General features: G+C 73.9%; 108 protein-coding genes, 1 other RNA gene and 1 pseudogene (1 of these 110 only partly in view). 55 read left to right on the top strand and 55 right to left on the bottom strand.

Annotated features, from left to right (window positions below; translation table 11 throughout):
- Window positions 1-1195, top strand: the 3' end of a protein-coding gene (locus BLT76_RS17440) for an NHL domain-containing protein (protein ID WP_170867115.1). It extends 1826 nt beyond the left edge of the window; the window shows 1195 of its 3021 coding nt (coding positions 1827-3021); its start codon lies off the left edge, out of view; it ends in the stop codon at window positions 1193-1195.
- Between the two features lie 267 nt (window positions 1196-1462).
- On the opposite strand, the gene rnpB is transcribed toward BLT76_RS17440, so the two are convergent.
- Both rnpB and BLT76_RS17430 read right to left on the bottom strand, forming a co-directional pair.
- Window positions 1463-1851, bottom strand: an RNA gene (gene rnpB, locus BLT76_RS17435) — RNase P RNA component class A.
- Between the two features lie 92 nt (window positions 1852-1943).
- Complete coding sequence (locus BLT76_RS17430; protein ID WP_211753034.1) at window positions 1944-2777, bottom strand: helix-turn-helix transcriptional regulator; 834 nt, start codon at window positions 2775-2777, stop codon at window positions 1944-1946.
- 102 nt (window positions 2778-2879) lie between these two features.
- On the opposite strand from BLT76_RS17430, the gene BLT76_RS17425 reads away from it, so the two are divergent.
- On the top strand, window positions 2880-3743 hold the full coding sequence (locus BLT76_RS17425) for an aldo/keto reductase family oxidoreductase (protein WP_090859057.1): 864 nt from the start codon (window positions 2880-2882) through the stop codon (window positions 3741-3743).
- On the opposite strand, the gene BLT76_RS17420 is transcribed toward BLT76_RS17425, so the two are convergent.
- On the bottom strand, window positions 3740-3946 hold the full coding sequence (locus BLT76_RS17420; RefSeq protein WP_090859053.1) for a hypothetical protein: 207 nt from the start codon (window positions 3944-3946) through the stop codon (window positions 3740-3742). The genes BLT76_RS17425 and BLT76_RS17420 overlap by 4 nt on opposite strands.
- Before the next feature lie 111 nt (window positions 3947-4057).
- On the opposite strand from BLT76_RS17420, the gene BLT76_RS17415 reads away from it, so the two are divergent.
- A complete protein-coding gene (locus BLT76_RS17415; protein ID WP_244509453.1) occupies window positions 4058-4606 on the top strand; it encodes a GNAT family N-acetyltransferase in 549 nt (182 codons plus the stop codon).
- Between the two features lie 26 nt (window positions 4607-4632).
- Window positions 4633-5064, top strand: a complete 432-nt coding sequence (locus tag BLT76_RS17410) for a tetratricopeptide repeat protein (protein WP_170867114.1) — start codon at window positions 4633-4635, stop codon at window positions 5062-5064.
- A 317-nt stretch (window positions 5065-5381) separates the two neighbouring features.
- Here the strand turns inward: BLT76_RS17410 and BLT76_RS17405 are convergent, their stop codons facing one another.
- The 4 genes from BLT76_RS17405 to map are packed head-to-tail and all read right to left on the bottom strand — an operon-like array spanning window position 5382 to window position 9662.
- On the bottom strand, window positions 5382-6227 hold the full coding sequence (locus tag BLT76_RS17405; RefSeq protein WP_211753032.1) for a transglutaminase family protein: 846 nt from the start codon (window positions 6225-6227) through the stop codon (window positions 5382-5384).
- Complete coding sequence (locus BLT76_RS17400) at window positions 6227-7156, bottom strand: alpha-E domain-containing protein (RefSeq protein ID WP_090859044.1); 930 nt, start codon at window positions 7154-7156, stop codon at window positions 6227-6229. Before BLT76_RS17400 ends, BLT76_RS17405 begins: the two co-directional genes overlap by 1 nt.
- On the bottom strand, window positions 7150-8772 hold the full coding sequence (locus BLT76_RS17395) for a circularly permuted type 2 ATP-grasp protein (protein WP_090859041.1): 1623 nt from the start codon (window positions 8770-8772) through the stop codon (window positions 7150-7152). The genes BLT76_RS17400 and BLT76_RS17395 overlap by 7 nt, the downstream gene beginning before the upstream one ends.
- 41 nt (window positions 8773-8813) lie before the next feature.
- Window positions 8814-9662 (bottom strand): type I methionyl aminopeptidase, encoded by an 849-nt coding sequence (gene map, locus BLT76_RS17390; RefSeq protein ID WP_244509452.1) that lies wholly within the window; start codon window positions 9660-9662, stop codon window positions 8814-8816.
- A 25-nt stretch (window positions 9663-9687) separates the two neighbouring features.
- Here map and BLT76_RS17385 point away from each other — a divergent pair, with 25 nt between their 5' ends.
- Entirely contained in the window at window positions 9688-9885 is a 198-nt protein-coding gene (locus tag BLT76_RS17385) for a hypothetical protein (RefSeq protein WP_090859035.1), read from the top strand.
- Window positions 9886-10185: a hypothetical protein gene (locus BLT76_RS17380; RefSeq protein WP_211753030.1), complete on the top strand. Its 300-nt coding sequence runs from the start codon at window positions 9886-9888 to the stop codon at window positions 10183-10185. It abuts the gene before it with no gap.
- A 197-nt stretch (window positions 10186-10382) separates the two neighbouring features.
- Here BLT76_RS17380 and BLT76_RS17375 read toward each other — a convergent pair whose 3' ends face one another.
- The 9 genes from BLT76_RS17375 to BLT76_RS17335 form a co-directional block, all read right to left on the bottom strand.
- Window positions 10383-11573 carry a PQQ-dependent sugar dehydrogenase gene (locus tag BLT76_RS17375; protein ID WP_090859031.1) on the bottom strand — a complete coding sequence of 397 codons (1191 nt, stop codon included), beginning with the start codon at window positions 11571-11573 and terminating at the stop codon, window positions 10383-10385.
- Between the two features lie 17 nt (window positions 11574-11590).
- Entirely contained in the window at window positions 11591-12622 is a 1032-nt protein-coding gene (locus BLT76_RS17370; protein ID WP_090859028.1) for an ATP-dependent 6-phosphofructokinase, read from the bottom strand.
- A gap of 44 nt (window positions 12623-12666) precedes the next feature.
- Complete coding sequence (locus BLT76_RS17365; protein WP_090859026.1) at window positions 12667-13275, bottom strand: response regulator transcription factor; 609 nt, start codon at window positions 13273-13275, stop codon at window positions 12667-12669.
- Window positions 13272-14366, bottom strand: a complete 1095-nt coding sequence (locus BLT76_RS17360) for a sensor histidine kinase (RefSeq protein WP_090859023.1) — start codon at window positions 14364-14366, stop codon at window positions 13272-13274. Before BLT76_RS17360 ends, BLT76_RS17365 begins: the two co-directional genes overlap by 4 nt.
- Before the next feature lie 14 nt (window positions 14367-14380).
- Complete coding sequence (locus BLT76_RS17355; RefSeq protein WP_090859019.1) at window positions 14381-15157, bottom strand: ABC transporter permease; 777 nt, start codon at window positions 15155-15157, stop codon at window positions 14381-14383.
- Window positions 15154-16056: an ABC transporter ATP-binding protein gene (locus tag BLT76_RS17350; RefSeq protein WP_090859016.1), complete on the bottom strand. Its 903-nt coding sequence runs from the start codon at window positions 16054-16056 to the stop codon at window positions 15154-15156. The genes BLT76_RS17355 and BLT76_RS17350 overlap by 4 nt, the downstream gene beginning before the upstream one ends.
- A gap of 97 nt (window positions 16057-16153) precedes the next feature.
- On the bottom strand, window positions 16154-17002 hold the full coding sequence (gene panB, locus BLT76_RS17345) for a 3-methyl-2-oxobutanoate hydroxymethyltransferase (protein ID WP_244509451.1): 849 nt from the start codon (window positions 17000-17002) through the stop codon (window positions 16154-16156).
- 63 nt (window positions 17003-17065) lie between these two features.
- Complete coding sequence (locus tag BLT76_RS17340; protein WP_090859009.1) at window positions 17066-17395, bottom strand: antibiotic biosynthesis monooxygenase family protein; 330 nt, start codon at window positions 17393-17395, stop codon at window positions 17066-17068.
- A 10-nt stretch (window positions 17396-17405) separates the two neighbouring features.
- Window positions 17406-17894, bottom strand: coding sequence for a VOC family protein (locus BLT76_RS17335; RefSeq protein ID WP_090859006.1), 489 nt, complete (start codon window positions 17892-17894; stop codon window positions 17406-17408).
- A gap of 395 nt (window positions 17895-18289) precedes the next feature.
- Here BLT76_RS17335 and BLT76_RS17330 point away from each other — a divergent pair, with 395 nt between their 5' ends.
- Together BLT76_RS17330 and BLT76_RS17325 are read left to right on the top strand one after the other, a co-directional pair.
- Window positions 18290-19111: a hypothetical protein gene (locus BLT76_RS17330; protein WP_139175645.1), complete on the top strand. Its 822-nt coding sequence runs from the start codon at window positions 18290-18292 to the stop codon at window positions 19109-19111.
- A 46-nt stretch (window positions 19112-19157) separates the two neighbouring features.
- Window positions 19158-21185: an NAD(+) synthase gene (locus BLT76_RS17325; protein ID WP_090859000.1), complete on the top strand. Its 2028-nt coding sequence runs from the start codon at window positions 19158-19160 to the stop codon at window positions 21183-21185.
- Window positions 21186-21195: 10 nt separating this feature from the next.
- Here the strand turns inward: BLT76_RS17325 and BLT76_RS17320 are convergent, their stop codons facing one another.
- The 3 genes and pseudogenes from BLT76_RS17320 to BLT76_RS17310 form a co-directional block, all read right to left on the bottom strand.
- Window positions 21196-21816 (bottom strand): alpha-ketoglutarate-dependent dioxygenase AlkB, encoded by a 621-nt coding sequence (locus BLT76_RS17320; RefSeq protein ID WP_090858996.1) that lies wholly within the window; start codon window positions 21814-21816, stop codon window positions 21196-21198.
- Window positions 21817-21818: 2 nt separating this feature from the next.
- A pseudogene (locus BLT76_RS17315) lies at window positions 21819-22850 on the bottom strand (HNH endonuclease signature motif containing protein); the annotation flags it as partial.
- A gap of 18 nt (window positions 22851-22868) precedes the next feature.
- Window positions 22869-23081, bottom strand: coding sequence for a hypothetical protein (locus tag BLT76_RS17310; RefSeq protein WP_090858990.1), 213 nt, complete (start codon window positions 23079-23081; stop codon window positions 22869-22871).
- Window positions 23082-23642: 561 nt separating this feature from the next.
- Between BLT76_RS17310 and BLT76_RS17305 the strand changes: the two genes are divergently transcribed.
- Complete coding sequence (locus tag BLT76_RS17305) at window positions 23643-24614, top strand: formylglycine-generating enzyme family protein (protein ID WP_090858988.1); 972 nt, start codon at window positions 23643-23645, stop codon at window positions 24612-24614.
- A gap of 12 nt (window positions 24615-24626) precedes the next feature.
- Here the strand turns inward: BLT76_RS17305 and BLT76_RS17300 are convergent, their stop codons facing one another.
- Complete coding sequence (locus tag BLT76_RS17300) at window positions 24627-26147, bottom strand: sulfatase family protein (RefSeq protein ID WP_090858985.1); 1521 nt, start codon at window positions 26145-26147, stop codon at window positions 24627-24629.
- Between the two features lie 174 nt (window positions 26148-26321).
- Here BLT76_RS17300 and BLT76_RS17295 point away from each other — a divergent pair, with 174 nt between their 5' ends.
- Together BLT76_RS17295 and BLT76_RS17290 are read left to right on the top strand one after the other, a co-directional pair.
- Window positions 26322-26696 carry a hypothetical protein gene (locus BLT76_RS17295; protein WP_139175642.1) on the top strand — a complete coding sequence of 125 codons (375 nt, stop codon included), beginning with the start codon at window positions 26322-26324 and terminating at the stop codon, window positions 26694-26696.
- A 37-nt stretch (window positions 26697-26733) separates the two neighbouring features.
- Window positions 26734-27114 (top strand): hypothetical protein, encoded by a 381-nt coding sequence (locus BLT76_RS17290; protein ID WP_090858979.1) that lies wholly within the window; start codon window positions 26734-26736, stop codon window positions 27112-27114.
- Window positions 27115-27132: 18 nt separating this feature from the next.
- On the opposite strand, the gene BLT76_RS17285 is transcribed toward BLT76_RS17290, so the two are convergent.
- Both BLT76_RS17285 and BLT76_RS17280 read right to left on the bottom strand, forming a co-directional pair.
- Window positions 27133-28437, bottom strand: coding sequence for a HAMP domain-containing sensor histidine kinase (locus BLT76_RS17285; RefSeq protein WP_090858977.1), 1305 nt, complete (start codon window positions 28435-28437; stop codon window positions 27133-27135).
- 2 nt (window positions 28438-28439) lie between these two features.
- Entirely contained in the window at window positions 28440-29126 is a 687-nt protein-coding gene (locus tag BLT76_RS17280; RefSeq protein ID WP_090858974.1) for a response regulator transcription factor, read from the bottom strand.
- Window positions 29127-29169: 43 nt separating this feature from the next.
- Here BLT76_RS17280 and BLT76_RS17275 point away from each other — a divergent pair, with 43 nt between their 5' ends.
- From BLT76_RS17275 to BLT76_RS17235, 9 genes are all read left to right on the top strand, one after another.
- Window positions 29170-29601 carry a hypothetical protein gene (locus BLT76_RS17275; RefSeq protein ID WP_090858971.1) on the top strand — a complete coding sequence of 144 codons (432 nt, stop codon included), beginning with the start codon at window positions 29170-29172 and terminating at the stop codon, window positions 29599-29601.
- Window positions 29602-29621: 20 nt separating this feature from the next.
- Window positions 29622-30962 carry a glutamine synthetase family protein gene (locus BLT76_RS17270; protein WP_090858968.1) on the top strand — a complete coding sequence of 447 codons (1341 nt, stop codon included), beginning with the start codon at window positions 29622-29624 and terminating at the stop codon, window positions 30960-30962.
- Window positions 30962-31690, top strand: a complete 729-nt coding sequence (locus BLT76_RS17265; protein WP_090858965.1) for a type 1 glutamine amidotransferase — start codon at window positions 30962-30964, stop codon at window positions 31688-31690. Before BLT76_RS17270 ends, BLT76_RS17265 begins: the two co-directional genes overlap by 1 nt.
- A complete protein-coding gene (locus BLT76_RS17260; RefSeq protein WP_090858962.1) occupies window positions 31687-34668 on the top strand; it encodes a bifunctional [glutamine synthetase] adenylyltransferase/[glutamine synthetase]-adenylyl-L-tyrosine phosphorylase in 2982 nt (993 codons plus the stop codon). Before BLT76_RS17265 ends, BLT76_RS17260 begins: the two co-directional genes overlap by 4 nt.
- A 14-nt stretch (window positions 34669-34682) precedes the next feature.
- Window positions 34683-35474, top strand: coding sequence for an isocitrate lyase/PEP mutase family protein (locus tag BLT76_RS17255; protein WP_090858959.1), 792 nt, complete (start codon window positions 34683-34685; stop codon window positions 35472-35474).
- Window positions 35475-35601: 127 nt separating this feature from the next.
- Window positions 35602-36267, top strand: a complete 666-nt coding sequence (locus tag BLT76_RS17250; RefSeq protein WP_139175639.1) for a hypothetical protein — start codon at window positions 35602-35604, stop codon at window positions 36265-36267.
- Between the two features lie 40 nt (window positions 36268-36307).
- On the top strand, window positions 36308-37747 hold the full coding sequence (locus tag BLT76_RS17245; RefSeq protein ID WP_090858953.1) for a PepSY-associated TM helix domain-containing protein: 1440 nt from the start codon (window positions 36308-36310) through the stop codon (window positions 37745-37747).
- Between the two features lie 32 nt (window positions 37748-37779).
- Window positions 37780-38877 carry a threonine aldolase family protein gene (locus tag BLT76_RS17240; protein WP_090858950.1) on the top strand — a complete coding sequence of 366 codons (1098 nt, stop codon included), beginning with the start codon at window positions 37780-37782 and terminating at the stop codon, window positions 38875-38877.
- Window positions 38878-39065: 188 nt separating this feature from the next.
- A complete protein-coding gene (locus BLT76_RS17235; protein ID WP_090858947.1) occupies window positions 39066-39404 on the top strand; it encodes a hypothetical protein in 339 nt (112 codons plus the stop codon).
- On the opposite strand, the gene BLT76_RS17230 is transcribed toward BLT76_RS17235, so the two are convergent.
- From BLT76_RS17230 to BLT76_RS17220, 3 genes are all read right to left on the bottom strand, one after another.
- Window positions 39401-40150, bottom strand: a complete 750-nt coding sequence (locus BLT76_RS17230; protein WP_090858944.1) for a response regulator transcription factor — start codon at window positions 40148-40150, stop codon at window positions 39401-39403. The genes BLT76_RS17235 and BLT76_RS17230 overlap by 4 nt on opposite strands.
- 314 nt (window positions 40151-40464) lie before the next feature.
- Window positions 40465-41463, bottom strand: a complete 999-nt coding sequence (locus BLT76_RS17225; RefSeq protein ID WP_090858941.1) for a 5'-3' exonuclease — start codon at window positions 41461-41463, stop codon at window positions 40465-40467.
- Window positions 41464-41652: 189 nt separating this feature from the next.
- Window positions 41653-43017, bottom strand: coding sequence for a glycoside hydrolase domain-containing protein (locus tag BLT76_RS17220; RefSeq protein WP_090858938.1), 1365 nt, complete (start codon window positions 43015-43017; stop codon window positions 41653-41655).
- Between the two features lie 127 nt (window positions 43018-43144).
- On the opposite strand from BLT76_RS17220, the gene BLT76_RS17215 reads away from it, so the two are divergent.
- From BLT76_RS17215 to BLT76_RS17200, 4 genes are read left to right on the top strand one after another with little or no spacing between them, the layout of a single operon-like run.
- Entirely contained in the window at window positions 43145-44260 is a 1116-nt protein-coding gene (locus tag BLT76_RS17215) for a glycosyltransferase family protein (protein ID WP_244509459.1), read from the top strand.
- Entirely contained in the window at window positions 44257-45342 is a 1086-nt protein-coding gene (locus BLT76_RS17210; protein WP_090858935.1) for a glycosyltransferase, read from the top strand. Before BLT76_RS17215 ends, BLT76_RS17210 begins: the two co-directional genes overlap by 4 nt.
- On the top strand, window positions 45339-46343 hold the full coding sequence (locus BLT76_RS17205) for a glycosyltransferase (protein WP_090858932.1): 1005 nt from the start codon (window positions 45339-45341) through the stop codon (window positions 46341-46343). The genes BLT76_RS17210 and BLT76_RS17205 overlap by 4 nt, the downstream gene beginning before the upstream one ends.
- Window positions 46340-47164 carry a glycosyltransferase family 2 protein gene (locus BLT76_RS17200; protein WP_090858929.1) on the top strand — a complete coding sequence of 275 codons (825 nt, stop codon included), beginning with the start codon at window positions 46340-46342 and terminating at the stop codon, window positions 47162-47164. Before BLT76_RS17205 ends, BLT76_RS17200 begins: the two co-directional genes overlap by 4 nt.
- On the opposite strand, the gene BLT76_RS17195 is transcribed toward BLT76_RS17200, so the two are convergent.
- Window positions 47148-49319: a PKD domain-containing protein gene (locus tag BLT76_RS17195; protein WP_090858926.1), complete on the bottom strand. Its 2172-nt coding sequence runs from the start codon at window positions 49317-49319 to the stop codon at window positions 47148-47150. The genes BLT76_RS17200 and BLT76_RS17195 overlap by 17 nt on opposite strands.
- Before the next feature lie 108 nt (window positions 49320-49427).
- On the opposite strand from BLT76_RS17195, the gene BLT76_RS17190 reads away from it, so the two are divergent.
- Window positions 49428-50420 carry an aldo/keto reductase gene (locus BLT76_RS17190; protein ID WP_090858922.1) on the top strand — a complete coding sequence of 331 codons (993 nt, stop codon included), beginning with the start codon at window positions 49428-49430 and terminating at the stop codon, window positions 50418-50420.
- Here the strand turns inward: BLT76_RS17190 and BLT76_RS17185 are convergent, their stop codons facing one another.
- A complete protein-coding gene (locus BLT76_RS17185; protein WP_090858919.1) occupies window positions 50421-51458 on the bottom strand; it encodes a zinc-dependent alcohol dehydrogenase family protein in 1038 nt (345 codons plus the stop codon).
- Window positions 51459-51540: 82 nt separating this feature from the next.
- On the opposite strand from BLT76_RS17185, the gene BLT76_RS17180 reads away from it, so the two are divergent.
- The 3 genes from BLT76_RS17180 to BLT76_RS17170 are packed head-to-tail and all read left to right on the top strand — an operon-like array spanning window position 51541 to window position 57238.
- Complete coding sequence (locus BLT76_RS17180; protein WP_090858917.1) at window positions 51541-53040, top strand: DUF3375 domain-containing protein; 1500 nt, start codon at window positions 51541-51543, stop codon at window positions 53038-53040.
- Window positions 53037-53789 (top strand): DUF4194 domain-containing protein, encoded by a 753-nt coding sequence (locus BLT76_RS17175; protein WP_090858913.1) that lies wholly within the window; start codon window positions 53037-53039, stop codon window positions 53787-53789. Before BLT76_RS17180 ends, BLT76_RS17175 begins: the two co-directional genes overlap by 4 nt.
- A complete protein-coding gene (locus tag BLT76_RS17170) occupies window positions 53786-57238 on the top strand; it encodes an ATP-binding protein (RefSeq protein WP_090858909.1) in 3453 nt (1150 codons plus the stop codon). Before BLT76_RS17175 ends, BLT76_RS17170 begins: the two co-directional genes overlap by 4 nt.
- Window positions 57239-57413: 175 nt before the next feature.
- Here BLT76_RS17170 and BLT76_RS17165 read toward each other — a convergent pair whose 3' ends face one another.
- Complete coding sequence (locus tag BLT76_RS17165; RefSeq protein ID WP_090858906.1) at window positions 57414-57617, bottom strand: cold-shock protein; 204 nt, start codon at window positions 57615-57617, stop codon at window positions 57414-57416.
- Window positions 57618-57866: 249 nt separating this feature from the next.
- Entirely contained in the window at window positions 57867-58304 is a 438-nt protein-coding gene (locus tag BLT76_RS17160; RefSeq protein WP_090858901.1) for an Hsp20/alpha crystallin family protein, read from the bottom strand.
- A 107-nt stretch (window positions 58305-58411) separates the two neighbouring features.
- Between BLT76_RS17160 and BLT76_RS17155 the strand changes: the two genes are divergently transcribed.
- Window positions 58412-58690, top strand: coding sequence for a MerR family transcriptional regulator (locus tag BLT76_RS17155; RefSeq protein ID WP_090858899.1), 279 nt, complete (start codon window positions 58412-58414; stop codon window positions 58688-58690).
- Between the two features lie 15 nt (window positions 58691-58705).
- Here the strand turns inward: BLT76_RS17155 and BLT76_RS17150 are convergent, their stop codons facing one another.
- Complete coding sequence (locus BLT76_RS17150) at window positions 58706-59317, bottom strand: hypothetical protein (RefSeq protein WP_090858895.1); 612 nt, start codon at window positions 59315-59317, stop codon at window positions 58706-58708.
- Entirely contained in the window at window positions 59314-60669 is a 1356-nt protein-coding gene (locus BLT76_RS17145) for an MFS transporter (protein ID WP_090858892.1), read from the bottom strand. The genes BLT76_RS17150 and BLT76_RS17145 overlap by 4 nt, the downstream gene beginning before the upstream one ends.
- A 137-nt stretch (window positions 60670-60806) precedes the next feature.
- Here BLT76_RS17145 and BLT76_RS17140 point away from each other — a divergent pair, with 137 nt between their 5' ends.
- Together BLT76_RS17140 and BLT76_RS17135 are read left to right on the top strand one after the other, a co-directional pair.
- Complete coding sequence (locus BLT76_RS17140; protein WP_170867113.1) at window positions 60807-63443, top strand: 5'-nucleotidase C-terminal domain-containing protein; 2637 nt, start codon at window positions 60807-60809, stop codon at window positions 63441-63443.
- A gap of 52 nt (window positions 63444-63495) precedes the next feature.
- Entirely contained in the window at window positions 63496-65823 is a 2328-nt protein-coding gene (locus BLT76_RS17135) for an arylsulfatase (protein ID WP_090858886.1), read from the top strand.
- A 3-nt stretch (window positions 65824-65826) separates the two neighbouring features.
- Here BLT76_RS17135 and BLT76_RS17130 read toward each other — a convergent pair whose 3' ends face one another.
- Window positions 65827-67395, bottom strand: a complete 1569-nt coding sequence (locus tag BLT76_RS17130; RefSeq protein ID WP_211753029.1) for a SulP family inorganic anion transporter — start codon at window positions 67393-67395, stop codon at window positions 65827-65829.
- Between the two features lie 89 nt (window positions 67396-67484).
- On the opposite strand from BLT76_RS17130, the gene BLT76_RS17125 reads away from it, so the two are divergent.
- Window positions 67485-68387 (top strand): formylglycine-generating enzyme family protein, encoded by a 903-nt coding sequence (locus tag BLT76_RS17125; protein WP_090858880.1) that lies wholly within the window; start codon window positions 67485-67487, stop codon window positions 68385-68387.
- On the opposite strand, the gene BLT76_RS17120 is transcribed toward BLT76_RS17125, so the two are convergent.
- Window positions 68371-68862 carry a potassium channel family protein gene (locus tag BLT76_RS17120; protein ID WP_170867112.1) on the bottom strand — a complete coding sequence of 164 codons (492 nt, stop codon included), beginning with the start codon at window positions 68860-68862 and terminating at the stop codon, window positions 68371-68373. The two genes, BLT76_RS17125 and BLT76_RS17120, sit on opposite strands and share 17 nt — an antisense overlap.
- A gap of 90 nt (window positions 68863-68952) precedes the next feature.
- On the opposite strand from BLT76_RS17120, the gene BLT76_RS17115 reads away from it, so the two are divergent.
- Window positions 68953-69771 carry a hypothetical protein gene (locus BLT76_RS17115; protein ID WP_090858875.1) on the top strand — a complete coding sequence of 273 codons (819 nt, stop codon included), beginning with the start codon at window positions 68953-68955 and terminating at the stop codon, window positions 69769-69771.
- Here the strand turns inward: BLT76_RS17115 and BLT76_RS17110 are convergent.
- The 3 genes from BLT76_RS17110 to BLT76_RS17100 are packed head-to-tail and all read right to left on the bottom strand — an operon-like array spanning window position 69768 to window position 72145.
- Window positions 69768-70211 (bottom strand): hypothetical protein, encoded by a 444-nt coding sequence (locus BLT76_RS17110; RefSeq protein ID WP_090858872.1) that lies wholly within the window; start codon window positions 70209-70211, stop codon window positions 69768-69770. The two genes, BLT76_RS17115 and BLT76_RS17110, sit on opposite strands and share 4 nt — an antisense overlap.
- Window positions 70212-70215: 4 nt before the next feature.
- Window positions 70216-71532 (bottom strand): uL29 family ribosomal protein, encoded by a 1317-nt coding sequence (locus BLT76_RS17105; RefSeq protein ID WP_090858869.1) that lies wholly within the window; start codon window positions 71530-71532, stop codon window positions 70216-70218.
- The gene (locus tag BLT76_RS17100) at window positions 71522-72145 is read right to left on the bottom strand and encodes an HdeD family acid-resistance protein (RefSeq protein WP_090858866.1); all 624 of its coding nucleotides are present in this window, start codon (window positions 72143-72145) and stop codon (window positions 71522-71524) included. The genes BLT76_RS17105 and BLT76_RS17100 overlap by 11 nt, the downstream gene beginning before the upstream one ends.
- Before the next feature lie 113 nt (window positions 72146-72258).
- Between BLT76_RS17100 and BLT76_RS25785 the strand changes: the two genes are divergently transcribed.
- On the top strand, window positions 72259-72423 hold the full coding sequence (locus BLT76_RS25785; protein ID WP_170867111.1) for a hypothetical protein: 165 nt from the start codon (window positions 72259-72261) through the stop codon (window positions 72421-72423).
- Between the two features lie 2 nt (window positions 72424-72425).
- Here the strand turns inward: BLT76_RS25785 and BLT76_RS17095 are convergent, their stop codons facing one another.
- From BLT76_RS17095 to BLT76_RS17070, 6 genes are all read right to left on the bottom strand, one after another.
- Window positions 72426-75047, bottom strand: a complete 2622-nt coding sequence (locus BLT76_RS17095) for a helix-turn-helix transcriptional regulator (protein WP_090858863.1) — start codon at window positions 75045-75047, stop codon at window positions 72426-72428.
- Window positions 75048-75274: 227 nt separating this feature from the next.
- Complete coding sequence (locus tag BLT76_RS17090; protein WP_090858860.1) at window positions 75275-75694, bottom strand: DUF7144 family membrane protein; 420 nt, start codon at window positions 75692-75694, stop codon at window positions 75275-75277.
- Between the two features lie 37 nt (window positions 75695-75731).
- On the bottom strand, window positions 75732-75965 hold the full coding sequence (locus tag BLT76_RS17085; protein WP_090858857.1) for a hypothetical protein: 234 nt from the start codon (window positions 75963-75965) through the stop codon (window positions 75732-75734).
- Window positions 75962-76537 carry a DUF1269 domain-containing protein gene (locus BLT76_RS17080; protein ID WP_090858851.1) on the bottom strand — a complete coding sequence of 192 codons (576 nt, stop codon included), beginning with the start codon at window positions 76535-76537 and terminating at the stop codon, window positions 75962-75964. The genes BLT76_RS17085 and BLT76_RS17080 overlap by 4 nt, the downstream gene beginning before the upstream one ends.
- Window positions 76538-76557: 20 nt before the next feature.
- A complete protein-coding gene (locus BLT76_RS17075) occupies window positions 76558-77055 on the bottom strand; it encodes a DUF1269 domain-containing protein (RefSeq protein ID WP_090858848.1) in 498 nt (165 codons plus the stop codon).
- A 68-nt stretch (window positions 77056-77123) separates the two neighbouring features.
- Window positions 77124-78815, bottom strand: coding sequence for a SulP family inorganic anion transporter (locus BLT76_RS17070; protein ID WP_090858844.1), 1692 nt, complete (start codon window positions 78813-78815; stop codon window positions 77124-77126).
- An 89-nt stretch (window positions 78816-78904) separates the two neighbouring features.
- On the opposite strand from BLT76_RS17070, the gene BLT76_RS17065 reads away from it, so the two are divergent.
- Entirely contained in the window at window positions 78905-79570 is a 666-nt protein-coding gene (locus BLT76_RS17065) for a GAP family protein (protein ID WP_139175636.1), read from the top strand.
- Here the strand turns inward: BLT76_RS17065 and BLT76_RS17060 are convergent.
- Both BLT76_RS17060 and BLT76_RS17055 read right to left on the bottom strand, forming a co-directional pair.
- On the bottom strand, window positions 79555-80115 hold the full coding sequence (locus BLT76_RS17060) for a hypothetical protein (RefSeq protein WP_090858837.1): 561 nt from the start codon (window positions 80113-80115) through the stop codon (window positions 79555-79557). The genes BLT76_RS17065 and BLT76_RS17060 overlap by 16 nt on opposite strands.
- Window positions 80116-80138: 23 nt before the next feature.
- Entirely contained in the window at window positions 80139-80990 is an 852-nt protein-coding gene (locus tag BLT76_RS17055; RefSeq protein WP_170867110.1) for a mechanosensitive ion channel family protein, read from the bottom strand.
- A 112-nt stretch (window positions 80991-81102) separates the two neighbouring features.
- On the opposite strand from BLT76_RS17055, the gene BLT76_RS17050 reads away from it, so the two are divergent.
- Complete coding sequence (locus BLT76_RS17050) at window positions 81103-81774, top strand: GAP family protein (protein WP_090858832.1); 672 nt, start codon at window positions 81103-81105, stop codon at window positions 81772-81774.
- Window positions 81768-81971 (top strand): hypothetical protein, encoded by a 204-nt coding sequence (locus BLT76_RS17045; RefSeq protein ID WP_090858829.1) that lies wholly within the window; start codon window positions 81768-81770, stop codon window positions 81969-81971. The genes BLT76_RS17050 and BLT76_RS17045 overlap by 7 nt, the downstream gene beginning before the upstream one ends.
- Here the strand turns inward: BLT76_RS17045 and BLT76_RS17040 are convergent.
- Genes BLT76_RS17040 through BLT76_RS17030 form a run of 3 tightly spaced genes read right to left on the bottom strand, consistent with a single transcriptional unit; the run spans window position 81952 to window position 85675 of the window.
- Window positions 81952-82911 (bottom strand): FUSC family protein, encoded by a 960-nt coding sequence (locus BLT76_RS17040; protein ID WP_090858826.1) that lies wholly within the window; start codon window positions 82909-82911, stop codon window positions 81952-81954. The two genes, BLT76_RS17045 and BLT76_RS17040, sit on opposite strands and share 20 nt — an antisense overlap.
- Window positions 82908-84623 (bottom strand): SulP family inorganic anion transporter, encoded by a 1716-nt coding sequence (locus BLT76_RS17035; protein WP_244509450.1) that lies wholly within the window; start codon window positions 84621-84623, stop codon window positions 82908-82910. Before BLT76_RS17035 ends, BLT76_RS17040 begins: the two co-directional genes overlap by 4 nt.
- Complete coding sequence (locus BLT76_RS17030; protein ID WP_244509449.1) at window positions 84620-85675, bottom strand: AI-2E family transporter; 1056 nt, start codon at window positions 85673-85675, stop codon at window positions 84620-84622. Before BLT76_RS17030 ends, BLT76_RS17035 begins: the two co-directional genes overlap by 4 nt.
- Window positions 85676-85789: 114 nt before the next feature.
- On the opposite strand from BLT76_RS17030, the gene BLT76_RS17025 reads away from it, so the two are divergent.
- Genes BLT76_RS17025 through cls form a run of 3 tightly spaced genes read left to right on the top strand, consistent with a single transcriptional unit; the run spans window position 85790 to window position 87967 of the window.
- A complete protein-coding gene (locus BLT76_RS17025; RefSeq protein WP_139175631.1) occupies window positions 85790-86209 on the top strand; it encodes a DUF6325 family protein in 420 nt (139 codons plus the stop codon).
- Between the two features lie 2 nt (window positions 86210-86211).
- Window positions 86212-86496 (top strand): SHOCT domain-containing protein, encoded by a 285-nt coding sequence (locus BLT76_RS17020; protein WP_090858817.1) that lies wholly within the window; start codon window positions 86212-86214, stop codon window positions 86494-86496.
- Between the two features lie 4 nt (window positions 86497-86500).
- A complete protein-coding gene (gene cls / locus BLT76_RS17015) occupies window positions 86501-87967 on the top strand; it encodes a cardiolipin synthase (protein ID WP_090858813.1) in 1467 nt (488 codons plus the stop codon).
- Here the strand turns inward: cls and BLT76_RS17010 are convergent.
- Complete coding sequence (locus tag BLT76_RS17010; RefSeq protein ID WP_090858809.1) at window positions 87948-88367, bottom strand: YggT family protein; 420 nt, start codon at window positions 88365-88367, stop codon at window positions 87948-87950. The two genes, cls and BLT76_RS17010, sit on opposite strands and share 20 nt — an antisense overlap.
- 463 nt (window positions 88368-88830) lie before the next feature.
- Here BLT76_RS17010 and BLT76_RS17005 point away from each other — a divergent pair, with 463 nt between their 5' ends.
- Together BLT76_RS17005 and BLT76_RS17000 are read left to right on the top strand one after the other, a co-directional pair.
- Window positions 88831-90081, top strand: a complete 1251-nt coding sequence (locus BLT76_RS17005; RefSeq protein ID WP_090858805.1) for an HNH endonuclease signature motif containing protein — start codon at window positions 88831-88833, stop codon at window positions 90079-90081.
- Between the two features lie 47 nt (window positions 90082-90128).
- Window positions 90129-90323 (top strand): hypothetical protein, encoded by a 195-nt coding sequence (locus tag BLT76_RS17000; protein ID WP_090858802.1) that lies wholly within the window; start codon window positions 90129-90131, stop codon window positions 90321-90323.
- Window positions 90324-90335: 12 nt separating this feature from the next.
- On the opposite strand, the gene BLT76_RS16995 is transcribed toward BLT76_RS17000, so the two are convergent.
- Window positions 90336-90584: a hypothetical protein gene (locus tag BLT76_RS16995; protein WP_090858799.1), complete on the bottom strand. Its 249-nt coding sequence runs from the start codon at window positions 90582-90584 to the stop codon at window positions 90336-90338.
- 125 nt (window positions 90585-90709) lie between these two features.
- Between BLT76_RS16995 and BLT76_RS16990 the strand changes: the two genes are divergently transcribed.
- From BLT76_RS16990 to BLT76_RS16970, 5 genes are all read left to right on the top strand, one after another.
- Window positions 90710-92170, top strand: a complete 1461-nt coding sequence (locus BLT76_RS16990) for an MFS transporter (RefSeq protein ID WP_090858796.1) — start codon at window positions 90710-90712, stop codon at window positions 92168-92170.
- Between the two features lie 59 nt (window positions 92171-92229).
- Complete coding sequence (gene ppc, locus BLT76_RS16985) at window positions 92230-95058, top strand: phosphoenolpyruvate carboxylase (RefSeq protein WP_211753027.1); 2829 nt, start codon at window positions 92230-92232, stop codon at window positions 95056-95058.
- Between the two features lie 74 nt (window positions 95059-95132).
- Window positions 95133-97592: an excinuclease ABC subunit UvrA gene (locus BLT76_RS16980; RefSeq protein ID WP_090858790.1), complete on the top strand. Its 2460-nt coding sequence runs from the start codon at window positions 95133-95135 to the stop codon at window positions 97590-97592.
- A 28-nt stretch (window positions 97593-97620) separates the two neighbouring features.
- Window positions 97621-98643 (top strand): NADP-dependent oxidoreductase, encoded by a 1023-nt coding sequence (locus tag BLT76_RS16975; RefSeq protein ID WP_090858787.1) that lies wholly within the window; start codon window positions 97621-97623, stop codon window positions 98641-98643.
- A 194-nt stretch (window positions 98644-98837) separates the two neighbouring features.
- On the top strand, window positions 98838-100091 hold the full coding sequence (locus BLT76_RS16970; RefSeq protein WP_090858784.1) for an APC family permease: 1254 nt from the start codon (window positions 98838-98840) through the stop codon (window positions 100089-100091).
- Here BLT76_RS16970 and BLT76_RS16965 read toward each other — a convergent pair whose 3' ends face one another.
- The 4 genes from BLT76_RS16965 to BLT76_RS16950 are packed head-to-tail and all read right to left on the bottom strand — an operon-like array spanning window position 100092 to window position 103511.
- Window positions 100092-100754: a nitroreductase family protein gene (locus tag BLT76_RS16965; RefSeq protein ID WP_090858781.1), complete on the bottom strand. Its 663-nt coding sequence runs from the start codon at window positions 100752-100754 to the stop codon at window positions 100092-100094.
- Complete coding sequence (locus tag BLT76_RS16960; RefSeq protein WP_090858778.1) at window positions 100751-101539, bottom strand: ABC transporter ATP-binding protein; 789 nt, start codon at window positions 101537-101539, stop codon at window positions 100751-100753. The genes BLT76_RS16965 and BLT76_RS16960 overlap by 4 nt, the downstream gene beginning before the upstream one ends.
- Window positions 101536-102522, bottom strand: coding sequence for a FecCD family ABC transporter permease (locus BLT76_RS16955; protein ID WP_090858775.1), 987 nt, complete (start codon window positions 102520-102522; stop codon window positions 101536-101538). The genes BLT76_RS16960 and BLT76_RS16955 overlap by 4 nt, the downstream gene beginning before the upstream one ends.
- Window positions 102519-103511 (bottom strand): FecCD family ABC transporter permease, encoded by a 993-nt coding sequence (locus BLT76_RS16950; protein ID WP_090858772.1) that lies wholly within the window; start codon window positions 103509-103511, stop codon window positions 102519-102521. Before BLT76_RS16950 ends, BLT76_RS16955 begins: the two co-directional genes overlap by 4 nt.
- A 31-nt stretch (window positions 103512-103542) precedes the next feature.
- Between BLT76_RS16950 and BLT76_RS16945 the strand changes: the two genes are divergently transcribed.
- From BLT76_RS16945 to BLT76_RS16920, 7 genes are all read left to right on the top strand, one after another.
- Window positions 103543-104499, top strand: coding sequence for an ABC transporter substrate-binding protein (locus tag BLT76_RS16945; protein WP_170867109.1), 957 nt, complete (start codon window positions 103543-103545; stop codon window positions 104497-104499).
- Between the two features lie 90 nt (window positions 104500-104589).
- Window positions 104590-104709, top strand: coding sequence for a streptamidine family RiPP (amiA, locus tag BLT76_RS26400; protein ID WP_244509448.1), 120 nt, complete (start codon window positions 104590-104592; stop codon window positions 104707-104709).
- Between the two features lie 65 nt (window positions 104710-104774).
- Window positions 104775-105470 carry a hypothetical protein gene (locus BLT76_RS16940; protein WP_090858766.1) on the top strand — a complete coding sequence of 232 codons (696 nt, stop codon included), beginning with the start codon at window positions 104775-104777 and terminating at the stop codon, window positions 105468-105470.
- Window positions 105467-106474: a CocE/NonD family hydrolase gene (locus tag BLT76_RS16935; RefSeq protein ID WP_090858764.1), complete on the top strand. Its 1008-nt coding sequence runs from the start codon at window positions 105467-105469 to the stop codon at window positions 106472-106474. The genes BLT76_RS16940 and BLT76_RS16935 overlap by 4 nt, the downstream gene beginning before the upstream one ends.
- Window positions 106471-107802: a YcaO-like family protein gene (locus BLT76_RS16930; RefSeq protein WP_090858762.1), complete on the top strand. Its 1332-nt coding sequence runs from the start codon at window positions 106471-106473 to the stop codon at window positions 107800-107802. The genes BLT76_RS16935 and BLT76_RS16930 overlap by 4 nt, the downstream gene beginning before the upstream one ends.
- Window positions 107799-109064 (top strand): MFS transporter, encoded by a 1266-nt coding sequence (locus BLT76_RS16925; RefSeq protein ID WP_170867108.1) that lies wholly within the window; start codon window positions 107799-107801, stop codon window positions 109062-109064. Before BLT76_RS16930 ends, BLT76_RS16925 begins: the two co-directional genes overlap by 4 nt.
- Entirely contained in the window at window positions 109061-109657 is a 597-nt protein-coding gene (locus BLT76_RS16920) for an HAD family acid phosphatase (protein ID WP_090858756.1), read from the top strand. The genes BLT76_RS16925 and BLT76_RS16920 overlap by 4 nt, the downstream gene beginning before the upstream one ends.
- Window positions 109658-109663: 6 nt before the next feature.
- Here the strand turns inward: BLT76_RS16920 and BLT76_RS26605 are convergent, their stop codons facing one another.
- Window positions 109664-110509 (bottom strand): LysR family transcriptional regulator, encoded by an 846-nt coding sequence (locus BLT76_RS26605; protein ID WP_090859181.1) that lies wholly within the window; start codon window positions 110507-110509, stop codon window positions 109664-109666.
- Between the two features lie 101 nt (window positions 110510-110610).
- On the opposite strand from BLT76_RS26605, the gene BLT76_RS16910 reads away from it, so the two are divergent.
- On the top strand, window positions 110611-111339 hold the full coding sequence (locus BLT76_RS16910) for an SDR family NAD(P)-dependent oxidoreductase (RefSeq protein ID WP_090858753.1): 729 nt from the start codon (window positions 110611-110613) through the stop codon (window positions 111337-111339).
- Between the two features lie 10 nt (window positions 111340-111349).
- Here the strand turns inward: BLT76_RS16910 and BLT76_RS16905 are convergent.
- Window positions 111350-112441, bottom strand: a 1092-nt coding sequence (locus tag BLT76_RS16905) for a hypothetical protein (RefSeq protein ID WP_211753025.1), incomplete at its 5' end; no start/stop codon positions are given.

Raw genomic sequence — 112441 nt, 5'->3', positions numbered from 1 at the left:
CGACGCCTCCGACCTCTCCGACCCGGTCGGCCCGGTCGCGGAGGCGACCTTCACGACCGGCCCGGACGCAGTCATCGACGGCGAGGCGGTCGTGGGCGGCACGCTGATCGCCACCCCGACCGACCTCGACTCCACGACACCGTCCGCGGACTCCTACGCCTACTCCTGGGCCGCCGACGGGCAGGCCATCCGAGGCGCGAGCGGGCCGACGCTGACGCTGAGCGAGAACGAGGACGGCAAGACCGTCACCGTGACCGTCACCGCCACCAGGGCCGGCTACACCGACGCCACCGACACCTCCGCCCCCACCGTGCCGGTGGCGAGCGCCACCTTCAGCACCGGCCCCACCGCGACCATCAGCGGGACCGCCCAGGTCGGCCAGACCCTCCGCGCCGGCACCGGCGCCCCCGTCCCCGACCCCGAGGAGTACCGGTTCGCCTGGTCCGCCGACGGCACCCCCCTCGCCGGAGCCACGACGCCCACGCTCCGACTCACCCCCGACCTCCGCGGCCGTCGGATCACCGTCACCGTCACCGCCGCCCGGGCCGGGTACGTCGACGCCACCGACACCTCGGCCCCCACCGCAGCGGTCGTCACGGACCGGGCCCCGAGCCTGCGCCTGACCCTGAGCGTGCCGTCGTCGTCGCAGGACGCCGCGACCACCCCTGACGGCCAGCCGACCGTCCGACGCGGCCGCACCATCACGCTGCGCTGGACCTCCAGCAACGCCCAGAGCCTGGTGGCCGGCGGCGAGCTCGCCGACCTCCTCCGCGCCCGCTACGGCACCCGGCCCATCCCGGCCGCCGGGTCGGTGCGGGTCCGTCTGACCCACGCCGGCGCCCACGCCTACCGGCTGCGCGCCATCAACGAGACCGGCACCACCACCGCGACCACGAGCATCGTCGCGGTCCGCAGACCCACCCGCCTGAGCGTCGAGACCACCGCCACCACGCGGCCGGGACGCACGATCCGGATCCGGGTCACCGGCCTGGGCTACCGCGAGCGCTTCTACATCACCGTCAACGACGGCCACACCACCACCAGGGTCCGGACCGGACGGGCCAACACCACCGGCAACCTCACCCGCCGCATCACCATCCCCCGCACGATCGATACCACAGCCAAGACGATCCGAGTCCGAGTCACCGGACGCTCCACCAAGCGCGCCGGAGCCGCCCTGATCCGCCTCCGCTAGCAGGACCCTCGTCGGGACGGCCGAGTGCTCTCGTCGGTCACGAGGAGACCGACCCTGGGCGGCGCGGAGCACCCGCCGTACCAGGGGTGACTGGATCTGACCGGACGATGTTGCTCCTGTTGTCACGACCGCGAGATCGGATCCGAGACACGAGGTCACAAGTCGGGGTCGAGACCGGGGACACATCAGACGTGTTTGCGCGGACGCCGCAGTCATGCCGCACCAGAGCCTGGTTGTTCGCGTCTTCCCAGATCAGACCCGGTGTTGCGGACGGGCTGGCCTGTAGGCCGGGTTCTGTCCTCGGGCCTCTTGCGAGGGTCCCGATGGGCGACCATCCATCTAGGACGACCGTTGCCGGCCGCCTCCAGCGATCTACCCGCGTGCTCGGGCGAGCAGCCCTCGGACGCACGCTGTCTGACCTTGCTCCAGGTGGGGTTTACCGAGCCGACCCGGTCGCCCGGGTCGCTGGTGGTCTCTTGCACCACCGTTTCACCCTTACCTGCCTCCCTGTCGCCAGGGGAGCAGGCGGTCTGTTCTCTGTGGCACTGTCCCGCGGGTTGCCCCGGGTGGGTGTTACCCACCACCTTGCCCTGTGGAGCCCGGACCTTCCTCGGCGTCCTCCCGAAGGAGTACGACGCGGTCGCCCGGCCAGCCCATCCGCGTGAGCAGGGTATCGGATCGGACCCGAGGCCCCCCAGCTCTCCGGGTCCGATCCGTTGAAACGATCAACGCAGCGGTCGCGCGGAGGTTACGGGGCGATCGAGGACGTCGGCAGGAGGGAGCCCAGCAGGGCCAGCCTCTCGGCGCTGTCGGTGCCCGGCTCGGGGTGGTAGATCGCGAGGATCTGCCCCTCGGCGCCCTCGACCGCCAGCTTCGACTGGGCCAGCGAGAGCTCGCCGACCTGAGGGTGGTCCAGCCGGATCACCTTGCTCTGCAGCGGCTTGACGTCGTGGCGGGCCCAGCCGCGGCGGAACTCGTCGCTGCCCACGGACAGCTCGCCGACCAGCTGGACGAAGCGCGGGTCGTCGATGTCGGAGCCGATCCGCTTGCGCAGCCCGGCGATCATCCGCGGGGCGAGGGTCTCCCAGTCGAGGAACAGCGCCCGCTCGGCGGGGTCGAGGAAGAGGGAGCGCAGCCGGTTCTCGCCGACCTGCACGCTCGGCATCAACGCGGTCATCAGTCGGTTGGCGGCCAGGATGTCAAGGAACCGACCCTCCACGAACGCTGGCAGCCCGATCACCTCGAGCAGCTGGGCGATCTGCGGCGGCACCGTCTCGCGGCGCGGCCGGCGGGTGCGCGAGCGGGGCCGGGGCGAACCGAGGCCGAGGAGGTAGTCGGTCGCCGTCGCGTCGAGCTGCAGGACCCGGGCCAGCGCCTCCAGCACCTGCACCGACGGGTTGCGGTCGCGGCCCTGCTCCAGGCGCAGGTAGTAGTCCGAGCTGATCCCCGCCAGCAGCGCGACCTCCTCGCGCCGCAGGCCCGCGACCCGTCGTACGCCGTGGACGGGGAGCCCGACCATCTCGGGTGTCACCTGCTCGCGACGGGCGCGGAGGTGGTCGCCGAGGAGGTTGTCGTCGCTCACGTCCGCCAACCTAGCCCGGCTCCCGGGGGCGTCCCTGGTCCTGCCACTCCCAGGATCGGCAGGGGGCTGGGTCGCCCGCGAGGTACGACGCACGCTGGAGCCATGACCACCACCAGCACCCTGACCCCCGGCGGCACCTACGCACTCGGCGACCTCACCGTCTCCCGGCTCGGGTACGGCGCCATGCAGCTCGCCGGCCCGCACGTCTTCGGCCCGCCCGCCGACCGCGACGCCGCGGTCGCCGTACTGCAGGAGGCGCTCGCGCTCGGCGTCGACCACGTCGACACCAGCGACTTCTACGGCCCGCACGTCACCAACCAGATCATCAAGGAGGCCCTGCATCCCTACGCCGACGGCCTGGTCATCGTCACGAAGGTCGGCGGCCGCCGCGACGGCGAGGGCGCCTGGCTCCCCGCCCAGTCGCCGGCCGAGCTGCGCCAGGGCGTTCTCGACAACCTCCACAACCTCGGCCTCGACGCCTTGGACGTCGTCAACCTGCGGATCATGGACGAGCCCGATGCCTCGATCGGCGCGCGGATGGAGGAGCTGGCCCGGCTCCAGCAGGAGGGCCTGGTCCGGCACATCGGCCTGTCGACGGTGTCGGCGACGCAGGTCGCCGAGGCGCAGGCGATCGCGCCGGTGGTGTGCGTGCAGAACGAGTACAACCTCGCCCACCGTGGGGACGACGAGCTGATCGACGGCCTCGCCGAGCAGGGCATCGCCTACGTGCCGTACTTCCCGCTCGGCGGGTTCAGCCCGCTGCAGTCCGCTGCCCTCGACGGCGTCGCGACGCGCCTCGGGGCGAGCAAGATGGCGGTCGCCATCGCCTGGCTGCTGCAGCGCTCGCCCAACATCCTGCTCATCCCGGGCACCTCGTCGGTCGGCCACCTGCGCGAGAACGTCGCGGCCGCCGACCTGCACCTGCCCGCGGACGCGGTCGCCGAGCTGGACGCGATCGCGGGCTAGTCGTCGACCGGCTCCGGCCACCGGTCCAGCTCGACCCGCAGACTGCTGAGGTCGGCGATCAGGTCGTGGACGTCGCTGTAGGCGGCGCGCTCGTCGGGGTCGTCGGAGGTCCGCAGGGCGTCCAGTGCGAGGAGCGCATGGCACGCGTGGCGCGCCGCCTCGTCGACCCGAACGCGGAACCTGTCGAACTGTGCTCTGTCCATCTGCTCTCCTCTCCTCATCGGATCACCATGACGCCGGGACATCTCCGGGCGGGCAACAGTGCGTCCTCGGGCGATCCACAAGTCGGAACCTCCGCCGGGTTCAATGGACGGGTGCTACCCGACGGCTACGCGATCCAGGAGCTGACCACCGACCACGCGGCCGCGCTCGCCGCGGCCTACGACCGCAACCGCGAGCACCTCGCACCCTGGGACCCGGTCCGCCCATCGGCGTTCTTCTCGCCGGCGGGTCAGGCGGCCGACGTGGTGGCCCGTCTCGACGCCGTACGACGCGGGCTCGGCGAGTCGTGGGTGCTCCTGCACGGGGACGAGCTGGTCGGCCGGGTCAACCTCAACAACATCGTCCGCGGCGTCTTCCAGAGCAGCAGCGTCGGCTACTGGGTCGACCGCGACCACCTCGGCCGCGGCCTCGCGACCGCCGCGGTCGGCCATGCCGCCGAGCAGGCGATCGCCCTCGGGCTGCACCGGCTGGAGGCCGGGACGCTGGTCCACAACACCGCTTCGCAGGGGGTGCTGCGGCGCAGCGGGTTCACCGAGTACGGGCGGGCGGCGTCGTACCTCTTCATCGCGGGGGAGTGGCAGGACCACCTGCTCTTCCAGCGGATCCTGCACGACCGACCGGCCGGGAATCCTGTCGCCTGATCCGCGGTTGACGCACCATGGACGTCATGGACCCTCGGGACGAGCAGGAGCTGTACGAGCTGACCGCGCCGCCGGTCGTCTTCCCGGGCCAGGCCGGCCCCGAGTCGGCCTACCGGGTCGCCCACGACCTGCTGGCCCGTCGTGGCGCCGTCGAGGCGCTCGAGGTGCTGGAGCCGGCCCTCGCGGAGGACCCGACCAACACCGGCCTGCGCACGCTGCGGGCCTGGGCCTACCTGATCCGCGTCCAGCTGAAGAAGGCCGAGGACGAGCTGCGGGCCCTGGTCGAGGAGACCCCCGACGACGTCTGGTCCCGCCACGCGCTCGGACGTGCGCTGGAGCGCCAGTCGCGCCTGGAGGAGGCCCTGCCCCACCTGCGCCTGGCCTTCGCGATGAGCGGCGACCTCGAGCACGAGCTCGCGGTGCTCCGGGTCGAGCGCCAGCTCATGGACATCAGCTGACGCCGCACCCCCGCCCGCGCCCGGCGGTTGAGGAGGTCGCGCAGCGACCGTCTCGAAACCTGGTGGGCCGACGGTCGGTCTCGATCGGGGTCGACTGTCGGCAGGACGGGTTTCGAGGCTCGCTTCGCTCGCACCTCAACCAGCGTGTGCTGGTCACAACCCCTGCACCGGAGGGGTGACCTTGTTCGAGGCCGCTGGTGGGCTGCGGGGGCTTCGACACGCTCACCCGCTTGCGCGGCTTCGCTGCTCAACCACCGGAGCGCGCCCCGGTGGTTGAGGTGCGAAGGACGAAGTCCTGAGCCCTCGCCCCCCGGTGCTCAGGCCAGGCGGGTGACTTCCACCTGGACCGACATCTGCGAGGTGCCGGCGCCGGAGTAGATGCCGCTGAGGGGCTTCACGTCCTGGTAGTCGCGGCCCGTGGCGACCACGACGTACCGGTCGCCGGGGGCGGTGTCGTTGGTGGGGTCGAAGGGGTGCCACCCGTCGTCCCACCACTCGACCCAGGCGTGCGACTCGCCCCGGACGGTCTCGCCGACGGTGGGCTCGGCGCGGGGGTGGAAGTAGCCGGAGACGTAGCGGGCGGGGACGCCGACGGAGCGGAGGCCGCCGATGACCAGGTGCACCATGTCCTGGCAGACGCCGGCGCGCTGCTGCCAGGCGAGCGCGGCCACCGACTGCACGTCGGTGGACCCCGGGAGGTACTCGACCTCATCGTGGACCAGGGCGCACACCGCACGGGCCGCGTCGCCGGGCAGCGCGGCGTCTCCGGCGAGCGTCCGCAGCCGTTGGGCGAAGTCGGCGGGCGGGGCCACCAGGTCGGGGAGGGTGAGGTACTCCGTCCAGCGGTCGGCGACGTCGTAGGCCCGGACGTCGTCCCAGCCGAGCCGCGGCTCGTGGGGCGCGGGCCGGTTGGTCTGCACCGTCGAGGTCGCGGTCACGGTCATCGACTCGTGGGGATCGAGGACCTCGAAGGCGGTGACCAGGGTGCCGAAGTAGTCGCGGTACTCGTAGGTCCACGGCTTCGGCGTCACCTCCAGGCGCGAGTGCACGACGATCTGCTCGGGCGTGGTCTGGGGCGTCAACCGGGCCTGGTTGTACGACGCCACCGCCTTGCCGTCGTACTCGTAGCCGGTGGTGTGGACGACCCGCAGCTGCATGCTCATCAGTTGGCCCCCTGCCAGGTCAGCGCCTCGGAGCCGGCGAAGTAGCGGCGGGTGACCGCCTCGGTCGCGAGGGCGCAGGTGCGCTGCAGCCGCTCCATCTCGTTGGGGAGGTCGGCCATCACGTCGGACAGCGAGCGGTACTCGAACTCCGCCCGGGTGCGGCCGAGCAGCCGCTGCGCCTCGTTCTGGAAGCCGGCCCGCTGGCCGGAGGACTCCAGGTTCTCGATGCACTGCTCGGCGCGGTTGAGCGAGAACACCACCGACCGTGGGAAGAGCCGGTCGAGCAGCAGGAACTCCGCGGCGCCGCGCTCGGTCTCCAGGCCCTTGTAGGTGCGCAGGAAGGCCTCGTAGCCGCCCGACGCCCGCAGCGTGCTGGTCCACGGCGCCGTGCTGCCGGACGACTGGGCGGCGGTGGCGACCAGCCGCGAGGTCATGTCGGCGCGCTCGACGCAGCGGCCGAGCATCAGGAAGTGCCAGCCCTCGTCGCGGGTCATCGTCGCGTCGGCGGTGCCGTTGATCAGCGCCGCCCGCTCGCGGACCCACTGGAAGATCATCGGCGCCCGCATCGAGTCGAAGTGCCCCGACGGCAGGGCGCGGTACGTCGTGTTGATCGCCTCCCACATCGGGACCGACAGCGTCTCGCGGGCCCGCCGGGCCGACTCGCGGGCGGCGGCCAGGGCGGCCGCGATCGAGGTGGGCGAGGACGGGTCGTAGCAGAGCCGGTCGAGCACCAGCGCGGTGTCGACCGCCCACTCCGGCTCGGCCTCGACGCCCATGATCGACAGCAGGCCGGCGCAGGTCGTGGTCTCGTCGATGGTGGCGTCCTCCAGGAGCAGCTGGGTCTGGACATCGAGGATCCGCGCGGTGTCCTCGGCGCGCTCGACGTACCGGCCGATCCAGAACATCGACTCCGCGATCCGGCTCAGCATGCGCGCGCCTCCCCACGGCCCTGCTGTTGCTGCTGCTCCTGCTGAGAGCTCGGCTCGCTCAGCGCCGGTCCGGCGGGACCGGGCGGCGGCGGGGCCGGCGGAGGGGGCTCCTCCACGGGCTCCTCGACCTCCACGATCTCGACCGGCTCGAACACCGGGTCGGCCTCGACGGCCTGGGCCTGGGCCGGCCCGGCCAGCACCCAGGTGTCCTTGGACCCGCCGCCGCGCGAGGAGTTCACGATCAGCTCGCCCTTGGCCAGCGCGACCCGGGTCAGCCCGCCGGGGAGCACCCAGACCCGGGTGCCGTCGTTGACCGCGAACGGGCGCAGGTCGACGTGGCGCGGGCCGAGCTCGCCGTCGACGAAGGTCGGGACGGTCGACAGTTGGACGACCGGCTGGGCGATCCAGGCCCGCGGGTCCTCGACGACCTTCTCGCGCAGCTCGTCGAGCTCGGTCCTCGACGCGCGCGGGCCGATCACGATGCCCTTGCCGCCGGAACCGTCGACCGGCTTCAGCACCAGCTCGTCGAGCCGGTCCAGAACCTCCTCGCGGTGGTCGGGCTCGCCGCAGCGCCAGGTGTCGACGTTGCGCAGCACCGGCTCCTCGGAGAGGTAGTAGCGGATGATGTCGGGCAGGTAGGTGTAGACGAGCTTGTCGTCCGCCACCCCGTTGCCGACCGCGTTGGCGATGGTGACGTTGCCGGCCCGGGCGGCGTCGATCACGCCCGGGCAGCCGAGCACCGAGTCGGCCCGGAAGTGCACCGGGTCCAGGAACTCGTCGTCCACGCGACGGTAGATCACGTGCACCGGGGCCAGCCCCTTCGTCGTCCGCATCATCACGCGGCCGCGGCGGCACTCCAGGTCACGGCCCTCGACCAGCTCGACGCCCATCGTGCGGGCCAGCAGCGCGTGCTCGAAGTAGGCGCCGTTGTAGACGCCGGGCGTGAGGACGACGACCGTCGGATCGGCGACACCGGCGGGCGCGGCCGCCCGCAGCGCGGCCAGCAGCCGCTGAGGGTAGGCCGCCACCGGGCGGATCCTGTGCTCGGCGATGGTCTCGGGCAGCGCCGCGGAGATCGCGCGGCGGTTGGTCATGACGTACGAGACCCCCGATGGGACCCGGACGTTGTCCTCCAGCACCCGGAACTCGCCGGCGTTGTCGCGGACCAGGTCGATGCCGGAGACGTGCACGCGGACGCCGTTCGGCGGCCGCACGCCCGCGGACTCGCGGTGGTAGTGCGACGACGTCGCGATCACCTCGCGCGGGATCACCCCGTCGGCGAAGACCTGGCCCGCGTCGTACACGTCGGCGAGGAAGAGCTCCAGCGCCCGGACCCGCTGCTGGACCCCGCGCTCGATGGTCGAGAACGTGTCCATCTCGATGACCCGCGGGAGGATGTCGAGCGGGAACGCCCGCTCCTCGCCGCCGATGTCGAAGGTGACGCCCTGGTCGAGGTAGCTGGCCTGCAGCGCCTCCACCCGACTGACCAGCTCGGGCGTGGTCATCGTCTGCAACGAGCTGCTCAACCGCTGGTACGGCGAGCGCAGGTCGTCGCCGTCGAACATCTCGTCGTACGCCGGACCAGTGGACGCGTAGCCCTCGAACATCGACGTCATGGGCGGACATTACCCACACGCATGTGTCGGGAATGTTGCGTCTAGGGGGTGGTCAGGACCTCTGCGCCGGTGGCTGTGACGAGCAGCGTGTGCTCGAACTGGGCGCTGCGGCGCAGGTCCTTGGTCACGACCGTCCAGTCGTCGTCCCACATCTCCCACTCGTGGGTGCCGAGGTTGAGCATCGGCTCGATGGTGAAGGTCATGCCGGGCTCGATCAGGGTGTCGTGCTCGGGGTCGTCGTAGTGCGGGACGATCAGCCCGGAGTGGAAGGACGTCCCGATCCCGTGCCCGGTGAACTCGCGGACCACGCCGTACCCGAAGCGGGCGGCGTAGGACTCGATGACCCGGCCGATGACGTTGAGCCGGCGGCCCGGCTTCACCGCCCTGATCGCGCGGTCGAGGGACTCGCGGGTGCGCTCGACCAGCAGCCGGGACTCCTCGTCGACGTCGCCGGCGAGGAAGGTCGCGTTGGTGTCGCCGTGCACGCCGTCGAGGTAGGCGGTGATGTCGATGTTGACGATGTCGCCGTCTTCGACGACCCGGCTGTCCGGGATGCCGTGGCAGATCACCTCGTTCACGCTGGAGCACAGCGACTTCGGGAAGCCGCGATAGCCGAGCGTCGACGGGTAGGCGCCGTGGTCGCAGAGGAACTCGTGGCCGATCCGATCGAGCTCGTCGGTGGTCACGCCCGGGACGACGTGCCGGCCGACCTCCTCGCGCGCCTGCGCGGCCAGCCGGCCGGCGACCCGCATCCGCGCGATGGTGTCGGCGTCCTTGACCTCCGGACCGTCGTACGGCGTCGGTGCGGGGCGGTCGACGTACTCGGGGCGGGCGATCGACGCCGGGACGGCGCGCCGGGGGGAGAGGGTCGCAGGAGCCACGGGAGTCACGGGCCACGAGTGTAGTTTCGCCCTCATGAGCGACAGCGACGGCGAGTTCTGGTTCTGCCTGAAGCACCACACGGTCGAGGGGCGCGACGGCTGCCGCAACGCCGACCGGCTGGGCCCCTACGCCACCTCCGCCGAGGCGTCGCGGGCGCTGGAGAAGGTCGAGGAGCGCAACGACGACTGGGACCACGACCCGAAGTGGAACGACGAGCAGCTCGAGGACTGAGTGGCCAAGCCCGGTCGCCGCGGACGTCGTCCCGGCGACGTCTCGCCGTGGCCGTTCGTCGGCATGGGCGGCCTGGTGTCCGTGCTCTTCCTGTACGGCGCCAGCGGGCTGTTCGCCCCCTGGTGGGCGGTCGTGATGCTGCTCCTCGTGTGGCTGCTGCTGTTCGTCCAGGCCTGCCGCTGGTGGACGCCGCGGCCGCAGGCGGTCGCCGTACTGCCGGTGGTCGCGACGGTCGTGTGGTTCGCCGTGATCCTGTCCGGCGGCCTCTGGCTCGGCTGGACCTGGAACGGCGGTGGTTGAGGTGCTCTGGAGCGACGCAGGAGCCTCGAAACCCGTCTTGTCGAGGGTCGGCCTTGATCGAGGCCGACTGTCGGCGCACCGGGTTTCGAGGCTCGCTGCGCTCGCACCTCAACCAGCGCGTGAGCGGGTCGACCTGCGGCGGTGGGTCGAGGCTCGCTGCGCTCGTACCTCGACCAGCGTGAGCGGGCCGAGCTGCGTCAGCCGGGGCGGACGGCGAGGATGACGTCGTTGCCGCCGCCGTTGTCGGTGGTGACGTAGAAGACGGCGCCGGGACCATCGACGACGGTGCGGATCCGGCCGTAGCGCTTCAGGGCGGCGGGCTCGCGGACCTTCTGCAGCCTCTTGCCCTTCACCGACAGGAAGAGGACCCGTTCGCCCTTCTGGGCGGCGACGGCGAAGGTGCCGTCGTACGCGCCCCACCGGCGACCCGAGATGAACCCGCCGCCGGAGGTGGCGATGGTGGGGTCGCCGGAGGTCCAGGTGGCGCGGTACTGCTTGCCCGGCAGACCCGGGTCGGTCATCGGGACGCTCTCGTTGTAGCCGGGGACCGGGTCGTAGCCGAAGTCGCCGCCGCGGACGAGACGGTTGACCTCGTCGTCGCGGCCGGTGCCCTGCTCGACCGACCACAGCCGGCCGGTGCCGGGCTGGACGTCGAGGCCCTGGACGTTGCGGTGGCCGAAGGTGAAGACGTAGCGCTTGTTGCGGTTGGCCGCCTTGATGAACCGGTTGGTCCGCCACGGCTTGCCCGAGGTCGCGTTGAGCCGCAGCGTCTTGCCCCCGAGCGAGGTCAGGTCGCGCGGGTTGGTGCCGACCGCCGCGTCGCCGGTGCCGACGACCAGCGAGCCGTCCCGCAGGGCCAGCAGACGGCAGCCGCCGTGCCGGCCGGACGTCGTCGGGAACCCGCCGAGCAGCTTCTTGCCGGCGACCACCCGGGTCAGGCTCTTGTTCAACCGCCACGCGTAGACGCCGACGTCGTGCCCGCCGCCGGCGGTGAAACCGCCCTGGCAGGTCAGGATCCGGCGGTTCTTGGCGAAGTTGCGGTCCAGCTCCAGGCCCATCAGGCCGGTCTCGCCGGAGGTCCACACGCGGTTGCTGGGGAACCCGCGGACCGTGCGTGTGCGCCCGCCGGTCCAGAGCGACACCGTCGCCCGGTCGCGCTGGGTGAAGAGCAGCCGCCCGCCGCCGACCGGCCGCACGTCCCACGGCTTGTCGAGGCCGCCGACGACGCGCCGCACCTTGAGGGCGGGTACGACGGCCCGCTCGGCCGAGGCGGCTGCGGCCCCCCGGTCCGCCGGCGGGGCGGCCCCGCTGGGGACCGGGGACAGGACGAGGCCGAGGCCGACGGCGGCGGTCGTTGCGAGGACGGCGATTCCGAGACGGGTGCGCATGGCCCGCCGGTAACCCGTTAGCGCCCGAAGAGTGCCTTGGCCTCGTCCCAGCGGTGCTGGGGGACGGTCTTGAGGCCGACCAGGGCCTCCTCGAACGGCACCCGGACGACCTCGGTGCCGTGGATCGCCACCATCTGGCCCCAGCCGCGGTCGGTGACCAGGTCGACCGCCGCCATCCCGAAGCGGGTGGCCAGCACCCGGTCGAAGCCGGTCGGGGCGCCGCCGCGCTGGACGTGGCCGAGGATGGCGTTGCGGGTCTCGATGCCGGTGATCCGCTCGATCTCGGCGGTGAGGTACTCGCCGATGCCGCCGAGCCGGGGACGGCCGTCGCCCTCGACCCCGCGCTCGGCCAGGCCGGCGTCGTACCCCTCGGGGACGAAGCCCTCGGCGACCACGACCAGCGGCGAGCGGCCGCGCTCGTGCACCTCGCTCACCCAGCCGCACAGCTCCTCCATCGGCACCCGCTGCTCGGGGATCAGGATGGCGTGGGCGCCCGCGGACATGCCGGAGTGCAGCGCGATCCAGCCGACGTGGCGGCCCATCACCTCGGCCACCATGCAGCGCCGGTGCGACTCGCCGGTGGTCCGCAGCCGGTCCATCGCGTCGGTGGCGATCTCGACCGCGGTGTCGAAGCCGAAGGTGTAGTCGGTGCCGTCGAGGTCGTTGTCGATCGTCTTGGGGACGCCGACCACGGGGATGCCGGCGTCGGACAGCCGCTTGGCGCCGGCCAGGCTGCCCTCGCCGCCGATGGCCACCAGCGCGTCGACGCCGTGCTCGGCCATCACCCGGCGGATCGACTCGGCGCCGCCGCCGGGGGACTCGATCGGGTTCGTGCGCGACGTGCCCAGGATGGTCCCGCCCTCGCGGGCCAGCCCGCGCACGCGTGAGCGCGGCAGGTCGATCACGTCGCCGTCGAGCACGCCGCGCCAGCCGTGCCGGAAGCCGACGAAGCCGTGGCCGTAGGTCTTGATCCCGTGGAGCACGGCTCCGCGGATGACGGCGTTCAGTCCGGGGCAGTCGCCACCACTGGTGAGCAGGCCGATCCTCATGGGGACAGCCTCCCATCCCCGGCTGCCGTTCTCCGCTCCGGGCGTCACAGCCACCCGTTCCCCTCGGCGGTGATCACCGCCTCCGCGCGGTTGGCCGCGCCGGTCTTGCCGATCGCCGCGGAGAGGTGGTTGCGGACCGTGCCCTCGGACAGGAAGAGCCGCTTCGCGACGGCGGCCACGCTGGCGCCGTCGCGCGCGGCCCGGAGCACGTCGGTCTCCCGCGGGGTCAGCGGCGACTCGCCCGCGACCAGGCTGTCGGTCGCGAGGGCCGGGTCGACGACGCGCAGGCCGGCGTGCACCCGTCGTACGGCGTCCGCGAGCTGGGCGGCCGGCGTGTCCTTGACGACGAAGCCCGCGGCGCCGGCGTGGAGCGCGCGGCGCAGGTAGCCCGGCCGGCCGAAGGTGGTGACGATGAGGACGCGGGTGTCGGGGGCGGCCCGTCGTACCTCCGCGGCGGCGGCGATGCCGTCCAGCCCCGGCATCTCGACGTCGAGCAGGGCGACGTCGGGCCGGTGCTCCAGGACGGCGGGCAGCACGAGGTCGCCGGCCCCCACCTCGGCCACCACCTCCAGGTCGGACTCGAGGCCGAGCAGCGCGGACAGCGCGCCGCGGACCAGGGCCTGGTCGTCGGCGAGCAGCAGTCGGATGGTCATGCGCGGACCACCCGGAGGCTGAAGCCGGGGTCGAGGGGGCGGGTGACGACCGTGGCACCCACGGCGGCCGCGCGCTCGCGCAGCCCGGTCAGGCCCGAGCCCGGTACGCCGGCCTCGCCCCGGCCCGGTCCGTCGTCGCGCACCTCGGCGCTGGTCGGGGTCAGCACGACCTCGCAGCAGCCCGCGCCCGAGTGCCGGATGACGTTGGTGACGCCCTCGCGGACGGTCCAGGCGAACAGCTCGCGCAGCTCGGTCGGCACCTCGTCGGCCGAGCCGGGCAGCCGGGCCTCGATCTCGGCGGCGGCCAGCGCGTTGCGGGCCCGGGTGAGCTCGCCGGGCAGGGTCAGGTCGCGGTAGCCCGCGACCGCGTGCCGTACGTCGGACAGCGCGTCCCGGCTGAGCCGCTCCAGGTCGGCCAGCTCGGTGCGCGCCCGCGCGGGGTCGATGTCGAGCAGCCGCTGCGCGAGCTCCGCCTTCACGGTGATGACGGTCAGCGAGTGGCCGAGGATGTCGTGCAGGTCGCGGGCGAAGCGGGTGCGCTCGTTCTCGACGGCGAGGTGGGCGTTCTCCTGCTCGATCCGGAGCAGCTCCAGGTTGCGGCGCATCACGGTCCGCATCCCGGAGATCGCCACCGACGATGCCATCACCGCGAAGGCGAGGCCGACCTGGCTGCCCCAGTCCTCGACGGCGCTCAGTGCGAGCGCACCGACGACCAGCGCGACGACCACGGCGAGCGCGGCTCGGCCGGGGAGCACCATCACGCACGAGACCGCGACGTACACGACGCCGGTCAGGCCCTGCTCCCCAAGCGTCGCGACCATCACGGCGGTGAGCACGACCAGCGGCGAGAGGTACGACGCCGCGAACCGCACCGACGGGGTGTCGATGAGCCGTCGCCGGTCGGCCCGGGCGCGGATCCACAGGGTCATGTACGACGCCGCGAAGGCGACCGTGGCGACCAGGCCGACGACGCCGCGCACCTCGTCGAGGTGCGCCCAGGCCTCCAGGAGCGGGTTGAGCAGGAAGAACAGCCAGATGGAGGCGAAGAACGGGCCCAGCCGGTCGAGGCGGGTCGGCCGGTCGTCGTCCATGGACCGAACGGTAGTCACACCCGGGCCGTGTCCCGGCTCATCCGCCACGCGGCACCGGCGACGAACACGGCGAGCCAGACGACCGCGTTGAGCACGGCCGGCCAGGACAGGTCGCCGGTCAGCGGCGCGCGGCTGATCTCGGCGACCCCGAACATCGGCGTCCACTCGGCCACCCGGTAGATCGTCGAGCCCTCGTCCATCGGGATGAACACGTTGCCGAGGAAGGACAGGATGGCCAGGCCGGGGCCGAGCACCTGCATGGCGTTCTCGCCGGGGACCAGGAACCCGACGAACACGCCGAGCGCGGCGAAGACCAGGGTGCAGAGCAGGGTCAGCAGCGCGCACTCGACCCAGACGTCGAGCGGCATGTCGGGCTTGCCCTGGAGGAGTCCGACGACGTTGACCACCCCGATGGCGACCGCCCCGAGGACCAGCGCGAGCAGGGCCTTGGTCGCGACGTAGACGCCCGGGTTCAGCGGGGTCAGCCGGAGCTGGCGCGACCAGCCCAGCGCCCGCTCGGTGGCCACCGCGGTGCCGGCGGAGGCGGCGGTGAGCGCGGCGCCGTACAGGCCCATGGAGACCATGACGTAGGCCGCGACGTTGCCGTGGCCGACCCGGTCGGCCCAGTCGGACTGGCCGCCGAAGGACAGGAAGAGGGCGGCGGGGAAGAGCATCGCGAAGACGACCGTACGGCGGTTGCGCAGCATCCGGCGCAGCTCGATCCGCAGGACGACGGGGCTGAGCCCGCCGAGGCGCGGCGTGCTGCGGGTGGTCGGGTCGAAGGTGGTCATCGGGCGTCTCCGGTCAGGCTGAGGAACGCGTCCTCGAGGTTGCGGGCCGTGACCTCCAGGTCACGGGCGGGGGTCTCGGTGAGCAGGTAGCGGGCGACCGCGTCGCTGTCCTTGGCGTGCACGAGCAGGGTGTCGCCGCGGACCTCCACCGCGTCGACGCCGCCGAGCGCCGCGAGGACCTCGGTGTACCTCTCGATGTCGGCGTCGGCGAGCGTGGCCCGGACGGTGCGGCCGGAGGCGAGCGCCTTGATCTCGGAGCCGGTGCCGTCGGCGACGACCCGGCCGCGGCTGACCAGCACGATGCGGTCGGCGTACTGGTCGGCCTCCTCGAGGTAGTGGGTCGCGAAGAGGACGGTGCGGCCCTGCCCGGCGTCGCGCCGGATGGCCGACCAGAAGGTACGGCGACCCTCGACGTCCATTCCGGTGGTCGGCTCGTCGAGGAGCAGTAGCGCGGGGTCGGGGAGCAGGGCCATCGCGAACCGGAGCCGCTGCTGCTCGCCGCCCGAGCACGTCGCGACGCGTCGGTCGGCGATGTCCTCGATCCCGGCCTCGGCGATGACGCGGTCGACGGGCCGGGCGTCGGCGAAGAGCGCTGCGGTGTAGGCGACGGTCTCGCGGACGGTGAGGTCCTTCAGCAGGCCGCCGCTCTGCATGACGGCCGAGACCAGGCCGCGGGCGACCGCCTGGCGGGGCTCCAGCCCGAGCACCCGGACGGTGCCGGTGGTCGGGCGGGACAGTCCGAGGACCAGGTCGATGGTGGTGGTCTTGCCGGCGCCGTTGGGGCCGAGGAAGGCGACGACCTCGCCCTGCCGGAGCTCCAGGTCGATGCCGCGGACGGCCTCGACGTCGCCGAAGGTCTTGGTGACGCCGCTCAGGGCGACGGCGGGGGTCGGGTTCATGCCTCCAGCGTGGCCGTCGCCGGACCCGGGGCCCTCGGCCGTGCATCACGTCCCGGGCATGACAAATGTCAGGCCCGGGACGCGTCGCCCCCTGCGTTCAGAAGGTGTGCTCGTCGGCCGGGAAGGTGCCGGCCTTCACGTCCGCCGCGTACGCCGACGCCGCGTCACGCAGCACGGTGCGGAGGTCGGCGTACTGCTTGACGAAGCGGGCCATCCGGCCGCCGCGCAGGCCGAAGGCGTCCTGCCAGACCAGCACCTGGCCGTCGCAGCGGTTGCCGGCGCCGATGCCGATCGTCGGGATGTCGAGGGCGGCGGTGACGTCGGCGGCGACGTCGCCCGGGACCATCTCCATCAGGACGGCGAAGGCACCGGCCTCCTGCATCGCGCGAGCCTCCTCGAGCAGCAGCTTCGCGGCGTCACCGCGGCCCTGGACCCGGTAGCCGCCAAGGGTGTGCTCGCTCTGGGGCGTGAAGCCGATGTGGGCGATCACCGGGATGCCGCCCTCGACCAGCTTGCGGACCTGAGGGACCATCGGCAGCCCGCCCTCGAGCTTCACCGAGTGGGCGTTCGCCTCCTTCATGAACCGCACCGCGGTGAGGTAGGCCTGCTCCGGGGACGCCTGGTAGGACCCGAACGGCAGGTCGGCGACGACCAGGGACCGCTTCGCCGAGCGGGTCACGGCCCGCACGAGCGGGATCAGCTCGTCGACCGTCACCGGCAACGACGTCTCGTTGCCGTAGACGTTGTTGGACGCGCTGTCGCCCACGAGCAGCAGCTCGATGCCGGCCTCGTCGAAGATCTCCGCCGCGTACTGCTCGTAGGCGGTCAGCATCGTGAACTTCTCGCCGCGCTCCTTCATCTCCCGGAGGTGATGGGTGCGGACCCGCTTGACCGGCTTGCTCGCCTGGCCCGGCCCGGTGCCGTACGGCGCCGTCTCTTCGCTCATCGTCGAGCTCCATTCCTCAGACATCTCGCAGCTCCCTGACGGAGTCCACGGACTGTCTCCAGGCTAGCTCCGGGTGGGCCCGTAGGCCCGTGTGACGGTGGCCACGCGCACGCGGTAGTCGGCGTACCAGACGTCGCGCCCGCGCTCCTGCGCGACGAGGTGCTCGGCGACCTGCTTCCACGCCGCAGCCGCGGCGTCGTCGACCCAGTACGACACCGTGATCCCGAGCCCGCCCGCGTCCCGGGCCGCCTCGATCCCGAGGTAGCCGGGCTGCTCCTGGGCCAGCAGGTCCATCCGCTCCGCCATCCGCGCATACCCCTGGTCACCCTCGGTGCGCAGGCTCGTGAAGACCACGGCGGTGTACGGCGGCTCCGGCGTGCTGGCGATGCTCATGCGCTCATTCTCAGTCCACGGCGTCGGCGGCCGCCTCCAGGTCGGCGACCACGATCTTGCGCATCTGCAGCATCGCGCCCTGGGCGGCGTTGGCCCGTGCCGGGTCGGGGTCGCCGAGCAGCTCGTAGAGCCGGTTCGGCACGATCTGCCAGGACAGCCCGAAGCGGTCCTTCAGCCACCCGCACATCGACTCCTCGCCGCCGTCGACGAGCGAGTCCCAGTAGTAGTCGACCTCCGTCTGGTCGCTGCACGCGATGCTGAACGAGATCGCCTCCGTGAACTCGGCGTACATCGGACCGCCGTTGATGCCCCGGAACGTCATGCCGTCGATCGTGAACTCGCCGGCCATCACCGTCCCCGGCTGGCCGGGCCCGGCGTCGCCGTACCGCGCCAGGTGGCCGATCGAGGACCGCGGGAAGATCTTCGTGTAGAACTCCGCCGCCTGCTCCAGCTGGTCGTCGAACCAGAGGCAGGGGCTGATCGATGTCGTGAGGGTCATGCGGGTCAGACTCCCGGCCGTCACGGAACTCATCGAACCCGCCCCAACCGTCGGCCCCCCGTGCGACGGTGATCGGAGACGGAGGAGGTCCGATGGACGAGTGCGAGCTGACCAGGAGGGCGAACGTCGGACGACGACGTCGCCTTCTCGGCGCACGCCTGGTCCTCGTGGCGCTGCTCGTCGCATGCTCGGGTACGCCGGACCCGGGGCCTGGACCGGTGCGACCCGAGCGGCGGGTCGTGGTCGCAGTCCAGGAGCCGCCCGATGAGGTACAGACGTGGCCGTGGCTCGACTCGCGGCTCCCGCGTCGGGTGCCGGCGTCGATCAGCGGGCTCACGCGACTCGCCGACGATCCGCCGGGTCGCGCGACGGTCGTCTACCACCCTGCCGAGCGCGTGCCGGAGCCTGTCGACGGGTGGGCCAGCGAGACGCTGCTCCTGCACGGGATCGATGGGCGGTGGAGAGTGCTGCCGATGGACGAGCTCGGCCTCGACGACGCCATATGGCCGGGGCACGACACGTACGGCGCCGGGAGCCTGTCGCCCGACGGGCGTTGGTGGGCCGGCCGGTCGCGTGCGGGGGTCGTCCTGCTCGACCTCGGGACGGGGCGGGGCGAGATCGTCGGCGCTCGCCGATGGGTCTCGGAGGTCCAGTGGCGGGACGACAGCAGGTCCCTGGTCGTGGCCCTCGGAGATCGGCCCCGGACCGAGCTGCTCGACCTGAGCGGACGTCGCTCGACACTCTCCTTCCGTTCCGGGGAGGCGTCCGCAGCCGATGACGGGCGGTGGTGGTCGGGGCGGGCCACCGACGACGGGCGATGGGAGTCGATCGAGTGGCTCGACGGGACGCAGGTGTCGCATGGTGCGGTGGAGCTGCCGGAGCTTCGGCGGTCGCAGAGCGAGCAGCAGCTGGTCGGAGTGGAGGTGGCGGGTGGGCGTGGCTTGCTGACCCTGCAGAGGTCGCCGTACCGGACCCTTGATCTGGTGGTCGTCGGGGTCTCGACCCCAGAGCTGCTCGCCCACCTGCACCTGAACGCTCGAAACCGCCGTGCCTTCCGTGACGGCGAGTGGCTCGACCCGGAGACCGTGCTGCTGCAGTGGGGTCCAGGACTGGTGGCCTGGCGCCCCCTGGAGGGGACTTTCGCGCGGGTCATGGACGTGGACCTGCCTCGGGACGGCTTCGCGAGCCTGGACGTGGCCACCGACCTCGCTCGCTGACCCTGCTGTGCACCGATCCGGCAGCCGTTCTGCGAAACTGCCCGTCGTGGACTTCTTCTCCGCCTACGCCCACGGGTACGCCCGGGTCGCGGCCTGCACGATCCCGATCGCGGTGGCCGACCCGGCGACGAACGTGCGCACCGTCGTCGAGCAGGCACGGGCCTGCCACGACGAGGGCGTGGCGGTGGCGGTGTTCCCGGAGCTGTGCCTGAGCGGGTACGCCGTCGACGACCTGTTCCTGCAGGACCCGCTGCTGGACGCCGTGCAGGTCGCGCTGGCCGAGCTGGTCGAGGAGTCGACCGACCTGACCTCGGTGCTGGTGGTCGGCGCGCCTCTGTTGCACGGCAACCGGGTGCTCAACGCTGCGGTCGTCGTCCACCGCGGTCGCGTGCTCGGCGTGGCCGTGAAGTCGTACCTGCCGACCTACCGGGAGTTCTACGAGCGGCGCTGGTTCGCCCCCGGCGACGACGTGTCGGGCACGGTGGTGCTCGCGGGGCAGGAGGTGCCGATCGGACCCGACCTGCTGTTCGCCGCGACCGACGTCACCGGGCTGGTGCTGCACGTCGAGGTCTGCGAGGACATGTGGGTGCCGGTGCCGCCGAGCGCGGAGGCGGCGCTCGCGGGCGCGACCGTGCTGGCCAACCTGTCCGGCAGCCCGATCACCGTCGGCCGGGCCGAGGACCGCCAGCTGCTGGTGCGGTCGGCGTCCTCGCGCTGCCTGGCGACCTACGTGTACGCCGCCGCGGGCCAGGGCGAGTCGACCACCGACCTGTCGTGGGACGGCCAGACGATGGTCTACGAGCACGGCGAGCTCCTGGGGGAGAGTGACCGGTTCCCGGAGGGCCCGCGTCGTACGGTCGTGGACGTCGACCTCGACCGCACCCGCCAGGAGCGGCTGCGCACGGGCACCTTCGACGACAACCGCCGCACGATCTCCCCGGACTTCCGCACGGTCGAGTTCGAGCTGTCGCCGCCGACCGGCGACATCGGCCTACGCCGCCAGGTCGACCGGTTCCCGTTCGTGCCCGACGACGCCGAGCGCCTCGCCCAGGACTGCTACGAGGCCTACAACATCCAGGTGTCCGGGCTGGAGCAGCGGCTCAACTCCATCGGCCAGCCCAAGATCGTCATCGGCATCAGCGGCGGCCTCGACTCGACGCACGCGCTGATCGTGGCGGCCAAGGCGATGGACCGCCTCGGACGCCCGCGCACCGACATCCACGGCTTCACGCTGCCGGGCTTCGCGACCGGCGAGACGACCAAGGGGTACGCCTGGGCGCTGGCCCGCTCGCTCGGCATCACCATGGAGGAGCTCGACATCCGCCCGGCGGCCGAGCAGATGCTCGCCGATCTCGGCCACCCCTACTCCGGCGGCGAGGAGGTCTACGACATCACCTTCGAGAACGTCCAGGCCGGCCTGCGCACCGACTACCTCTTCCGGCTCGCCAACCACCGCGGCGGCATCGTCCTCGGCACCGGCGACCTGTCCGAGCTGGCGCTGGGCTGGTGCACGTACGGCGTCGGCGACCAGATGTCGCACTACAACGTCAACGCCGGGGTCCCGAAGACCCTCATCCAGCACCTGATCCGCTGGGCCGTGAGCACGAACCAGTTCGGTCCGGAGACCGACGAGGTGCTGGAGAAGATCGTCGAGCAGGAGATCACGCCCGAGCTGATCCCCACCGCCGCCGGCGGGGTGCCGCAGTCGACAGAGTCCTCGGTCGGCCCGTACTCGCTGCAGGACTTCACCCTCTTCCACGTCGTCCGCTACGGCTACCGCCCCTCGAAGATCGCCTTCCTGGCCTGGCACGCCTGGCACGACGCCGCCACCGGTGGGTGGCCGCCGAACTTCCCGGACCACCGTCGGATCGACTACGACCTGGCCGAGATCCGGCGGTGGATGGACGTCTTCATCCGCCGGTTCTTCGCCTCGCAGTTCAAGCGCTCGGCGCTCCCCAACGGCCCGAAGGTCTCCGCGGGCGGGACCATGTCGCCGCGGGGCGACTGGCGGATGCCGTCGGACGCCTCACCCGCCGCCTGGCTGGCCGACCTGGATCGGGTGCCAGCCTCCTAGCGTGGCGCCTTCAGTCGGGCACCGCCTGCTCGCTCGCGCTGAAGTTCACGCTGATCCGCGGGCCGGAGGGCGTCGTCTGCTTCGGCACGCAGTGCCGCCAGTCGGTCTGGCAGCGGCCGCCCATGACCACGAGGTCCCCGGCGACCGGGCGGAGGTCGGTGCTAGGGCCGCCGCCGACCGGCCGGAGCAGGAAGCGCCGCTGCGCCCCGAGCGTGAGCACGGGTACGACGCACTCGCGCCGGCGGGTCGACGCCCCGTCGCCGTGCCACCCGGTGCTGTCGCGATGGTCACGGTAGAGGTTGATCCAGAGGCCGTCGTACGTCACGCCGTAGTGCGCCGAGAGTGCCTGCGCCGCGGTGTGGAGGAGCGGGTGCGGGGCATCGGCGAGGCGCGGGTACTGCGCGGTCAGGCGCGGCTCGACCACTCGGCGGGTGTACATCCACCGGTCGCGCTGCTCCCATCCGGCCGTGGTCATCAGGTCGTCGAACAGCGCGTCCGCGCCGCTCAGCCAGCCGGGCACGACCTCGACCCACGAGTGCTCGTCGAGGACGATCCGGCGCGCAGTCGTGAACGCCGCGTCGACGCTCGGCTCGTCGGAGGCGAAGAGGCTGGGCTGGTGCTCACTGGGCATGGCTACGTCCTCCGGTGGAAGGCGACCTTGCCGCCGGGCAGGTGCCGGATCTCGTACGTCGGGTCGTGGGCGTGCTGGTGATGTCGTGGGCAGAGCAGGCGTCCGGTCGTGACGTCGGTGCTGCCGCCCTGCGACCAGGGGTCGTCGTGGTGGGCGTGGCACAGCCAGGGTGGGACGTCGCACCCCTCGGTGGTGCAGCCCCGGTCGCGGACGGCCATCGCGGTGCGTTGGGCCCGGTTGTGGAACCGCCTCGTGCGGCCGAGGTCGAGGACCTGGCCGTCACCGTCGAGGACGGCGGGGATGATGCCGGCCTCGCAGGCCAATCGCCGGATGGCGTGGGCGGAGAGGCGGTGGCCAGTGTCGAGGGTCCCGACCGCGCTCTCTCGCCTCAGGTCCTCCAGCACGATCGTCACGACGACGGTGGCGTTGACGCCGCCGGCCTTGGGCAGCGTGTCGGCGGGGACCCGGTCGAGGAGCTCGACGAACGCCCGGCCCATCCGCTCCGGCCCCGGCCGGCGGACCTTGCCATGATCGTCGCCATGGTCGGCGCCGGTGTGGCGCTTGGGGGCGGCGATGGCGGTGAGCATCTTGCGGAGGGTGTCACCGGTAGCGGTGGGGACCTGGAACCGTCCGTAGGTGGTGCCGTGCCCGTCGTCGGACATCGTCACCCGCGCGGACGCGAGTGCGCGGTGCTCCTCGGCGGCGAGGAGCTTGGCTTCGTGGGCCTCGCCGATCTCGGGGGCGACGACGTCGAGGATCCGTTTGCCGATCCGCCGCAGGTCCTTCGCGTCATGGTGGCGCGCGTCGTCGAGGAGGATCCCGATGGCCTTCTCCCGAACGTGGTCGGTCACCTCGGCGGGCAGCGCGTCGACGGCGTCGGTGATCACCAGTGCCTGTTCGGGGTTCACGGCGCCCTCGGCGAGGGCGTGGCGGACCGGCTCGTACAGCTCGCGGTCGAGCGCGTCGGCGAGCCGCATCAGCCGATGGGTCGACGTCCGGGTCTGCCGGGTGGCGACCGCCAGCCAGTTCGCCGTCGAGGTCGCTCCGGACGGTCAGACGGTGTCGACGGCATCGGCGTGCGCAGCCAGCCGAGCCTGCAGCTCGGTGAGCTGGGACTGGAGCCGGTCGGCCTCGATGAGCGCGCGTCCGGTCTCGTCGGCGGAGAGGTTGACCAGCCAGGCGTCGCGGAGAGCGGCGACGTTGTCGCCGGTGCGTGCCAGCAGCCCGGGGACCGGGTGCGGGGGCGCGTGGCGGCTGGCTGACATACGTCCACCCAAGCGGTGACCACCGACAATTCGGGGCGCTCGGCCTGTGAGTGACGGGCCTCCCGGGTCACGGTCCGATCACAGATATCCGACCCCGTCCACAGGCAGGTGGAGACGCCCATGATCGTGGAGTCTGGCACGTACCGGGTGCGTGCCAGACTCCACGATCACCCAGGGCCCACCCCGCCACCCGGCCGTTGACCCGCAGCCCGTCGGACGATCCGAGGGGACGCTCGGCGCCGTACGTCGACTCGCCGGGTTTCGAGGCTCAGGCCTGGCGGCCTTCGCACCTCAACCTGCGTGGGGCGCGGGCAGCCCGTCGGGCGAGCGGAGGGCACGCTCGGTGCCGTACGTCTTCTCACGGGGTTTCGAGGCTCAGGCCTGGCGGCCTTCGCACCTCAACCAGCGCGGGGCGCGGGCCGCAGCCCGTCGGGCGAGCGGAGGGCACGCTCGGTGCCGTACGTCTTCTCACGGGGTTTCGAGGCTCAGGCCTGGCGGCCTTCGCACCTCAACCAGCGATGGGTTGGGATGTCGCGGGACGATGTGTGGCACCGTGGCGGGATGGAGGAGACACCGTCCTGCTGCGCGGCCCCGAGCCCCGCGGCGCAGCTCCCGGACCTCACCTACGCCACCACGACGCGAGGGCCGGCGGAGCGCCCGAGGACGACCGGCACGCCCAGCACCAAGGGGCAGGTGCTGGTGCCGGCGGGGGAGTTCTGGATGGGGGACACGCACGACGAGGCCTACCCCGGCGACGGCGAGGGGCCGGCGCGCGTGGTGCAGGTCGACGCGTTCCGGATCGACGTGACGGCGGTGACCAACCAGGCGTTCGCGGCGTTCGTGAAGGCCACCGGCCACGTAACGACGGCGGAGCGCGAGGGCTACTCGGCCGTCTTCCACCTCGCGTACGACGGCGACGGGTCGGACGTCGTCGGCCGGCCCGAGGCGACGCCGTGGTGGCTGGCGGTGACGGGGGCGAGCTGGCGGCACCCCGAGGGCCGGGCCTCCGACGTGACCAAGCGGCAGAACCACCCCGTCGTGCACGTCTCGTACGACGACGCGCTGGCCTACTGCGCGTGGGCGGGCAAGCGGCTGCCGACCGAGGCGGAGTGGGAGAAGGCGGCCCGCGGCGGGCTGGACCGGGCGCGGTTCGCCTGGGGCGACGAGCTGCGGCCGCGCGGGCGGTGGCCGGTCAACATCTTCACCGGCACCTTCCCGACCGTGAACACCGCGGAGAACGGCTACGCGACGACCGCGCCGGTCAAGGCGTTCGCGCCGAACGGCTACGGCCTGTTCCAGATGAGCGGGAACGCGTGGGAGTGGTGCGCGGACTGGTTCGCCGTCGACACCGCGACGGCGTTCGGTCCCGACAACCCGACCGGGCCCGATGCGGGGGAGACCCGGGTGATGCGCGGCGGGTCGTACCTGTGCCACGACTCCTACTGCCACCGCTACCGGGTGGCCGCGCGGTCGTCGTCGTACCCCGACTCGACGTCGGGCAACCTGGGCTTCCGCTGCGCCAACGACGCCTAGCCGGACACGCGATCAGCGCGCGGTGAAGGTCTCCGTGCCCGGGCACGTCGCGCCGGCGCAGTCGCGGTAGCCCCGGTTCAGCCGGCGCAGCTCGCGCACGGTGGAGCGGTACTTCCTCTTGCGGACCACGTTCTTCAGCTCGCCGGGGTCGGTGGCCCGGTTGAAGAGCACCTCCTTGCCGCTGGGCAGCAGCACGTAGGTCCACTGGCCGTAGCGGATGCCGGAGTAGATCCGGCCGCGACCGCCCTTCACCGGGTAGGCCTCGATCGGGATAGGGCGGACGTAGTCGGTGCGCGAGCGCCAGTAGGGCAGCACGTTCACCCCGTCGACCTTGCGGCCCGGCCTGGCGCCGGCGATGGCCGCGATGGTGACCGGGATGTCGGGGTTGGTGGTCGGCGTCGCGACCCGGCGGTTCTTCGGGATCCCCGGGCCGCGCACGACCATCGGCACCCGCAGCGACCGGTCGAACGGGACCAGCTTGCCGTCCTTGTTGTGGTGGCCGACCAGGAAGCCGTTGTCGGAGGTGAAGATCAGGTAGGTGTTCCTCAGCTGCCCCGTACGACGCAGCTTCCGCACCGCCGCGCCGACCGCGTCGTCGACGGACTGCAGCGACTCGATCCGCTGCTGGTTGGCCTCGCGCACCGCCCGCTTGAACGCCGGCGACGCCGGCGGCTTCGCCCACGGGCTGCCGCCCGCCTTCCACATCTCCGGGTCACGCGGAAGGTCGAGGTCGCGGAAGGTATTGCGGTCGCGCGCGGCCGGCATCGTCGTCTTCAGCAGGTCGGTCGAGGGGTCGTCCGACTCGTGCCGACCGCCGTGGTGCGGGGCGACGAAGTTGGTCCACATGAACCACGGCTTGCGCTTCTTCGCGCGCTCGCCGATCACCTTCGTGGTGAAGCCGTTGAGCACGTCGGAGTTGTGCGCGGACTTCGTGACGACATCGCCGTTGATGTTGTAGCGGGTGTTGTAGAAGCCGTAGGTGCTCATGTCGACCGACCCGCGCCACCCGGTCCACCCCGGCGGGATGTAGCGGGGGTCGTCCATGCCGTAGCCGTTGAGGTACTTGCCCGAGAAGAACGTGTCGTAGCCGGCGCGGCGCAGCCACACCGGCAGCGTGTTCGCGTCGCGGAACGCGTCGAAGCCGCCGCCGGTGCCCTCGATGGTCAGCGCGCCGTGGTTGTGGGCGTACTGCCCCGTGAGCAGGCTGGCCCGCGCCGGCACGCAGATCGGCGTCGGCGCGGTGCCCTGGGTGAGGGTGGTGCCCTTCCTGACCAGGTAGCGGTTCAGGTTGGGCAGGTAGGGCAGGTCGCCGATCGTCATGTCGTCGACGGTGAACATCAGGATGTTCGGTCGCGGACCCTTCCGCTCCGGCGCCGTCGTACGAACGGCGCCGTCCAGCGGTACGACGGCCTCCGCGGCCCGGCCGGCCGGGTCGGGGGCGCCCGCAGGCGCCGGGAAGGCCAGGCCGGTGACGGCGAGCGCGGCGAGCGCGGTGATCGCGGTGCCGGCGACGACGGGACGGGTGGAGCTCACGGGACGGCCTCGCACAGGTGGGGGACAGCGACCGCCACCGTATCCCCGGCCGGGCCGCTGCGGGCGGATTACGGGTGGTCGGCTTTACCTGCCGTTAGCGATCGCCTGGTTCGCGCTTAGCGCGCGCCGCGCGAACCTTCGGGGGTCAGATCGACACGAACCCCGGGAGTGAACATGAAGAAGGCCGTACTGGCCGTCGCGGCCGTCGCCGTCCTGGTGGCGGTCGGGCTGGGTGCCTGGCTGGCGCTCGGCGGCGACGACGAGACCTCCGTCCGCGACACCTGCGGCGGCAATGCCTACGAGCTGGCCGTCGAGGACGAGGACGGGCAGGTCGAGGTGACCTTCGAGCTGCAGGCCGCCAACGCCGGCGAGACCTGGCAGGTCCTGGTCGAGCAGGGCGACCGCACCCTCCTCGACGGCTCCCGGACCACTGACGAGGACGCCGAGCTCGACGTCGACGTCCCCGCGAACGGCGACGACGGCGACGAGTTCACCGTGACCGCCACGCCCGAGGGCGGCGAGCCCTGCGTCGCCCGCCTCACCCGCTGATCCCCACCCACGAGACACCGAGCGAGAAGAGATCCCCATGCTGAAGAAGACCATCGCCGCCCTCACCCTCGCGGCCGTCCCCGCCACCGCCCTGGTCGCGACCACCATGCCGGCCAGCGCCGACGTCGAGCGGCACGGCCGCTGCGGCACCGGCAGCTACGAGCTCTCCGTCGACCGCGAGGGCCGCGGCTTCGAGGTCAACGTCGACCTCGACCGCGTGACCCCCGGCTCCCAGTGGGTCGTGGCCGTCCGCCACGACGGCAAGCGGATCGCCAAGGTCACTCGCACCGCCGACTACGAGGGCGACCTCGACCTCGAGCGGTTCGCCCGCAACACGAAGGGCAAGGACACCTTCCGGTTCTCCGCGAAGCGGGTCGGCAGCACCCAGAAGTGCAGCGCCAAGATCGTCGTGCGCTGATCCACGAGGGCTAGTGATCTAGGCGGGCGGGCCGAGCTCCACGACGACCCGTCCGCCGCCCGACGGGGACGACCCGACCGACAGACCGCCACCGGACTCGGTGGCGGTCTTGTCGACGATGGAGAGCCCCAGCCCGGTCGAGCCGGCGCCCGACGTACCGCGTCCGACGACGTCGAGTCCGTCGGGGAAGCCGGCTCCGTCGTCCTCGACGGACAGGACCGCCCCGCCGGCGTCGCGGAGCCGGCCGCTCACCCGGACCGCCGCCCCCTCCGGGGTGTGGGTGAAGACGTTGTCGAGCAGCACGTCGACCAGGGCGCGCAGGTCCTCCTCGGCGGCCTGTACGAGCGCGACCCCGGGGTCGACGGCGAGGGTGAAGGCGCGGCCCTGGTCCTCGGCCAGCGGCTCCCAGAACCGGGCTCGCTCGGCCACCACCGCGAGGGCGTCGCAGGAGGCGACCAGGCCCTCGCGCTCGGAGCGCCGGGCCTCGCGGACGACGTGCTCGACCATCGCCTCCAGCTCGTCGAGGTCGCCGGCGAGCCGATCGCGCTCGGCGGGGTCGGCGACGCCCTCGATGCGCAGCCGCAGCGCGGTGATCGGGGTGCGCAGCCGGTGCGAGACGTCGGCGACCCCGGCCCGCTCCCGCTCGAGCAGCACCTCGATCCGCCCGACCAGCCGGTTCAGCGCCGTAGCGAGCTCCCGGACCTCCGGCGGCCCCGCTGGTACGACGGGCTCCGGTCGCCGCCGGTCGCCGAGCTGCTGGGCGTACGCCGCCAGCGCGCGGACCGGCTGCACGAACGAGCGGCCCAGCCGGTCGGCCAGCACCAGCGCGCCCACCAGCAGCACCAGACCCAGGAGCAGCAGCACCACGAGGCTGCGCACGATCCCCGACTCCAGCCCGGGTCGCTCGACCACGACCCGGATCACCGGGGTGTCCCCGGGAGCGGCGGAGCTGCCGCCGAGCGAGACCGGCACCAGGAACTCGACCCCGTCGTCGACGTCGGCGATCCGGGCCTGGCCGGTGTTGCGGGCCCGCACCGTGTCGTAGTCCTCGCCCGGGTCCGGACCGACGCTGATCTCGTCGGGGTAGAGCACGGTCGTGCGGACGCCGTCGCCGCGGTTGATGCTCTCGACGTACTGCTGGAGGTCGCCGCGGTCGGTCCCGTAGCGCGACACGGCGGCCTCGGTGGCCTGCACCTCCAGCGCGGCCCGCGAGAGCCGGTCCTCCAGGGCGTAGTCGCGCAGCAGCACCGCCATCGGCACCAGCATCGCGAGCAGCACCATCGCGACCGCCGCCGCGACGGTGGTGATCAGGCTGCGGCGCACGGCTAGGCCTCGGGCGCCGCGAGGCGTACGCCGACGCCGCGCACCGTGTGCAGGTAGCGCGGGTCGGCGGCGGTCTCGCCGAGCTTGCGGCGCAGCCAGGACAGGTGGACGTCGACGGTCTTGTCGGACCCGCCCCAGGCCTGGTGCCATACGTCGGTCAGCAGCTGCCGCTTGGTGACCACCTCGCCCGCGTGCTCGGCGAGGTGGCGCAGCAGGTCGAACTCGCGCGGCGACAGGTCGAGCGCGACCCCATCCAGCGACGCCCGCCGCCCGGGTACGTCGATCTCCAGCCCGCCGACCGTCAGCGGTCCGCGAGCCTCGGCGGTCCCGCCCGCACGGCGCATCACCGCGCGGATCCGCGCCTCCAGCTGAGTGGTCGTGTAGGGCTTGACGACGTAGTCGTCGGCGCCCGCGTCGAGGCAGCCGACCAGCGACGGGTCGTCGTCGCGGGCGCTGGCCACGATCACCGGGACGTCGCTGACGGCGCGGAGCATGGTCAGCACCTGGGTGCCGTCGATGTCGGGCAGGCCGAGGTCGAGGATCACCAGGTCGGGACGGTTCTCGACGGCCATCGACAGGCCCTGCATGCCGGTGGAGGCCGAGGCGACGGCGTACCCCCGCTCGCCGAGCGCCTTCATCAGCAGGGGCCGGATCCGGGCGTCGTCCTCGATGATCAGCACCTGCGCCACACCGAGACCGTAGCGGAGCCCACCCACCGTCTAGCGTGGGCGCGTGACCTCACGAGCGCTGCGCTACGCCCTGGCCTGGGTGGTCGCCGCGGCGCTCGCGGTGACGGTCGGCGTGCTCGCGGTGACCAGCGCGGGCGCCGGGGTGCGTGACCGTGGCCAGGTGGGCACGGCGCTGCCGCCCGCCGACCTCGCCGCCACCCCCAGCGCCGACCCGGACGCCCAGCGGGTGCGCACCGAGCTGGACGACGAGTTCGGCGCGCTCGTCGTGGAGTGCCGCGGCACCGTCGCGCACGGCATCGAGGCGCGCCCCGACGCCGCCGCCGGCTGGCAGGTGGTCAGCTTCGAGACCGAGCCCGACGACGACATCGACGCGGTGTTCTCGCAGGGCCCGCGCTCGATCGAGATCGAGGTGTTCTGCAACCGGGGCCGGCCGACGGTCTCGGACCGCGAGGAGCACGTGCTCGAAGGCGACTGAGCGACCACTACGCTGCAGCCATGGGCAAGCAGGAAGACTTCGTACTCCGCGCACTCGAAGAGCGCGACGTCCGGTTCGTCCGGCTCTGGTTCACCGACGTGCTGGGCTTCCTGAAGTCCGTCGCGGTGGCCCCGGCCGAGCTCGAGGGCGCGTTCGCGGAGGGGATCGGCTTCGACGGCTCGGCGATCGAGGGCTTCGCCCGGGTCTACGAGGCCGACATGCTGGCCAAGCCGGACCCGTCGACCTTCCAGATCCTCCCGTGGCGCACGGGTGAGGGCCCGTCGACGGCCCGGATGTTCTGCGACATCGTGATGCCCGACGGCTCCCCGTCGTACGCCGACCCGCGCCACGTCCTCAAGCGCACCCTCGGCAAGGCCGCGGAGAAGGGCTTCACCTTCTACACGCACCCCGAGATCGAGTTCTACCTCTTCAAGGACAGCCCGGTCGCGGGCGCCGACCCGATCCCGGTCGACCGCAGCGGCTACTTCGACCACACCGCTCAGTCGCACGGCGCCGACTTCCGCCGCGAGGCGATCACCATGCTCGAGGCGATGGGGATCTCGGTGGAGTTCAGCCACCACGAGGGCGGCCCGGGCCAGCAGGAGATCGACCTGCGGTACGCCGACGCGCTCAGCACCGCCGACAACATCATGACCTTCCGCACCGTCATCCGGGAGGTGGCGCTCGGCCAGGACATCTGGGCCAGCTTCATGCCGAAGCCGTTCACGACCCACCCCGGCTCGGGCATGCACACCCACGTCTCGCTCTTCGACGGCGACCAGAACGCCTTCTACGAGGCCGGCGCCGAGTACCAGCTCTCCCAGACCGGCCGGCAGTTCATCGCCGGCCTGCTCCGGCACGCGCCGGAGATCACGGTGGTCACCAACCAGTGGGTCAACAGCTACAAGCGGCTGATGTTCGGCGGCGAGGCGCCGTCGTACATCTGCTGGGGCCACAACAACCGCTCGGCGATGATCCGGGTCCCGATGTACAAGCCCAACAAGGGCCCGTCGACCCGGGTCGAGCTGCGCACCCTCGACGCCGCCTGCAACCCCTACCTCGCGTTCGCCGTGATGCTGGCCGCGGGCATGAAGGGCATCGAGGAGGGCTACGAGCTCCCGCGCGAGGCCGAGGACGACGTCTGGTCGCTGACCGAGCGCGAGCGCAAGGCGCTCGGCATCGAGCCGCTGCCGCGCAGCCTCAACGAGGCGATCGCCATCGCCGAGGACTCCGAGCTGCTCGCCGAGACCCTGGGCGAGCACGTCTTCGACTTCTTCCTGCGCAACAAGCGCGCGGAGTGGGACGAGTACCGCGGCCAGGTCTCCGCCTTCGAGCGTGACCGGATGCTCCCGGTCATCTGATGCCGATCCTGGTCGTCCAGCACGAGGACGACTGCCCGCCGGCCCTGGTCGGCGGGTGGCTGGCCGACGCCGGCGCGCAGCTCGACGTACGACGCCCGTACGCCGGCGACGACCTGCCGGCGACCCTGGCCGACCACGACGCGCTGCTGGTGCTCGGCGGCTCGATGGGCGCCGACGATGACGCCGAGCACGCCTGGCTGGCGCCGACCAAGGCGCTGGCGCGGGCGGCGGTCGCCGACGGGGTCCCGCTGCTGGGGATCTGCCTCGGTCACCAGCTGGTGAGCAGCGCCCTCGGCGGCGTCGTACGACGCAACCCCGCCGGCCAGCAGCTCGGCCTGCTCGAGGTCGGCTGGACCGCCGAGGCCGCGACCGACGAGCTGTTCGGCCCGCTCGCCGAGGCGCCCGCGCCGGCTCGTGGGGCGCACTGGAACAACGACGTGGTGGTCGAGCCGCCGCCCGGCGCCGTGCTGCTGGCGACGGCGCCTGCCGGGGAGGTGCAGGCGCTCCGGTTCGGGCCCCGGGCGTGGGGCCTGCAGCTGCACCCCGAGGTCGACCACGAGATCCTCGGCCGCTGGGCCGCCGACGACGCGGGCTCCCACGAGGCGGCCGGGATCGACCAGGCGGAGCTGCTGGGCGCGGTCGAGGCGGCCGCGGCGGAGCTGGAGGCTACCTGGGCGCCGCTGGCCCACGGGTTCGCGCGGGTGGCCGCCCGGGTGTCGCCGTCATGATGCGGGCGGCCACGAGCAAGGGCAACCTGCTCCGGCTGGGCTTCGACGACACCGAGGCGGCGCAGGCCGACCTGGCCCGGCTCGGCGACGACGCCGCCGACTGCCTGCTCGCGCTGCTGGCCCGCACCGCCGACCCGAGCCGGGCGCTGGGCGCGCTGGTGCGGCTGGCCGAGGCGCTCGACGACCCGGCCGTGATGCTCCGGACGCTCTGCGACGACGAGGGCACGGCGATGCGGCTGCTGGGCGTGCTCGGCGCCAGCCAGGCCCTCGGCGACCACCTGGCCCGGCACCCCGAGCACTGGCTCGAGCTGACCGACCCGACCCTGGGGTCGACCCGGCCCCCGGCCTTCGCCGTACGAGCGGGCCTGCTGCGGGTGGTCGGCGCCGACCCGCAGGACCCGACCCCCACGGCGACGGTGCCCGACGCGGACGCCGTGGACGCGCTACGGGTGGAGTACCGCCGGGTGCTGCTGCGGCTGGCCGCGCGCGACCTGACCCACGACCTGGGGCTCGACGACGCCGCGGCCGAGCTCTCCGACCTGGCCGCCGGCACCCTGGAGGCGGCGCTCGCCGTCGCCCGGCAGCGGGTGGGGGAGACAGCCGGCCAGGTCCGGCTGGCCGTGATCGCGATGGGCAAGTGCGGCGGCCACGAGCTCAACTACGTCTCCGACGTCGACGTGGTCTTCGTCCACGAGCCGGTGGAGGGGGCGCCCGAGAACGCCGCGCTCAGGGTGGCCACCCAGCTGGCGAGCCACCTGATCCGGATCTGCGGCGACCACACCCGCGAGGGCACCATCTGGCCGGTCGACGCCAACCTGCGCCCGGAGGGCAAGCAGGGGCCGCTCACCCGCACCCTGGCCAGCAACCGGGCCTACTACGAGCGCTGGGCGAAGACCTGGGAGTTCCAGGCGCTGCTGAAGGCCCGGCCGGTCGCCGGCGACCTCGCCCTGGGCCAGGAGTACGTCGAGCTGGTCGCGCCGCTGGTGTGGAGCGCGGCCGAGCGCGAGGGGTTCGTCGAGGACACCCAGGCCATGCGGCGCCGCGTCGTCGACCACATCCCCGCCAAGGACGCCGAGCGGCAGCTCAAGCTCGGCTCGGGCGGGCTGCGCGACGTCGAGTTCGCCGTCCAGCTGCTGCAGCTGGTGCACGGCCGGGCCGACGAGTCGATCCGCTCGCCCACGACGCTCAGCGCGCTGGCCCACCTCACCGACGGCGGGTACGTCGGCCGTGAGGACGGCATCGCCCTGCACGAGGCCTACGAGTTCCTGCGCACCCTGGAGCACCGGATCCAGCTCGACCAGCTCCGTCGTACCCACGTGGTGCCCGCCGATGAGCCGTCGCTGCGCCGGCTGGGCCGCAGCATGGGGTTCCTGAAGGCGCCGGTCGAGACGCTCGAGAAGACCTGGGCGCACCACCGGCGCGAGGTGCGCCGGCTGCACGTGAAGCTGTTCTACCGGCCGCTGCTCTCGGCTGTGGCGGCGCTGCCCGGGCACGACGTACGGCTCTCCCCGGAGGCGGCGGTCAAGCGGCTCGGGGCGCTCGGCTACCTCGACCCGCAGGCCGCGCTGCGGCACCTGGAGGCGCTGACCAGCGGGGTCAGCCGCCGCTCCAACATCCAGCGGGCGCTGCTGCCGGCGATGCTGCAGTGGTTCGCCGAGGGGCCCGACCCCGACGCCGGGCTGTTCGGGTTCCGGCGGATCAGCGAGTCGCTCGGCGAGACGCCGTGGTTCCTGGCCACGCTGCGCGACGAGGGCGAGGTCGCCACCCGGCTGGCCCACGTGCTCGCCACGTCCCGCTACGCGACCGCGCTGCTCGAGCGCGAGCCGCAGGGCGTGCGGATGCTCGGCGAGTCGCTCGCGCCGCTGGCGGCCGAGGCGCTGACCGAGGAGATGCTCGCGAGCGCAGCCCGGCAGGGCGACCCCGAGAAGGCGGTCCGGGCCGTCCGGGCGGTGCGCCGGCGCGAGCTGCTGCGGATCGCGGCCGGCGACCTGCTCGCGCTGACCGACGTCGCCGACGTCGGCGCCGGCCTGTCCCGGCTCACCGACGCGACCCTCGAGGCGACCCTGGCGATCGCGGGCTCGGCCGTGCGGGCGCAGCGGAAGCTGGACGAGGCCCCGACCCGGCTCGCGGTCGTCGCGATGGGCCGGTACGGCGGCTTCGAGCTGTCCTACGGCAGCGACGCCGACGTGCTGTTCGTGCACGAGCCGGTCGAGGGGGCCGACGCGCAGCAGGCGTCGTCGTACGCGAACGCGGTGGCGAACGAGCTGCGTCGGCTGCTCGCGCTGCCGGGTGGCGACCCGCCGCTGCTGGTCGACGCCGACCTGCGGCCCGAGGGCAAGCAGGGGCCGCTGACCCGCACGCTGTCGTCGTACGCGGCCTACTACGCGAAGTGGTCGAAGGTCTGGGAGGCGCAGGCGCTCCTGCGCGCCGACGCGGTCGTCGGCGACCCCGACCTGCGGCGCCGCTTCGAGGAGCTCGTCGACCCGCTGCGCTTCCCGGCCGGCGGGATCTCCGAGGAGGACGTCTTCGAGGTACGACGCATCAAGGCCCGCGTCGACCAGGAGCGGCTGCCCCGGGGCGCCGACCCGCACACCCACCTCAAGCTCGGCCGCGGTGGACTGGCCGACATCGAGTGGACCGTCCAGCTGCTGCAGATGCGGTTCTCGGGCGAGGTGCCGGGGCTGCGCACGCCGCGCACGATGCCGGCGCTGGCCGCGGCCCGCGAGGCCGGACTGGTCGACGAGGACGACGCCGCCGTGCTGCAGCAGGCCTGGCGGCGGGTCAGCCGGGTGCGCAATGCGGTCACCCTGGTGCGCGGCAAGCCCAGCGACCAGCTGCCCCGCGACCCGCGCGAGCGGGCGGCGGTGGCGAGCATCCTGGGCTACGGGCCGGGGGAGTCGGAGGCGATGCTCAACGACCACCTGCGCTACACCCGGCTGGCCCGCGCGGTCGTGGACCGGGTGTTCTGGGAGACCTGAGTAGCGTCGGCCGTATGACCGACCCCTCATCAGGCACCGCTTCCAAGGCCACCCAGCTGCTCGGGCTGCACCGCGACCCGACCCTGCTCACCGTCGTGAACGTCTGGGACGTCATCAGCGCGACCGTCGTCGCCGACGTCCCCGGCACCACCGCGCTCGCGTCCGCGAGCCACTCCATCGCCGCGTCGTACGGCTATCCCGACGGCGAGAACATCCCCCGCGAGCTGATGCTCGAGGCCGTCGAGCGGATCGTGAAGGCGACCGACCTCCCGGTCAGCGCCGACCTCGAGGGCGGGTACGGCGACCCCGCCGAGACGATCCGCCAGGCCATCGGCATCGGCGTCGTCGGCGCCAACATCGAGGACCAGATGCGTCCGCTGGCCGAGGCCGCCGCGAACGTCGAGGCGATCATCAGGGCCGCCGAGGCCGAGGGTGTGCCGGACTTCGTCCTCAACGCCCGCACCGACGCCTTCGTCAAGGCCGGCGACCGCGACCCGGCCGACGTGCTGAAGGACGCCGTCGAGCGCGGCAAGGCGTTCCTCGACGCCGGTGCCCCGGTCGTCTTCGTCCCCGGCCGGCTCGACGAGGCGCAGGTGACCACCCTGGTCGAGGCCTTCGGCCCCCAGAAGCTGACCCTCATCGGCATCCCCGGCATCCCGTCCCTGGAGCGCCTCGAGGAGCTCGGCGTCGCCCGCGTCTCCTACGGCCCGATGTCCCAGAACGTCGCCCTCACCGCCCTCCAGGAGCTGGTCGAGGACGTCCACCGCGGCGGTGGCGTCCCCAGCACCATGCGCATCCTCAACTGACCCACCCCCCCCACGCCCGCCGGGTCACCAGAAAGGGAGGGCCAAGTCAGCACCAGTAGTGCTGACTCGGCCCTCCCTTTCTGCTGACTCGGCCCTTGCGGGGGGTCACGTGGGAGGATCTGGTGTCATGAGGACGGATCCGGGAGTGCTGTGGGGCCGTGCGGTCCTGCTCGCCTCGGTGACGGTCTTCCTCGGGGCGCTGGGCCACGTGACGGCCGACGGGCTGCTGCCCGGGCCGGTGGCCATGGCGCTCCTGTACGTCGTCGCGGTGGTCGGTGCGGCCGCGTTCCTCGCCCGGCCGGCCACGGCGCTGCGGCTCGTCGTACTCCTGGTCGGCGGGCAGACCGCCGTCCACCTGGTGCTCTCGACGGCGGCCGGCCACGCCGGCGACCCGGCGCGGACCGCGGCCGGGCCGCTGCCCGCCGGCGGGAGCCTCCCGACCGTCGACGGCCGCCGGGTGGGGTCCTTCCAGGACGCCTTCGACGCCGGCGGCGCGCACGCGGGCGGCCCGACCCTCCCGGTGGGCCACCTGCTCGACCACCTGACCGGCCACGCGCCGATGATGCTCGCCCACCTCCTGGTCGCCGCGGCCGTGGGCCTCTGGCTGGCCGTCGGCGAGCGCGCGCTCTTCACGCTGATCGCCCTGGCCGTCCGGATCGTGGTGGCCCGCATCCGCCCGCTGCCCGCCGTACGACGTCTCGGGCCGGCGGCGCCCGCACCCGCCGCCGCCCTCCGCTCGCTCGTCCTCGCCCGGGCCGTGTCCCGGCGCGGTCCTCCGCTCGTCGCGCACTGACCCTGCCGACGACCGTTCGACCGCACCCGACCGAGGACCGATGACCGACACCCTGACCCCACCGACCCCTGCCCCGACCCCACCATCGCGAGAGCGCCGCGAGCGCGGCAAGGGCAGCGGCCTGTTCCGCGCCATCTGGCGCTGGCACTTCTTCGCCAGCTTCCTGGTCGTGCCGGTGCTGCTCGTGCTGGCCGTGACCGGGCTGATCTACCTGTTCCGCTTCCAGCTCGAGCCGCTGATGCACCCCGACCTGATGAAGGTCGACGTGCCGTCCGCGGACGCCGTCCAGCAGCCCTACTCCGCCCAGCTCGCGGCCGTGCAGCAGACCTATCCCGACGCCACCGTGATGTCGATGGCCGAGCCGCGCGAGGAGGGCCGGCCGACGATCTTCTCGGTCACCACCGCCGACGGCGGCGGCCGCGACGTGTTCGTCGACCCCTACACGCCCGAGGTCCTCGGCTCGATGGACCCCGACTCCACCCTCAGCGGTACGGCGGTCCGCCTCCACGCCGACCTGATGACCGGGACCTTCGGCGACCGGCTGCTCGAGCTCGGCGCCTGCTGGGCCATCGTGATGGCGCTGACCGGCTACTTCCTGTTCGTGCGTGGCTGGAAGGCCCGCCGACGGATGCGCAAGGCCGGCCGCAAGGGGGCGAAGCTGCGCTCCCGGCACGGCGTCGTCGGCTCGTTCGTCGGTGTCGGACTGCTCATGCTGCTGATCTCCGGCCTGCCGTGGACCGGCCTGTGGGGCGCCAAGGTGCAGGAGATCGCCACCGACCGCGGCACCTCGATGTGGTCGGAGGACCACGGCGCCGCGTCCGACCCGCTCTCGACGCTGGACGAGTCGCTGCCGCACAGCCACTCGCGCGACGTCGGCTGGGGCAGCCAGAAGTCGGAGGTCCCGACCTCCGACCCGGACAGCCACGACGGCACCAACACCGCCAACGTCGACACCGCGATCGAGGTGGCGAACCGCGAGGGCCTGCGGCACCCGATGACGGTGACGATCCCCAACGACGAGGGCGGCGTCTACTCGGTGATCGGCTACGCCTTCGACGCGCCGTCGGACGAGCGCACCGTCCACATCGACCAGTACGGCGGGCAGGTGGTCTCGACGTACGGCTTCGACGACTACCCGGCGCTGGCCAAGGTCGTCACGCACGGCATCGGGCTGCACGAGGGCCGCAGCCTGGGGCTGTGGTCGTTCTGGGGCTCCGCGCTGATGTGCCTGGCCATCATCTTCATGTGCGTCACCGGACCGCTGATGTGGTGGCGGCGCCGGCCCCGCGGCGCGGGCCGGGTGGGTGCCCCGCGCGGCAAGCTGCCGCTGGTCCGCTCGCCGCTGCTGCTGGTGGCGCTGGTCGGGCTGGGGCTGCTGCTGCCGCTGTTCGGGCTGTCGCTGCTGGTCGTGCTGGCCCTCGACCAGCTGGTGCTGCGACGGGTCCCGGCGCTCGCGGGGTTCTTCGACACGGTCGACTGAGCACGGTTGACTGAGCACGGTTGACTGTTCGGGTGACCGACGATCTCGAGGCCCGGTTCCGCGCGGCGATGCTGGCCTGCCCGGTGGTGGGCTGGCGTCGCCGCGAGGCACCGGCGAGCGCGTTCGCCGCGCTCGCCCGGGCCAGCGCCGACCTGGGCCTCGACCGCTGGGACGGGTACGGCGCGGGCGGCCCGGTCGAGCGGCTCGAGACCGAGGTCGCCGAGCTGCTCGGGAAGCCGGCGGCGGTCTTCTTCGTCAGCGGCGTGATGGCCCAGCAGGCGACCCTGCGCACCTGGTGCGACCGGCGCGGCTCGACCCGGGTCGCGATCCCGGACCTGGCCCACCAGCTGCACCACGAGCAGGACGGGCCGCGGCTGCTGCACGGGTTCCGCTTCGAGTGGCTGACCCAGGGCCGGGAGGTGCCGACGGCGGCCCGCGTGCGGGCGCTCCCGGCCGGGCTGGGGGCGGTGCAGGTGGAGCTGCCGCTGCGCGAGGCCGGCTGCCTGCTGCCGTCCTGGGAGGAGCTGGTCGGGGTCTCCGAGGCCTGCCGGGAGCGCGCCGTACCCCTGCACGTCGACGGGGCCCGGCTGTGGGAGTCGCAGCCGTTCTGGGGCCGGCCGCTGGCCGAGGTCGCCGGCCTGGCCGACAGCGTCTACGTCTCGTTCTACAAGGGCCTGGGCGGCCTCGCGGGCGCGGCCGTGGCCACCCAGCCCGAGGTCGCCGACGAGCTGCGGCAGTGGCGGACCCGGATGGGCGGCACGCTCTTCCGGATGACGCCGTACGCCGTCTCCGCGCTGGTCGGCCTGCGCGACCGGCTCCCCGAGGTGCCGTCGTACGTCGAGTGGGCTCGCGACCTCGCCGCGGCGCTGGTGGAGCGCGGGCTGCGGGTGGCGCCGGACCCGCCGCACACCAACACCTTCCAGGTCAGTGCCGAGGTCGAGTCGGACCTGGTGACCGAGCGGCTGATCGGGCTGATGGCTCGCGAGGGCGTGCTGCCGTGCTTCGGTTGGTCGGCCTCCGCCGACGTCCCCGGGCACGCGGTCGCCGAGGTCGCGGTGCACGAGGAGGCGCTGCGCCACGACCCGGCGGTGGTCGCGGGCTGGTTCGCCGAGCTGGTCGCCCCGCGCTGATCTTTGCGCGTTCCTTGAGGGTTTGGGCCGGTCGGGCTTGATCTTGGCCCGGCAGAGTTCACGGTGTCGCCTCGATCCACCAGCACCCTGCTGGTCACAGACCCCCCGGGCGGCCGCGGCTTCGCCCCGCGGCCGTCCGGGGCCTGAGGGAGAGGCACGGGACCCAGGGAGCTCGAGGAGTGGTGAGCGTGTTCGACCCCCAGGCGTTGGCGAAGCTGGCGCACGACATGAAGGACCGCGCCTTCGCGCGCGCCTTCGCGGAGAAGTACCGGGGCCTGCTCGACCACCGCATCGCTCGCATCACCGGCGCCCTGCACGCGCCCGACTTCGTCGACGCGATGGACGCCACGCTCAGCCTGAAGGTCTCCTCGACCACCGTCGGCACCTGCGAGCTGGCCGAGCTCGCCCAGCAGATCGAGCTCGACGTACGGCGTCAGGACGCGCCCTCGGCCCGGATGCGCGCCTCGATGCTGCCCGACGCGGCCCAGCGCGCCCACGCCGCGCTGGAGGAGTATCTCGCCGCCTAGGCGTCTGCCGACTCCATCCGGTAGCCGACCCCGCGCACGGTGCGGACGTACTTGGTGTCCTTGGTCTCGCCGAGCTTGCGGCGCAGGTTGCCGATGTGGACCTCGACCAGGTGGGTGTCGGTCGACCAGTCGGTGCCCCACACCGAGCGGAGCAGCGTCTCGCGCGACCAGACCCGAGCGGGGCTGCGCATCAGCTCGGTGAGCAGGTCGAACTCGGTGCGGGTCAGCGCCAGCTCCTCGCCGTCCTTGAACGCCCGGCGGCCGTCGACGTCGACGCGCAGCATGCCGTGCCGGAGCACCTCGTGGGTGGTCTCCGGCTCGGCCGTCGCGGCCGGCGCCGCCACGGGCGTCGCCGCCGACGGGCGGCGCGGCCGGCGGAACATCGCGTTGACCCGGGCCTTCAGCTCGTGGGCGTCGAACGGCTTGGCGATGAAGTCGTCGGCGCCGGTCTCCAGACCGAGGAGCCGGTCGATCTGCTCGTTGCGCGCGGTGATCATCACGACGTACGCCTCGGTGAGCTCGCGGATGCGCCGGCAGGTCTCGATGCCGTCGATCCCGGGCAGCCCGAGGTCGAGGGTGATCAGGTCGGGGTCGAAGGTGCGCACGGTCTCCACGGCGGCGGTCCCCGAGGTCACGGCGCGCACCTCGAAGCCCTGCGTGGTCAGCGTGTACTCGATCAGCGAGCGGATGTCGTCGTCATCTTCGACGACGAGCGCGCGCCTCTCCGAGCCCGAGTCGTTCGGCATTCCCCAGATGTTGCCAGATGAACGCTGGTTCGGGGGCCATACCCGCCGCCCCGGGCCGCCCGGCTCGCCCCGCGGGGGCGGGGCGAGCCTTGCCCGGACCGCCGAGGCACGCGGCGGCTTGCAAATGCAGCCCGCCCCCGGGACACGGGCTGCGTAAGACCGAGACGGGGGCGGAGCTGGTGGTGCTGGGTACCTGACGTTTCTTTACCCTGGCGCGGATGTGGCAAAACCTGCGTTCACAGATCCATTTCGCAGATCGCCTGCCCGCCATCAGCGCCATTGCGCTGTTCGTGGGACCGCGGACAGGTGGCCGCTCAGCCGAGGGACGCCGGCGGCTCGGTGAGCACCCGCAACGCCAGGTCCGTCGTGGCGCCGACGCCGAGGAAGTCGACCACGCGCGACACCCGGGACCGCTCGAGCGGGAGCAGGCCGGGGGAGCCGGGGACGTCGGGGGTCAGACCGAGCTCGAGGTCGGTGCGGCCGGCCATGATCGACACGTTGAAGTCGTAGCGCTCGCGGGCGCCCGGGGCAGTGAGCCGTTTCAGCAGCGTGGTGCCGACCCGGCGACCGCCGGTCTCGACCGACCAGGAGTCGAGCGTGGCGACCAGGTTCGCGCCGCCGGCGTGGTCGATGTCGGCCCACACGGCCTGCATCGAGCCCATCTGCTCCAGCAGCACCGGCGCGGTCTTCTCGCCGATGCCGGCGACGCCGGGCAGGTTGTCGCTCGCGTCGCCGCGCAGGGCGGCGAAGGCCAGGTAGTTCTCGGGGGCGACGCCGTACATCGCCCGGAGCGAGGCGGGGGACAGCAGCGGGGAGCCGGTGATGCCGCCGTCGATCACCCGCAGCACCTTCGTGTGCGCGCTGATGTTGGCGAACGAGTCGCGGTCGGAGGTGACGATGACGCAGTCCCAGCCCTCGCGCCCGGCCCACTCGGCGGCGGAGGCGTTGACGTCGTCGGCCTCGAAGCCGTCGGGCGTGACGGTGCGGAAGCCGAGCGCCTCCAGCAGCGCGCCGGCCCGCTCCAGCTGCTCGACCAGGGTCGCGTCCTTCACCGCCCGACCCGCCTTGTAGTCGGGGTAGAGCCCCTCGCGCACCGACGTACGACGGTCGTCGAGCCCGAACAGCAGCGCGTCCGGGGCGAACTGGTCGACCGCCTCCAGGATCTGCCGCAGCATCCCGTGCAGCGCCCAGGCCGGCCGCCCCTGCCGGTCGCGCAGGTCGGTGTGGGCGCGCGCGTGGTGGTTGCGGTGGAGCAGCGAGGGCGCGTCGACGGTCAGCAGGAGGCGACGGGCGCGCGGCGGTGGGGTCTGCATGGGCGGCTCCAGCCTAGGGCCCGCCCCACCCGACGCCGACCCGTCACTGGATGCCGGGTTCTCGCGGCGTGTCGGTCCACGATCGACGGGTCGGCGTACGGCGTCCCGGGTCCGCACGCGGACCGACCCGTCGATCCAGATCCGACACGCCGCCGAAAGCGGACATTGAGTGACGGGTCAGCGGGGTGGCTAGCCGCCGGCCTGCAGTCGGCGCCAGGTCACGTCGGTGACGTTGGCGGTCTGGGGGAGCCTCTCGCGTTTCTGGAACCTGCGGACCAGGGCGGCGGTGCGCACGGTCACCACGCCGTCCACGCGGACGCGGACCCCGAGGGTGGCGCCGAGGGCGCGCTGGGCCCGGCGGACGTTCGGGCCGGTCTCGCCGACCTTCAGCAGCGGACGCGTGCCGCGCGACAGCAGCGCGACCCAGGTCCGCCGGTCGACGCGGCCGGTCACCTTCAGGTCGAGCCGGCGCTGGGCCTTGCGGACCGCCCTGACGGTGCGGGCGTCGTACCGGCCGTCGGGCTTGACCCGGGTGAAGCGCTGCTTGCGCAGCAGGCACTCGACCGCCTCGACGGCGGCGCCGCGCTTGCCGCGGCGCAGGGCGGGGTAGCGGCGCAGGTCGACGTTCACGCCCCGGCAGAGGCGGGGGCTGCGCGAGGCCACCGAGCCGCGGCCGACGTCGACCCAGTTCTGGTCGATCTTGATCGCGGAGCCGGCGTACGACTGGACGATGTCGAGGCGGTACTGGTGGATCCGCCGGTGGCCGTCCCAGCGCTTGCTCTGCACCCGAGAGTCGGTGCGGGTGTCGGCCCGGCCGTTGCCCCAGGCGAACCAGATGTCGTCGGGCATCGCGTAGGAGCCGGCGGAGACCCGGTCGGCGAGGTCGAGCGAGGTGATCGCGGCGCCGATGCTGGAGTAGACGCCCGACCGGAAGCCCAGGCCGTGCAGCTGCTTGGTCCAGCCGGAGAGGAACGACAACGCGGCCTGCCGGCAGTCGTCCGGTCCGAGGTCGTAGTCCTCGAGGTCGTAGTAGAGGGTGCTGCCGCCGGCGATGGCCAGCGCCCTCGCCGCGGTCACGGCGGTCCGGGCCTCGGTGCGGCCCTGCTGCTCGGCCGTGGTCCGGTCGAGCGACATCTCGACGGGGAACTCCCGGTTCACGGCGCAGCTCGACTGCGGCCCGACGTGGATCGGCAGCAGGTGCCAGCCCCGGCGGGCCTGGGTGCGCACCCAGTCGGCGGTCAGGGCGGGCTGGGGGCAGGTCCGGTTGACGCCGCCGGTGTAGATCCCCACCGCGGAGTACGGCGACGCCTCGCGCCACCGGTCCATCACGGCCTGGCTCGGCGCGGTGCAGGCGTCGAAGCCGTAGCCGGTGAACGAGCCCGGGACCCGGACGGTCGTGGCCGCCTTGGAGGCCGGCGCTCCTGGCCGGACCGGGTCGTAGCGCACCGGGTCGACCCGGGCGGTGTCGGCCTGGGCCGGCACACCGAGCAGCGTCACGGAGAGCGCGGCGGTGCCGAGGAGGGCGGCCAGGCGGGTCAGCGTGTGGCGGGACATCTCGTTCCTCTCGTCGTACCCGGAGTGGGCGAGGGGGCGTCGGGGGAGGGTAACGCGAACCCGGCCGGCGTGCCCGATCACCCGCTCGGGCGATCCTGGCCCGGGGTGGGCCCGGGTACCTGATGGTGTGACCGTCCTGCAGCCCACGTCAGCCCGCCCGGGAAGGGATGCGATCACCGTCGCGTCCGTCCCGTCGGGCCACGTCTACGTCCGCCACCTCGCGCCCGAGAACGGTCCCGCCCCGCGGCGGCTCCCGGACCCCGACCCGTCCGACCCGACGCGCTCGGCCACCCAGCGCTGGTGGCCGCCGGTGATGCTGGACCCGGAGTGGGCGGCGAGCGCGGACTTCGACGTCTTCCACCTGCAGTTCGGCTTCGACGCGGTCTCGCCCGAGCGCCTGTCCGACCTGGTGCGGGTGCTGCGGGAGCGCGGGAAGCCGCTCGTGCTCACGGTCCACGACCTGCGCAACCCGCACCACCGGACGCGGAGGCTGCACGACGAGCAGCTCGACGTGCTGGTCCCGGCCGCCGACGCACTGGTCACCCTGACCGACGGCGCAGCGGGGGAGATCCGGGAGCGGTGGGGCCGCGAGGCCCAGGTGCTGCCGCACCCGCACGTGGTCGACCTCCGGACGATGGCCGTCGCCCAGGACGCCCGGGCCCGGCGGCGCAGCTGGGACTTCCGGGTCGGGCTGCACGTCAAGAGCCTGCGCGCGGCCATGGACCCGATGGCGATCCTGCCGACGCTGGTCGAGACCGTGGGCTCCCTGCCCGGGGCCGTGCTGCAGGTCGATGCTCACCGCGACGTCCTCGACGACGCCGGGGACCGCCGGGACGCCGAGCTGGCGTCGTACCTCCGCGACCGCCAGGCGGCCGGGGAGCTGGAGCTCCGGGTCCACGACTACTTCAGCGACGCCGAGCTGTGGAACTACCTCGGCTCGCTCGACGTGTCGGTGCTGCCCTACCGGTTCGGCACCCACTCGGGCTGGCTGGAGGCCTGCCGGGACCTCGGGACGACCGTGGTGGCGCCGACCTGCGGCTACTACGCCGACCAGGGGCCGGTGCTGAGCTACCTCCTCGACGAGGACCGGTACGACGCCGGCACGCTCGCCGAGTCGATCGTGCTGGCCCACGAGACCCGGCCCCGGCTGGGCGCCTCGATCGACCTGCGTCGCCACCAGCGTGCCCACGTCGCCCGCGCGCACGACCTCCTCTACCGGGCCCTCGTCCAGGCCGCCGGGTGAGGGGCCTCCGCCCGCTCCGCATCTGCCTGGTCGCGTCGAGCAGGTTCCCGATCCGCGAGCCGTTCGCCGGGGGCCTGGAGGCGCTCACGCACGCGCTGGCCACCGAGCTCGGCCGCCGCGGCCACCACGTGACCCTGTTCGCCGCGCCCGGGTCCGACCCGGCGCTCGACGTCCACGAGCTCGCCGTGCCGACGTACGACGGGAGCGCGGCCGCGCGGCTCGACGTCAATGCGCCCTCGGACCTGTGGATGGCCGAGCACCACGCCTACCTCGGCCTGATGCTGGACCTGGTCCGTGACGGTGCCCAGCGCTTCGACGTGGTCCACAACAACAGCCTCCACCACCTGCCCGTCGCCATGGCCCCGGCGCTGACCGTGCCGCTGGTGACCACGCTGCACACCCCGCCGGTCCCGTGGCTGGAGTCGGCGGCGGCGCTGGCTCCGGACTCGGCCGTCTTCGCGGCCGTCAGCCGCTGCACCTCCGAGGCCTGGGCGCACGCGGTGCGCAGCACCACGATCCTCAACGGCGTCGACGTCCACCGGTGGCGCGCGGGACCGGGCGGCGGTCCGGCCGTGTGGTCGGGCCGGCTGGTCCGGGAGAAGGCCCCGCACGAGGCGATCGACGCCGCCGCGGCGGCCGGCGTACCGCTGGTGCTGGCGGGGCCGGCGCCCGACGACGACTACTTCCGGGCCGAGATCGCCCCGCGTCTCGGGCCCAGCGCCGTGCACGTCGGGCACCTCGACCACCTGGCGCTCGCCCGGCTGCTGGGCCGGGCGTCGGTGGCCCTGGTGACCCCGGCGTGGGACGAGCCCTACGGACTGGTCGCCGCCGAGGCGATGGCCTGCGGGACCCCCGTCGCGGCCTACGCCCGCGGTGCCCTGCCCGAGATCGTGGCCCCGGGGACGGGCGCGCTGGCCGTGGCCGGGGACGTCGCGGACCTCGCCCGGGCGATCACCGAGGCCCGGGCCTGCGACCGCGACGTCGTACGACGCCACGCCGAGCGGCACTGCTCGCTGGACCGGATGGTCGACGACTACGAGCGGCTCTACGGCTCCCTGGTCGACGTGGTGGCCGCGGCGTGATCGGCTACTACGTGCACCACCACGGCAGCGGACACCTCCACCGCGCCACGGCGCTGGCCCACGCCGCCGCGGCCCGGGGCCGGGTCGTCACCGGCCTCTCGTCTCTCCCGCGGCCGGCGGACTGGCCCGGGCCCTGGGTCCAGCTGCGCCGCGACGACGAGGGGGAGCGCCCGCTGCGGCCCACCGCCCACGGCCGGCTGCACTGGGTGCCGCTCGGCGACGACGGGCTCCGCGACCGCACCGCCGCGCTGGCCGCCTGGATCGCCACCGCCCGGCCCGCCTGCGTCGTGGTCGACGTCTCGGTCGAGGTCGCCCTGCTGGTACGGCTGCACGGCGTGCCGGTCGTGGCGGTCGTGCTCCCCGGCGCCCGTGGCGACGCGGCGCACGCCCTGGGGCTAGGCGTCGCCGACGCGCTCGTCGGCTGCTGGCCGGCCGACGTCCCGGGCCTGGTGCGCGACCTGCCCGACGACGTGTTCGCGCGGCTGCGGCCGATCGGCGCCGTCAGCCGCTTCCCGGTCGGCGCACCGGCTGTACGACGCCCCGGACCTCCGAGGGTCGTGGTGCTCGCCGGCACCGGCGGCGACGACCTCGACGAGACCTCGGTCGACCGGGCGCGGGCCTCCGCCCCGGACTGGTCCTGGACCGTGCTCAGCCGTCGCTTCGGCAGCTGGGTCGACGACCCCCGGCCGGTGCTGGCCGACGCCGACGTGGTGGTCACGCACGCGAGTCAGAACGCGCTGGCCGAGGTCGCGGCACTGCGCCGGCCGGCGGTCGTCGTACCCCAGCGACGGCCGCACGACGAGCAGCGCACCACGGCCCGCGCCCTCGCCTCGGCCGGGCTGCCCGTGCTGGTCGAGGAGACCTGGCCGCAGGACGGCTGGGCCCGCCGACTGGAGCGGGCGGCCGGCCTCGACGGGCGTGGCTGGTCGTGCTGGTGCGACGGGCACGCGGCGGAGCGGTTCCTCGACGTCGTGGCCGCGGTCAGCCCGGTGCCGGCGTGAGCCGGGTCGCCGTGGTCACGCTCGCCCACGGCCGCCACGAGCACCTCCGGGGCCAGCACCGGACCCTGGCCGCCGCGACCCGTCCGCCCGACGACTACGTGGTGGTGGCGATGGACGACCCGGCCATCGTCCCGACCAACGTCGACGGCCTGCGCAGCCGGGTGCTCCGGGTCGCGACCGACCCCGGGGGCCTGCCGCTCGCCCGGGCCCGCAACCGCGGCGTCCGGGCCGCGCTCGACGCCGGCGCCGACGTCGTCGTGTGCCTCGACGTCGACTGCCTGGCCGGCCCCGACCTGGTGGCGTCGTACGCCGAGCGGGTCCTGGCCCACCCGCGGACGGTCTGGCAGGGCCCGGTGACCTACCTGGCCCCGCCCCCGGACGGCGGCTACCCCCTGGCCGATCTGACCTCCCTCGACGACCCGCACCCGGGCCGGCCGGCGCCCGCGCCCGGCGCCGTGAGCTGGGACGCCGACCCGGACCTGTTCTGGTCGCTCTCCTTCGCGCTCTCGCCGGCGGCCTGGGCGACCGCGGGCGGCTTCGACCCGGAGTACGTCGGCTACGGCGCCGAGGACACCGACTTCGGCCGTCGGCTGGTCGCGAGCGGTCTCGGCCTGGCCTGGGACGGCGCGGCCCGGGCCTTCCACCAGCACCACCCGGTGTCGCGTCCGCCCGTCGAGCACCTCGACGACATCCTCCGCAACGCCGCCCTCTTCCACCGTCGCTGGGGCGCGTGGCCGATGCTCGGCTGGCTGGAGGAGTTCGAGCGTCGCGGCCTCGCGTCGTACGACGGGCTGCGCTGGACGGTCACCGACGCACGGTGAACCGCCAGGTCCGCACGGTGCGGTTGCCGACGGCGTCGGCCGCGACCAGGTGTACGACGTGACGCCCCGGCGCCAGCGCGCGACGCGGGGTCGCGGTGAGCCGGTCGCCGCGCAGCCGGAGACCGGGCACCGGACGCCCGTCGATCCGCAGCACCACCCGTCGTACGTCGGAGCGCCGGTCGGTGATCCGCGCGCGCAGCGTCGGCGTGCGGTCGCGGGTGCTCCCGGCCGGGCGGAGGTCACGGACCCGTGGACCGGTCGTGTCGACCGTCCAGGTGCGGACGGCGGGCGTCGGGTCGGTGTTGCCGGCCGCGTCGGTGGCGCGCACCTCCAGTCGGTGCCCGCCGTCGCGCAGCCCGCGGAGGACGGGGGCGGCGGAGCAGGGCGACCAGGCCCGGGCGTCGAGCCGGCAGGAGAAGGTCGCACCCGGCTCGCTCGTGAGCCGGAACGCCGCCCGGGCCGAGGCCACGGTGCCGGTCGGTCCGCCGGCGATGCGGGTGTCGGGGGCGGTGGTGTCGGTGACGACGACCGGCACCGAGGCGGTCCGGCTGCCGTCGAGGCCCATCCCGTGGCCGTCGTGCACGCTGCGGACCGTGACGGTCGCGGTGTAGCGGCCGGCCCGGGCGTAGGTGTGGTCCGGGTCGGGGCCGCTGCCGGTGCTGCCGTCGCCGAAGGCCCAGGAGTAGGCGAGCTCGCCGGTCCCGGGCGCGAGGTCGGCGCAGCCGATCCGCTTCGCGCTGTTGTCGGGGTCGTGGACCACGACCGAGACGGCCCGGGCGCCCGCTCGCAGCGGTTGCTCGACCGACACGGCGGCGTGGCCCCCGGCGTCGGAGGTGAAGGTCGGCCAGATCTCGTTGGCCGCGCTGAACGGCTGCGTCTCGTCGAAGCGGAAGTGCGCACCCCCGCGGTCCTGGGCGCAGGGCTGCTCGTGGACGTGCACGTTCGGGTGCGCGGTGCTCGGCCTCAGGCCGCTCACCGCCAGGGATGCGGTGGTGGACCCGCGACGTCGTACGAGAGCGGCGGTGCCGATCAGTTCGGGGAAGGAGACCAGGCCGTCGGAGTACGACCGCAGCTCGCCGGTGGTGGTCACCTCGGTGGAGAACGCCACCGTTGCCGGGGCGCTCGCGCTGCCGGGCGTGGCGGTGGCGGCGATCGTCGGGAGGTGGGCGTGGCCGTCCTCGGTGGCGGTGATCGCGACGGTGTCGGTGCCGACGACGCCGCCGGCGTCGGAGGCGGTGACCGTCGCGGTGTAGCTGCCGGCCTCGTCGTAGGTGTGGTCGGGCGAGGCGCCGGAGCCCGTCGTACCGTCGCCGAAGGACCAGGCGTAGCTCAGGCCGGTCGTGGTCGCGGCGGCCGTGAAGGCCACGTCGAGCGGGGCGGTGCCGCTGGTCGGCGTGGCGGAGGCGGAGACCGGACTGGCCGCCTCGGCGGAGATCGGGAACTGCTCGGAGGTGACGCCGCCGCGGCCGTCGGAGACCGTCAGTGTCGCGGTGAAGGCGCCGGGCTCGTCGTAGGCGTACATGGCGTGCGCCGCGGTCGAGGTGTCCGAGGCGTCGTCGGCCGTGCCGAAGTCCCAGTGGTAGGTCAGCGGGTCGCCGTCGGGGTCGGTGGCGTTGGCCGTCGCGTGGACGAGCAACGGCGCCGGGCCGCTGGTCGGGTCGACGACCGGCGCGATCACCGGCGCCCGGTTCGCGCCGGGCTCCTCGACCACGACGCTGCCGCGCATCAGGGTGCCGTGGATCGAGCAGAGGTAGTAGTAGGTCCCCGGCGCCGAGAAGGTACGGCGGATCGGCGGCCCGTCGATGTCGCGGTGCTCCAGGATCGGCTCCGGCCAGACCGCGCGGGTGTCCTCGGAGGTCAGGTCGTGGGCCATGGCGGCCCGGTCGAACTGCCACTCGACGGTGTCCCCGACCCCGATCCGCACCTCGGAGGTGAGGGTGTCCACGGACTCCCAGCGGTTGCCGTAGGCGTCGTCGACGGCGTCGACCACCCAGGTCCGTCCCGCGGCGCCGGTCGCCGCGGGCGCGGTGGCGAGGGGGAGCAGGCCGGCGGCCGCGAGGACCGCCACGAGCAGACCGACCACGAGCGGGCGGCGGGAGTGCGACATCGGCGACGGGACCTTCCGGGCGAGCGACAGATCGAACCACGTTCGCATTTCTGAACTGTGGTGGCCGTCACTGTAGCGGCTGACAGGTCCTCGCGCTCAGGTGCGGGGGTGTTCTCTTGGAGCACACCCACCTCGGCCTCGGCAAGGAGCACCAGCATGGACACGCGCACCCTCGGGCAGGGCCTGGAGGTCTCGGCCCTCGGCCTCGGCTGCATGGGCATGAGCCACGGCCTCGGCCCGGCCGGCGACCACGACGAGATGGTCGGCGTCATCCGCGACGCCGTCGACCTCGGCGTGACCCTCTTCGACACCGCCGAGGTCTACGGCCCGTTCGTCAACGAGGAGCTGGTCGGTGCGGCGCTGGCCCCGGTCCGCGACCAGGTCGTGATCGCGACCAAGTTCGGCTTCTCCTTCGACGCAGACGGGAAGCAGACCGGCGGGCTGGACAGCCGGCCCGAGCACGTCCGAGAGGTGGCCGACGCCTCGCTGAGGCGCCTCGGCGTGGAGACGATCGACCTCTTCTACCAGCACCGGGTCGACCCGGACGTGCCGATCGAGGAGGTCGCGGGCGCGGTCGGCGAGCTGATCGCCGCGGGCAAGGTGCGCCACTTCGGGATGTCGGAGGCCGGCGCCGGGACGATCCGGCGCGCGCACGCGGTGACGCCGGTGACCGCGCTGCAGAGCGAGTACTCGCTGTTCTGGCGCGAGCCCGAGGAGTCGGTGCTGCCCACGCTCGAGGAGCTCGGCATCGGGTTCGTCCCGTTCAGCCCGCTCGGCCGCGGGTTCCTCACCGGCCGGATCGACGCGTCCACCACCTTCGCCGACAACGACATCCGCCGCACCCTGCCGCGCTTCCAGGCCGACGCGCTGGCCGCCAACCAGGCGGTCGTCGACCTGCTCGGACGGATCGCCGAGCGCCACGACGCGACCCCCGGGCAGGTGGCGCTGGCCTGGCTGCTCGCCCAGCAGCCGTGGATCGTCCCGATCCCCGGCACCCGTCGTACGACGCGGCTGCGGGAGAACGTCGGCGGCGCGTCCCTCGCGCTGACCTCGGCCGACCTCGACGAGATCCAGCAGGCCAGCGCGACGATCGTCGTCCAGGGCGAGCGCTACAACGAGGCGATGCAGGCGATGATCGACCGCTCCTGATCACCGCTCGAGGCGGACGACCGTGATCCCGGGCGAGGTGGCCGGCTCGCCCATCGCGGCCAGAGCGGCGCCGGCGTCGGCGAGCCCGATGACGGCGCCCACCAGCCGGTCCGGTCGTACGGCGCCCGACGCGACCAGGTCGAGCATCGGCGGGTAGTCGCGGGCGGCCATGCCGTGCGAGCCGAGGACCTGCAGCTCCTTGGCCACCACGAGGTCCATCGGCAGCGGTGGCGTCGCCTGCTCGCCCAGCAGCAGCCCGACCTGGACGTGGCGACCGCGCGGGCGCAGGGACGACACCGACGCGACGGCGGTGGCGGGGGAGCCGACGGCGTCCAGCGACACGTGCGCCCCGCCGCCGGTGGTCTCGAGCACCCGCCGGGCGGCGTCGGCGCCGCCGGTCAGCACGACCTCGGCGCCCAGCTCCGTCGCGAGGGCGAGCGCCTGGTCCGACAGGTCGACCGCCACGACCCGGGCGCCGAGCGCGGCCGCGATCATCACCGCCGAGAGCCCTACGCCGCCGCAGCCGTGCACGGCCACCCAGTCGCCCGGCCCGACCCGGCCGTGCGCCGTCAGCGCGCGGTACGACGTCGCGAACCGGCAGCCCAGCGCCGCGGCGGTGACGAGGTCGAGGTCGTCGGGCAGGACCACGACGTTCAGGTCGGCGGCCGGTACGGCGACCAACTCGGCGAACGACCCGGGCATCGTGAAGCCGGGCTGCTGCTGGTCGGGGCAGACCTGCGCGTCGCCGGCCGCGCACCAGGCGCACCGGCCGCAGCCGCAGACGAACGGCGCGGTCACCCGCTGGCCGACCCGGACCGTGCGCACCTGGGGTCCGACGGCGGCGACGACACCGGCGAACTCGTGGCCGGGCACCTGCGGCAGCGGCACCGGGTCGTGGCCCTGCCAGGCGTGCCAGTCGGAGCGGCAGACACCGGTGGCGCCGACCGCGACCAGCACCCCGTCGGCGGGGCAGGTGGGGTCGGGGACCTCGACCAGCACGGGAGTCGCGCCGTACGTGTCGTACCGGACCGCCTGCACGGGATGATCGTACGGTCGGACCTCTCTGCGACACTTGCCCGCTGACGAACCGCCCACGGGCGCGAGCGCGAGAGGAGCAGGGATGAGCGAGATCGCCGGCGAGCTGGCCCGGGTCAAGGGCGCCTTCTCGCAGCCGACCCTCACCCTGCTGCACCAGCGGCAGGCCGCCGTCGTCATCACCGTGTTCCGGGCCGCCTTCGGGCGCAACAACAAGCCGATCCCGACCGCGCGCCTGCACGCCCAGGTCGAGGAGCACCTGGCCGAGATCCGGCTCGCCGGCGAGACCGAGGTCCCGACCGGCAACGGCCGCGACCTGTGCCACCGGTGGATGCGCGGGCAGTGGCTGGTGCGGGCCCTCGACGAGACCGGCCACGAGGTCTACACGCTGACCTCGCACGCCCAGCAGGCCCTGGAGCTGGTCAAGAACCTGGCCCGCGACCGGGCCACGCTCAGCGAGCACCGGATCGCCACCATCCTCGGCACCGTGCGGCGCTTCAACGCCGAGGCCAACCCCGACCGGACGTCGCGGGTGACCATCCTCAACGCCGAGATCGCCCGGCTCCAGGCCGAGCGCGACCGGCTGGTCGACGGCGCCGAGCTGGTCAGCGCGACCGAGGACTACATGGTCGAGGGGTTCACCGAGCTGCTCTCGCTGATCTCGGCGCTGCCCAGCGACTTCGCGCGGGTCGAGGAGCGCTTCGCCACCATCCGCGGGCAGATCCTGGCCGCCTTCCGGGCCGAGGACCGCCCGGCCGGCGAGGTGATCGACGACTACCTCGCGCGCGCCGACGCGCTGATGACCGCCACCCACGAGGGCCGGGCCTTCGAGGGGGCCTTCGCCCTGCTGCGCGACGACGCGCTCGTGACCCAGCTCCGCGAGGACCTCACGGCGCTGCTCGACCACCCGCTCTCCGGGGGGCTGATCAGCGACGCCGACCGGGCCGAGCTGCAGGGCACGGTGCGGCTCGTGCGCGACGGGCTCGACCGGGTGCTGGCGCAGCGCTCGCGGGTCACCGCCACGCTGAAGGAGTACATCGTCTCCCACGACGCGGCCCGCGACCGCGAGCTCGAGCAGACGCTGCGCCAGATCGAGTCCGAGCTGATGACCTGGATGGCCACGACCGGCCCGCGCGCGGTCCACGAGGTACCCCTGCTGCCGGCGCGGGCCGGGGCCGAGCACCTGCGCGAGCGGTTCTACGACCCGGCCGACGACGTGCTCCCCGAGCGGATCCGACCGGGCGATCCTGACGACGCGCCTCCGGTGTCCCTCGAGGGGCTGCTGGCCCAGGGCGGGCCGCGGCTGTCCGCGCTGCGCCGCCGGCTCGAGGACACCCTCGGGTCGCTGCTGCCCGCCGGCTCGCTCGGCGAGCTCTTCGACCGGCTCGAGCCGTCGCTGCGACGGCCGGTCGAGATCTTCGGCCTGCTCCACCTCGCCGCCGACCGCGAGTGGCTCAGCGAGGAGGAGCTGGAGGCCTTCGTGGCGGTCCGGCCCGACGGCAGCCGCCGTACCTTCTCCGTGCCCCGCACCCCCCTGCCCGATCCCGACCGCCGACCCGAGACCCGAGAGGACGCCGCGCGATGAGCGTCGACGCCGACCTCGACAGCAGCCCCGTGACCGACCCCGACGTGGACGTCGACCTCGACGTCGAGCCGATCGACGACTCCTCGGTCTCGCTCTTCGAGGGCGACGAGGGCGGTTTGGAGTACGCCCAGCGCCGGGCCCTGGTCGCGCTGCTGAAGCAGCGCTTCATCAGCGCCCGCACCCACCCGCGCGACTGGCCGGTGCTGGTCGACCACGAGCGGGTGCTCCGCTCGCGCCTCAACGACCTGTTCCTCGACCTCGTGGTCGACCGGTCGCGCGAGGTCGCCTGGAAGCGCCAGGCCACCTCCGAGACCGGCAGCCGCTTCCCGACCCTGCTCTACGACGCCGCGTGGTCGCGCGAGGAGACGCTGGTGCTGGTCCACCTGCGTGACCGGCTGCGCGCCGGTCTGGCGGGCGGGGACGCGCGGGTCTTCGTCGACCGCGAGGACATCGTCGAGTACGTCGCCAGCTTCCGGCCGGCCCATGCCACCGACGAGGCCGGCGACGAGAAGCGCGCCCGCAACGCGGTGGTCAGCGTGGTGAAGTCCGGGCTGCTGATCGGGGCGGCCTCCGACGACCGCTACGAGATCAGCGAGGCCGTCGAGCCGCTGCTGCCGCTGGAGCTGATGCAGGAGCTGCTGGAGGCGCTGCAGCGGGCCAACCGGGCCGAGCAACCGCCGCCCGAGCCCGAGGCGGAGCTGTTCGACGAGCAGCCCGACGGGCCGGTTCACGGGGAGGACACGGAGTGACGACGACCGACGGGCTCTTCGAGCAGCAGCTGGTGGACGCGCCCGCCGACGACACGGTGCAGTGGCGCGCGGCGCTGCTGCAGCTGGTCAACTGGGGCGGCTTCGGCGGCCTGACCACGGTGCCGCTGCGCGGCGACGCGACGATGATCTCCGGGGCCTCCGGGGTCGGCAAGAGCACCATCCTCGACGCCTACACCGCGCTGATGATGCCGTCGGACACCAAGTTCAACGGCGCCTCCAACGACGCGGTCGCGGGCCGGGCCCGCGGCGTCGGCCAGCGCAACCTGCTGTCCTACCTGCGCGGCGCGGTCGACGTGGTCGACGACCCCCGCACCGGGCGCCCGGTCGAGCAGCTGCTGCGCGGTCGCGGCTCCGACACCTGGGGCGCAGTCGCGATGACCTTCGTCAACGACCACGGCGGCCGCTTCACCGCGCTGCGCACCTACTACGTCCCGCGCCGGGCCGCCCGCTCCGGCGAGGTGCAGATGCAGCTGGTGACCCACGAGGGCGCGCTGTCACTCGACGCGCTCGAGGTCGCGGTGCCCGAGCGCTTCCACGCCAACACGCTCAAGAAGCTCTACCCCGGCGTCCGCGTCCACCGCACGTACGCCGAGTTCTCCGCGGTCCTGCACGCCCGCCTCGGCATCGGCGCGAACGGCGACGGCGCGAAGGCGCTGCGGCTGCTGGCCCGGATCCAGGCCGGCAACCAGGTGCGCAGCGTCGACGAGCTCTACAAGGACATGGTCCTGGAGCGGCCCTCGACGTACGCCGCGGCCGACCGGGCGGTCGAGCACTTCGACGACCTCGACACGGCGTACTCCGCCATGCGGGTCGAGGAGCAGAAGCTCGAGCTGCTCGACCCGATCACCGACCTGCACGAGCGGCGGGTGGCGGCCGGCGTACGTCTCGGCGAGCTCGACGCGTACGGCGTGACGCTGCCCGGCGACACCCCGCTGCGGCTGTGGCTGCTGCGCACCCACCGCCGGCTGCTCGGCGGCGCGGTCGACGCCAACCGCGACGACCGCCGGGCCACCGACGAGGAGCGCACCCGCACCGCCGGTGCGGAGAAAGCGCTGCAGGGCGACCTGGAGGCGGCCAAGGAGGCGCACCGGGCGGCCGGCGGCTCCACGCTGCAGTCCCTCGCCCTCTCGCTGGAGCAGGAGGCGGTGGTCCGCGAGGACCGCGCCGGCCGGCGGGCCGTGCTGCAGGAGCGGCTGCTGCCGCTGATCGAGCTGTCCGGCGACGACGCCGGTCCGGACGCCGACGGCGTCGCGGACGCGTTGGGGTCCGAGGCCGCGTTCGCGGCGCTGCAGCAGCGGGCCCGCGCCTGGCTCGACGGCTGGCAGGGCCAGCAGGACCGGCTCGGCCGGGCCCGCGACGGGCTGCGCGACCGGCGCTTCCCGCTGCAGCAGCGGCAGGGCGAGCTGCGCGGCGAGCGGGCGTCGCTGGAGGGCCGGGCCGGGCGGATGCCGGCCCGGATGCACGAGCTGCGCGCCGAGGTGGCGGAGGCCAGCGGGCTCGGGATCGACGAGCTGCCGTTCGTCGCCGAGCTACTCGACGTCGCGCCCGAGGAGGCGCGCTGGCGCACCGCGATCGAGACCGTCCTGGGCGGCACCGCGCGGGTGCTGCTGGTGCCGCTCGACCGGCTCGCGGCCTTCTCGGCCGCCATCGACGGGCTGCAGCTGCGCGGCCGCCTGACCTTCGAGGGCGCCGAGCTCGACCTCCCCGACCGCGGGCCGGGCGACCCGGAGCGGATCGCCGGCAAGCTCTTGTTCCAGGACTCGCCGTTCTCGGGCTGGGTGCAGGCCCACGTCGAGGACCCGGCCCGCAACGCCCTGTGCGTGGAGACCGCGGCCGGGCTCGAGGGCGACGGGCTGCGGGTGACGCTCGCCGGCCAGACCCGCAGCGGCCGCCGGGGCGCCCACGGGCGCAACGACGCCCGCAGCATCATCGGCTTCTCCAACGAGGGCGCGATCGCCGAGATCGACGCCGAGCTCGCGACGCTCGAGCAGGAGCTGGTCGCCCTCGACGCGGAGGTCGCCGAGCAGGACCGCCGGCTGCGCGTGCTGACCCGCGCGCGGACGGCGTACGACGCGGTCGCCGACGCCCGCTTCGACGACCTCGACGTGGCCGGCAGCGACCGCCGCATCGCCGACCTCGAGCGGCGCCGCGACGACATCCTGGCCGCCGACGACCAGCTCCAGGTGCTGCAGGAGCAGGTCGAGGCGCTGGAGGCCCGGCTGGAGCAGACCCGCCGGGCGCGCTTCGGCCTGGAGCGGCGCCAGCAGGAGCTGAACTCCACCCACGCCGAGCTGATCGACTCCGAGGACCTGGTCAACGACCGGCTCGAGGCGATGGAGCGCAGCGGGGCGGTCGTGCTCACCGCCGAGCAGGACGCAGCGCTGGCCACCGAGTTCGCGGCCGCGGCGGCGCCGGCGGACCCCGACGACCCCGACCGGTTCTCCGAGACCTCGCAGCGCCTCGCCGACCGGCTGCACGGCGCGGTCGCCGAGGCCGACGCCGAGATCCGACGGGTCGACGACGAGCTGACCGGGATCTTCCGGCTCTACAAGTTCCAGTGGGACTCGCCCAACCTGGGCGCCACCGCGGAGTCGTACCCCGACTACGCGCGGATCCTCGAGGAGATCCGCGGCAAGGGCCTCGCCGGGCGTCGTTCGGAGTGGCGGCGCCGACTCACCGAGTGGAGCGGCCAGGACCTGGTCCCGCTGGTCGGGGCGATGGCGGCCTCGATCGAGGAGATCGAGGACCGGCTGGACCCGATCAACGCGATCCTGCGGCGCCTGGAGTTCGGCGCCTCCGGCGACCGGCTCCGGATCCGCCTGCGCCGGCTGGCCCCGGCCCACGTCCAGGTCTTCATGAAGGACCTGCGGGCCCTCTCCTCCGCGGCCACCACCGAGCTGGCCGAGGACGACCTTGAGCGCCGCTTCGCGGACCTCAGCCGCTTCATGCAGCAGCTGCGCAGGCCGACCCAGGTGGGCGAGGCCGGCGCCGCCGCGACCGACCGCGACCGGCTGCTCGACGTACGACGGCACGTCGAGATCAGCGCCGAGCGCTACGACCCGGCGACCGGCGAGCTGCGGGCGACGTACCGGACGCTGGGGGAGAAGAGCGGCGGCGAGAGCCAGGAGCTGGTGGCCTTCATCGTCGGCTCCGCGCTGCGCTTCCGCCTCGGCGACGAGACCCGCTCGCGGCCCCGCTTCGCCCCGGTCTTCCTCGACGAGGGCTTCGTGAAGGCCGACTCGGAGTTCGCCGGCCGCGCCGTGCAGGCCTGGCGCGGCCTGGGCTTCCAGCTGATCGTCGGCGTGCCGCTCGACAAGGTGACCGGGCTGGAGCCCCACATGGACGAGCTGCTGGCGATCACCAAGAACAGCGTGACGCACCAGTCCTGGATCACGCCGATCACGGGGGCGTCGGCGACCGCGGACTGATCGCCGCCCCGATCGCCGACCTCTCGGGCCTTCCCTGACGTTCCCGGGGGATGCTTCGCCCAGGAACGTCCTACTTACCCGGATATCCGGGTAAGTAGGACACCCCCCCCGGAAACGCACGAACGGCGACCCCCGGCGTGAGCCGGGAGCCGCCGTTCAGCGGTGCGGGGTCTTCTCAGACCGCGCGGACGTTCTCGGCCTGCGGGCCCTTCTGGCCGGCGACGACGTCGAACTCGACCTTCTGGTTCTCCGCGAGGCTCTTGAAGCCGGTGCCCTGGATGTTGGTGTGGTGGACGAACACGTCCGCGCCGCCACCGTCCTGGGCGATGAAGCCGAAGCCCTTGTCGTCGTTGAACCACTTCACGGTGCCCTGGGTCATCTGATTCCTCTTTCGTTGCGGTGGATGCAGCGCGCGCGGGGCGCTCGCTGCGAGCTGAAGACATGGCGTGTATGTCCAGCTGACCGAAGACCAACGAACAGGCGATGAGCTCGGCGACCACTGTGGCCACCGGGTGGGGAGAACCCCCTTCAACACCTCAGACGGTAGCAGGGTGCTCCGACCGGCCTCGCATCCTCGCGCGCGGGGGCCGCCGGTGCGTGACCGGCGACCCCCGACGGCGGGAGGGGATCAGCCCTCGATCGCCGCGGGCTCCCGGTGTTCGCTGTCCTGGCCGGAGCCGATCTCGATCTTGCGGGGCTTGGCGCGCTCGGCGACCGGGACGACGAGCCGAAGCACGCCGGCGTCGTAGCTGGCCTCGATGCGGTCGAGGTCGAGGTTGTCGCCGAGGACCAGCTGGCGGCTGAAGGTCCCGCGGGTGCGCTCGTTGGCCAGCATCTGCCAGTCGCCGTTGCGGGTCACGCGCTCGGCCCGGACAGTCAGCACGTTGCGCTCGACGTCGAGGTCGATGCTCTCCCGGGTGACGCCGGGCAGGTCGAACTCGATGACGAACCGGTCACCCTCGCGCCAGGCATCCATCGCCATCGCCGCGGGCCGGTTGGTCGTGCCGAGTAGCTGCTGGGTCAGGCGGTCGAGGTCGCGGAACGGGTCGGTGGTGCGCAGCAGCATGGCTCTTCCTCTCTGTGAAGGGTGGTCGACGTCCTGCGTAAGTCCGTCGAACCTGTATCAACGGTTACAGGTTTTATATACCCAGATGATGCGTCAGACTCAAGTCCGTGAGCGAGAGAAATCGAGGGGTCTTCGCGATCTCCGTCGCGGCCGAGATGGTGTCGATGGAGATCCAGAACCTCCGGGTCTACGAACGCCGCGGACTGGTCGATCCGGCCCGCACGTCGGGGGGCACGAGGCTCTACAGCCCGGCGGACATCGAGCGGCTGCACCGGGTCCGCGAGCTGCTTGCGGAAGGTCTCAACCTCGCCGGCGTGGGCCGGGTCCTCGCGCTGGAGGAGGAGGTACGACGCCTGCGGGCCAGGCTGGCGCGGGCGTCGGGTTGAGCGCGCCGGCGTCGGTCAGACCAGGTCGCGGACCCGGTCGGCGAGCGAGTCCTTGACGGCCTGGGTCACCGCGGTCTCGAGCTGGGCGTTCAGGTCGCCCTGGTCCTCGAGGTTGCCGAGCAGCTCGCGCAGGTCGAGGTCGTCGACGGTGCGGAGCAGGACGTCGTCGGTCTTCAGTGCGGCATTCACGACGGAGTCCGGGAGGGCGCGGATCGCGGCCTTCAGGAACCGGTTGAGGTCGGCCGAGTCCAGGGCCTCGCCGACCAGCTCGGAGGCCGGGGGGAGTGTGCCCTCCTCGTCCAGCCGTCGTACGGCGTCCCGCAGCCCGTCGCGCAGCGCCTCGATCTCCGCGTCGCTGCGCTCGCCGCCCTGACCGAGCTCGAGCGTCAGTGCCTCGCGGCTGACGGAGAGCCGGCAGGCGGCGCCGTCGACGCCGAGCAGCACCAGCCGCTCGGTGAGCCCCTCGATGCCGTCGGAGCGCGAGGTGACGGTGCGCTCGACGCACGGGTCGACGGTCCGGAGGGGCTCGAAGGAGCCGCCCCCGCCGGCGAGCTGGACGCCGATCACGCCGGCGACCAGGACGGCCGCGGCGACCGGCAGGCCGAGCGCCCGGGCCGCGGCGCTCATGCGGTCTCCCGGGAGCGGGGCCGGACCGCGCCGAGCACCACGGTCAGCAGGGCGAGCAGCGCCAGTCCGGCGCCGATCAGGAACGAGTCGCGGAACGCCCGGGTGGCGGCGCGCTCCAGCTGCTCGTCGAGGTCGCGCTCGAGCTGCTCCGCGGCCGGCTGCTCGGAGGCAGCGAGGTCCAGGCTCGCGAAGGCCGGGTGCAGGTCAGGGACCTGGCCCTGCTGGTCGGCGAGCTCGTCGCCGAGCGCGCGGGCGACCGCGATCTTGTCCTCCGCGCGCAGCGGGGCGTCGATGACCAGGGCCGTGATCGCCTGCTCGGCGGGCTCCTGGGCGTCCTGGAGGTCCGCGGTGAAGACCGGGGTCAGGATCGCCAGCCCGACGACGACGCCGACGTGGCGGGCGCCGATCGTCCAGCCGGCGTGCCGGGCCCGTGGCAGCCGCAGCTCCATCGCCTGGGCGGTGAGCCGGTCGACGGTGAGGCCCAGGCCCAGGCCGACCAGCGCCTGCGGCGCGACGGTCCAGGCGAGATGGGACGACGGCGGGATGGCCAGCGCGACCAGGCCGCCGGCGACCAGGAAGCAGCCGACCCCGACCTCGACCTGCGGGGGCGTGCGCAGCAGCCGCGCCAGCGGCCCGGCGGCGAGCGCGGCGATCGGCACCACGGACACGGTCAGGGCCGCGGTCGCGGGGGAGTGTCGCCAGCCCTGGACCAGCAGCAGCACCAGCAGGAACAGCGCCGCGGTGAGCGCCGCGGACAGCAGGGCCAGGGTGAGGTTGGGGCGCAGGGCGGGCCGGTGCCGGTCCGGCTCCTGCTCGGGTACGGCGGCGACCGCGAGCGCGGCCGGGACCGCGAGGACGGCGAACGGCACCTGCACCACGAAGATGGCCTGCCACGAGATCGCCTGGGTGAGCAGCCCGCCCGCGACCGGTCCGGCCGCCGTGCCGATGACGCCGGCCGTGACCCACGCGGCGACGCCGCGCCGCTCGCCCCACTTCGCGACCAGGAGCTCCAGGCACCCCACGAGGGCCAGGGCCCCGCCGACCGCCTGGATGCAGCGGGCCGCGATCAGCACGTCGATCGAGCCGGCCACGGCGCACCACGCCGAGGCGGCGGCGAAGACCGCGATGCCGACGGCGCCGAGGACCTGCGGCCGGGCGCGCGCGGCGGCCATCGCGGTCGGGACGGCGCCGAGGCCGAGCACCAGGTTGAAGGAGATCAGCACCCACGCGACCTGGCCGACCGTCGCGTCGAGGTGCACGAGGATGTCGGGCAGCGCGAGGGTGACCACCGCCGAGTCGGCCAGTACGAGCGCGACGGTGACGGCGAGCAGGGGAGCCACGGCACGACGCACCCGCTCATCCTGGCAGGATCGCCAAGAGTTCGCATACGTGAACGATGTCGGAGAAGTGTTCACAAGTCTGGACTCAGTTCTTGACTCTGTGTGATCGGCGCCATACGTTCGGGCCGCCACCCCAAGCGAGGAGTTCCATGAACGTGCTGCGCAGATCTCTCCAGCGAGCCGCCGTCCTGGTCGCGGCCCTGTCCGTCCCCCTCACGGCGCTCGCCGTCACCGCAGCCCCGGCCACCGCGGCCGTCGGCGACGAGGTGATCGCCTGGCTGGAGGTCGAGGACGGCGTGATCAGCGGGGGACCGGCCCTCAACTCCGGCGACCACGGCAACTTCTCGGGCACCGGGTCCTACACCTTCCGCGAGACCGGCATGCAGTCGACGATGACCGTCAACGCGCCCGCGGCCGGGACCTACCCGGTCTACATCCGCTACGCGGCCGGGCCGCTCACGCCGGAGGAGAACGTCACCCGCGCGATGGGGCTGCTCACCAACGGCGGCAGCCGCCAGCAGGTGAGCTACCCGATCACCAGCCTCGAGAACTGGGAGGCCTGGCGCTTCTCCACGGCCACCGTGACCCTCAACCAGGGCCCGAACACGATCGCCGTGCAGTGCGATCGGGGCCAGGAGATCTGCCGGCTCAACTTCGACGCCATCCAGGTCGGCGGCACCGCGCCCGACCCGTGCCCGGCGACCGCGCCGGAGACCGGCTGGACCAGTCTCTTCGACGGCACCTTCGCGACCTTCGACGGCTGGCGCAAGGCCGGGGCGGGCGGCTTCGGCCGCCAGACCGACTGCACGATCCGCGGCTTCCGCGGTCGCGGCGCCACCTGGCTCACGACGCAGCAGCAGGGTCCCTACACCCTGGAGCTCGACTGGCGCCGCGGTGACGCGGACGCCGTCTCCAGCGTGTACGTCGCCTCCGGCAGTCGGGGCGGCGCGGACCCCGCGGGCGGCTTCCGCATCCCGATCGGGACGAGCACCGGCGCGATCGTGCCCACCGGCGGCACCGCCAAGCCCGCCGACGCCGAGAAGGTCGCCGCCGCGCTGAAGCCGGTCGTCGGCCAGTGGAACACCTACTCCATCCGGCTGACCGGCTCGCGGGTCCGGGTCCACCTCAACGGCACCCTGGTCAACACCCTCGACCTGCCGGAGCCCGTCTCGACCACCGGCTTCATCGGGCTCGAGAACCCTGCCGGCTCCGACCACGTCTCCTTCCGGGCGATCCGGCTCAAGCCCGACGTCGACGTCGCGCAGGTGGCGGCCCCGTTCACCCGGGCCACCCGCGCCAACGGCACGACCGTGAACCCGGGGGGCGAGTCCACCCTGGGCCACCTGGTGGCCGACGTGCAGAAGTGGGCCACCGGCGACACCCAGCTCGCCCTGGTGCGACCCGGCTCCCTGGGCGGCGACCTGGCGGGTGGCGCGACCAGCTTCCCGGCCGTCTTGACCTACCAGCAGGCGGCCGCGGCCCAGCCCTCGTCCGACACCCTGGTGACCCTGAGCCTGACCGGCACCCAGCTGAAGGCCGTGCTGGAGCAGCAGTGGCAGCGCAGCGCCGGTGGCGGCATCCCGTCCGTGCCGTTCCTGCGCCTCGGGACGTCGGCCGGCTTCACCTCGACCCACGACCCGAGCGCTCCCGAGGGCTCCCGGATCACCGGCATGTGGCTCGACGGCGAGCCGATCTCCCCGACCGCGTCGTACTCGGTCGCGGTCGACTCGACGCTGGCCGCCGGCGGCGACAACTTCCGCGCGTTCCTCGGCGCGACCGACAAGCAGGACACCGGCACGCCGGTCCTGGAAGCGCTGCTCGACTACCTCGACGAGCACGCCGACCCGGCCGCCGGCGGCAGCCCGCTGGTCCCCGGCCGCGCGCAGCACGCGGTCGGCGTGACGATCCCGGGCGGCGCGCCCGCGTCGTACCCCCTCGGTGGGGCGCTGGCCGTCGACCTCTCGTCGCTGGCCTTCCCGTCGACCGCCGACCTGAAGGACAGCTCGGTGGCCGTGTCGCTGGGGGGCAAGCGCCTGGCGTCGTTCCCGGTGGACAACACGGTCGGCAACGCCGTCTCCGACGAGTACGGCACCGCGGCGGTCCGCGCGACGGTCCCGGCCGACGCGCCGCTGGGCGCGACGACCCTGCGCATCGTCGGCAACAAGACCGGGACCACCGTCGAGCTCCCGATCACCGTCTCCGCGGCGTCGTCGACGACGTCCGTCAGGATCGCTCCCTCCGCCGTCGCCGTACGACGGGGCACGGCCGGGGTCACGGTGACCGTGGCCTCCGCCGGCCCGACGCCGACCGGCACGGTCGAGCTGCTGGTCGGCGGGGTGAAGCGGGCGAACCTGACCCTGGTCGGCGGCCGGGCGACGGGCACCGTCGGTCCGTTCACCGCGGTCGGCTCGCAGATCGTCACCGCCCGCTACCTCGGCAGCGCGGCGACCCTGCCGAGCACCAGCGCGGCCGCGAAGCTCACGGTCCGCAAGGCTGTCGCCACGGTCACCGCCAAGGTCGCGCCGGGCAAGGTCGTGGCCAGGAAGACCAGGGCCAAGGTCACGGTCACCGTCACCGCGCCCGGTCTCACGCCGTCCGGCAGGGTCACGGTCAAGGTCGGCACGAGGACCTACGCGGCCACGCTGAAGGGCGGCCGGGCGACGGTGCGGCTGGTCAGGCTGACCAAGCCGGGGACGGTCCGCGCGACGGTGACCTACCTCGGTGACACGCTCACCGAGAAGGCGTCGACGACCGCGAGGATCAAGGTGACCCGGGCGAAGCGGTAGTCACCTGGATCGGGTGAGCCCGCCCGGAAGCGGGCGGGCTCACCGTGGCGGCATGACGAAGCCATTCCAGGGAGTGATCAACCTCGACGTCCGCGACTCGGTCGCCGACTGGACGCCGTTCCGGGAGCCGTCCGCCCCGGAGGGCGCGCCCAACGTCCTGCTCGTCCTGTACGACGACACCGGGCTCGCGGCGTGGTCGCCGTACGGCGGCCGGATCAACATGCCGACGATGCAGCGGCTGGCCGACCAGGGGCTGACCTACACGCAGTGGCACACCACGGCGCTGTGCTCGCCGACCCGCTCATGCCTGCTCACCGGACGCAACCACCACCAGAACGGCTTCGCCCAGATCTCGGAGGGGGCGCAGGGGTTCCCGGGGCACACCGGCCACATCCCGATGGAGAACGCGACCATCGGCGAGGTGCTCCGCGAGCACGGCTACAACACCTACTGGGTCGGCAAGAACCACAACATCCCGGTAGACGAGTGGGCGGTCGGCGCCACCCGGCGCAACTGGCCCCTGGCCCGCGGCTTCGACCGGTTCTACGGGTTCATCGGCGGCGAAACCAACAACTGGTTCCCGACGCTGGCCGAGGACAACCACTACGTCGACCAGCCGTACGGGCCCGAGGACGGCTACCACCTGTCGAAGGACCTCGCCGACAAGGCCATCTCGTTCATCGCCGACAGCCGCACCTCGGCTCCGGACAAGCCCTGGTACCTCTGGTTCTGCCCCGGCGCCAACCACGCGCCGCACCACGCCCCGGAGGACTACATCGCCAAGTACGCCGGGCAGTTCGACAACGGCTACGAGGCCTACCGCGAGTGGGTGCTGCCGCGGATGGTCGAGCGCGGCATCCTGCCCGAGGGCACCGAGCTCAGCGAGATCAACCCGCTGGACGCCCAGGCCGCCGTACCGCTGGACCACGTGCGGCCGTGGGCCGAGCTGAACGCCGAGGAGCGGCGGCTGTTCGCCCGGATGGCCGAGGTGTACGCCGGGTTCTCGGAGTACACCGACGCGCAGGTCGGCCGGATCGTGGACTTCCTGGAGGAGACCGGGCAGCTCGACAACACGATCATCCTCTACTGCGCCGACAACGGGGCGTCGGGCGAGGGCACCCCGAACGGGTCGGTCAACGAGAACAAGTTCTTCAACGCCTGGCCCGACGACCTGGAGGAGAACCTGGCCCAGGTCGACGTCCTCGGCTCGCCGGCGACGTACAACCACTACCCGACCGGCTGGGCGACGGCCTTCTCGGCGCCGTTCAAGATGTTCAAGCGCTACACCTACCAGGGCGGCGTGGCCGACCCGCTGGTCATCTCCTGGCCGCGCGGCATCACCGCCCGCGGCGAGGTGCGCACGCAGTACCACCACGCGGTCGACGTCGTCCCGACGCTGCTGGAGTGCATCGGCCTGGAGATGCCGGACACCGTCCAGGGCTACGACCAGTCCGCGCTGCCGGGGGTGTCGATGCGGTACTCGTTCGAGGGCGACGGGCCGACCCGCAAGGTCATCCAGTACTACGAGATGTTCGGCACCCGGGCGCTGTGGCACGACGGCTGGCACGTCGTCGCCCGGCGCGCCCCCAACGAGGGCGGGACCGCGACCGACTTCGTCAACGAGACCTGGGAGCTCTACCGCTCGGAGGAGGACCGGGCCGAGCTGCACGACCTCGCCGCGGAGTACCCCGACAAGGTCAAGGAGCTGGTCAACCTCTGGTACGTCGAGGCCGGCAAGTACGACGTGCTGCCCCTCGACAACCGCTCGGTGGCGGACCTGATCAAGAGCCTCCCGGTCGCGGACCTCCCCGAGGGCGGGGTCTACCGCTACTACCCGAACACCTCGCCGGTGCCGGAGTTCGCCGCCGCGCAGATCAAGGGGCGCTCGTTCAAGATCCTGGCCCAGGTCGACCTCGACGACCCCGACGCGCACGGGGTGGTGATCGCCAACGGCGCCCGGTTCGGCGGGCACTCGCTGTTCGTGAAGGACCGCCGGCTGCACTACGTCTACAACTTCCTCGGCCTCGCCCCCGAGCAGCACCTGGTGTCGGCCGACGAGCTGACCCTGGGCCCGCACGTGCTCGGGATGGACTTCGCCAAGGAGGGCCACGGCGAGCACGGTGAGGCGCTCGGCACGGCCACGCTCTACGTCGACGACCTGGCCGTCGCCAAGAGCGACTGGCGGACCCAGCCGGGCCAGTTCGCCCTCTGCGGCGAGGGGCTGACCGTGGGCCGGGACAGCTCCGACCCGGTCTCGGCGGAGTACGACGCGCCGTACGCCTTCACGGGCGGGCGGATCCGGGTGGTCGAGATCAACATCGGCGACGACGTGTACGTCGACCTGGAGCGCGAGTTCCACGCCGCGATGGCCCGGGACTGAGGTTCATCGGGCGCCGAGCAGCCCGGCCTGCTCGGCGCCGACGAACCAGTCCGACCGGCGCAGCACCTCCAGCACCTCCGGCCGCAGCCCGGTCAGTGTCAGGGCGATCCCGTCGCCGGCCAGCTCGTCGCGGAGCGCCCGGACGGTGTCGATCAACGGGATGGTCACCCGGGTGACCGCGGCCGCGTCGAGCACGACACGGGCGGGGTCGGCCGCCCGGACCAGGCGCAGCGCCTCGTCGTGGGTCGACCGGGCGTTGCCGGTGTAGAGCCCGCCGGTCAGGCGCAGGGACAGCGCGTCCGGCGGTCCGTCGTACGACGGGGCGACGCGGGGCTGGTTGACCGAGCGGACCACGAGCACCAGCGTCAGCGCCACCCCGACGGCCACGCCGAGGAGCATCCCGCCGGTCAGGCCGAGGGCCGCGACGACCAGGGCGACCCAGAGCTCCGCGCGGTCGATGCGGGCGTAGACGACGAGCTCGCGGGGGTCGAGGAGGCCGAGGATGGCCACCAGCACCATCGCGGCGAGCACGGCGCGCGGCAGGTCGTCGAGCACCGGGGCGAGGAGCAGCGCGACCAGCAGCGCCAGGGCGGCCGTGACCACGGTCGAGAGCTGGGTGCGGGCGCCCGAGCGCAGGTTGACCGCCGACTGCGAGAAGCCGCCCGCGGGCGGCAGGGTCTGGGTGAGGCCGCCGGCCAGCGACGCGATCCCGGTGGCGAGCAGCTCCTGGTCGGTGTCGATCGGCGGCTCGTCGCGGCGGCGGTTGGTCCGGGCGACGAGGACCGTCTCGAGGAACGCCATCACCGCGATCGCCAGCGCACCGGGCAGCAGGTCGACCGCGTCGCCCGGCACCGGCAGCGACAGCCCGGGCAGACCGGACGGCACCGGGTCGATGAGCCCGACGGTGCGCTCGACGTCGGTCGTCGCCACCAGCACGACCGCACCGGCGACGACCACCAGCGGCCCGGGGACCTGGGGGGCCCACCGGCGCAGCACGAGCAGCACGCCGACGGCGGCGGCGGACACCAGCACCGTGGCCGGGTCGGCGTCGGGGACCCGGCCTATCGCGTCGGCGACGGTGGCGAAGAAGCCGCCGCCGTCCGGGTCGGCGGCCACGCCCAGCAGGGCCGGCAGCTGGCTGGCCGCGACGGTGAGGCCGACCCCGATCCGGACCCCGGTCAGGGTGGCCGGCGAGATCGACTCGACCAGCGACCCCAGCCGGAAGAGTCGCATCGCGAGCAGGCACAGCCCGACCAGGAAGGTCAGCGTGAACGCGGCGCCGAGCAGCTCGTCCTGGTCGCCGATCTCGAGGCCGGCCAGGGTGGTCGCGACCAGCACGGCGATGGTCGACGTGGTCGACACGCTGACGGCTCGTGCGCCGCCCACCAGGGCGTAGGCGACCATCGGGGCCAGGCAGGTGTAGAGCCCGACCTCGACCGGGAGCCCGGCGATGGTCGCGTAGGCCATCGCCTGCGGGACCACCACGGTCCCCGCCGCGAGCCCGGCGAGGATGTCGGGCCGCAGCCAGCCCCGCTGGTAGCCACGCAGCGTCGGCGCCAGGTGGGGGATCACACGCGGCAGCCAACCGCGGGCGCGGCGGCACCGGGCTCACCCGAGCCGGGTGAGGCGGGCGGCCCGCCGCGGCGTGGTACGACGACCCCATGGTGCTCGTCCCCGGCGGTCTCGACCTGCTCGGCAGCGACCGCTTCTACGCCGAGGAGCGGCCGGTCGTCGAGGTGGAGGTCGGCGACGTCCGGTGGGACCCGCACCCGGTGACCAACGCCGAGTACGCCGCCTTCGTCGCCGAGACCGGGCACGTGACCGTCGCCGAGCGCAAGCTCGACCCGGCCGACTTCCCGGGCGCCGACCCCGAGCTGCTGGTGCCGGGCTCGCAGGTGTTCACCCAGCCGCACGGCCCGGTGCCGCTCGACGACTGGACCCGGTGGTGGCGCTGGCAGCCCGGCGCGCAGTGGCGGCAGCCGGGCGATGGGCCGACCTGGCGCGAGCTGCCCGACCACCCCGTCGTGCACGTCGGCTGGGAGGACGCCCTGGCCTATGCCCGCTGGGCCGGGAAGGACCTGGCCACCGAGGCCGAGTGGGAGCACGCCGCCCGCGGCGGCCTGGTCGGGGCCGACTACGCGTGGGGGGACGAGCTGGCCCCGGCCGGCCGGGTGATGGCCAACACCTGGCAGGGGCCGTTCCCCTGGCGCAGCGAGGACCCGGTCGGGCACGACCGGACCAGCCCGGTCGCGTCGTACCCGGCCAACGGCTACGGGCTCTACGACATGGTCGGCAACGTCTGGGAGTGGACCCGGACGCCGTGGACGCCCGACCACCGCGACCGGCTCGCGCCGCCCGAGCCCGCGTCCTCGCCCTGCTGCGGCGGCGCCGTACGACCGGCGCCGGAGGCGCTGCGCGAGACCGACCGGATGGTCACCAAGGGCGGCTCGCACCTCTGCTCGCCGTACTACTGCCGCCGCTACCGGCCCGCCGCCCGGCAGGGCCACGGCGTCCGGGACACGACCTCCCACCTCGGGTTCCGGTGTGTCACCCGTCCCGGCTGACGGTACGGCGGGCGGCGCCCCGGCGGACCCGCGCCGTGAGCAGCCCGGCGGCGCTGGCGACGAACACGACGTCGAAGACCATCTGCAGGAGCACGAGGGCCCGGGCGGCCTGGCCGGTGGCGTGCACGTCGCCGTACCCGACGGTGAGCATGGTGGAGGCGGAGAAGTAGAGCGCGTCGAGCCGGGTGACGAGGCCGTCGAGCTGCTCGGGCCGGTGGACCTCGAGGGCGTAGAAGGCATAGGCGAAGACGACGAGGACGGTGACGATGGCGGCGACCAGGCCCTCGACGCGCCGCTCGTCGTCGCGGACCGCCCGGCGCAGCTGCTCGACCAGGCCGGCCGTCAGGCCGAGCAGGGCCGCCACCCCGATGACGGCGCGGACCACCACCCGCTCCGGCGGGTCGGCGGACACCGGCGCCACCAGGTACAGGACCAGGATCGACCCGAGGACCCCGAGCAGTCGCAGCCACCGCACGAGGTCCACCGTGGTGGGCCGGCGCGGGGCGCCGGGTCACCCGAGACGGGTGAGCGGCTGGTCGCGAGGGGCCGCGCGCTCGTCGCCCGGGTGCTGGACACCGTCCCGCCCGTCCGGAAGGTGGTCGCCGAGCTGGTGCGCGTGGAGTTCATCGACCGGTCGATGGTCGTCGCCGCCCAGGGGCTGCTGGCCCTGGTGCCGCTGGTCGTGGTGCTCGCGGCGTTCCTGCCGCAGGAGGTGACGGCACTGGGGATCGACCGGTTCGAGTCGGTGACCGGGGTGGGGGAGGCGAGCGCGGACCTGGTCACCGATCAGGTGGCCGGCACCGCGGCCGGGCTGGACGCCTCGGCGGTCCGCACCCAGACCGGGCTGCTCGGCCTCGCGCTGACCCTGCTGTCGGCGTCCAGCTTCGCGCGGGCGGTGCAGCGGATGTACGAGCGGGTGTGGGGCCGCTCCCACGTCGGCGGGTTCCGGGGCCGGCGGCTCTGCCTCGGGTGGCTGCTGGGCTGGCTGCTCGCGATGCAGGGGCTCTCGGTGGTCGGCTGGCTCGACGACCGGGTCGGTGGCGTCGCCCTGGACCCGTTCTGGCTGGTCCTGCGGGCCGCGCTCGCGACCGTCCTGTGGTGGTGGACCCTGCATCTCCTGCTCTTCGGCCGGGTGCCCTGGCGCCCGCTGCTCGTCCCGGCGCTGGTCACCGGCGCGGCCGTCGTGGCCTACGCCGCCGGGTCGACGGTGGTGATGCCCCGCTACGCGACGTCGAGCGCCCAACAGTTCGGGACCTTCGGGCTGGTCCTCGCCGTGGCGACCTGGCTGGTCGGCTTCGCCGGCGTGCTGGTCGTCTCCGCCGTGGTCGGCCGGGTGCTGGTCGAGGACGCGTGGGTACGACGCACCTTCCGCTGGGTCGGCTAGGCCGGGGCGCTGCCCAGCCGCCGCAGCGCCCAGCCCAGAGCGACGAGCACGGCGCCCAGCGCCACGACGAGGGCGGCGACGCCGAACGCGACCACGGACGTGAAGAGGCTGGCCCGCAGGAACGACGCGGTCATGACGGACTCGCGACGCGGGTCGTCCTGGGCGAGCTCCGCGTAGGTCTTGCCGTCGGCGATGCCCTCGGCGTGCTTGGCGATCGTCGCCGCCTCGCTGTACGCCGACAGCGGTCCGGCCACGTCGTTGCCGGCGAACCAGTCGGCGTCGTCGGAGACGGAGATGTTCTCGGCGGCGAGGGTCTGCTGCACCACGACGTACGTCGTGACGCCGGCGACGACCATCAGCGCGCCGACGACGATGACGAGCAGGCCGACGAGGCGGACCGCCGCGTCGGGGCGGGAGGAGACGGGGTCGGAGGTGGCCATGGCGTCACCGTCCCGCGAGCGGGGGCGCCGCCTCCTCGCCCGGAACGGGTGGGATCGGGTCCCGGGCCAGCAGCTCGGTGACGAGCAGGACGACCGCCGCCGCGACGAGCAGGGTCAGGGTCCACGCCCCGGTCGGGTGGTCGGCCATCACGTAGGCGAGCACGACCACGCCGGCGACCGTGCCGCGGATCGCGGTGCGGTAGCGGCCCAGGAAGGCGCCGACCGGTCCGGTGTCGAGGCCGGTGCGGTCGGAGCCGTGGCGGACGACGTCGAGGCCGCGGGTGGTGCCCCGTCGTACGGCGACCGGGGCGGGACCCGGTCCGCTCACCCAGGCCGCCGCGGCGACGGCGAGGAAGAGCACCAGCACCGCCCGGAGGTTCAGCCGGATGAAGGAGACGAGCTGGTCGTAGATCGCCCCGGCCGCGTCGGCGGGCAGCCGGTCGGTCGGGACCGCGTCGAGGTAGACGACCCGGAAGGCGTTGAGGGCGAGGCCGAGGGCGAGCATCGACCCGGCCACGACCAGGGCGGCCGCCACCAGGGTCCGGCGCTTGCGCCGGGCGGTGAGCAGCGCGACGCCGAGGAGGACGACGGCCAGCACGGGCAGCACGCGGGCGGCGGCCGAGAGCAGCCGGAAACCGCGCTGCGCCCGCTCCACGTCGGCGGACTCGAAGATCGTGAACTGCGCGGTCACGGTCGGGAGCCGACCGGCCAGGGTGAAGCCGGCATCGACCAGGCGGGCCTTGACCGCGTCGATCAGCACCGCGAGGTTCAGCCGCACGGCGTTGCCCTCGACCTCGACGCCCTGCCCGGTCTCGCCGGTGAGCACGGCGACCATCTGGCTGTGCGCCTCCCGGTTGGCCTGCTCCCAGGCGGCGGCGAACTCGTCGGACGCCACCAGTCGGTCCACCTGCACGCCGACGAAGCTCTCGACCCCGTTCGCCAGAGGGGTCGAGAGCGCGTGCAGGCTGGCGGCCACCCGTGGCGGTACGCCAGCGTCCGCGAGCGCGTCGACGGCCTCGCCGGTGACGGCCCGGACATCGAGCCGGCTGACCAGCTCGCGGGTGATCCGGGCCGAGACGGCCCGCTGGACGGCCGGGTCGTCGGCGAGCGGGGCCATCGTCTCGACGTACCGGTCGGTGTCGGCGACCTGGTCGTGCGCCCAGGTCGCCACGACCGCCGCCGGGGCGACCAGCGCGAGGAGGACCAGGCAGGCGACCACGACGACGCTGCGCCACCAGCCGCCGCGCTGCTGGTCCGCCTCGAGGCGCGCGACCTCGGCCCGCAGCTCCGCGAGCCGCTCCCGGCGGTCGTCAGGCTCCACGGGGGCGCGCCGAACGCAGCACGAACGCGGTGGCCACGGCCGCGAGTCCGGTCGCGAGGAGCCAGACGCAGGCGACCAGGACGAACACGCCGAGGGACAGGTCGGGGTAGGCCAGCAGGAAGCCACCGGCCAGCACCGAGAGGATGCCGGTCGCGATGTCCCACCCGCGGCGGCCCGGCACCGGCGACACGATCGCGGCGATCACGTCGACGACCCCGGAGACCAGCCACCAGGCGCCGAGCAGGATGCCGATCGCCACGACCGTCTGCAGCGGGTCGCGCAGGCACAGCAACCCGACGATCAGGGCCAGGGCGCCCGACAGCCCGACCAGGGCCCGGACCCCGCCGTCCATCGCGCCGGCGCCCCCGATGGCCGCGACGATCCGGACCACGCCGGAGACCAGGAACTGGATCCCGACCAGCACCGCGAGCACCTTCAGGGTCTCGTCCGGCCAGGCCGCCAGGACGACCCCGACGCCGAGGGTGACGAGGCCGTAGGCGAGGACCAGGCCCCAGTGGTCGGCCAGCATGCGGGCTCCGGGCGGCACCGCGCCGTACGGCAGGGAGGGGTCGGTGTCGTTCTCTGCAGGGTGGATCTCGGCGGAGTGGGACACGGCGGGCCTCCCGGCTCGGGGAACGGGTCCGGTCAGCCTGCGACCGGACCGCGGTGGCGGGTTCGCCCGAAACGGGTGGACCGGGACCGCCGCGGTCGCCGGACGCTGGCGCCGTGTCGACCCACCCGCTCCCGCGTCCCGTCGACCGCGACCCCGGCCAGGTCCGCACCCTGCTCGAGGGGGTGGCGGCCGTCGCGCTGCTGGCCGCCCTCGTCGGCGGGGTGGCCAGCGCGCTGGCGTGGGCGACGTACCAGGTGATGGTCCTGCTCCTCTCCTAGTGCTAGAGGAGGTGCAGGCTCCGGGCGACGGCGAGGGCCTCGCTGCGCCGGTTGGCGGCGAGCTTCGAGTAGAGGCTGGACACGTGGGTCTTGACCGTGTTCTCGGAGACGAACAGGTTGACCGCGATGTCGGCGTAGGTGGACCCGCGGGCCAGTTCGTGGAGCACGTCGCGCTCGCGGGGGCTCAGCACCGGCAGGACCCGGTCGCCGATGATCCGCTCGCGCTCCTGGGGCGTGGCCGTCGTGGTCGCGTAGACCGCGACGGCGTCGGTCCGGCTCCCGGCGGCGTCGGCGAGCTCCCGCACCCAGGGCGAGACCGGCTGCTCCGCCAGCTGCCGCAGCAGCGGCGCGACGGGCGTGCCGTGGCGCGTCCAGCCGAGGAAGGGGACGGCATTGCGTCGTACGTCGGTCGCGGACGCCGCCTCCTGCAGCCGCCGGAGCGCGAGGTCGCGGTCGCCCAGCGCGTCCAGGGTCTGCGCCTCGCAGACGAGAGCGAGCTCGCGGACGGGTGGCTGCGAGCGACCGACCCCGGACGCGGCGGTCGCGAACAGGGACGCGGCCCGCCGCAGGTCCCCGTCGAGGTCCGCCCGCAGGCCCGCGGCCAGCGCCGCCTCCCGGGTCGCCGCCAGGGCGACGAGGTCCTGCTCGCAGGCCTTGATGGTGTCGCCGTCGGTGGCCAGGGCGGCGAGGAAGGCCCGCTCGACGAGGGTCACGACCCGCAGGTGCTCGGGGAGCTGGTCGATCCCGACCGGGAGGTCGAGTGGGGTCTCCAGGATCTGCTCGGCGCGGGAGACCGATCCGGCCCGGAGCGCGAGGCGGGCGTCGCGCACGCGCATCCAGAACCGCGTGCACAGGTCGGCCGTGTGCGCCGGCGGCGGCGTGTCCGGCACGTCGATGGGCTCCTGGGTCCAGGGCACGTCGACCAGCTCGGTGAGGAGCAGCACCAGCCCGGCCCGGTCGCAGGCGAAGCGGGGCCGCCACGGCAGCGCGTCGCCGAGCATCCCGACCGCCTCGGTGGCGACCTGCCGCCCGGACCGCTCCCGGCCCGCCATGTACTCGGTCATCGCGAGGTGGGTGGCCGCCGATATGGCCAGGACCGGCAGCTCCCGGCTGCGGCACAGGCCGATGGCCGTGCTCAGGTCGGCCTGGGCCCGGACCAGGTCGCCGGTCCAGTTCTGGGTGATGCCGAGCTCGGTCAGCAGCTGCGGCATCACGTCGTCGTTGAGGCCGTCGCGCTGCGACGCCCGGACCACCTCGCGGGCGTGCTCGACGGCCGGGCCGAGCGGCTCCAGGCCCAGCCGGGCCCGCATCAGCCGGAGGCAGGCCACCCGCCCGCACACGTTGCGGGCCGCCCCGGGCCCCGGCGTCTCCGCCCGCAGCACCCGGTCCATCCAGTGCCGGGCGCTCTCCACGTCGCTGCCCACCCAGCGCTCGACGGCGATCGGGAACCAGGTGCCGGGATGGTCGGCGACGACGTCGGGGTGGGCCCGGACGAAGCGGGCGACGGCGTCGCCCTGCCCGCGCATCACCATCGTGACGCCCTCGGCCGCCAGCAGGTCGGCGGCCCGGCCGTGCTCGTGGACGGCCACCAGCCGGTCGAACGCGCGCGCGGTCTCGCCGCGCTCGATGTCGAGGCCGACGGCCCGGACCACGGTCGAGCGGGCCTGGGCGACGTCGACGCCGCCCGCGGCCATCCGCCGCCGGATCACCTCGGCCAGGAGCGGGTGGATCCGGTAGCGCGGGTCGTGCTCGTCGGACCAGCCGGGGCGCCGGCGGTCGGAGCCGTCGTCGCTCCCGACGCGGGTCACCAGGAGGCCGGTGGTCTCCAGGTCGTCGAGGATCTCGCCGGCACGCGGGTCGTGCGAGAGGTGACGGGCGGTCGAGACCGACACCTCGCCCTCGGGGGCCACGCACAGCAGCAGGTGCCGCTCGGGCGGGCGGAGGGCGGAGAACACCTCGCTGGCGACCCGGTCGGCGACCCGGGCGTCGATGCCGGCGTAGCGGCGGGCGGCCGCGGCCGGGTCGGGCGCGGTCGCGACGGCGCGCGACATCAGGACGACGGCGGCGCACCAGCCCTGGGCGTGGGCACCGATGGTCGCCACCACCTCGGGGTCCTGGGTCCGGGCGTGCGCGGCCACCATCGCCGCGGACTCGGGCTCGTCCAGGCGGAGCACGTCGCCGCGCAGGACCGTGAGGTGGCCGAGGAGCTCCGGGACCAGTCGCCGAAGACGCAGGTCCCACCGGCTGAGGAGCAGGACGCGCAGGGACTCGGGGTCCTGGCTGAGCCGCTCGTCGATCAGGCCCACCGCGGACGGCGGCAGCAGGTGGGCGTCGTCGACGACCAGGAGCCCGGGCGAGCCGGGGGCCAGCAGGCTCCGGAACCGGCCGGAGTCCCAGCTCACGTCGGCGGTGACCCAGCGGGCCGGTGCCGCACGTCGGTCCAGCCAGCCGCCGACGCCGAGGGTCTTCCCGGCTCCGGCAGGTGCGACGACCAGCGTCACCGGGCCCCGGGTCGCCTCGTCGAGCTGGGCCCAGAACGAGGCGCGGGGGACGTAGGTGCGCGGCAGCCGCGGTCCTACGCGGACGGGTGGGAACGGGGTGGTGGGGAATGGGGAGGAGATCATGGGGCAGCCCTTCGCCGGAGCCGCCCGGTCGTACGTGCCGATGCATCCCCCCAGTGCGTCGAGCCCGCCACGAGCCGGGTCAACACAGTGGTCACGCTGGTCGGTGCCAGGCCCTCGCCCCCGAGCCGTGCACGTGTGCCGGGGCCCCATCCTCGGCAATCACGAGGGTAAGCCGCTCTCGCGGCGCCGTCACCCCCTCGTGGGTCGTGCAATCTTGTACCGCCCGGCTACTTCGCGGCGCCGAGCTGCCGGCACAGCGCCCAGATGACCAGGATGTTGAACGACAGGACCACGATCGACCAGAACGGGTAGAACGGCAGGAACGCGAAGTTGGTGACTGCCCCGACGGTCGCGATCGCGATGCCGGCGACGTACCCCCAGGCCTGCGCCGCAAGGATGCCGACGGCGGTGGCCAGGCCGATCACGCCGACCACGAGGTGGATCCAGCCCCAGGTCGTGACGTCGAGCTTGTAGACGTAGTCGAGGCCGGTGACGAAGACGCTGTCCTCGCCGATGGCGGCGATGCCCTCCAGGATCTGGAAGAGGGCGACGGTGGCCAGCATGACGCCGGCGAAGGCGGTGGTGCCGAGGGCGACCAGGCCGCTCGTCGAGTGGTCGTGGGCCCGACCGGACGTATGGGTGCTCATGGCGACGGACGCTAGGAGCGGCACCCGGCCCGGATGCTCACCCGCTTCGGGTGACCCCGGCCCGCGAGCGCCAGAACAAGGAGCTCAGCGGCTGCGCAGCTGGCTGGCGAGCGCCCACACGACCAGTGCGTTGAAGGCCCTCCAGCAGCTTCATCGACGCGAAGGCGGCGAGCAGGACGCCGGCGAAGGCGCCGACGCCGTACGCGAGTCCGCGGTCCTCGGGGTCGACCCAGGCCGGGTCGCCGCTTCCGGGGGCGTGGGTGCTGGTCATCGGGATTCTCCTTCTCGGGGGTCCGACGCGTCGCGGGGCGCGAGGTCGGCGACGACCGCGCGCAGGGCCGCGGGGGCGTCCTCGGCGAGCCGGGCGTGCAGGAGGACCACGTCGCCGCGCGCGATGCCGCGCTCGACGACGGGGCGGACGTGGTCGAGGTCGGCATCGCTGGTCAGCACCAGCAGGGCGGACGAGCCGGGCTCCAGGTGACCGATGACCTCTTCGAGGAACTGCTGGTCGATGCCGGTGCCGCGCAGCCGCTGGGCGAGCGCGGCGACCCCGGCCCCGGCCGCCGCGCCGACGGCCGGGGCGAGGACGAGCGTGCCGATGAGTGCTCCGAGGACCGACCCCTTGCCGGCAGCGCCGGCGGTGGTGTGGCGCAGGTGGCCGATCCGCGGCTGGTGCGCCCCCGGCATCCAGGCGACCGTGATGGCGTCGTGGACGGTGAGGGCGTCCCGCTCCTGCAGGCTCTTGAGCCGTACGGCGCCGGCGTCCGCCCCGAGTGGGGTGTCGTAGCGCCACACCGTGAGCGCCGGGCTCCGGTAGGCGCGCTGCCTCTCGTCGTCCTTCACGGCTCTCGCCCCGGATCCACTCAGGCGGCCGCGAACACGTCCCGGAGCGCGGCCTCCTGGTCGTCGCTGAGGTTGGTGAAGATCAGGTCGTCGGGGGCGTGGCCCGCGAACGCGTCCTTCACCTTGTCGACGACGACGTCGGAGGTCATCACGAACAGGGCCGAGGTGCCGGGGGTGACCTGGTCGCGCACCCTGTTGATGAACCGGTCGTCGATGCCGGCGTCCGACAGCGACCCGGCGAGCGCGCCGGTGGCGGCGCCCAGGGCGGCGCCCAGCAGCGGGACGAAGAAGATCAGGCCGAACAGCAGCCCCCAGAAGCCGCCTCCGAGGGCGCCGGCGCCGGTGGTGGACGCGAGCTGGCGGGTCTTCGGCTTCTTCTTGCCGACCTCCCACGACACGGTGGCCGCGTCGTGGAGCGTGATGACGCCCTCGGTCGCGAGGGTCTGCAGGGTCTGCGAGGCTCGCTCGGCCCCGTCGGGGTCGTTGAACTTCCAGACCGTGAGTGTCGCTTGGGCCATGACCGTGCTCCTCGCTCGTGGTGGCGTTTCCTGGCCCCGAGTCCACGTCGTGGTACGACGGGCCCGGCTCACCCGTTCCTGGTGAACGGCGGGGCCGCGATCGCCGCCTCGATGGTGGGGTGCAGCGGCGGCTCGCCCTCGGGCTCGGCGGTCGCGAGCACGTCGCGGACCTGGCCGATGTCCTCGGCGAGCGCGAGCTCGGCGCCGTCGCGGCGCAGGTCGGACCGGAGCTGGACCAGCATCTGGGCGGCGGTGACGTCGACCGACGGCGTCGAGCGGCCGTCGAGGACGACCAGGCGCAGGCCGGGGACGTCGGCGGCCAGAGCGCGGACCCGGGTGCGGACGTAGTCGGCGTTGGCGAACAGCAGCGGCGCCTCGACCCGGACGACGAGCACCCCCGGCACGGTGGGGTAGCCCCGGTGGCGTGCCGCGTCGACCCACGGCCGGTCCGGCCCGGCACCGACCGGAGCGAGCGGGACGACGTGCGGCCGCGAGGTGCGGGCGAGCAGCAGGGTCAGCGACACCGCGATCCCGATGACCAGCCCGGGCAGGGTGTCGAACACGAGCACGCCGAGGAGGGCCGCGACGGCGGCGAAGAAGTCGGCCCGGCTGGTCACCCGGTAGACCCGCGAGAGCCGGCCGGTCTGGACCCGCCACAGCCGCCGGAGCGAGGCCACGTCGACCAGCTCGACCACCGCGGCGACCACGACCGCGGCCAGCGTGGCCTCCGGCAGCTGCTCGAAGAGGCCGGTCAGGAACAGCAGCGTGACCACCGTGAGCGCGGCCGCGGTCAGGCCGGAGACCTGGCTGCGGGCTCCGGCCGAGCCGTTGACGGCGGTCTTCGACAGGCTCCCGTTGACGACCATCCCCGAGGTGAGACCGGCGCCGAGGTTCGCGGCGCCGAGGCCGAGGAGCTCCCGGTCGGGGTCGATGTCGTAGCCGCTGCGGGCGGCGTACGTCTTGGCGGCGCCGAGGCCCTCGGCGAACCCGACCAGCATCACGCCGACGGCACCCGCGAGCAGGTCGGCGACCTCGCCGCGGCCCAGGTCCGGGAGCCCGAGCACCGGCAGGCCCGAGTCGATGTGGCCGACGATGTCGAGGCCGTCGTCGTCGAGCCCGAGGACGGCGACCAGCCCGATGGAGGCCAGCGCGACCACCAGCGAGCCGGGCAGCAGCGGGACGAACCGTCGGAGCGCCAGCAGCGCCGCCAGGCTGCCGAGCCCGACCGCGACGGCCAGGGCTTCGGCGTCGCCGAGGTGGGTGAGGAGGTCCCAGAGCTTCTCGAAGAAGCTGCCCGAGCCCTTGTCGACGCCGACCAGCGCGGGCAGCTGGCCGATCATGATGGTCAGCGCGAGCCCGATGATGAAGCCCTTGAGGACCGGCTCGGAGATGAACGATGCCAGGAACCCCAGCCGCAGCGCCCCCGCGGCCACCGCGACCAGGCCGGTGGCCAGCGCGAGGCCGGCGGTCAGCGCGGCGGCGTCGGCGGCGCCCCCCGACACGGTCGCGACCACCCCCGCGGACAGCGCGGCGGTGGCCGACATGGGGGCGACCACCAGGTGCCGCGAGGACCCCACGACGGCGTACAGGACGAGGGCCGGCACGGCGGCGTACAGGCCGACGACGGGGGAGACCCCGGCGATGGTGGCGTAGGCGAGCGACTCGGGCACCAGCACCGCCCACACGGTCAGCCCGGCGACCAGGTCGGGGCGCAGCCAGGAGCGCGGGTAGGCCGTGAACGACGGCGCGAGGAGCCTCACCTCGCGGGAGGCTAGGTCCGTCGTACGGGCGGGCAGTTCCCCCGGAACAGGTGACGCCGGACGCCGCCCGGCCGGACGACGGTCGGACCGTGTGGGAGCTCGCGACGCAGCTGGTCCCCGAGATGCTCGGGCTGCTGGTCACGCCTGCCGCGGTCGTCGCGTGCCTGCTCCTGCTCGGGTCGTCGCACCCGTTCCGCAACGTCGCGGCCCTCGCCGGCTCGTTCCTGGCCGTCTACGCCGGCGTCTCGGTGCTGGTGCTCGCCCTCGGCGAGGCCGCGGGTACGACGACCGACGACCCGTCGACCGCCCGCGGCGGGATCAGCCTGGGGGCCGGCGTGCTGTTCCTGGCCGCCGGGGCGTGGTCGTGGGCGCACTCGCCGGCACGGACCGGATCGCCGCCGGGCTGGGTGGTGCGTCTGCGCGACCCGGCGCCGCGCCTGGTGGTCGGGGCCGGGCTGCTGCTGGCCGCGGTGAACCCCAACATCGCCATCCTCGCGTCCGGTCTCGGGATCGTCCTGACCTCCGACGCCGGGACCGGTGCCCGGCTGGGCGGGGTGGGGCTGCTGCTGGCGGCGAGCATGCTCGACTTCGCCGTACCGACGCTGGTGTTCGTCGTCGCGGGGAGACGGGGTCGTCGGTGGCTGCGGGACGCGACCGGCTGGCTGCTCGCCCACAACCGCGCGATCGGGGTGGTCGTGCTGGTGGCCTTCGGGCTGCTCTTCGTCGGTCGCGGTCTCGCTCAGCTGGCGGGCTGATCGCGGCGGCTGCCCAGCTGGACCCGGTGCCCGACCAGGGTGAGCACCAGCCAGGACACCGCGAACACAGTCGTGCCGGTCGCGGTGTCGGGTCGCCAGTACCACCCGGTCGAGTCGGTCCCGAGCCGGCCGATCCCGGACAGCAGCAGCGCGGACCCGGCGGCCGCCGTCGCCCAGCCCAGGAACCGCTGCCGCCACCGGTCGGCGAGCAGACCGCAGACCACCGCGACCGCCGGCACGAACACGACCGAGAGCAGCCAGTCGGAGTCGCCCCGGTCGACGACGACGAACAGCCGCGCCCCGACCACCGAGCCGACGACGACGCCCGCGACGAAGAACAGGAAGGCCGAGAGCAGGTACGTCGACACGAAGGAGACGACGGCGCCGGCGCCGGCGACCAGCAGCACGGTGGTGGTCGAGGCGCCCAGGGCCGTGGCGAGCAGCCAACCGGTCCCGAACCCGGCGGCCAGCACGGCGACCCGGACGGAGAAGGCGCCCAGGAAGCACAGGACGGCACCGACGAGGACGAGCAGGGCGGCGGACATGGGGGACTCCTTCGTCGTACGGGTCAGAGGTCGCCGGGGGCGGTGAGCGGGGCGTCGGGCGGTGGCCAGGCGAGGGCGGCGGGCCGACCGGCGGCGACCAGGTCCTCGTGGAGCGCCGCGGTCACGTGCGAGGCGACCTGGGGGCCGGCGTCGGGGTGGTGCCAGAACCGGAGGGCGTAGGTGACCCGGCCGGCGTCGACGGCGACCAGCAGCACGTGCGGCGCCGGGGAGGGCAGCACGCCGTGGACGCCCGCCGCGGTGGCGACCAGAGCCTCCCCGGTCGCCGGCCCGGTCGCCGGCCCGGGCTCCGGGTGGGCGACGCGGACCTGGATCTCCGAGCGCACCGCGCCGCGGGTGGAGTGGTTGACCAGCGGCTCGTCCATGAACCGCCGGTTGGGGATGTGCACGGTCCGCCCGTCGAGCGCCGCCAGCACGACCGAGCGGGAGTTCAGGTCGGCGACGTGACCCTGGTGGCCGCCGGACTCGACCAGGTCCCCGAGCCGGACCGGGTGCCGGGTCTGGATGACCAGGGCGGCCCCGAAGTTGTCGGCGATGCCACGCAGCATCAGGAACGCGGCGCCCAGGACCAGCAGCATGGCGGCGAGCAGCGGCTGGACCGGCGCGCCCAGGATGGCCAGCACGACCCCGGCGCCGACCAGGATCACGAAGTAGCGCACCACCCGCGACGCCTGCAGCGCGAGGTCGTCGGCGACGCCCTGGACCCGGTGCCCGAGGTGGAGGGTCGCGCGGGCGGCGTACCGGGCGACGAGGGTGGTGGCGAGCGCGACCGCGGCTCCCCACAGCACGCTGGAGACGGTCAGGTCGAGTCCGACGACCGGCACGTCGACGGCCCAGGCGCTCGCGGTCGTGGCCACGCCCCACCGTCGGGCGGTACGACGGGCCCGTGCTTCGCCCGAAACTCGTGAACCCCTGTCCGGGTGGCCGCGCCTACGGTCGCGGCACGTCGAGGGCAGAGGAGGAGTCACGGTGGGCGAGGTCATCGGTGAGCTGCTGCCCGTGGCCCTCGGCGTGGCCGTCTCGCCCGTGCCGGTCATCGCCGTGATCCTGATGCTGCTCGCGCCGCACGCCCGGGCCGCCTCGGTCGCCTTCGGTCTGGGCTGGGTGCTCGGCATCGGCGCGGTGGTGGTCGCCGTCGCGGTGGCCGTCGACCCCGTCGACGACACCGAGGACGGGGACCCCTCGACGCTGGCGGCCGTCCTGAAGATCCTCCTCGGGGTGCTCGCGGTGCTGCTCGCGCTCCGGACCTGGCGCGGCCGGCCGCACCCGGGCGAGGACCCGGTCATGCCGGGGTGGATGAGCGCCCTCGACACCGTCACGGCGACCAAGGCCCTCGGCCTCGGGATGCTGCTGTCCGGGGCCAACCCGAAGAACCTCACCCTGTGCCTCAGCGCTGGCGTCACCATCGGCACCGGTGGGCTGTCCGCCGGGAAGACCGTGGTCGCCGTCCTGCTCTTCGTGGCCCTCGGCTCGTGCACGGTGGTGGTGCCGGTGCTCGCCTACCTGGTCGCGCAGCAGCGGATGCAGCAGCCCCTCGACGAGCTCCGGCAGTGGCTGACCGTCCACAACGCCGCGGTCATGACCGTGCTGCTGCTGGTCATCGGCGTGACGATCCTCGGCCAGGGGGTGGCGGCGTGGTGAAGATGATGATCCGCGTGGACGCCGAGGTGTCCGACGAGCTCGCCGGCGCCTTCCCCCACCTGACGGCTCGCCACCACCGGGCCCAGACCACCCTGACCGGTGAGCTGCTCGACCAGCAGGAGCTGCAGGGGGTGCTCAACCTGCTCAGCTCGCTCGGCATCAGCGTCGTCGAGGTGGTCACGATCCCCGACGACTGAGGGCCCGCGCCGAGACGCTGACGATCGCGGCGACGCCCACCCCGAGCAGGGTCTCCCCGACCCGCTCCCGGAAGCGCGTCGTCGCGTCGTCGACGTCGCCGGCGAGCAGCAGCAGGAGCACGAGGAAGGTCGTGAAGAGCGGCGTCAGGTACCAGCCGCTGCCGGCCACGGCGGTCATCGTCATCACGGTCGCGAGCACGAGCAGGGCGACCACCGGTGCGGGGACGTCCAGGGTCACGGTGGCCACTGCGAGCGCCGCCCCCAGGACGACGTCGGCGACCCGGTTCCAGGATCGGGTCGCCTGCAACCGCGGGCTCGGCCGCATGACGAGCAGCGCGGCGGTGGGGGCCCAGCCGACGTGCTCGAGGTCGGCGGCGAAGCCGATCGCGGTACAGACGGCGCCGGCCAGCCCGGCCCGGAGGCCGAACCCGACCAGCCCGCGGTCCGTCGTACCGGCCGGTGGGGATGGTGGGTCCGGGCGGTCGGGTCCGGCGGGCCAGGCCAGGCCGACCAGGGCCGCCCACACCGAGCCGGCGACCATCACGGCGGCGAGCCGCCCGACGGTCGCGAGCCCCGGGAAGCTGAACCCGACCGCGGTCAGGGGCAGGCAGAGGTAGAGGACCAGGGACAGCCGGGGCCGGACGCTGGCCAGCCGGGCGGCGCCGACCGCGAGCACCAGGATCCCCACGACGGCGGCCGGCGGCCACCGGGCGAGCAGCCCACCCAGCACGAGCGACGCGGCGACGAGGCTGCCGAGCAGCGCGACCCGGGCGCGGTCGCGGCGGCGCGGCGGCAGCGGGACGGCGGTCGCCGGCACCAGGCCGACGGCCAGCACCGCCCCCAGTCGGACGTCGCCCGCCGCGACCACGGCCGCGGGCGCGCCGAGGACGGCACCTCGGACCAGGGCCGCCCGGTCCCAGGCGACACGCGGGGGCGTCACGACGGGCGCACCGCGTGGACCGGGCCGGGCGGCTCACCCGTCGCGGCCGCGACCGCGGCCCACGTCGACGCGCCCAGCACCTCCGTGGCCGGTACGACGTGCAGGTGGCCGGCCGCCCCGGCCAGCGGGCCGTCCCGCCAGGAGGCGGCGACGTCCGGGTCGACCCCGGTCAGGTACAGCTCGCCGTCGGCGGCCGCGAGCTGCTGCGCGTAGTCGCCGACGACCTTCAGGAACGTCGCGCCGAGGGTGGTCCGGCCCCGCAGCCGCAGCACCACGACGGGACCGCCCGGCCGCGGGACCGGCAGCCGGCGCTGGAGGGTGCGCGCGCCGGCGTAGAACAGCGACCCGTAGACGTTCACGACCACGACGTCCCCGGGTCCGACCTCGGTCGGGAGCGGCTCCTCGCGCACGGCGCCGTCGGGGGTGCGGACCAGGCGGACGACCCGCAGGTCGAGGGAGTCCTGGTTGAGCTGGAGGAGCAGCGACGCGACCACCCCGACCGCCACCGCCTCGGCCACCGGGAGGACCAGGACGGCCCCCAGGGTGCCGAGCATGGCGACCGCCGGGATCCGGCCGGCCCGGGCCACGGCGAGCAGCTCGCGGGGGTGGACGCTGCCCCAGCCGGCGTAGACGAGGACGGCCGCGAGGGTCGGCATCGCGACCTCGCCGACGACGCCCGAGAACGCGAGCAGGATGACCGCCATCCACAGGCCGGACCAGATCGACGCCCAGCGGGAGCGGGCGCCGGCGCTGACGTTGAGCGCCGTCTGCCCGACGGACCCGCCGACCGGCATCCCGCCGAAGAGGCCGGAGGCGGCGTTGGCGAGTCCCTGCGACGTGAAGTCGCGGCGGGTCGAGGTGGGGGAGCCGTCCGGGTTGGGGACCGCCTCAGCGACGCCGACGCCCTGGACGAGCACCAGCGCGGCCACGGCGAGCGCGCCGCCGACCAGCGACAGGTCGAACGCGGCCGGGTCGGGCAGCTGCGGGGGCGGCAGGCCGTGGGGGATCCGTCCGGTGTCCTCGACCAGCGCCACCGACCCGGCCCCGACCAGCAGCACGGCGACGGTCGGGACGGCGAGGGCCAGCAGCGACCCCAGCACCGCCACCGGCGTCCGACCCAGGACGACCAGGACCAGCAGCGCGACCAGGCCCGCGGCGGCGGACGGACCGTCGACGTCCGGCAGCCGTCGTACGACGTCCGCGGCGCGGGTGATCGCCAGGTCCCCGTCGGCGGCGATCCCCAGCAGGTCGGGCAGCTGGCCGAGCACCATGTTGACCGACACCCCGGCGAGGAACCCGACGAGGACGGAGCGGGACACGAAGCGGGCGAACCGGCTGAGGTTGAGCAGCGCCGCCGCGACCATCGCCGTACCCCCCATCAGGGTCAGCCACAGCAGCGCGTCCGAGCGCTGGTCGGGACCGAACGACTCGACGGCGGAGCCGGCGGCCAGGGCGGCCGCGCTGGTGGTCGTGACGACCATCAGCCGGGTCGAGCTGGACACCCCGCCGGCGACCGGCCCGGCGAAGGAGGCGTAGAGACCGTGGGCCGGGTTGACCCCCGCCAGGACGCTGGCCGCCATCCCGTCCGGGACGCTGGAGATGGCACCCGGCAGCCCGGCGACCAGGTCGGAGCGGAAGTGCCGGCGCCGGGGCCGCAGGTCGCCGAGCCAGGCCTGGATCCACGCGCGGGACTCCGGCTCGTCGCCGCTCACGGTGCGTCGCGGTTGGCCACGAGCGGGCTGAGCCACCGGTTCGCCGGGTCGGCGTCCACGAGCAGCGACCGGACCAGCAGGCTCAGCGGGATGGCCAGGATCGCGCCGAGCGGCCCGATGACCCACGACCAGAACACCAGCGACAGGAAGGTCAGCGTGGTCGACAGTCCGACCGCGTCGCCGACGACCTTCGGCTGGATGACCGACTGGATCACCACGTTGAGCACCGAGTAGATGACCACGACCGCGAGGAATAGCCCCGGACCGCCCTCGAGCAGCGCGAGCACCGCCGGCGGGACCAGGCCGATGACGAACCCGATGTTGGGGATGTAGTTGGTCAGGAACGCCAGCAGCCCCCACAGGACCGGTGCGGGTACGTCGAGCAGCGCGAGCACGGCGGTGTCGAGCACGGCGACGATGAGCCCGAAGACGGTGGACACCAGCAGGTAGCTGCGGGTCCCGTGGGCGAACGTGGCCAGCGCGTCGACCGGGCCGGGCCGCACCCGGGCGGCCTCGGTGAGGTGCCGGGGGAACTGGCTGCCGTCGATGGTCATGAAGAGGACCAGGGTCACGATGAACACCAGGCTCGAGGCGACGCCGAGGACCCCGGTGACCGCCCCCGTCACCAGGCCGGTGAGCCGGGACAGGTCGAACGAGTCGGCGACGTGCTGGATCTGCTCCGGGGACACGCCCAGCTGGTGGAGCCGGTCGGCGGCGTCGAGCGTCCACGCGTTGAACTCCGCCTCGTAGTCGGCCAGCAGCGTCGCGAACCGCGCCGTCGCCGCCACCAGGGTCACCGCCAGGGCGACCATGACCAGGTTCACCACCAGCAGGCAGAGCAGCGTCGCCAGCCATGACGGCAGGGAGCGGTCGAGCCACCCGCGCATTGGGTGGGCCGCGATGGTGAGGACCAGGGCCAGGAAAGCCGGTCCGAGCAGGGAGGCCGCGCCGCGCATCCCGGCGATGACGATGACCGCGGCGGCCAGGCCGAGGAGCACCACCAGTCCGCGCGGGAGGCCGGTGTCGGGGGCGCGCGACGAAGTGCTGTCCACCCCCGGATGGTCGGTGCGCGCGGCCCCGATGCGGGTCACCTGATTGGGGTGACCCCCGTCGCACGGCGCGCTCCTAGCCTGCGTACGACGAGCCGACACGAGGGGAGATGGCCGATGGAGCGAGGACCTGTCGAGGTGCTGTGCCTGGCGTTCCCACTAGGGGTCAGCCCCGAGCGGATGACCGACGTCCTGCGCCGTCCGGTCGACCAGCAGGCGGTCCGCCTGATCGACCTGGTCTTCCTGCTGCGCGACGACGACGGCGTCCTGGAGGCGCGCGACGTCGAGCACGAGATGTTCCGGATCCCCGAGCTCGCCGGCCTCACCTTCGACCCGCACACGCTGCTCTCGGGCGAGGACCTGGAGACCTTCGCGGTGTCGCTCCCGCCCGACCAGCAGGCCGTGGTGGCGGTGATCGAGCACGCGTGGGCCCGCGACGTCAGCCGGCAGCTCGACGACCTGGGCGCCGAGCTCGCGTTCTACGCCCGGATCCCCGAGGCCGACGTCACGGCGGCCTACGCGGCCGAGAGGAGCTGACCATGTTGATGCGACGTTTCGGCCGGCCCGGCCTGCTGGGCACCGTGGCCCGCACCGCGGTCATCGCCGGCACCGCCACCGCGACCCGCAACGCCCTGGACCGCCGGCAGCAGCGCAACGCCGAGCAGGAGGCGGAGGCGGAGGCCTACGAGCAGCAGGCGGCCGCCCCGGCCGCGGCCGCCTCGGCCGGCATCGGCGACCAGCTCACCCGACTGGCCACGCTGCACGAGTCCGGTGCGCTGACCGACGAGGAGTTCGCCGCCGCGAAGCTCCGGCTGCTCGGGTAGCCCGGTGGACGCCGGCTGGCTCGTCGCGGCACTCGGTGCGGCGGCGGCGCTGCTGCACGCCGCCGTCTGCGTGGTCGCCCTCGGAGTCCTGCCCGCCGGCCGCAAGCCGTCGACGGCGATGGCCTGGCTGATCCTGGTGCTCGCCGTCCCGTTCCTCGGCGTGGTGGCCTTCCTCCTCGTCGGGTCGACCTCCGTCGGCCGGCGACGGCGCACGTGGCAGCGCGAGGTCAACGACCGCGTCCTCGCGGCCGTCCCCGCGCAGCCCGTCGTACGGGAGCCGCCGCCGGGGGAGGTCGCCGGGATGGCGGAGCTCAACCGCCGCCTCGGCGCGTTCCCGATGTCCCACGACAACACCGTCGAGGTGCTGCCCGACTACCAGGGCAGCATCGACGCGATGCGCCGCGAGGTCGAGCGGGCCGAGCGCTTCGTGCACGTGGAGTTCTACATCGCCGCGTGGGACGAGGCCACGGACGGGTTCTTCGAGGCACTGCGGGCCGCGGTCGCCCGCGGCGTGGAGGTCCGGCTCCTCTTCGACCACCTCGGGAGCCGCGGCGTCCCGGGCTACCGCGACCTCCTGCGCCGGCTGCAGGACGCCGGCATCCGGCACGCGCCGATGCTGCGCATCGACCCCCTCCGTGGCCAGGTCCGGCGCCCCGACCTGCGCAACCACCGCAAGATCCTGGTCGTCGACGGCCGGGTCGGCTTCATCGGCTCGCAGAACCTCATCGAGCCCGGGTACGACGACCCCGGCAACCACCGGCGCGGCCTCACCTACCGGGAGCTGGTCGCCCGGGTCAGCGGGCCCGCCGTCCGCCAGCTCGCGGTGGTGTTCGCCACCGACTGGGTCGCCGAGACCGGGGAGCCGGTGTCGCACACGCTCGGCCCGGCCGCTCCGGACCCGTTCGCGTCGGGCGTCCCCGGCGTGGCGGCCCAGGTGGTCCCGTCGGGGCCGGGCTTCGCCACCGAGAACAACCTGCGGCTCTTCAACTCGATGCTGTACGCCGCCCGCAGCCGGATCTCGCTCACCTCGCCGTACTTCGTCCCCGACGAGACCCTGCTCTACGCCGTGACCACGGCCGCCCAGCGCGGCGTCGAGGTGGAGCTCTTCGTCTCGGCCGTCGCCGACCAGTTCATGGTCGCCCACGCCCAGCGCTCCTACTACGGCGCGTTGCTCGACGTCGGCGTGCGCATCTGGCTCTACCCGGCGCCGTACGTCCTGCACGCGAAGTTCCTCACCGTCGACGACGACCTCGCCGTGATCGGGTCGTCGAACCTGGACTACCGCTCCTTCGCGCTCAACTACGAGTGCGTCCTCTTCGCCCGGAGCACGGCGCTCGTCGAGGGGCTGGGGGTCGTCCAGGACGGCTACCGTGCGGCGTCGACCGAGCTGACCGCCGAGCAGTGGCACGGGCGCGGCTGGTGGACGGCGTACGTCGACAACGTCATGCGGCTCACGGCCGCCCTGCAGTAGTCCCCGGGTCCACCGCTCGCTCGTCCGCTTCGGCCAACCGCTCCAGGAACCCGCCGATCCAGTCGAGCAGCGAGCTGACCAGCCACGCCGCGACGGCGTACACGAGCATGGCGAAGAGCACGGACGTGTCGAGCACGGCCCCGACCTCCTGGCTGCCGCTCAGCCCCAGGTCGATCGGCGTGAAGATGCCGCGGAACGGCTCCATCGCCCGGTCGAGCGAGCGGTACGACCACGCCACGAACGACGCGTCCGGGTTGGCCCCGAACAGCAGCAGCGTGAACCCGAGCGCCAGCACCGCCTCGGTCACGACGACGTAGGCGTAGACGATCCAGGCCAGGGCGCGTACGCCGAGCAGCGCCACGCGGCGGCGGGGGTGGACGTGCGGGAGGTCGGTGGACACCCCGCGAACCTGCCGCCGCCCCGCCCGCCCCCGCCTCACCCGACCCAGGTGAACCTGCACCCCCAGGTTCTCCGCCGGTGCTCCCCGCCGGTGGTCGAGCAGTGAAGGACGAAGTCCTGAGCGCCCGTCGAGACCCCCGCAGCCAACAAGCAACCTCCGGTAGGTCAGCCCCCGCCACCGGTGGTCCCCGCCGGTGGTCGAGCAGTGAAGGACGAAGTCCTGAGCGCCCGTCGAGACCCCCGCAGCCAGCAAGCAACCTCCGGTAGGTCGGACCTTGCCGTGGCGTCTGCTCGGTGCACCAGGCCGGTTCGAAGACATTTACAGAAAGAAGGGGGCTCATCGTCCGCGGTGATCAAGGGCCATCACGAGGCTGCTTCTGGCTTTCGGTCTTTTCGGGTCGACCGTTCGAACAAGGCTGTGAACGACTCTCGCATTCGATAATGTGTTCGACTAGAATGGGCGCATGGCACGGGACCTCGACGACTGCGACACCGCTTCGGCAGTGCTGTCCTACGTGCGCTCCGAGCGACACGACGAGATGCGCGCGGCCGCGAACCAGCTTGCCGCCGCGGTGACCTGGGCCGGCATGCACTCCACCGACTCCCTGCAGGATGCGGCAGCGGTGTGGATCCGCGGCTGTGAGGACGAGATGGCCATTGCCGGCCCCGGAGCACCCCTGATCGCCGAGTTCTCCGTGCTGGAGTTCTCCGCCGCCCTCGGAATGTCCTCCGACTCCGGGCGGATCTACCTCGGCCACGCCGTCGAACTCGCCCACCGCCTGCCACGCGTCTACGAGCGCGTGCAGTCGTTGGACCTGCCGGTGTGGAAGGCCCGCCGCATCGCCGCCGAGACCATCGACCTCCCCGAAGACGGCGCCGAGTTCGTCGACACCCACGTCGCCTCAGTGGCACACAAGATCTCCATCGCCCAACTCGACCGCACCATCGAAGAAGCCCGGACCCGCTTCGACCCCGAAACAGCAGCCCAACGGGCACGTGACGCGGCCGAGGTGCGGCACTTCGACATCGAGTCCCAGCAGGTCTCGTTCGACGGCCACGTCGAGGTCCGCGGGACCCTGGACCTGGTCGACGCTCTGGATCTGGAGGACGCGGTCGCCCGGGGTGCGTCCCACCTCGGCACGATCGCCGCGGACCTGTCCCTCGATGCGCGTCGCTCGATCGCGGTCGGGGACCTTGCCCGCCGCCAGCTGACGTTGGATCTCAACGCCGAGCCGGACCCGGACCGCAAGCGACCCCGCCAGGTCGTCGTGCACGTGCACCTCGCCGACGCTGCGATCGCCCGGGTTGAGAACACTCGGTCGATGATCTCGGTGGAGCAGGTGCGGTCCTGGTGTCAGAGCAGCGACAGCCAGGTCGTGATCAAGCCGGTGATCGACCTCGCCGGTCACATCCACGTCGACGCCTACGAGGTCCCCAACCGGTTGAAGGAACGCCAGGCGCTGCTTCAGCACTCCTGCGTCTTCCCCTGGTGCCGACGCCGGGCCAGATCGTGCGACCACGACCACAGCGACCCAGCATCCAGTGGCGGGCCGACGTGTGACTGCAACATCGCACCACTCTGCCGGCGACATCACCGCGCCAAGACCCACACCAGATGGCGCTACGACAAGATCGACGACACCACCTTCATCTGGCAATCACCCAACGGTCTGAACTTCGTCCGCGACCACACCGGCACCACTCCGCAGCCCTGACCGAGAACCCTCGGCAGGGTCACGGGTGCGCGCTCTCCGGTAGGCCCATGGTGACGGCGGCTCTGCTGGTGTTCGAGGACGGCCGCAAGGAGTTCGTCGACTCGGTGCACGTCCACACGCCCCGTGACGGGTGTCTGCTCCTCGCGACAGGTGCGCCCGGAGCCGGCCTGGACGCCGCGGTGGTCCGCGCGGTGCCGGTCGCGTGGCTCAGGTACGTCGAGACCTGCGGGCGGGACGACTGAGGCGCCCCGGACTCACGTCGTCGGTCCGGCGATGCGTCGGGCGATGCGGCCAGCTCGGACCCGGACAGCGCCCGCGCCCAGGCCCGCCAGGAGGCCGAGGTGGGCGGCGGGAACGCCGACCTCCAGTACGGCGAACCAGGCGGTCGCGGGGTGGGCGGCCAGTCCGAGGACGAGTCCGGCGACGGCGCCCGTCACCCCGAGGCCGACGGCGCCGAGCAGTGCGTAGCGGGGCACGAGCGGTACGTCCTGCGTCCACGTCATGGTCCAAGGTCCCACGGATCGGTCCAGAACTGAACAGGTTCAGATCGTCTGGTTCGCGGACCGTGAAGGCGACGTGAAAGCGACTCGAAACCGCCGTGAAGGCGCGGCTCCCTAGCGTCACCGCCATGACCACCACCCCTGTGACGACGTCCGCGCCGTCGAGCACCTACACCTCCCTCCGGGCGGCCTGGATCCCGCTGGCCGCCCTCTGCCTGGCGTTCTTCGTCGAGATGGTCGACAACACGCTGTTGTCGATCGCGCTGCCGACGATCGGCCGCGACCTGGGCAGCGGTACGACGGCGCTGCAGTGGGTCACCGGCGCCTACTCGCTCACTTTCGGCGGGCTGCTGCTCACGGCCGGGGCGATGGCCGACCGGCTCGGGCGGCGGCGGGTGCTGCTGGTCGGGCTGGCGGTCTTCGGCTCGCTGAGCCTGCTGGTCGTCCTGGTGGAGACCGCGGGCGAGCTGATCGCGCTGCGGGCCGCGCTCGGCCTGGCCGCGGCCGCGATGGCACCGATCACCAACTCGCTGGTCTTCCGCCTGTTCGACGACAAGGCGCTGCGGATGCGCGCCATGACGCTGATGATCATCGTCGGGATGTCCGGGTTCGTCCTCGGCCCGTTGCTCGGCGGCACGGCGCTGGCCCACGTGCGCTGGGAGTGGCTGCTGGTGGTCAACGCCCCGATCGCGCTGATCGCCGCCATCGGCGTACGGCGCGGCGTCGCGCCCGATCGGCCCGAGGACCTCACGAAGGACCGGCTCGACCTGCCCGGCGCCGTCCTCAGCATCGCCACCATCGGCCTGGCCTGCTGGTCGCTGACCAGCGGGGTCGAGCACGGCTGGCTCTCCGCGGTCACCATCGCTTCGATCGTCGGCGCCGTCGCCGCCGGGTTCGCCTTCGTCCGCCACGAGCGCCGTACGCCGGAGCCGATGCTCGACCTCGGCCTCTTCTCCAGCGGCACCGTCCGTGGCGCAGCCATCGCGCAGGTCGGTACGTCGATCGCGATGGCCAGCGTGATGTTCGGCCTGATCCTGCACTTCCAGTACGCCTACGGCTGGAGCCCGGTCCGGGCCGGCCTGGCCAACCTGCCGATCATCGTCACGATGATCGCCGCGACGCCGCTGTCCGAGTGGCTCGCGAAGCGGTTCGGCCACCGGATCGCCTGCCTCGTCGGTGCCGGCTTCCTCGCCGGCTCGCTCGGGGGCCTGTCGTGGGGCGTCGACCACGGGTACGCCGCCATCGCGGTCTGCATGGTCGCCATGACGATCGGCCTGCGCACGGTGATGACCATCTGCGCGGTCGCCCTGGTCGACGCGATGCCGGCCAACCGCACCTCGATCGGCACCGCCCTCAACGACACGGCCCAGGAGGTCGGCACCAGCGTCGGTACGGCGGTCGTCGGCACCCTGATCGCCGCGCTGGTGACGACCCGGCTCCCCGCGGGCGTGTGGAGCAGCGACCTGGTCGCGTCTTTCTTCCACGGCGAGCGGATCACCTACGCGGTCCTTGCGGTCGTCGTCGGGCTGGTCGCCGGCGCCGGGGCGCTCACGCTGACCGACTCGCGGTCGGTCGAGGAGGCGCACTGACATCTCATGGACACAGCCCTGTCGTCCAGCCGGTGCGCGGACCCGGGAGACTGACCCCCGTGGCTGACGCGAGTACCCAGGACATGATCGACGCGGACCGGCGTGAGCCGGACGTCGCCCAGTTCGGGTCGGGGGTGTCCTCCGACGAGCAGCACACGGCGCTGCGCGCGTCGGTACGGCAGCTGACGACGCTGCTCGGGGAGGCCCTGAGTCGCCACGAGGGGCCGGAGCTGCTGGCCCTCGTCGAGCGGGTGCGGGTGCTCGCCCGGCAGGACGACGGGGAGCTGGTCGCGGTGCTGGGGTCGGTCGACGACGCCACGGCGGTCCAGCTCGCGCGGGCGTTCACGGCGTACTTCCAGCTGGTGAACGTGACCGAGCAGCTGCACCGGTGGCGCGAGGTGACCGGCCAGGCCGCCGGCCCTCTGACCCAGACGGTGGACCGGGTCGCGGCCGCGGTGGAGGCCGGCGAGCTCGACACGACGCTGGTGGCCGAGGTGCTGGGCAAGGTCGAGTACCGGCCGGTGTTCACCGCGCACCCGACCGAGGCATCGCGGCGCACGGTGCTGCGACTGCTGCGCAAGGTGGCCGAGACGGTGGCGCTGTTGGAGGACCGGTCGCGGCCCGCGTCCCAGCGGCCGCGCGACGAGCGCCGGCTGGCGGAGCTGGTCGACCTGGTCTGGCAGACCGACGAGCTCCGGGCGGTCCGGCCGGAGCCGGTCGACGAGGCGCGGACCGCGGTCTACTACCTCCGCTCGATCGCGGAGGACGTCGTCCCCGACCTGCTCGAGGAGCTGGACCGGCAGGTCGCCCGCCTGGGCCTCGAGCTGCCGGCCACGGCCCGCCCCCTGCGGTTCGGCACCTGGGCCGGCGGCGACCGCGACGGCAACCCCAACGTCACGCCCGCGGTCACCCTGGAGATCCTCCGCCTGCAGTTCCTCTCCGGTACGGCGGAGCTGGTCGGCCTCGTCGAGGAGGCGCTCACCGAGATGACGTCCTCGACCCGGGTGGTGCCGTGCAGCGAGGCGCTGCGCGAGTCGCTCGAGGTCGACGCCGCGGCGCTGCCGGTCACCTGGAGCACCATCCGCCGGCTGAACGCCGACGAGCCCTACCGGCTCAAGCTGAGCTTCGTGCGGGTCCGCCTGCAGCGCACCCGGGACCGGGTCGTCAACGGCACGCCGCACGAGCCGGGCCGCGACTACGCGTCGTTCGACGAGCTGGTCGCCGACCTGCAGCTGGTCCGCGACTCGATGCTCGCCCACGGCGACGACCTGACCGGCAACGGCACGGTGCTGCGGCTGCTGCGCACCGCCGTCGCGTTCGGCACCCAGCTGGCGACCATGGACGTGCGCGAGCACAGCGGCAAGCACCACGCGGCGCTGGCGGAGCTGTTCGACCGGCTCGGCGAGCTCGACGCGCCGTACGACGAGCTGGAGCGCCCCGAGCGGATCGCCCTGCTCTCGGCCGAGATGGGCTCGCGCCGCCCGCTGGCGGGCGCCGCGGTCAGCGGGCTCGGCGAGGCGGCGACCGCGTCGCTCGACCTGATGGGGACCATCCGCCAGGCGCTCGACCTGTACGGCGCGGACACCGTCGAGACCTACATCGTGTCGATGACCCACGACGTCGACGACCTGTTCGCGGCGGTCGTGCTGGCCCGTGAGGCCGGCCTGGTCGACCTCGGCTCGCCCGAGCAGCCGGCGACCGCGCGGATCGGCTTCGCCCCGCTGTTCGAGACCGTCGCGGAGCTCGAGCTCGCCGGGCCGCTGCTCGAGGCGCTGCTGGGCGACCCGTCGTACCGCCGGGTGGTGACCGCGCGCGGCGACGTGCAGGAGATCATGCTCGGCTACTCCGACTCCTCGAAGGACGCCGGCATCGCCGCCTCACAGTGGCAGATCCACCGCGCCCAGCGGGCCCTGCGCGACATCGCCGCCGCGCACGGCGTGACGCTGCGGCTCTTCCACGGCCGGGGCGGTTCCGTCGGCCGCGGCGGCGGCCCGACCGCCGAGGCGATCATGGCGCAGCCCAACGGCAGCCTGGTGGGCCCGATCAAGATCACCGAGCAAGGCGAGGTCATCTCCGACAAGTACTCCCTGCCCGGGCTCGGCCGCTGGAACCTGGAGGGTGCCCTCGCGGCGGTCATCGAGGCGACCCTGCTGCACCGCGACCAGCAGCTGCCGCCCGACGTCCTCGCCGACTGGGACGCCGCCATGGGTCAGGTGGCCGGCGCCGGTCAGGAGGCCTACCGCGCTCTGGTCCGCGACCCGGCGCTGCTGCCGTTCTTCGTGGAGGCCACCCCCGTCGACGCGCTCGGCTCGATGAACATCGGCTCCCGCCCGGCCAAGCGCCCCGGCGGCGCCGGCGGCCTCGACGACCTGCGCGCGATCCCGTGGGTCTTCGGCTGGACCCAGTCCCGGATCATCCTGCCCGGCTGGTACGGCGTCGGCTCCGGCCTGGCCGCCGCACGCGAGGCCGGTCGCGGCGAGTCGCTGCGCGAGATGTACGGATCGTGGGCGTTCTTCCGGACCTTCCTGTCCAACGTGCAGATGACGCTGGCCAAGACCGACCTCGACATCGCCGCGCGCTACGTCCGCGCGCTGGCCCCCGAGTCCGGGGCCGAGGTGTTCGCGGCCATCCGCGCGGAGCACGAGCGCACGGTGGCCGAGGTCCTGGAGGTCACCGGGCAGTCCGAGCTGCTCGAGCACGCGCCCGTGCTCCGCCGTACCCTCGACCTCCGCGACACCTACCTCGCTCCGCTGCACGCCCTGCAGGTCGCCCTGCTGGCCCGGGCCCGCGAGACCGGTGACGACATCGCCGACGCCAGTCCCGAGCTCCAGCGGGCGCTGCTGCTCACGATCAACGGCATCGCGGCCGGGCTGCGCAACACGGGCTGACCGGCCGCCGCTCCACGACCGGCGCAATTGCGCCGGTTGTGGGGCAGGCGGCGGCCGGGTACCTACCAGTCACGATGAGCTACCCCCTCGATGGCTACGTCCGTGTCCGTGGAGCCCGTGAGCACAACCTGAAGGACGTCGACGTCGACGTCCCGCGCAACGCGATCGTCGCGTTCACCGGGGTGTCCGGCTCCGGCAAGTCCTCGCTGGCCTTCGGCACGATCTACGCCGAGGCGCAGCGCCGGTACTTCGAGTCGGTGGCGCCGTACGCCCGACGGCTGCTCCAGCAGGTCGGGGCACCGCACGTCGACGAGATCACCGGTCTCCCGCCGGCCGTGGCCCTGCAGCAGCGGCGCGGCGCCCCGAGCTCCCGGTCGACGGTCGGCACCATCACGACGCTGTCCAACCTGGTGCGCATCCTCTACTCGCGGGCCGGCAGCTACCCGCCCGGCGCGGAGCACCTCGCCGCCGAGGCGTTCTCGCCCAACACGACCGCCGGGGCCTGCCCGGAGTGCCACGGCCTCGGCGTGACCCACGACGTGGCCGAGGACCTGCTGGTCCCGGACCCCGCGCTGAGCATCCGCGACGGCGCCATCGCGGCCTGGCCGGGCGCCTGGCAGGGCCACAACCTGCGCCGGATCGTGAAGAACCTCGGCATCGACGTCGACCGGCCGTGGCGCGAGCTCGCGGCGAAGGACCGACAGTGGCTGCTGTTCACCGACGAGCAGCCGTCGGTGCTGATCCGGCCGCAGGACAAGGATGGCGGGGGCGGGCGGGACTACCACGGCACGTTCCGCAGCGCCCGCAGCCACGTGCACCACGTGCTGGCCAGCTCGGCCAGCGCCGCCATGCGCGCCAAGATGCTGGCCTTCGTCCGCAGCACGCCCTGCCCGGTCTGCGACGGGACCGGCCTGCGCGTCGAGGCGTTGGCCGTCACCTTCGCGGGCGTGTCGATCGCCGCCCTCGGCGCCCTGCCGTTCACCGAGCTGGTCGAGCTGCTGCGGTCCTCGGCCACCGGGGACGAGGACGACGTCGCCGTCCGGATCAGCGCCGACCTGGTCGCCCGGATCGACCTGCTCCTCGACCTCGGTCTCGGCTACCTCTCCCTCGGCCGTACGTCGACCACCCTCTCGCCCGGCGAGGCGCAGCGGCTGCGGATCGCCACCCAGCTCCGCTCGGGACTCTTCGGCGTGGTCTACGTCCTGGACGAGCCGTCGGCCGGCCTCCATCCCGCCGACGCCGAGCCGCTGCTGGGCGTGCTCGACCAGCTCAAGGCCGCCGGCAACTCGCTCTTCGTCGTCGAGCACGACCTGGACGTCGTACGCCGGGCCGACTGGGTCGTCGACATCGGCCCGGCGGCCGGGGGAGGAGGCGGTCAGGTGCTCTGGTCCGGGCCGGTGGCCGGCCTGGAGGGCGTGCGGGAGTCGCCGACCAGCGACCACCTGTTCGGCCGTGCGGCGCGCTTCGAGCACGAGCTGCGCACGCCGAGCGCCTGGCTGCACCTGGGCGGGGTCACCCGCCACAACCTGCGCGACCTCTCGGTCGACCTGCCGCTGGGCGTGCTGACCGCCGTCACCGGCGTCTCCGGCTCGGGGAAGTCCACGCTGGTCTCGCAGGTGCTCGCCGAGGTGGTGCGCGCCGAGCTCGGACAGGCGCCGGAGCCGCCGGCCGACGAGGACGAGGACGAGGACTCCGGGCAGCCCGTGGAGATCGGCCGGGTCGTCGGAGCGGAGGCGTTCGACCGGGTCGTGGTCGTCGACCAGCGCCCCATCGGCCGCACGCCCCGCTCCAACCTGGCGACCTACACCGGCCTGTTCGACGCGGTGCGCAAGCTCTTCGCCGCCACGCCCGAGGCCCGGCAGCGCGGGTACGGCGTCGGCCGGTTCTCGTTCAACGTCGCCGGCGGTCGCTGCGAGACCTGCGACGGGGAGGGCTTCGTCTCCGTCGAACTGCTCTTCCTGCCCGGCACCTACGGTCCCTGCCCGACCTGCCATGGTGCCCGCTACAACGCCGAGACTCTCGAGGTGACCTACCGCGACCTCTCGGTCGCGGACGTGCTCGCCCTGTCGGTCGACGAGGCCGCGGCCCTCCTCGACGGCGCCGCCGCCGGGATCACCCGCAGCCTCGAGGCGCTGCGCGACGTCGGCCTCGGCTACCTCCGCCTGGGCCAGCCGGCCACCGAGCTCAGCGGAGGAGAGGCCCAGCGGATCAAGCTGGCCACCGAGCTGCAGCGGGCCCGGCGCGGCCACGCCCTCTACCTGCTCGACGAGCCCACGGCCGGCCTGCACCCGGCCGACATCGACCTGCTGCTGCGCCAGCTGCACGGCCTGGTCGACGCCGGCAGCACCGTGGTCCTGGTCGAGCACGACCTGCCGACCATCGCCACCGCGGACTGGCTGGTCGACCTCGGTCCCGGCGGCGGTGACGCGGGCGGGCGGGTGGTCGCCACCGGCACGCCGTACGACGTCGCGGCGGCCGGCGTCGGCGCGACCGCGCCGTACCTGGCCCGACGGCTGGGACTCGCGCCGCACTGACCCCGCCCGGTGGGGGAGTCTCGGCGCCATGGCCCTCACCAACCGTCAGATCGTCCTGCGTCGCCGCCCGCAGGGGCTGGTCGTTCCGGAGGACACCGAGCTGGTCAGCTCGCCCGCGCCGGAGCCCGCCGACGGCGAGGCGCTGGTCCGGATCACCTACGTCGGCGTGGACGCCGCGGCCCGGACCTGGCTGGACGACCAGCCGGGCTACCTGCCGCCGGTCCAGCTCGGCGAGGTGGTCCGCGCGGCCGGGATCGGGGAGGTGGTCGAGAGCCGATGCGACGCGTACGCCGTCGGCGACGTGGTCACGATGCTCTCCGGCTTCCAGGACTACACGATCGTCCGCGACGACCTGTTCTGCACGCCCGTGACGGGGATGGACGTCGTCGACCACCGGGCGGTCATGTCGGTCTACGGCCCGACGGGCGCGACGGCGTACTTCGGGATGCACGACGTCGGCCGGCCCCGCGCGGGCGAGACCGTCGTGGTGTCGGCGGCCGCCGGGGCCACCGGCTCGGTGGCGGGCCAGATCGCCAAGATCGCCGGCGCGCGGGTGGTCGGGATCGCCGGCGGCCCGGAGAAGTGCCGGACGGTGGTCGAGGAGTTCGGCTTCGACGCGTGCCTCGACTACCGGGCCGGTGACCTGGACGCCGCGCTCAAGGCGCACTGCCCGCGCGGCGTCGACGTCTACTTCGACAACGTCGGCGGCGACGTGCTGAACGCCGTCCTCGGTCGGCTGGCCGCGAACGCCCGGGTGGTGCTGTGCGGCGTGATCTCCAGCTACCTGACCGGCGAGCACCCGGGACCCGCCAACTACGTCAACCTGCTCGCGCGCACCGCCACCATGCAGGGCTTCAACGCCCTGAACGAGTGGCCCCGCTTCGACGAGGCCTTCGCGGCCCTGCGCGGCTGGGACGAGCAGGGCCTGCTGGTCCACCGCGAGACCGTGTACGACGGCCTCGAGTCCTGCGTCGACGCGCTCAACGGCATCTTCACCGGCGCCAACATCGGCAAGATGCTGGTCAAGGTCGCCGAGCCGACGCGCGACTGATCCGGGTCGGGTCGGGCACTCAGCTCCAGGTCACCGGGCTGTGGCCGGCCGCGACGGTCAGATCAGGAGCGCACCCAGGACGACACGGACACCACGAGACGGACTTCGCACGGCGCGAGCGTAGGTGGACCGCGGCCGGCGGGCGATCGGTTCCGGTGAACGCGCCGGAGGGCCTCGCCCTCTAGGCTTCCCGCGTGACGCCGCCGACCCTCGCCCGGCGGCTGGGGACCACGGACGCGGTGGTCGTCGGGCTGAGCGCGATGATCGGCGCCGGGATCTTCTCGGTGTTCGCGCCCGCGGCCGAGGCGGCCGGCGGCCGGGGCCTGCTGATCGGGTTGGTCGTCGCGGCGGTGGTCGCGACCTGCAACGCGGTCTCGACCGCGCAGCTGGCGGCGGCGTACCCCTCGTCGGGCGGCAGCTACGTCTACGGACGCGAGGTGCTCGGCGAGTGGTGGGGCTTCCTGGCGGGCTGGGCCTTCGTGGTCGGCAAGACCGCGTCCTGCGCGGCGATGGCGATGACCTTCGCGGCGTACGCCGTCCCGGGCTCGGCCTGGGTGATGCGCGGCGCGGCGGTCGCGGCGGTGCTGCTGCTGACGGCCGCCAACCTGCGCGGGGTGACGCGCACGGCGTCCGTGGCCCGGGTGCTGCTCGTCGTCACGCTGGTCGCGGTCGTCGGGACGACGATCGCGATCGCGCTCGGTGATCCCGCCTCGCCGGCCGAGCGCGATCTCGGGGCCGTGGACTGCGGGGCGCTCGGCGTCCTCCAGGCCGCGGGTCTGCTCTTCTTCGCGTTCGCCGGCTACGCCCGGATCGCCACCCTGGCCGAGGAGGTGCGCGAGCCGGCGACCCTTACCCGCGCCGTCCTGGTCGCCCTCGGCGTCGCCGTCGTCCTGTACGGCGCCGTCGCGGTCGTCGTGGTCCGCGCGCTCGGGGACGACCTCGCCCAGACCATCACCCCGCTGGCCGACGCGGCCGAGGCCGCGGGGGTCGGCTGGGCCGGACCGGTGATCCGCGTCGGCGCCGCCACCGCGTCCCTGGGCGCCCTGCTCGCGCTGCTCGCCGGGGTCGGCCGGACCTCCCTGGCCATGGCCCGCGAGCGTGACCTGCCCGGCTGGCTCGCGTCGATCAGCCCGCAGCACCGGGTGCCCGACCACGCCCAGCTGACCATCGCCGCGCTGGTCGTTGCGCTGGTGCTGGTCGCCGACCTGCGCCAGGCGATCGGCTTCTCGTCGTGCGGCGTCCTCGTCTACTACGCCGTGGCGAACCTGTCCGCCCTGCGCCAGCCGGCCGCCCAGCGCCGCTCGCCCCGGGCCGTCGCGGTCCTCGGGCTGGTCGGCTGCGTGGTCCTCGTGGCCACGCTGCCCACCGCGTCGCTGGTCGGCGGGGTCGTGGTCCTCGCCGTCGGGGTGATGGGCCGGGCCGTCCGGCTGCGCCGCGACGACCGCTGATCAACGCCGCCCGAGTGCGACCAGCACCGCCAGCAGCTCGCCCTCGGGCAGGACGAGCAGCTCCGACCAGGCGCGGTCGTCGTACCCCATGACCGGGCAGGCGGGCAGACCGAGCGCGGTGGCGACGAGCAGCAGGTTCTGCAGCGCGGCGCCGGCGTCGAGGTGCAGGGTCCGGTAGTGCCGGGGCGGGTAGCGGCGCAGCGTGCGCTCCACGTCGACGACCAGCGCCAGCCAGATCGGGGCGCGGGTGGCGAAGGGCGGCTGGTCGAGGGCGGCGGCGACGTAGGGCGTGGGGTCGCCCGCGCGCAGGACCGCGAGGTTCGGGACCGGGTGGCGCAGGTCGGCCCGGTGCACGCCCGGGGCCAGCTCGCCGGGTCCGCGGGCGACGACGTACGGCACGACCGACGGGAGGCCGCCGGCCCTCGGCGCCGTGCCGACGCCGAGGTGCAGCAGCGTGGCCAGGTCGGCGAGCGCCGGTTGCCCCGCCCCGAGGGAGTACGACGACCTCCGCGCCTCGAGCGCCTCCGCGAGCGTGCCGTCGACCCGGCCGGGAGCGGGCAGCCGCCGGGACCCGTCGACGCGCGGGGGGAGCAGCGCGGGGTCGGGCGTGCGGGGGACGGCGGTCGCGTTGAGGGCGTCGTGGACGGCCCGGACGAGCCTCATCGGGCCACGAAGAGCGGCCGGCCGGTGACCGGGTCGTCGACGACCAGCGCGTCGACGTCGAAGACGGACCGGAGGGTCCCGCTGGTGAGCACCTCCCGCGGGGTGCCGTCGGCGAGGACCCGGCCGTCGCGCAGTGCGACGACCCGGTCGGCGTGCCGGGCGGCCTGGTTGAGGTCGTGCAGGACCATCACCACGGTCAGGCCGTGGTCGTCGCGCAGGTGCTCGACCAGGCGCATCAGGTCGATCTGGTGCCGGACGTCGAGGTAGGTCGTGGGCTCGTCGAGGAGCAGCACGCCCGTCTCCTGGGCCAGGGTCATGGCGATCCAGGCACGCTGCCGCTCGCCCCCGGAGAGGGAGTCGAGCCGGCGGTCGGCGAGCGGGGTCAGGCCGGTCAGCTCTAGGGCCCGGCGCATCGCGCCGTCGTCGTGGCGACGGAGCATCGCCCAGGGGCCGAGCTGGGGGTAGCGGCCCTGCTCGACCAGCTCGCGCACCGTCGCCCCGGTCGGGACCACGGCGGTCTGGGGAAGGACCCCGAGCCGGCGGGCCACCTCGGTCGACGGCAGCCGATCGATCGGCCGGTCGTCGAGCAGCACCTCGCCGGCCTGCCGACGCAGCACCCGGGCCAGGGTCATCAGCAGCGTCGACTTCCCGGAGCCGTTCGGCCCGACCAGCGCGGTCACGGTCCGCGGCCGGACCTCCAGGGTGAGGTCGGCGACCACGACCCGGCGGGCGTGACCGGCCGAGAGTCCGCGGGCGGCCAGGACGGGGGGCTCGGTGGTGCTCATGCTCGGTTCTCCCGACGGACGAGGCTGGCGAGGACGGGGGCGCCGATCAGCGCCGTGACGGCACCGACCGGGACGCCGGAGACGTCGGTCGCGATCCCGGGCAGCTGCACCGACACGGAGAACGCGACGAGGTCGGCGAGGCTGAGCAGCAGGGCCCCCAGGACGGCGCTGACCGGGATGAGGACCCGGTGGTCGGCGCCGGCCAGGAGCCGGCCGACGTGTGGGGCGACCAGGCCGACGAAGGCGACTGCGCCGGCCGCGGCGATGGCGGCGGCGGCCCCGGCCACCGCGACCAGGAGTACGACGGCCAGCACCGGCCCGGTCCGCAGCCCCAGCCCGGTCGCGGCCGGCTCCCCGAGCACCCAGACGTTGAGCCGGCTCGCCAGCAGCCAGGCCGTGGGGAGCACGACGACCAGCCAGGGCCAGAGCAGCGTCCAGTCCTGCGGCGTGCGGGCGTTGAGCGAGCCGACCAGCCAGCGCAGGACCACCGAGATCGGGGCGGAGTCCACGACCAGCAGCAGCGAGGTGAGCGCGGCCAGGACGGCGCCGAGCAGGACCCCGGTGACGGCGAACGAGCGGCGGCCGACGACGTACAGCACGGCGCCGGTGGCCAGGGCGCCGCCGAGCGCCGCCGGGTAGGCGAGCGCGTGGCCGGGCCAGAGCACGAGCGTGCCGACCACCGCCAGTGCCGCGCCTGCGCCCACGCCGGTGGTCGCCGGCTCGGCCAGCGGGTTGCGGACCACGGCCTGGACCAGCACCCCGGACACCGCGAGCAGGGCCCCGGCGCCGAGGCCGACGAGCACCCGGGGGAGGCGGTAGTCCAGCACGATCAGCGCATACGCCGGCTCCGTCTCGCGTCCGGTCAGCACCCGCAGCACCGCGGGCGCCGGGACGTCCGAGCGCCCGAGGAACAGGTGGGCCAGGACCAGGGCCACCCCGGCGACGGGGGTGAGCAGGACGAGGGCGCTCAGCCGCCACCTCACGCCGGCACCGCCGTACGACGCGACAGCAGGACCAGGGCCGGGACGCCCACCAGCGTGGTGGCGATGCCGACGGGCAGCTCGACGGGGTAGAGCAGCAGCCGCGAGGCCAGGTCGGCGAGCGCGAGGAGCAGGCCGCCGAGGAGGACGGCGAGCGGGAGCACCCGGCGGGTGCTGACCGTGCCGAGCAGCCGACGGGCCAGGTGCGGGGCGAGCAGGGCCACGAACGCGACCGGACCGCAGACCGACGCGACCGCCGCGGCCAGCAGCGCGGCCACGCCGACGGCGGCGACCCGGGTGCGCGTCACCGGGACGCCGAGTCCGGCCGCCACGTCGTCGCCCAGGGTCAGCGCCTCGACCCGACGCCGCAGCAGCCAGGCGGCGCCGACGCCGGCGGCCACGAGGGGCGTGACGGTCTCCAGGTGCGGCCAGCCGCGAGCGGCCAGGCTGCCGAGCAGGTAGCGGAAGAGCACCACCACGTTGCCCTGGGTCCCGAGCCCGACCACGGCGACGACCAGCCCGCCGCACGCGGCGGAGACGGCCGCGCCCACCAGCGCCACGTGGGCGGGGTCGCGGGTGCGGCCGATGGCGAGCAGGACCAGGGCCCCGGCGACCACGGCCCCCGCGAGCGCCGCCCACGGCTGGACGACGAGCGGCACGCCGAGGCCCAGCACGACGATCGTCGCGACGACGACCGCGGCGCCCGAGGACACCCCCAGCAGCTCCGGGCCGGCGATCGGGTTGCGCAGGACGTCCTGGAGCAGCAGCCCGGCCGCGGCGAGGCCGGCCCCGGCCACCAGACCGAGCAGCGCGCGGGGGAGCCGGACCTCCCAGACGGGGACCCGCAGCGGGTGCGCCGGGTCGGTCAGCGCGGCCAGAGCGGTGGCCGGGCGTAGCCGCGGCTCGCCCAGGCAGAGCGCGGCCAGCACGCAGACCGCCAGCGCCGCGACGGCGAGTCCGGGGAGCTCGACGCGCTTGATAATGGTTATCATTTCGCCCTCATCGTCCACCACAGGAGAACCCATGCGCAATTCCCACCGCCGTGCCGCTCGGGCGGCGGCCGCCCTGCTTGCCCTCGCCCTCACCGCCTCCGTCGTCTCCGCCTGCGGCGACTCGGAGGCCGACGACGCCGAGGAGTCCCGGGGCGACGGGGCCGCGACGCAGCCCGTCGCGGTCACCGACGACACCGGCGTCGAGATCGCCCTCGACGAGCCGGTCGAGCGGATCGCCTGCCTCACGATGATCTGCGTCGACGCGCTGACCGAGGTCGGCATCACGCCGGTCGCCTACCGCGACGCCCTCGCCCTCGACGAGCGGTACGCCGGCCCCGACGCCGACATGCGCGAGATCACGGGCGGGTTCGGCGAGGAGAACGTCGAGGACGTCGCCCTGGCCACCCCCGACCTGGTGATCGGCCTGGCCGGCGCCCAGGACGGCCTCCGGCCCGCCGTGGAGCGGATCGCCCCGCTCTACCTCGTGGATCCGCGGTCGTGGCAGGGCTCGGTCGACTTCCTGCGGACCGTCGGCGACCTGACCGGCACGCGCGAGCGGGCCGACGAGCGCGCTGACGCCTTCACCGAGCGGGTGGAGGAGGCGGCGGCGGAGCGCAGCGAGCTCACGACCCTGTCCATGTACGGCGAGCCCGGGAGCCTGGGGGTCGACTCGGTCGAGACGCCCGTCGGCTCGCTGCTCGCCGAGGTCAGCGACTACCCCTGGCCGGCGGCGGCCGACCCGTTCGCCAGCATCGCGGTCGAGCAGATCGCGAAGGCCGACCCCGACCTGGTCTTCGCCCAGGCCTTCTCGGCCTCGGACGACACCGAGCCGCTGAGCGAGCGGCTGGCCTCCGACCCGGTCTGGGCCGGCATGACGGCCGCGCGCGAGGGGCGGGTGGTCGAGGTCGAGGCGCCGATGTGGGCCACCGGACGCGGCACGATCTCGCTCGGCCTGGTGCTCGACACGGTCGAGGCCGAGCTGGACTGAGATTGCTTATTGAGATTCATTCTCATCTCGAGATACGTTCTCGACGCGGTCCCGGACGGGGCCGCGTCCCCTCACCGAAGGAGCACCACCGTGAACGAGTTCTTCACCCCCGTCGCCCAGCGCGTCCAGCTGTCCACGCACAGCGCCGGCCACAGCAACGCGCTGGTCGAGAACCCGTTCGACGAGGTCGAGGCCACCGAGGCCGACTGATCCTCGGACCCACCGGCGGCCCCGTGCGTCCCGACGCACGGGGCCGCCCCCGAGAGCGGACACCCATGACCCCCCTCCAACGGACCTCCATCCGAACCTCCCGGCGGCTCAGACCCGGCGTCGAGCTGTACGCCGCAGCCGACGGCCACCTGCTCCGGGTCGGCGACACCCACCACCACGTCCACCTCGACGACGCCGCCGCTGCCGAGCTGCTCGACGCGCTCGCCGAGGGCGGCGACCCGGCCTCGGGCCCGGCCCGTGCGGCCCTGGAGGCCCTGGTCGCGGCCGGCCTGGTCGACGTACCGCCCGCGCGCCTGAGGGTCGACGGCGACGGTGTGCTCGCCGCCGCGCTCCGCGCCGCGCTGACCCGGATGGGCGCCGTCGTCGGGCCCGGCGGCGGCCGTGTCCTGGCCCGCGACGACGACGCGCTGCCCGCCGACGCGACCACCGCGTGCTGGGTCGTCGGCCACCGCGTCGTGCTCTCGCCGCCCGCGGTGCCGGCCCCTCAGGTCGCCGCCCGGCGCCGGGCCGCCACCCGGCACCGCGCGGCCGACCCCCGTACCGCCCCCGCCGCCGGGGCCCGCCGGGTCGCCGCCGCCGTACCGCTCCTGGGCGGCGCCGGGCTCGAGCTCGCCGCGGTCCAGGTCGCGGCCGAGCTGCTGCGCCCCGACCGGCCCGCCCACGAGGTGGTCGCCGTCGACCTGCGCGCCCTCACCGTCTCCCGGCACCCGGTCCTCCCGGTCCCGGCCGCGCCGCGGTGAGGTCCTCCCGAGGCACGGTCGCCGGACTCGCGACCTGGACCTGGCTGCCGGATCGGCCCCCGCGGGTCGTGCTCGTCGCCCGCACGCCGTACGGCGCCGCCGGGCACGCGGCCGAGGCCGCCGGCTGGACCGCCCACGGGATCGGGCTGGTGGTCCAGGACGTCCGCGGTCGGCACGCGTCGCTCGGCGAGTTCGTCCCGTACACCGAGGACCGCGGCGACGACGGACCGGCCCTGCTGACCTGGGTCCGGACCTGGGCGGACGCCCCGGTGGTGCTGCTCGGCACGTCGTACGGCGCCCACGCCGCGCTGGCCACCGCCGCCCACGTCCGGCCCGACGGGGTCGTGGTCGCGGTGCCCGCGCTCGGGCTCGGCGAGACCGCGCGCACCCGCGGCGGCGTGCTCCAGCTGGCCTCACGGATCGGCTGGTGGCTCGCCCACGACGTACGACGCCCCTGGGCAGAGGTCGTCGGGGCCCGCCGACGCGACGCCGAGCGGGCCGAGGAGGTGGCCCGGCTGGACTGCCCGCTGCTGGCGATCGGCGGCACCGACGACTTCTTCGCCCACGACACGGTCGACCTCGCGGCGGCCTGGGGCGGCCCGGCGGCCCTAGTGCTCGGGCCGTGGGACCACGGCCTGGCCGGCGCGCGCCGCGCGACCCGGATCCTGCGCTGGATCGACGCCGTCCTCGTCGGCGCGCCGCCGACGGACGCCGAGACGATCCACCGCGACGGCACCGTCGGCCACAACCGACCCGTCGCGGCCGCGGTCCGGGTCGACGGCCCCGACGACGCGCAGTGGTGCGTCTCGCTCGTCGCGGACGGCCGCGAGGTGGCGCACGGCGCCGCGGTCGGTCGCCTCGTCCCGCTCGGCCCGGTCGTGCTGACCCCTGCTGAGCGGGCCCGCCTCGAGGTCCGGATCGCCTCCGACGACTTCCCCCGCTACGCCCGGTCGCACCGGCCGCCCGCCCCCGTCCCCGACCACCACCTGGAGCTCACGACATGACGACCCTCCCCGTCGACCACCTCGTCGACCCCGAGTTCGGCCTGGTCACCGGCCTGCACCCGGTCGCCCGGCTCGACGGCCTGCCGCCGTCGTACGTCGGGCTGACCGCGGAGGTGGCCGACTCGCGCGTGCACGGCAACTGGCCCAGCGACCGGGTCTCGCTCGGCACCACCTTCGGCGACCCCGCGGGGGCGCGGATCGCCGCGATCGGCGAGGCGGTCGAGCGCTACTGCGGCAACCACGTCCCGGACGGGCTGCTGCGCGGGACCGCGCGGGAGCTCACCGCCGCCGGGCACCGGCTGCTCGGCCCCGACCACCTGCGCTTCTTCGCCGACTGGCAGCACGAGCGCGCCGGGTTCCCGTTCGCCCGGTTCACCGACGACGTCGAGATCGCCTGGGTCGCGGGGGAGGGCGACGACGGTCCGGTGCTGGTCCCGGCCTCCTGGGCGCACCTGAACTGGCGGACCGGCTCGCGGCGCGGCGACGCGTTCCTGCACCACGTGAACTACGCCGGGATCGCCACCGGCCAGGGCGTCGACGACGCCGTACGGCGGGGGCTGCTGGAACTCGTCGAGCGCGACGCCCTCTCGCTGTGGTGGCACCTCGACCTGCCGGCCGCCGGGATCGACCCGGACAGCGTGCCCGGCCTGCGCGAGCACCTGGCCGGGTCGCGGCTGGAGGTGCACCTGCTGGCGCTGCCCGCCTGGTTCGGCGTCCCGGTGGTCGCGGCGGTGGTGCACGACCCGGTGACGGGGATTGTGGCCGGCGGCTTCTCCGCCAAGCTCGACCCGGCCGAGACGGCGGTCAAGGCCACCCTGGAGGCGATCCACAGCTGGGTGTTCACCCAGGGCCTGCTCCAGGCCGACGGCTGGGTGTTCGAGGCGATCGGGGCCGGCATCCTCTCGGAGGGGCTCTACCTCCCGCACCGGCCCGACCGCGACTACCTGGCCGTCGCCGGGGAGCAGTGCTCGCGGGTGCGGGACCTCGGCGCCCAGGCCCAGGTCTGGCTGGATCCGGAGGTGCAGCGTCGGCTGCTGCCCCGGTTCACCGAGCCGCCGACCACGGTCGGCCTCGACGCGCTCCCGGCCGGGACCGAGCCCGGGCTGCGTGCCGCCCTCCGCGCGGCCGGCCACGAGGTGGTCGTCTGCGACCTGACCACGCCGGACGTCGCGCTCACCCCGCTGCGGGTGGTGCGGGTCTGCGCGCGAGGACTGGTCCCCAACGCGCCCGCGGCCTTCCCCTACTACGGGCTGCCGCGCTGGGCCGACGTCGCGGGCCGGCCGCCGACGCCGGAGTCCCTGCTCCTGCTGCCGCCGCCCAGCCTGTGAAGGGCGCCGCGGACGGAGCGCTCGCGGACCCGACGTACCGCCGCTACCTGGCCGCCCGCACGGTCGCCATGGCCGGGAACGCGCTGACCCTGGTCGCGCTGCCGGTGCTGGTCTACCGGCTCACCGGGAGCGCCACCCTTACCGCGCTGATCGCGGCGGCCGAGACCGCGCCGTACCTGGTGGTGGGGCTGCCCGCCGGTGCCCTCGTCGACCGCTGGCACCGCCGCCGGGTGCTGGTCGCGACGGGCGCCGCCAGCGGGCTCGCGCTGCTGAGCGTCCCGCTCGCCGACGCGCTGGGCGTGCTCGGCTTCCCCTACCTGCTGGGCGTCGCCACCGTCGTCTCCACGCTGTTCGTGTTCGCCGACGCGGCGACCTTCGGGGTCGTCCCGCAGATGGTCGGCCGCGACCGGGTGGCGTCGGCGACCTCGACCCTGGTGACCGTCGGGACGGCGATCGGGCTGGTCGGCCCCCTGGTCGGCGGGCTGCTGGTCACCACGCTCCCGCCGGCGCTCGTGCTCGGCCTCGACGGCCTGGCCTACCTGGCGGCCGCCGCGATCACGGCCCGGCTGCGCTGGCCGGGGAGCGAGACCGTCCCGGACGTCGTCCCGGGCCGGCGGCTGGGCGCCGAGGTCGCCGAGGGCCTGCGCTACCTGTGGGCGATGCCGGTGGTGCGGTGGCTGACCGTCCTCGGCGCCGGCAACAGCCTCGCCGGCGGGGCGGTGTCCGGGCTGCTCGTCGTGATCGGGGTCGAGCAGCTCGGCCTCGCCTCGGACTCGCCGGCCCTGGGCTGGCTGTTCGCCGCCGGGGCCGTCGGCACCTTCGTCGCCAGCCTCGCCCTCCCGCGCGTCCAGCGCCGCTTCGGCGTCGGGCTGATCACGACCTCCGGCTTCGCCGTCGGCCTGGTCACGCTGCTCACCCTGTCGCTGACCACGACGGTGCTGGCCGCGCTGCCGCTGCTCGCCGTGCTCAACTTCGCGATGACCACCCTGATCGTCAACGGCATCGTCGCCCGCCAGGTCGTCACGCCCGACCACCTGCAGTCGCGCGTCAACACCACCGCCCGGCTGATCGCCTGGGGTGGCAGCCCCCTCGGGGCCGCGCTCGGCGGGGTCGTCGCCGGCGCCGCCGGCACGGAGTGGGCGCTCCGCGTCGCCGCGGTCGGGCTGCTCGCGAGCCTGGTGGGCGCGCTGCTGGTCGGCGTCCCGCGGTTCCCGCGCCTGGACGCGCTGGAGTCGGGAGAGGCGCCTAGGGTGACGTCATGATCCGCCGCGTGCTCGTCCTGCTCACCTTCCTGGCCCTCGCGCTGACCTCCGCCGCCCCGGCGGGGGCGAGCGTGGCGGCCCCGGACGGGACGGGTGCCGAGCGGGCCGCCGGCCTGCCGAGCAAGGCCACCTGGCTGCGCGACGTGGACCGGTCGTTGAGCGGCTCGCGCGGCTTCCTCCGTCGCCGGGCCGCGGCCGCGAAGCCCGGCGAGCGGCTGGCCGTCGTCCTCGACATCGACAACACCTCGATCGCCAGCCACTACGCCTGGCCGCGGCCGGTCAAGCGGACGCGGGCGTTCGCCCGCCGCGCGGCCGCCCTCGGGATGACCGTCCACTTCGCCACGGGCCGCACCCGGGCTCAGCTGGAGGGCGTCCCGGAGGTGCTGCGCGAGGCCGGCTACCGCTACCGCGGCATCTGCGTGCGCCGCAGTCCCTCGGAGCCGCTCCAGGCGTCCAAGCTGCGCTGCCGCAAGGCCCTCGAGCGCCGGGGCTTCACGATCGTGGCCTCGGTCGGCAACCGACTCACCGACCTTCAGGGCGGGCACACCGGTCGCCGGTTCAAGCTGCCGGACTACGGCGGCCGGCTCAGCTGAGCCCGCTCACAACCGCCCGGCGGTCCGCACCAGGCCGGCCACCCCGGTCGAGGTGCTGTGCGGCGGCCAGGCGATGACCGTCGTGACCCGCGGCGCGTCCGCGATCGGGAGGACGACCAACCCGTCGCGCAGGTTGGCCTGCGCCGACTCGGGCAGCACCATCGCCGCGCGTCCGAGCCGGACCAGCTGCAGCACCTGGGTCAGGTCGCGCAGCTCGGGGCCGGGCCCGTCGGGGTAGCTGCCGTCGAGGTTGGGCCAGCGGGGGAGCGGCAGGTCCGGGATCGAGGTCGCCTCCGCGAGCGTCATCGAGGACCGGCGGCTCGCCGGGTGCCCGCCCGGCAGGATCAGCACCTGGTCCTCGACCAGCAGCGGGTCGACGTCGAAGCCGCTGGTGTCGTCGAATGGCCGGTGCAGGATGGCGACGTCGGCGCGCCCGTCGCGCAACATCGGCGCCTGGTGCCCGGGCGGGCTCAGCAGCACCTCGACGTCGACCGCGTCCGGCTCGGCGGCGTAGGCGTCGAGCAGCTTGGCCATCAGCTCGCTGGACGCGCCGGCCTTGGCCGTGAGCACCACCGACGCCCGCCCCGCCGCCGCGACGGTACGGCGGGTCCGCCGCTCGGCCGCCTCGACCGCGGCGAGTGCCACCCGGCCCTCGCGCAGCAGCGTCTCGCCGGCGCTGGTCAGGGTCACGCCGCGCGGCGTACGGACGAAGAGGTCAGCGCCGAGGCGTCGCTCCAGCTGGGCGATCGCCCGGGACAGCGGCGGCTGCGCCATGCCGAGCCGCTCGGCCGCCCGGCTGACGTGGGCCTCCTCGGCGACGGCGACGAAGTAGCGCAGCTCGCGGGTCTCCACCACCCCGACGCTACCCCTCACCTGGTGTCATACCGGCGCGGTATGCGTCGCGACCCAGTCGGTCTTGGTGCGCGGCCGGGTGCCGCGGACACGATCGAGGCATGACGGAGAACGACAAGAGGACCGCGCTGGTCACCGGCGCCAACAAGGGCATCGGCTACGAGATCGCGGCGGGCCTGTCCCGCCTCGGCTTCCGGGTGGGCGTGGGCGCCCGGGACGCCGGCCGCCGTGACGATGCGGTGGCGAAGCTGCGGGCCGAGGGCCACGACGTGTTCGGCGTACCGCTGGACGTCACGGACGACGTGAGCGTGGCGGCCGCCGCGGCGCTGCTGGAGGAGGAGGGCGGGCTGGACGTCCTGGTCAACAACGCCGCCATCACCGGCGGGATGCCGCAGGAGCCGACCCGGGTCAGTGCCGACCAGGTCCGCGAGGTCGTCGACACCAACGTCATCGGCGTCATCCGGGTCACCAACGCGGTGCTCCCGCTGCTGCGGCGGGCGGCGTCGCCGCGGATCGTCAACGTCTCGAGCACCGTCGGCTCGCTCACCCTGCAGACCGCCCAGGCAGAGCCGTACGGCCCGCTCTCGGCGGCGTACTCGCCGACCAAGTCCTACCTCAACGCGATCACGATCCAGTACGCGAAGGAGCTCGCCGACGAGGGCGTGCTGGTGAACGCCGGCTGCCCCGGCTACGTCGCGACCGACCTCAACGGCCACCAGGGCCTCCGGACCCCGGAGCAGGGTGCGGCGATCTTCCTGGAGCTCGCGACGCTGCCCGACGGGGGACCGACCGGCACCTTCCGAGACGAGACGGGCGTCCAGCCCTGGTGAGTGCTCCACGTCAGAGAGGGTGGGTGCCGGTGGGGTCGACGCGGCGTCTCAGTCCGTGAGGGGTGGTCCATTCGAAGGTGGTCCGGCCTGTTTGTTCGACGGTGTAGCCGGCGTGGGTCTTGGCCCGGTGGTGTCGTCGGGTGAGGGGTGCGGCGGCGTGGTCGCCGGTCTGTCCGGGTGGTCCACCGGAGTCTGGGTCCAGGTATGGCGTCGGGTGATCCAGATCGACCCGCCTCGTGACGGACGTGGAGTGCGGGAACGCATCGGCCGGAATCAGGATCGCGGTCCGCTCCCGGACGATGGTGGGGTGCTCGTAGCGGTCCACGGCGATGGTCTCCGACAGATCCAGCACGGGTCGCAACGTCACGTTCGCGTGGGCGAGGAGGAGTCGGACCTGGTCCAGGACCAGCGGCCCCAGCTCCTCGACTCGGGCGACGCCGACGCCGGTGTCGAGGGCGGCCTGGTGGAGGTGGACGTGCAGCACCGCTGACGGCTTCCGCGTCTTGCTGGCCTGTTCGTCGTCCTGCTGGTCGAGGAACTGGAGGAGTGCGGCGAGGTCGTGGGGTCGGGCCAGCCAGCCCAGCGCGATGGCGCGGAGCTCGGCCTTGGTGACGTCCTCGGGCAGGTCGGGGTGATGAGCCTGACGTAGGTCGGCGTCATCGTGGAGGAGGTCGGCGACCCGGTCGACGGTCGCGTCGACCCAGGCGGCGTCGCCGGCTTCGAGGCGGGCGAACAGCATCCGCAGCCCGGTGTCGTCGGTCGGGGACAGCACGACGGTGCGGGTGCGGCGTTGTTCTTCGATGCGGGCGGTGTGGGCGGCGGTGTCGGTTTCGATGATCTTGGCCTCGACGATGCGGAGCACCCGCCCGGGCGCACACCCGCCGATCGCCCGGGCTACGGCCTCGTCCACCAGCGCGACCTGGTCGAACGACAGCTTGCGGGTCATGGACGCGACCCGGCACGCGACCCACGCCTCGCAGGCGAGGGTCTGGACGATGGCCCACGTTTGGGGGAGGCGGTGGCGCAGGTCGAGGGCGTCGGCCATCACTGCGCGGGTGGAGAGGAGGTGGGTGTGGCGGGCGATGGCGAGCTCGCCGAGGCA

Origin of the sequence: Nocardioides lianchengensis, assembly GCF_900101465.1 — a bacterium.
Classification (GTDB): Bacteria; Actinomycetota; Actinomycetes; order Propionibacteriales; family Nocardioidaceae; genus Nocardioides; species Nocardioides lianchengensis.
Note: the sequence above shows the minus strand (reverse complement) of the source record. Positions and strands in the feature narration are given on the sequence as shown.

Bases quoted from the DNA above. Each gene is read 5' to 3' on its own strand.
- BLT76_RS17425 (WP_090859057.1), top strand. From the start codon at position 2,880: ATGACCACCACCAGCACCCTGACCCCCGGCGGCACCTACGCACTCGGC.
- BLT76_RS17420 (WP_090859053.1), bottom strand. From the start codon at position 3,946: ATGGACAGAGCACAGTTCGACAGGTTCCGCGTTCGGGTCGACGAGGCG.
- BLT76_RS17410 (WP_170867114.1), top strand. From the start codon at position 4,633: ATGGACCCTCGGGACGAGCAGGAGCTGTACGAGCTGACCGCGCCGCCG.
- BLT76_RS17405 (WP_211753032.1), bottom strand. From the start codon at position 6,227: ATGAGCATGCAGCTGCGGGTCGTCCACACCACCGGCTACGAGTACGAC.
- BLT76_RS17400 (WP_090859044.1), bottom strand. From the start codon at position 7,156: ATGCTGAGCCGGATCGCGGAGTCGATGTTCTGGATCGGCCGGTACGTC.
- BLT76_RS17395 (WP_090859041.1), bottom strand. From the start codon at position 8,772: ATGACGTCGATGTTCGAGGGCTACGCGTCCACTGGTCCGGCGTACGAC.
- BLT76_RS17385 (WP_090859035.1), top strand. From the start codon at position 9,688: ATGAGCGACAGCGACGGCGAGTTCTGGTTCTGCCTGAAGCACCACACG.
- BLT76_RS17375 (WP_090859031.1), bottom strand. From the start codon at position 11,573: ATGCGCACCCGTCTCGGAATCGCCGTCCTCGCAACGACCGCCGCCGTC.
- BLT76_RS17370 (WP_090859028.1), bottom strand. From the start codon at position 12,622: ATGAGGATCGGCCTGCTCACCAGTGGTGGCGACTGCCCCGGACTGAAC.
- BLT76_RS17365 (WP_090859026.1), bottom strand. From the start codon at position 13,275: ATGACCATCCGACTGCTGCTCGCCGACGACCAGGCCCTGGTCCGCGGC.
- BLT76_RS17360 (WP_090859023.1), bottom strand. From the start codon at position 14,366: ATGGACGACGACCGGCCGACCCGCCTCGACCGGCTGGGCCCGTTCTTC.
- BLT76_RS17355 (WP_090859019.1), bottom strand. From the start codon at position 15,157: ATGACCACCTTCGACCCGACCACCCGCAGCACGCCGCGCCTCGGCGGG.
- BLT76_RS17350 (WP_090859016.1), bottom strand. From the start codon at position 16,056: ATGAACCCGACCCCCGCCGTCGCCCTGAGCGGCGTCACCAAGACCTTC.
- panB (WP_244509451.1), bottom strand. From the start codon at position 17,002: ATGAGCGAAGAGACGGCGCCGTACGGCACCGGGCCGGGCCAGGCGAGC.
- BLT76_RS17340 (WP_090859009.1), bottom strand. From the start codon at position 17,395: ATGAGCATCGCCAGCACGCCGGAGCCGCCGTACACCGCCGTGGTCTTC.
- BLT76_RS17335 (WP_090859006.1), bottom strand. From the start codon at position 17,894: ATGACCCTCACGACATCGATCAGCCCCTGCCTCTGGTTCGACGACCAG.
- BLT76_RS17320 (WP_090858996.1), bottom strand. From the start codon at position 21,816: ATGCCCAGTGAGCACCAGCCCAGCCTCTTCGCCTCCGACGAGCCGAGC.
- BLT76_RS17310 (WP_090858990.1), bottom strand. From the start codon at position 23,081: ATGTCAGCCAGCCGCCACGCGCCCCCGCACCCGGTCCCCGGGCTGCTG.
- BLT76_RS17305 (WP_090858988.1), top strand. From the start codon at position 23,643: ATGGAGGAGACACCGTCCTGCTGCGCGGCCCCGAGCCCCGCGGCGCAG.
- BLT76_RS17295 (WP_139175642.1), top strand. From the start codon at position 26,322: ATGAAGAAGGCCGTACTGGCCGTCGCGGCCGTCGCCGTCCTGGTGGCG.
- BLT76_RS17290 (WP_090858979.1), top strand. From the start codon at position 26,734: ATGCTGAAGAAGACCATCGCCGCCCTCACCCTCGCGGCCGTCCCCGCC.
- BLT76_RS17270 (WP_090858968.1), top strand. From the start codon at position 29,622: ATGGGCAAGCAGGAAGACTTCGTACTCCGCGCACTCGAAGAGCGCGAC.
- BLT76_RS17265 (WP_090858965.1), top strand. From the start codon at position 30,962: ATGCCGATCCTGGTCGTCCAGCACGAGGACGACTGCCCGCCGGCCCTG.
- BLT76_RS17260 (WP_090858962.1), top strand. From the start codon at position 31,687: ATGATGCGGGCGGCCACGAGCAAGGGCAACCTGCTCCGGCTGGGCTTC.
- BLT76_RS17255 (WP_090858959.1), top strand. From the start codon at position 34,683: ATGACCGACCCCTCATCAGGCACCGCTTCCAAGGCCACCCAGCTGCTC.
- BLT76_RS17250 (WP_139175639.1), top strand. From the start codon at position 35,602: ATGAGGACGGATCCGGGAGTGCTGTGGGGCCGTGCGGTCCTGCTCGCC.
- BLT76_RS17245 (WP_090858953.1), top strand. From the start codon at position 36,308: ATGACCGACACCCTGACCCCACCGACCCCTGCCCCGACCCCACCATCG.
- BLT76_RS17230 (WP_090858944.1), bottom strand. From the start codon at position 40,150: ATGCCGAACGACTCGGGCTCGGAGAGGCGCGCGCTCGTCGTCGAAGAT.
- BLT76_RS17225 (WP_090858941.1), bottom strand. From the start codon at position 41,463: ATGCAGACCCCACCGCCGCGCGCCCGTCGCCTCCTGCTGACCGTCGAC.
- BLT76_RS17220 (WP_090858938.1), bottom strand. From the start codon at position 43,017: ATGTCCCGCCACACGCTGACCCGCCTGGCCGCCCTCCTCGGCACCGCC.
- BLT76_RS17195 (WP_090858926.1), bottom strand. From the start codon at position 49,319: ATGCGAACGTGGTTCGATCTGTCGCTCGCCCGGAAGGTCCCGTCGCCG.
- BLT76_RS17190 (WP_090858922.1), top strand. From the start codon at position 49,428: ATGGACACGCGCACCCTCGGGCAGGGCCTGGAGGTCTCGGCCCTCGGC.
- BLT76_RS17180 (WP_090858917.1), top strand. From the start codon at position 51,541: ATGAGCGAGATCGCCGGCGAGCTGGCCCGGGTCAAGGGCGCCTTCTCG.
- BLT76_RS17175 (WP_090858913.1), top strand. From the start codon at position 53,037: ATGAGCGTCGACGCCGACCTCGACAGCAGCCCCGTGACCGACCCCGAC.
- BLT76_RS17165 (WP_090858906.1), bottom strand. From the start codon at position 57,617: ATGACCCAGGGCACCGTGAAGTGGTTCAACGACGACAAGGGCTTCGGC.
- BLT76_RS17160 (WP_090858901.1), bottom strand. From the start codon at position 58,304: ATGCTGCTGCGCACCACCGACCCGTTCCGCGACCTCGACCGCCTGACC.
- BLT76_RS17150 (WP_090858895.1), bottom strand. From the start codon at position 59,317: ATGAGCGCCGCGGCCCGGGCGCTCGGCCTGCCGGTCGCCGCGGCCGTC.
- BLT76_RS17140 (WP_170867113.1), top strand. From the start codon at position 60,807: ATGAACGTGCTGCGCAGATCTCTCCAGCGAGCCGCCGTCCTGGTCGCG.
- BLT76_RS17135 (WP_090858886.1), top strand. From the start codon at position 63,496: ATGACGAAGCCATTCCAGGGAGTGATCAACCTCGACGTCCGCGACTCG.
- BLT76_RS17125 (WP_090858880.1), top strand. From the start codon at position 67,485: ATGGTGCTCGTCCCCGGCGGTCTCGACCTGCTCGGCAGCGACCGCTTC.
- BLT76_RS17110 (WP_090858872.1), bottom strand. From the start codon at position 70,211: ATGGCCACCTCCGACCCCGTCTCCTCCCGCCCCGACGCGGCGGTCCGC.
- BLT76_RS17095 (WP_090858863.1), bottom strand. From the start codon at position 75,047: ATGATCTCCTCCCCATTCCCCACCACCCCGTTCCCACCCGTCCGCGTA.
- BLT76_RS17090 (WP_090858860.1), bottom strand. From the start codon at position 75,694: ATGAGCACCCATACGTCCGGTCGGGCCCACGACCACTCGACGAGCGGC.
- BLT76_RS17085 (WP_090858857.1), bottom strand. From the start codon at position 75,965: ATGACCAGCACCCACGCCCCCGGAAGCGGCGACCCGGCCTGGGTCGAC.
- BLT76_RS17075 (WP_090858848.1), bottom strand. From the start codon at position 77,055: ATGGCCCAAGCGACACTCACGGTCTGGAAGTTCAACGACCCCGACGGG.
- BLT76_RS17060 (WP_090858837.1), bottom strand. From the start codon at position 80,115: ATGTCCGCCGCCCTGCTCGTCCTCGTCGGTGCCGTCCTGTGCTTCCTG.
- BLT76_RS17025 (WP_139175631.1), top strand. From the start codon at position 85,790: ATGGAGCGAGGACCTGTCGAGGTGCTGTGCCTGGCGTTCCCACTAGGG.
- BLT76_RS17020 (WP_090858817.1), top strand. From the start codon at position 86,212: ATGTTGATGCGACGTTTCGGCCGGCCCGGCCTGCTGGGCACCGTGGCC.
- BLT76_RS17005 (WP_090858805.1), top strand. From the start codon at position 88,831: ATGGCACGGGACCTCGACGACTGCGACACCGCTTCGGCAGTGCTGTCC.
- BLT76_RS17000 (WP_090858802.1), top strand. From the start codon at position 90,129: ATGGTGACGGCGGCTCTGCTGGTGTTCGAGGACGGCCGCAAGGAGTTC.
- BLT76_RS16995 (WP_090858799.1), bottom strand. From the start codon at position 90,584: ATGACGTGGACGCAGGACGTACCGCTCGTGCCCCGCTACGCACTGCTC.
- BLT76_RS16990 (WP_090858796.1), top strand. From the start codon at position 90,710: ATGACCACCACCCCTGTGACGACGTCCGCGCCGTCGAGCACCTACACC.
- BLT76_RS16980 (WP_090858790.1), top strand. From the start codon at position 95,133: ATGAGCTACCCCCTCGATGGCTACGTCCGTGTCCGTGGAGCCCGTGAG.
- BLT76_RS16975 (WP_090858787.1), top strand. From the start codon at position 97,621: ATGGCCCTCACCAACCGTCAGATCGTCCTGCGTCGCCGCCCGCAGGGG.
- BLT76_RS16965 (WP_090858781.1), bottom strand. From the start codon at position 100,754: ATGAGGCTCGTCCGGGCCGTCCACGACGCCCTCAACGCGACCGCCGTC.
- BLT76_RS16960 (WP_090858778.1), bottom strand. From the start codon at position 101,539: ATGAGCACCACCGAGCCCCCCGTCCTGGCCGCCCGCGGACTCTCGGCC.
- BLT76_RS16950 (WP_090858772.1), bottom strand. From the start codon at position 103,511: ATGATAACCATTATCAAGCGCGTCGAGCTCCCCGGACTCGCCGTCGCG.
- BLT76_RS16945 (WP_170867109.1), top strand. From the start codon at position 103,543: ATGCGCAATTCCCACCGCCGTGCCGCTCGGGCGGCGGCCGCCCTGCTT.
- BLT76_RS16940 (WP_090858766.1), top strand. From the start codon at position 104,775: ATGACCCCCCTCCAACGGACCTCCATCCGAACCTCCCGGCGGCTCAGA.
- BLT76_RS16930 (WP_090858762.1), top strand. From the start codon at position 106,471: ATGACGACCCTCCCCGTCGACCACCTCGTCGACCCCGAGTTCGGCCTG.
- BLT76_RS16920 (WP_090858756.1), top strand. From the start codon at position 109,061: ATGATCCGCCGCGTGCTCGTCCTGCTCACCTTCCTGGCCCTCGCGCTG.
- BLT76_RS16910 (WP_090858753.1), top strand. From the start codon at position 110,611: ATGACGGAGAACGACAAGAGGACCGCGCTGGTCACCGGCGCCAACAAG.